Source organism: Streptomyces sp. NPDC057137 (genome assembly GCF_042670825.1).
Lineage (GTDB): Bacteria > Actinomycetota > Actinomycetes > Streptomycetales > Streptomycetaceae > Streptomyces.
In genome coordinates this window covers 56,012-167,996 of sequence record NZ_JBHUUW010000003.1, presented here as the reverse complement: position 1 = coordinate 167,996, position 111,985 = coordinate 56,012, and the positions used below count along the sequence as shown (strand labels likewise).

At 70.8% G+C, this 111,985-nt stretch carries 108 protein-coding genes and 1 pseudogene (2 of these 109 cut by a window edge); 67 read left to right on the top strand and 42 right to left on the bottom strand.

Translation table 11 applies throughout. The features are described 5' to 3' along the window. Positions 1-1,245 carry the 5' portion of a protein phosphatase 2C domain-containing protein gene (locus ACFT9I_RS04680; protein ID WP_382560663.1) on the bottom strand. Its footprint begins 354 nt before the window's first position, so the window shows 1,245 of its 1,599 coding nt (coding positions 1-1,245); it begins with the start codon at positions 1,243-1,245; the stop codon falls past the left edge of the window. A gap of 463 nt (positions 1,246-1,708) precedes the next feature. On the opposite strand from ACFT9I_RS04680, the gene ACFT9I_RS04675 reads away from it, so the two are divergent. From ACFT9I_RS04675 to ACFT9I_RS04660, 4 genes are all read left to right on the top strand, one after another. Further along, the gene (locus tag ACFT9I_RS04675; RefSeq protein WP_382560661.1) at positions 1,709-2,725 is read left to right on the top strand and encodes a helix-turn-helix domain-containing protein; all 1,017 of its coding nucleotides are present in this window, start codon (positions 1,709-1,711) and stop codon (positions 2,723-2,725) included. 97 nt (positions 2,726-2,822) lie between these two features. After that, complete coding sequence (locus ACFT9I_RS04670) at positions 2,823-3,305, top strand: DUF456 domain-containing protein (protein WP_382560658.1); 483 nt, start codon at positions 2,823-2,825, stop codon at positions 3,303-3,305. A 117-nt stretch (positions 3,306-3,422) separates the two neighbouring features. Further along, positions 3,423-4,031: a GPP34 family phosphoprotein gene (locus tag ACFT9I_RS04665; RefSeq protein WP_382560655.1), complete on the top strand. Its 609-nt coding sequence runs from the start codon at positions 3,423-3,425 to the stop codon at positions 4,029-4,031. A gap of 162 nt (positions 4,032-4,193) precedes the next feature. Next, entirely contained in the window at positions 4,194-6,539 is a 2,346-nt protein-coding gene (locus tag ACFT9I_RS04660; RefSeq protein ID WP_382560652.1) for a Tat pathway signal sequence domain protein, read from the top strand. A 32-nt stretch (positions 6,540-6,571) separates the two neighbouring features. Here ACFT9I_RS04660 and ACFT9I_RS04655 read toward each other — a convergent pair whose 3' ends face one another. Beyond that, a complete protein-coding gene (locus ACFT9I_RS04655; protein ID WP_382560649.1) occupies positions 6,572-7,405 on the bottom strand; it encodes a M23 family metallopeptidase in 834 nt (277 codons plus the stop codon). 345 nt (positions 7,406-7,750) lie between these two features. Between ACFT9I_RS04655 and ACFT9I_RS04650 the strand changes: the two genes are divergently transcribed. Next, positions 7,751-9,148 carry an N-acetylmuramoyl-L-alanine amidase gene (locus ACFT9I_RS04650; protein WP_382560646.1) on the top strand — a complete coding sequence of 466 codons (1,398 nt, stop codon included), beginning with the start codon at positions 7,751-7,753 and terminating at the stop codon, positions 9,146-9,148. 44 nt (positions 9,149-9,192) lie between these two features. Here the strand turns inward: ACFT9I_RS04650 and ACFT9I_RS04645 are convergent, their stop codons facing one another. From ACFT9I_RS04645 to ACFT9I_RS04600, 10 genes are all read right to left on the bottom strand, one after another. Then, positions 9,193-10,194, bottom strand: a complete 1,002-nt coding sequence (locus ACFT9I_RS04645) for an ArsR/SmtB family transcription factor (protein ID WP_382560644.1) — start codon at positions 10,192-10,194, stop codon at positions 9,193-9,195. 126 nt (positions 10,195-10,320) lie between these two features. Then, positions 10,321-11,295, bottom strand: a complete 975-nt coding sequence (locus ACFT9I_RS04640; protein ID WP_382560641.1) for a terpene synthase family protein — start codon at positions 11,293-11,295, stop codon at positions 10,321-10,323. Next, positions 11,292-12,650, bottom strand: a complete 1,359-nt coding sequence (locus ACFT9I_RS04635; protein WP_382560638.1) for a cytochrome P450 — start codon at positions 12,648-12,650, stop codon at positions 11,292-11,294. The genes ACFT9I_RS04640 and ACFT9I_RS04635 overlap by 4 nt, the downstream gene beginning before the upstream one ends. 9 nt (positions 12,651-12,659) lie before the next feature. Further along, positions 12,660-14,258, bottom strand: coding sequence for a prenyltransferase/squalene oxidase repeat-containing protein (locus tag ACFT9I_RS04630; protein ID WP_382560635.1), 1,599 nt, complete (start codon positions 14,256-14,258; stop codon positions 12,660-12,662). 47 nt (positions 14,259-14,305) lie between these two features. Next, positions 14,306-15,388, bottom strand: coding sequence for a polyprenyl synthetase family protein (locus ACFT9I_RS04625; RefSeq protein WP_382560632.1), 1,083 nt, complete (start codon positions 15,386-15,388; stop codon positions 14,306-14,308). A gap of 149 nt (positions 15,389-15,537) precedes the next feature. After that, positions 15,538-16,845, bottom strand: coding sequence for a cytochrome P450 (locus tag ACFT9I_RS04620; RefSeq protein ID WP_382560629.1), 1,308 nt, complete (start codon positions 16,843-16,845; stop codon positions 15,538-15,540). Beyond that, the gene (locus tag ACFT9I_RS04615) at positions 16,842-17,462 is read right to left on the bottom strand and encodes an ATP/GTP-binding protein (RefSeq protein ID WP_382560626.1); all 621 of its coding nucleotides are present in this window, start codon (positions 17,460-17,462) and stop codon (positions 16,842-16,844) included. The genes ACFT9I_RS04620 and ACFT9I_RS04615 overlap by 4 nt, the downstream gene beginning before the upstream one ends. After that, positions 17,434-17,817, bottom strand: a complete 384-nt coding sequence (locus ACFT9I_RS04610) for a DUF742 domain-containing protein (protein WP_382560623.1) — start codon at positions 17,815-17,817, stop codon at positions 17,434-17,436. Before ACFT9I_RS04610 ends, ACFT9I_RS04615 begins: the two co-directional genes overlap by 29 nt. Continuing rightward, the gene (locus tag ACFT9I_RS04605; protein ID WP_382560829.1) at positions 17,814-18,227 is read right to left on the bottom strand and encodes a roadblock/LC7 domain-containing protein; all 414 of its coding nucleotides are present in this window, start codon (positions 18,225-18,227) and stop codon (positions 17,814-17,816) included. Before ACFT9I_RS04605 ends, ACFT9I_RS04610 begins: the two co-directional genes overlap by 4 nt. Before the next feature lie 2 nt (positions 18,228-18,229). Beyond that, positions 18,230-19,648, bottom strand: coding sequence for an ATP-binding protein (locus tag ACFT9I_RS04600; protein ID WP_382560620.1), 1,419 nt, complete (start codon positions 19,646-19,648; stop codon positions 18,230-18,232). Between the two features lie 483 nt (positions 19,649-20,131). Here ACFT9I_RS04600 and ACFT9I_RS04595 point away from each other — a divergent pair, with 483 nt between their 5' ends. Then, the gene (locus ACFT9I_RS04595) at positions 20,132-20,506 is read left to right on the top strand and encodes a PPOX class F420-dependent oxidoreductase (protein ID WP_382560617.1); all 375 of its coding nucleotides are present in this window, start codon (positions 20,132-20,134) and stop codon (positions 20,504-20,506) included. 9 nt (positions 20,507-20,515) lie between these two features. On the opposite strand, the gene ACFT9I_RS04590 is transcribed toward ACFT9I_RS04595, so the two are convergent. Both ACFT9I_RS04590 and rsgA read right to left on the bottom strand, forming a co-directional pair. Next, on the bottom strand, positions 20,516-21,889 hold the full coding sequence (locus tag ACFT9I_RS04590; protein ID WP_382560614.1) for a DNA-3-methyladenine glycosylase 2 family protein: 1,374 nt from the start codon (positions 21,887-21,889) through the stop codon (positions 20,516-20,518). 155 nt (positions 21,890-22,044) lie between these two features. After that, the gene (gene rsgA, locus ACFT9I_RS04585; RefSeq protein ID WP_382560611.1) at positions 22,045-23,187 is read right to left on the bottom strand and encodes a ribosome small subunit-dependent GTPase A; all 1,143 of its coding nucleotides are present in this window, start codon (positions 23,185-23,187) and stop codon (positions 22,045-22,047) included. A gap of 387 nt (positions 23,188-23,574) precedes the next feature. Here rsgA and ACFT9I_RS04580 point away from each other — a divergent pair, with 387 nt between their 5' ends. From ACFT9I_RS04580 to ACFT9I_RS04565, 4 genes and pseudogenes are all read left to right on the top strand, one after another. Beyond that, positions 23,575-24,066 (top strand): DUF2975 domain-containing protein, encoded by a 492-nt coding sequence (locus tag ACFT9I_RS04580; RefSeq protein ID WP_382560607.1) that lies wholly within the window; start codon positions 23,575-23,577, stop codon positions 24,064-24,066. Then, complete coding sequence (locus ACFT9I_RS04575; RefSeq protein ID WP_382560605.1) at positions 24,066-24,287, top strand: helix-turn-helix domain-containing protein; 222 nt, start codon at positions 24,066-24,068, stop codon at positions 24,285-24,287. The genes ACFT9I_RS04580 and ACFT9I_RS04575 overlap by 1 nt, the downstream gene beginning before the upstream one ends. Before the next feature lie 314 nt (positions 24,288-24,601). Next, positions 24,602-24,691, top strand: a pseudogene (locus ACFT9I_RS04570) (IS5/IS1182 family transposase); the annotation flags it as partial. A gap of 437 nt (positions 24,692-25,128) precedes the next feature. Next, on the top strand, positions 25,129-26,298 hold the full coding sequence (locus ACFT9I_RS04565) for an MFS transporter (RefSeq protein ID WP_382560602.1): 1,170 nt from the start codon (positions 25,129-25,131) through the stop codon (positions 26,296-26,298). 73 nt (positions 26,299-26,371) lie between these two features. Here ACFT9I_RS04565 and ACFT9I_RS04560 read toward each other — a convergent pair whose 3' ends face one another. After that, entirely contained in the window at positions 26,372-26,659 is a 288-nt protein-coding gene (locus tag ACFT9I_RS04560; protein WP_382560599.1) for a hypothetical protein, read from the bottom strand. Between the two features lie 166 nt (positions 26,660-26,825). Between ACFT9I_RS04560 and ACFT9I_RS04555 the strand changes: the two genes are divergently transcribed. The 3 genes from ACFT9I_RS04555 (at position 26,826) to ACFT9I_RS04545 (ending at position 29,374) form a co-directional block, all read left to right on the top strand. Next, entirely contained in the window at positions 26,826-27,098 is a 273-nt protein-coding gene (locus ACFT9I_RS04555) for a response regulator transcription factor (protein WP_382560596.1), read from the top strand. A 355-nt stretch (positions 27,099-27,453) separates the two neighbouring features. Then, positions 27,454-28,362 (top strand): SAM-dependent methyltransferase, encoded by a 909-nt coding sequence (locus ACFT9I_RS04550; RefSeq protein ID WP_382560593.1) that lies wholly within the window; start codon positions 27,454-27,456, stop codon positions 28,360-28,362. 181 nt (positions 28,363-28,543) lie between these two features. Continuing rightward, positions 28,544-29,374 carry a methyltransferase domain-containing protein gene (locus tag ACFT9I_RS04545; protein WP_382560590.1) on the top strand — a complete coding sequence of 277 codons (831 nt, stop codon included), beginning with the start codon at positions 28,544-28,546 and terminating at the stop codon, positions 29,372-29,374. 96 nt (positions 29,375-29,470) lie between these two features. Here the strand turns inward: ACFT9I_RS04545 and ACFT9I_RS04540 are convergent, their stop codons facing one another. Continuing rightward, complete coding sequence (locus tag ACFT9I_RS04540; RefSeq protein WP_382560588.1) at positions 29,471-30,757, bottom strand: cytochrome P450; 1,287 nt, start codon at positions 30,755-30,757, stop codon at positions 29,471-29,473. A gap of 294 nt (positions 30,758-31,051) precedes the next feature. On the opposite strand from ACFT9I_RS04540, the gene ACFT9I_RS04535 reads away from it, so the two are divergent. The 11 genes from ACFT9I_RS04535 (at position 31,052) to car (ending at position 46,900) form a co-directional block, all read left to right on the top strand. Further along, positions 31,052-32,089, top strand: a complete 1,038-nt coding sequence (locus ACFT9I_RS04535) for a polyprenyl synthetase family protein (RefSeq protein ID WP_382560585.1) — start codon at positions 31,052-31,054, stop codon at positions 32,087-32,089. Between the two features lie 131 nt (positions 32,090-32,220). Then, positions 32,221-33,354: a cytochrome P450 gene (locus tag ACFT9I_RS04530; RefSeq protein ID WP_382560582.1), complete on the top strand. Its 1,134-nt coding sequence runs from the start codon at positions 32,221-32,223 to the stop codon at positions 33,352-33,354. A 79-nt stretch (positions 33,355-33,433) separates the two neighbouring features. Further along, a complete protein-coding gene (locus ACFT9I_RS04525; protein WP_382560579.1) occupies positions 33,434-34,261 on the top strand; it encodes a UbiA family prenyltransferase in 828 nt (275 codons plus the stop codon). 14 nt (positions 34,262-34,275) lie between these two features. Continuing rightward, a complete protein-coding gene (locus tag ACFT9I_RS04520; protein WP_382560576.1) occupies positions 34,276-35,106 on the top strand; it encodes an arylamine N-acetyltransferase in 831 nt (276 codons plus the stop codon). Further along, entirely contained in the window at positions 35,106-37,226 is a 2,121-nt protein-coding gene (gene pabB / locus ACFT9I_RS04515) for an aminodeoxychorismate synthase component I (RefSeq protein ID WP_382560827.1), read from the top strand. Before ACFT9I_RS04520 ends, pabB begins: the two co-directional genes overlap by 1 nt. Continuing rightward, a complete protein-coding gene (locus ACFT9I_RS04510) occupies positions 37,223-38,062 on the top strand; it encodes an aminotransferase class IV (RefSeq protein ID WP_382560574.1) in 840 nt (279 codons plus the stop codon). The genes pabB and ACFT9I_RS04510 overlap by 4 nt, the downstream gene beginning before the upstream one ends. A 13-nt stretch (positions 38,063-38,075) precedes the next feature. After that, positions 38,076-39,005 (top strand): diiron oxygenase, encoded by a 930-nt coding sequence (locus ACFT9I_RS04505; protein ID WP_382560571.1) that lies wholly within the window; start codon positions 38,076-38,078, stop codon positions 39,003-39,005. A 40-nt stretch (positions 39,006-39,045) separates the two neighbouring features. Further along, positions 39,046-40,467: a 3-deoxy-7-phosphoheptulonate synthase class II gene (locus ACFT9I_RS04500; RefSeq protein ID WP_382560568.1), complete on the top strand. Its 1,422-nt coding sequence runs from the start codon at positions 39,046-39,048 to the stop codon at positions 40,465-40,467. Positions 40,468-40,496: 29 nt separating this feature from the next. Beyond that, on the top strand, positions 40,497-41,735 hold the full coding sequence (locus ACFT9I_RS04495; protein ID WP_382560565.1) for a cytochrome P450: 1,239 nt from the start codon (positions 40,497-40,499) through the stop codon (positions 41,733-41,735). A 72-nt stretch (positions 41,736-41,807) separates the two neighbouring features. Further along, positions 41,808-43,469 carry a carbamoyltransferase N-terminal domain-containing protein gene (locus tag ACFT9I_RS04490; RefSeq protein ID WP_382560562.1) on the top strand — a complete coding sequence of 554 codons (1,662 nt, stop codon included), beginning with the start codon at positions 41,808-41,810 and terminating at the stop codon, positions 43,467-43,469. After that, the gene (car, locus tag ACFT9I_RS04485) at positions 43,469-46,900 is read left to right on the top strand and encodes a carboxylic acid reductase (protein WP_382560559.1); all 3,432 of its coding nucleotides are present in this window, start codon (positions 43,469-43,471) and stop codon (positions 46,898-46,900) included. Before ACFT9I_RS04490 ends, car begins: the two co-directional genes overlap by 1 nt. Before the next feature lie 33 nt (positions 46,901-46,933). Here car and ACFT9I_RS04480 read toward each other — a convergent pair whose 3' ends face one another. Continuing rightward, a complete protein-coding gene (locus ACFT9I_RS04480) occupies positions 46,934-47,620 on the bottom strand; it encodes an alpha/beta hydrolase (RefSeq protein ID WP_382560556.1) in 687 nt (228 codons plus the stop codon). A 368-nt stretch (positions 47,621-47,988) separates the two neighbouring features. Between ACFT9I_RS04480 and ACFT9I_RS04475 the strand changes: the two genes are divergently transcribed. Further along, positions 47,989-49,074, top strand: a complete 1,086-nt coding sequence (locus tag ACFT9I_RS04475) for a PhlD (protein WP_382560554.1) — start codon at positions 47,989-47,991, stop codon at positions 49,072-49,074. Here ACFT9I_RS04475 and ACFT9I_RS04470 read toward each other — a convergent pair. After that, entirely contained in the window at positions 49,010-49,876 is an 867-nt protein-coding gene (locus tag ACFT9I_RS04470; protein WP_382560552.1) for a helix-turn-helix domain-containing protein, read from the bottom strand. The two genes, ACFT9I_RS04475 and ACFT9I_RS04470, sit on opposite strands and share 65 nt — an antisense overlap. Before the next feature lie 191 nt (positions 49,877-50,067). Here ACFT9I_RS04470 and ACFT9I_RS04465 point away from each other — a divergent pair, with 191 nt between their 5' ends. From ACFT9I_RS04465 to ACFT9I_RS04435, 7 genes are all read left to right on the top strand, one after another. Next, the gene (locus ACFT9I_RS04465) at positions 50,068-50,547 is read left to right on the top strand and encodes an ATP-binding protein (protein WP_382560549.1); all 480 of its coding nucleotides are present in this window, start codon (positions 50,068-50,070) and stop codon (positions 50,545-50,547) included. A 39-nt stretch (positions 50,548-50,586) separates the two neighbouring features. Then, entirely contained in the window at positions 50,587-51,012 is a 426-nt protein-coding gene (locus tag ACFT9I_RS04460; protein ID WP_382560547.1) for a helix-turn-helix domain-containing protein, read from the top strand. 76 nt (positions 51,013-51,088) lie between these two features. Continuing rightward, positions 51,089-51,499 (top strand): VOC family protein, encoded by a 411-nt coding sequence (locus tag ACFT9I_RS04455; protein ID WP_382560545.1) that lies wholly within the window; start codon positions 51,089-51,091, stop codon positions 51,497-51,499. Between the two features lie 45 nt (positions 51,500-51,544). Continuing rightward, the gene (locus tag ACFT9I_RS04450) at positions 51,545-52,711 is read left to right on the top strand and encodes an aminopeptidase P family protein (RefSeq protein WP_382560542.1); all 1,167 of its coding nucleotides are present in this window, start codon (positions 51,545-51,547) and stop codon (positions 52,709-52,711) included. A 157-nt stretch (positions 52,712-52,868) separates the two neighbouring features. Then, complete coding sequence (locus ACFT9I_RS04445) at positions 52,869-53,285, top strand: hypothetical protein (protein WP_382560539.1); 417 nt, start codon at positions 52,869-52,871, stop codon at positions 53,283-53,285. A gap of 226 nt (positions 53,286-53,511) precedes the next feature. After that, positions 53,512-54,687, top strand: coding sequence for a PLP-dependent cysteine synthase family protein (locus tag ACFT9I_RS04440; RefSeq protein WP_382560537.1), 1,176 nt, complete (start codon positions 53,512-53,514; stop codon positions 54,685-54,687). After that, the gene (locus ACFT9I_RS04435; protein WP_382560534.1) at positions 54,684-55,994 is read left to right on the top strand and encodes an MFS transporter; all 1,311 of its coding nucleotides are present in this window, start codon (positions 54,684-54,686) and stop codon (positions 55,992-55,994) included. Before ACFT9I_RS04440 ends, ACFT9I_RS04435 begins: the two co-directional genes overlap by 4 nt. Before the next feature lie 66 nt (positions 55,995-56,060). Here the strand turns inward: ACFT9I_RS04435 and ACFT9I_RS04430 are convergent, their stop codons facing one another. Then, positions 56,061-57,323, bottom strand: a complete 1,263-nt coding sequence (locus ACFT9I_RS04430; protein WP_382560532.1) for a hypothetical protein — start codon at positions 57,321-57,323, stop codon at positions 56,061-56,063. Positions 57,324-57,398: 75 nt separating this feature from the next. Continuing rightward, positions 57,399-58,499 carry a cation diffusion facilitator family transporter gene (locus ACFT9I_RS04425; protein WP_382560529.1) on the bottom strand — a complete coding sequence of 367 codons (1,101 nt, stop codon included), beginning with the start codon at positions 58,497-58,499 and terminating at the stop codon, positions 57,399-57,401. Between the two features lie 92 nt (positions 58,500-58,591). Between ACFT9I_RS04425 and ACFT9I_RS04420 the strand changes: the two genes are divergently transcribed. Together ACFT9I_RS04420 and ACFT9I_RS04415 are read left to right on the top strand one after the other, a co-directional pair. Further along, positions 58,592-58,951: an ArsR/SmtB family transcription factor gene (locus ACFT9I_RS04420; protein WP_382560527.1), complete on the top strand. Its 360-nt coding sequence runs from the start codon at positions 58,592-58,594 to the stop codon at positions 58,949-58,951. Positions 58,952-59,046: 95 nt separating this feature from the next. Continuing rightward, a complete protein-coding gene (locus ACFT9I_RS04415) occupies positions 59,047-60,285 on the top strand; it encodes a peptidase (protein ID WP_382560524.1) in 1,239 nt (412 codons plus the stop codon). A gap of 49 nt (positions 60,286-60,334) precedes the next feature. Here ACFT9I_RS04415 and ACFT9I_RS04410 read toward each other — a convergent pair whose 3' ends face one another. After that, on the bottom strand, positions 60,335-61,468 hold the full coding sequence (locus ACFT9I_RS04410) for an FAD-dependent monooxygenase (protein ID WP_382560521.1): 1,134 nt from the start codon (positions 61,466-61,468) through the stop codon (positions 60,335-60,337). Between the two features lie 174 nt (positions 61,469-61,642). Here ACFT9I_RS04410 and ACFT9I_RS04405 point away from each other — a divergent pair, with 174 nt between their 5' ends. Together ACFT9I_RS04405 and ACFT9I_RS04400 are read left to right on the top strand one after the other, a co-directional pair. After that, positions 61,643-62,632, top strand: a complete 990-nt coding sequence (locus tag ACFT9I_RS04405; RefSeq protein ID WP_382560518.1) for a TetR/AcrR family transcriptional regulator C-terminal domain-containing protein — start codon at positions 61,643-61,645, stop codon at positions 62,630-62,632. Between the two features lie 54 nt (positions 62,633-62,686). After that, positions 62,687-63,463 carry a peptidoglycan recognition protein gene (locus tag ACFT9I_RS04400; protein ID WP_382560515.1) on the top strand — a complete coding sequence of 259 codons (777 nt, stop codon included), beginning with the start codon at positions 62,687-62,689 and terminating at the stop codon, positions 63,461-63,463. 19 nt (positions 63,464-63,482) lie between these two features. On the opposite strand, the gene ACFT9I_RS04395 is transcribed toward ACFT9I_RS04400, so the two are convergent. Next, positions 63,483-63,971 (bottom strand): GNAT family N-acetyltransferase, encoded by a 489-nt coding sequence (locus ACFT9I_RS04395; RefSeq protein WP_382560512.1) that lies wholly within the window; start codon positions 63,969-63,971, stop codon positions 63,483-63,485. Between the two features lie 145 nt (positions 63,972-64,116). On the opposite strand from ACFT9I_RS04395, the gene ACFT9I_RS04390 reads away from it, so the two are divergent. After that, positions 64,117-64,560: a VOC family protein gene (locus ACFT9I_RS04390; RefSeq protein ID WP_382560509.1), complete on the top strand. Its 444-nt coding sequence runs from the start codon at positions 64,117-64,119 to the stop codon at positions 64,558-64,560. A 61-nt stretch (positions 64,561-64,621) separates the two neighbouring features. Further along, positions 64,622-65,962, top strand: a complete 1,341-nt coding sequence (locus ACFT9I_RS04385; RefSeq protein ID WP_382560506.1) for a 6-phospho-beta-glucosidase — start codon at positions 64,622-64,624, stop codon at positions 65,960-65,962. A gap of 13 nt (positions 65,963-65,975) precedes the next feature. Here the strand turns inward: ACFT9I_RS04385 and ACFT9I_RS04380 are convergent, their stop codons facing one another. The 11 genes from ACFT9I_RS04380 to pqqA all read right to left on the bottom strand — a co-directional run bounded on the left by ACFT9I_RS04380 (position 65,976) and on the right by pqqA (position 74,855). Then, entirely contained in the window at positions 65,976-67,217 is a 1,242-nt protein-coding gene (locus tag ACFT9I_RS04380; RefSeq protein ID WP_382560503.1) for a cytochrome P450, read from the bottom strand. A gap of 4 nt (positions 67,218-67,221) precedes the next feature. Continuing rightward, positions 67,222-67,863 (bottom strand): ATP/GTP-binding protein, encoded by a 642-nt coding sequence (locus ACFT9I_RS04375; protein WP_382560501.1) that lies wholly within the window; start codon positions 67,861-67,863, stop codon positions 67,222-67,224. Further along, entirely contained in the window at positions 67,838-68,197 is a 360-nt protein-coding gene (locus tag ACFT9I_RS04370) for a DUF742 domain-containing protein (protein WP_356584695.1), read from the bottom strand. Before ACFT9I_RS04370 ends, ACFT9I_RS04375 begins: the two co-directional genes overlap by 26 nt. Beyond that, entirely contained in the window at positions 68,194-68,616 is a 423-nt protein-coding gene (locus tag ACFT9I_RS04365) for a roadblock/LC7 domain-containing protein (RefSeq protein WP_382560497.1), read from the bottom strand. The genes ACFT9I_RS04370 and ACFT9I_RS04365 overlap by 4 nt, the downstream gene beginning before the upstream one ends. Then, positions 68,613-70,145 (bottom strand): ATP-binding protein, encoded by a 1,533-nt coding sequence (locus tag ACFT9I_RS04360; protein ID WP_382560494.1) that lies wholly within the window; start codon positions 70,143-70,145, stop codon positions 68,613-68,615. Before ACFT9I_RS04360 ends, ACFT9I_RS04365 begins: the two co-directional genes overlap by 4 nt. 331 nt (positions 70,146-70,476) lie before the next feature. Continuing rightward, the gene (locus ACFT9I_RS04355) at positions 70,477-71,610 is read right to left on the bottom strand and encodes a PQQ-dependent sugar dehydrogenase (RefSeq protein ID WP_382560491.1); all 1,134 of its coding nucleotides are present in this window, start codon (positions 71,608-71,610) and stop codon (positions 70,477-70,479) included. Between the two features lie 60 nt (positions 71,611-71,670). After that, positions 71,671-72,792 (bottom strand): pyrroloquinoline quinone biosynthesis protein PqqE, encoded by a 1,122-nt coding sequence (pqqE, locus tag ACFT9I_RS04350; RefSeq protein WP_382560488.1) that lies wholly within the window; start codon positions 72,790-72,792, stop codon positions 71,671-71,673. Further along, positions 72,789-73,073, bottom strand: coding sequence for a pyrroloquinoline quinone biosynthesis peptide chaperone PqqD (pqqD, locus tag ACFT9I_RS04345; protein WP_382560487.1), 285 nt, complete (start codon positions 73,071-73,073; stop codon positions 72,789-72,791). The genes pqqE and pqqD overlap by 4 nt, the downstream gene beginning before the upstream one ends. Then, a complete protein-coding gene (gene pqqC / locus ACFT9I_RS04340; RefSeq protein ID WP_382560484.1) occupies positions 73,070-73,798 on the bottom strand; it encodes a pyrroloquinoline-quinone synthase PqqC in 729 nt (242 codons plus the stop codon). Before pqqC ends, pqqD begins: the two co-directional genes overlap by 4 nt. Beyond that, on the bottom strand, positions 73,795-74,721 hold the full coding sequence (gene pqqB / locus ACFT9I_RS04335; protein ID WP_382560481.1) for a pyrroloquinoline quinone biosynthesis protein PqqB: 927 nt from the start codon (positions 74,719-74,721) through the stop codon (positions 73,795-73,797). Before pqqB ends, pqqC begins: the two co-directional genes overlap by 4 nt. An 11-nt stretch (positions 74,722-74,732) precedes the next feature. Continuing rightward, a complete protein-coding gene (gene pqqA, locus ACFT9I_RS04330) occupies positions 74,733-74,855 on the bottom strand; it encodes a pyrroloquinoline quinone precursor peptide PqqA (RefSeq protein WP_382560478.1) in 123 nt (40 codons plus the stop codon). 345 nt (positions 74,856-75,200) lie between these two features. On the opposite strand from pqqA, the gene ACFT9I_RS04325 reads away from it, so the two are divergent. From ACFT9I_RS04325 to ACFT9I_RS04315, 3 genes are read left to right on the top strand one after another with little or no spacing between them, the layout of a single operon-like run. Beyond that, positions 75,201-76,049: a SigB/SigF/SigG family RNA polymerase sigma factor gene (locus ACFT9I_RS04325; RefSeq protein ID WP_382560475.1), complete on the top strand. Its 849-nt coding sequence runs from the start codon at positions 75,201-75,203 to the stop codon at positions 76,047-76,049. A gap of 53 nt (positions 76,050-76,102) precedes the next feature. Then, positions 76,103-76,927 (top strand): ANTAR domain-containing protein, encoded by an 825-nt coding sequence (locus tag ACFT9I_RS04320; RefSeq protein ID WP_382560472.1) that lies wholly within the window; start codon positions 76,103-76,105, stop codon positions 76,925-76,927. Between the two features lie 25 nt (positions 76,928-76,952). Next, a complete protein-coding gene (locus ACFT9I_RS04315; RefSeq protein WP_382560469.1) occupies positions 76,953-77,735 on the top strand; it encodes an ANTAR domain-containing protein in 783 nt (260 codons plus the stop codon). Here the strand turns inward: ACFT9I_RS04315 and ACFT9I_RS04310 are convergent. Continuing rightward, the gene (locus ACFT9I_RS04310; protein WP_382560467.1) at positions 77,732-78,262 is read right to left on the bottom strand and encodes a GNAT family N-acetyltransferase; all 531 of its coding nucleotides are present in this window, start codon (positions 78,260-78,262) and stop codon (positions 77,732-77,734) included. The genes ACFT9I_RS04315 and ACFT9I_RS04310 overlap by 4 nt on opposite strands. Positions 78,263-78,391: 129 nt before the next feature. Between ACFT9I_RS04310 and ACFT9I_RS04305 the strand changes: the two genes are divergently transcribed. Further along, the gene (locus ACFT9I_RS04305) at positions 78,392-78,769 is read left to right on the top strand and encodes a VOC family protein (RefSeq protein ID WP_382560464.1); all 378 of its coding nucleotides are present in this window, start codon (positions 78,392-78,394) and stop codon (positions 78,767-78,769) included. Here the strand turns inward: ACFT9I_RS04305 and ACFT9I_RS04300 are convergent, their stop codons facing one another. Then, the gene (locus ACFT9I_RS04300) at positions 78,770-79,297 is read right to left on the bottom strand and encodes a DUF6328 family protein (protein ID WP_382560462.1); all 528 of its coding nucleotides are present in this window, start codon (positions 79,295-79,297) and stop codon (positions 78,770-78,772) included. It abuts the gene before it with no gap. Between the two features lie 168 nt (positions 79,298-79,465). Between ACFT9I_RS04300 and ACFT9I_RS04295 the strand changes: the two genes are divergently transcribed. From ACFT9I_RS04295 to ACFT9I_RS04265, 7 genes are all read left to right on the top strand, one after another. Continuing rightward, on the top strand, positions 79,466-81,166 hold the full coding sequence (locus ACFT9I_RS04295) for an ABC transporter ATP-binding protein (RefSeq protein ID WP_382560824.1): 1,701 nt from the start codon (positions 79,466-79,468) through the stop codon (positions 81,164-81,166). Beyond that, positions 81,163-83,262, top strand: a complete 2,100-nt coding sequence (locus ACFT9I_RS04290; RefSeq protein ID WP_382560459.1) for an ABC transporter ATP-binding protein — start codon at positions 81,163-81,165, stop codon at positions 83,260-83,262. Before ACFT9I_RS04295 ends, ACFT9I_RS04290 begins: the two co-directional genes overlap by 4 nt. A 56-nt stretch (positions 83,263-83,318) precedes the next feature. Then, positions 83,319-84,350 carry an iron-siderophore ABC transporter substrate-binding protein gene (locus ACFT9I_RS04285; protein ID WP_382560456.1) on the top strand — a complete coding sequence of 344 codons (1,032 nt, stop codon included), beginning with the start codon at positions 83,319-83,321 and terminating at the stop codon, positions 84,348-84,350. A 134-nt stretch (positions 84,351-84,484) separates the two neighbouring features. Continuing rightward, a complete protein-coding gene (locus tag ACFT9I_RS04280) occupies positions 84,485-85,480 on the top strand; it encodes a FecCD family ABC transporter permease (RefSeq protein WP_382560822.1) in 996 nt (331 codons plus the stop codon). Between the two features lie 3 nt (positions 85,481-85,483). Next, complete coding sequence (locus tag ACFT9I_RS04275; RefSeq protein ID WP_382560454.1) at positions 85,484-86,578, top strand: FecCD family ABC transporter permease; 1,095 nt, start codon at positions 85,484-85,486, stop codon at positions 86,576-86,578. Between the two features lie 4 nt (positions 86,579-86,582). After that, entirely contained in the window at positions 86,583-87,500 is a 918-nt protein-coding gene (locus tag ACFT9I_RS04270; protein ID WP_382560451.1) for an ABC transporter ATP-binding protein, read from the top strand. Between the two features lie 595 nt (positions 87,501-88,095). Beyond that, a complete protein-coding gene (locus ACFT9I_RS04265) occupies positions 88,096-89,001 on the top strand; it encodes a S1 family peptidase (RefSeq protein ID WP_382560448.1) in 906 nt (301 codons plus the stop codon). A 143-nt stretch (positions 89,002-89,144) separates the two neighbouring features. Here ACFT9I_RS04265 and ACFT9I_RS04260 read toward each other — a convergent pair whose 3' ends face one another. Beyond that, positions 89,145-89,798 (bottom strand): response regulator, encoded by a 654-nt coding sequence (locus ACFT9I_RS04260; RefSeq protein ID WP_382560819.1) that lies wholly within the window; start codon positions 89,796-89,798, stop codon positions 89,145-89,147. A gap of 157 nt (positions 89,799-89,955) precedes the next feature. Here ACFT9I_RS04260 and ACFT9I_RS04255 point away from each other — a divergent pair, with 157 nt between their 5' ends. Both ACFT9I_RS04255 and ACFT9I_RS04250 read left to right on the top strand, forming a co-directional pair. Continuing rightward, positions 89,956-90,870 (top strand): ATP-binding cassette domain-containing protein, encoded by a 915-nt coding sequence (locus ACFT9I_RS04255; RefSeq protein ID WP_382560445.1) that lies wholly within the window; start codon positions 89,956-89,958, stop codon positions 90,868-90,870. A 14-nt stretch (positions 90,871-90,884) separates the two neighbouring features. Next, positions 90,885-91,628 (top strand): ABC transporter permease, encoded by a 744-nt coding sequence (locus ACFT9I_RS04250; protein WP_382560442.1) that lies wholly within the window; start codon positions 90,885-90,887, stop codon positions 91,626-91,628. Between the two features lie 42 nt (positions 91,629-91,670). Here the strand turns inward: ACFT9I_RS04250 and ACFT9I_RS04245 are convergent, their stop codons facing one another. Next, on the bottom strand, positions 91,671-93,326 hold the full coding sequence (locus ACFT9I_RS04245; protein ID WP_382560440.1) for a sensor histidine kinase: 1,656 nt from the start codon (positions 93,324-93,326) through the stop codon (positions 91,671-91,673). Positions 93,327-93,466: 140 nt separating this feature from the next. Here ACFT9I_RS04245 and ACFT9I_RS04240 point away from each other — a divergent pair, with 140 nt between their 5' ends. Then, on the top strand, positions 93,467-93,856 hold the full coding sequence (locus ACFT9I_RS04240; protein WP_382560437.1) for a VOC family protein: 390 nt from the start codon (positions 93,467-93,469) through the stop codon (positions 93,854-93,856). Here the strand turns inward: ACFT9I_RS04240 and ACFT9I_RS04235 are convergent. After that, positions 93,796-94,545 carry a helix-turn-helix domain-containing protein gene (locus tag ACFT9I_RS04235; RefSeq protein ID WP_382560435.1) on the bottom strand — a complete coding sequence of 250 codons (750 nt, stop codon included), beginning with the start codon at positions 94,543-94,545 and terminating at the stop codon, positions 93,796-93,798. The two genes, ACFT9I_RS04240 and ACFT9I_RS04235, sit on opposite strands and share 61 nt — an antisense overlap. A 35-nt stretch (positions 94,546-94,580) precedes the next feature. Next, positions 94,581-95,714, bottom strand: coding sequence for a YihY/virulence factor BrkB family protein (locus ACFT9I_RS04230; RefSeq protein WP_382560432.1), 1,134 nt, complete (start codon positions 95,712-95,714; stop codon positions 94,581-94,583). Positions 95,715-95,731: 17 nt separating this feature from the next. Between ACFT9I_RS04230 and ACFT9I_RS04225 the strand changes: the two genes are divergently transcribed. The 14 genes from ACFT9I_RS04225 to ACFT9I_RS04160 all read left to right on the top strand — a co-directional run bounded on the left by ACFT9I_RS04225 (position 95,732) and on the right by ACFT9I_RS04160 (position 109,239). Further along, positions 95,732-97,375, top strand: coding sequence for an acyl-CoA dehydrogenase family protein (locus ACFT9I_RS04225; protein ID WP_382560429.1), 1,644 nt, complete (start codon positions 95,732-95,734; stop codon positions 97,373-97,375). Positions 97,376-97,636: 261 nt separating this feature from the next. Continuing rightward, positions 97,637-98,932 (top strand): GAF domain-containing protein, encoded by a 1,296-nt coding sequence (locus tag ACFT9I_RS04220; RefSeq protein WP_382560427.1) that lies wholly within the window; start codon positions 97,637-97,639, stop codon positions 98,930-98,932. An 86-nt stretch (positions 98,933-99,018) separates the two neighbouring features. Further along, a complete protein-coding gene (locus tag ACFT9I_RS04215; protein WP_382560424.1) occupies positions 99,019-99,600 on the top strand; it encodes a GNAT family N-acetyltransferase in 582 nt (193 codons plus the stop codon). 68 nt (positions 99,601-99,668) lie between these two features. After that, complete coding sequence (locus ACFT9I_RS04210) at positions 99,669-99,752, top strand: putative leader peptide (RefSeq protein WP_329082446.1); 84 nt, start codon at positions 99,669-99,671, stop codon at positions 99,750-99,752. A 123-nt stretch (positions 99,753-99,875) separates the two neighbouring features. Further along, a complete protein-coding gene (locus ACFT9I_RS04205) occupies positions 99,876-101,573 on the top strand; it encodes a nitrite/sulfite reductase (RefSeq protein WP_382560421.1) in 1,698 nt (565 codons plus the stop codon). Continuing rightward, on the top strand, positions 101,570-101,746 hold the full coding sequence (locus ACFT9I_RS04200) for a hypothetical protein (protein ID WP_189106622.1): 177 nt from the start codon (positions 101,570-101,572) through the stop codon (positions 101,744-101,746). The genes ACFT9I_RS04205 and ACFT9I_RS04200 overlap by 4 nt, the downstream gene beginning before the upstream one ends. Continuing rightward, positions 101,743-102,489 (top strand): phosphoadenylyl-sulfate reductase, encoded by a 747-nt coding sequence (locus ACFT9I_RS04195; protein ID WP_382560419.1) that lies wholly within the window; start codon positions 101,743-101,745, stop codon positions 102,487-102,489. Before ACFT9I_RS04200 ends, ACFT9I_RS04195 begins: the two co-directional genes overlap by 4 nt. Then, the gene (gene cysC, locus ACFT9I_RS04190; protein WP_382560416.1) at positions 102,489-103,034 is read left to right on the top strand and encodes an adenylyl-sulfate kinase; all 546 of its coding nucleotides are present in this window, start codon (positions 102,489-102,491) and stop codon (positions 103,032-103,034) included. The genes ACFT9I_RS04195 and cysC overlap by 1 nt, the downstream gene beginning before the upstream one ends. Beyond that, positions 103,034-103,981, top strand: coding sequence for a sulfate adenylyltransferase subunit CysD (gene cysD / locus ACFT9I_RS04185; RefSeq protein WP_382560414.1), 948 nt, complete (start codon positions 103,034-103,036; stop codon positions 103,979-103,981). The genes cysC and cysD overlap by 1 nt, the downstream gene beginning before the upstream one ends. A gap of 2 nt (positions 103,982-103,983) precedes the next feature. Continuing rightward, a complete protein-coding gene (locus tag ACFT9I_RS04180; RefSeq protein WP_382560411.1) occupies positions 103,984-105,333 on the top strand; it encodes a sulfate adenylyltransferase subunit 1 in 1,350 nt (449 codons plus the stop codon). Positions 105,334-105,593: 260 nt separating this feature from the next. After that, positions 105,594-106,712, top strand: a complete 1,119-nt coding sequence (locus ACFT9I_RS04175; protein ID WP_382560409.1) for an ABC transporter substrate-binding protein — start codon at positions 105,594-105,596, stop codon at positions 106,710-106,712. A 61-nt stretch (positions 106,713-106,773) separates the two neighbouring features. Continuing rightward, positions 106,774-107,565, top strand: a complete 792-nt coding sequence (locus ACFT9I_RS04170; RefSeq protein ID WP_382560406.1) for an ABC transporter ATP-binding protein — start codon at positions 106,774-106,776, stop codon at positions 107,563-107,565. Then, the gene (locus ACFT9I_RS04165; protein ID WP_382560404.1) at positions 107,552-108,472 is read left to right on the top strand and encodes an ABC transporter permease; all 921 of its coding nucleotides are present in this window, start codon (positions 107,552-107,554) and stop codon (positions 108,470-108,472) included. Before ACFT9I_RS04170 ends, ACFT9I_RS04165 begins: the two co-directional genes overlap by 14 nt. Before the next feature lie 5 nt (positions 108,473-108,477). Continuing rightward, complete coding sequence (locus ACFT9I_RS04160) at positions 108,478-109,239, top strand: sirohydrochlorin chelatase (protein WP_382560402.1); 762 nt, start codon at positions 108,478-108,480, stop codon at positions 109,237-109,239. Positions 109,240-109,279: 40 nt separating this feature from the next. Here ACFT9I_RS04160 and ACFT9I_RS04155 read toward each other — a convergent pair whose 3' ends face one another. Both ACFT9I_RS04155 and ACFT9I_RS04150 read right to left on the bottom strand, forming a co-directional pair. Continuing rightward, a complete protein-coding gene (locus ACFT9I_RS04155) occupies positions 109,280-109,900 on the bottom strand; it encodes a DsbA family protein (protein ID WP_382560400.1) in 621 nt (206 codons plus the stop codon). Positions 109,901-110,002: 102 nt separating this feature from the next. Continuing rightward, positions 110,003-110,590, bottom strand: coding sequence for a TIGR03086 family metal-binding protein (locus tag ACFT9I_RS04150; protein WP_382560398.1), 588 nt, complete (start codon positions 110,588-110,590; stop codon positions 110,003-110,005). A gap of 101 nt (positions 110,591-110,691) precedes the next feature. Here ACFT9I_RS04150 and ACFT9I_RS04145 point away from each other — a divergent pair, with 101 nt between their 5' ends. Further along, positions 110,692-111,201 carry a GNAT family N-acetyltransferase gene (locus ACFT9I_RS04145; protein WP_382560396.1) on the top strand — a complete coding sequence of 170 codons (510 nt, stop codon included), beginning with the start codon at positions 110,692-110,694 and terminating at the stop codon, positions 111,199-111,201. On the opposite strand, the gene ACFT9I_RS04140 is transcribed toward ACFT9I_RS04145, so the two are convergent. After that, on the bottom strand, positions 111,182-111,985 hold the 3' portion of the coding sequence (locus ACFT9I_RS04140) for a ketopantoate reductase family protein (protein WP_382560394.1). The gene runs 195 nt beyond the window's last position; only the last 804 of its 999 coding nucleotides appear in the window; its start codon lies off the right edge, out of view; it ends in the stop codon at positions 111,182-111,184. The genes ACFT9I_RS04145 and ACFT9I_RS04140 overlap by 20 nt on opposite strands.

Sequence of the window (111,985 nt, the reverse complement as noted above, 5' to 3'; positions counted from 1 at the left end):
GGAGCCGAAGCCGAGGACCGGTTCGCCCCGGATGTCGGAGGGCTCGGGGACCAGCGGCTCCAGGTCCTGCCAGGCGCCGTCCCTGAGCCGGAACAGCCCGCCGCCACCGACGCCGAAGAAGACGCGGGTCCGGCAGTCGGGGTCGGCGGAGAGCAGCAGGCAGCGCAGGCTCGCGGTGTAGTCCTCCGGTTCACGGCCCAACTCGGCCGCGCGGGCGCGCAGCTTGCCGTACGTCCGGTCGGTGAGCCGGTGCAGGCCGGACTTCAGGTCGCCCCGGCGGCCGGCTCTTATGTCCTCGGCGAGCCTGCTGTGGCTGCGGCCGACGGCGCCGCCGATCCAGCGGCAGGCGTCGGCGGCGGACAGGTGCGCGCCCTCGGTGGCGCGGGCGCCGGTGGCCACGGCGACCAGGACGAGGGCGCTGGGTCCCGCGCCGAAGCGGGCGGTGAGCAGGGCGTCCCTGCGGGGCTCGCCCCGGTAGCGCGCCGAGTCGCCGCGCATGGAGGCGGCGCGGAGCGTGTACGTGCCGTACTGGGCGCCGTCGAGGGCGGTGTCGGCGACGAGCCGGTCGAGGCCTTCGGCGTCGGCGGTGGGCAGGGCGGTGGGCTCGGCGTCGTACGTGGGCGGGCTGTCACCGACATGGCCGAGACGGACGGCGGGAGCGGGCGGGGGCGTGGGTGCGGCTGCGGGTGCGGGGCTGATCGGAGGCGGAGGCAGGGGCGGGGGCGTCGGCTTGTGGTCGGTGGCGCGCGGGTCCCGCGGCGCCGGATCGGCGACGGCGCCCGGCAGCGCTGCGGCGTCGGTGGGGTCGAACGCGGCGGGCGGCGGCTCCCACGGCGCCCGTGGCCGGGGTGTGAGGGGGGTGTCGGCCATCGTGGGCGGAGGTGGCGGCGGGGGCGGCGATACGGGCTCGGGTGCGGGCTCCGGCGTCGGGTCCGGCGTCTGGATCACCGGGTGGGCGCCGCGCGCCTCCCACCAGGCCAGCGGTCGCGAGACGGGCCCGCCGTCGGCGGCCCCCACGTCCTCGTCGTCCTCACCCGCGTCGTCTTCGTCGTCCACGTCGATCACGTGCCCGTACTGCCTCGGCGACGGCACGTCGTCCCCGCCGAGAGTGTCCGCCGCCGAGTCGAAACGGTCGTCGATCGTGTCGTCCGGCGTTTCGGCCGGACCGGTGTCGGGTGCGGACTCGTCGTACAGCCGGCCCCACCAGTCGTCGGTGGTGGCGGGCCGGTCCCCCTGCTGGCTCATGCTCCTATTGTCGACCGCACGGGGCGTCAGAAAACGGGACAGCCCGAAAAATAAGAGGCATGGCGGGATGACGTCACCGCCACGCGGCCCGAGTCCGCCGGGCGGCCCCACCCCCCACGGGAAGGACGCCCGGCGGACGTTCGGCTGGTCGGAGCGCACCAGGTGCGCCGACCAAGATTCGGGGCCGGAGACCGGCCGTACGCCGACCGTACGCCGATTCGAATCGTAGCGACTCGTCGGGGTTCGACGGGAACGTCCGGGTAGTCAGCTTATCCGGCATAAGGAGCCGGGCTCACACCAATGACACCGAGGCATATCCCTGCGGCCTGTTGATCCGGCAATGTCGCCACATTGGCAGAGTGACGCGTGGTACGGGGATGATGTGGGCGGCGGGTTTACGCCGTGGCCGGTATCCGCCACGGCCTGCCGGTTTTGATACGTGTGTCCGGGGAGGGGTGCAGGGGTGCTGGGAGCAATAGGTCTCGACGAGAGACAGGAGTCGGCGTATCGCGCGCTGGTGGCGCTCGGCGCCGCCGAGGCGGCCGATCTCGCGCATCGGCTCGCGATACCCGAGCAGGACACCGAACGCGCGCTGCGCAGACTGGAGCAGCAGGGGCTGGCCGCGCAGTCGTCGGCCAGGACAGGGCGCTGGGTGGCCGCACCGCCGGCGGTGGCACTGGGCGCGCTGCTCACCCAGCAGCGCCACGAGCTGGAGCGGGCGGAGCTGGCCGCCGTACTGCTGGCGGAGGAGTATCGCGCCGAGTCGGCGGGGCCCGCCGTGCACGATCTGGTCGAGGTGGTGACGGGGGCGAGCGCGGTGGCGCACCGTTTCCACCAGCTCCAGCTCGGGGCGACGGAGGAGATCCGCGCGCTGGTGACCGGCAGGCCGGTGGTGGTGACGGGGACGGACAACGAGTCCGAGGAGCGGGTGGTGACGCGGGGCGTCCGCTACCGCGTGGTGATCGAACGCGAGGTGCTGTCGCTGCCCAACGGGATCAACGAGGTGTCGGCGGCCCTGGGCCGTGACGAGCAGGTACGGGTCGTCGACCGGGTGCCGACGAAGCTGATGATCGCCGACCGCTCGCTGGCGATGGTGCCGTTGACGGCGGGCGACGCGGAGCCCGCGGCCCTGGTCGTGCACGCCAGTGGGCTGCTGGAGTCGCTGTCGGGGCTCTTCGAGGCGGTCTGGCGCGACGCGCTGCCCCTGCGGCTGTTCGCGGGCGTGGACGGCCGGGACGACGAGGCGACGGTGGTGGTCGAGGAGGCGGTCGACGGGCCCGGCGAGACCGATCTGGAGGTGCTCTCGCTGCTGCTCGCGGGGATGACGGACGCGAGCGTCGCCAAACAGCTGGATCTGGGGCTGCGGACGGTGCAGCGCCGGGTGAAGGGCCTGATGGAACTGGCGGGCGTGACGACACGGCTCCAACTGGGCTGGCACGCGTACGAGAAGGGTTGGGTGGCCCGCGACCTGCGGGATTGAGGGGCCGGATCCCCGCCCCGGCCCGCTCGCCGTCCCGCTCCCCGCCTCACTCGCCGCCCCGCGTGCCGCTTCGACGGGGATCCTGCACTCTTGGCAGATGGACGTGTGGCAGCTCGTGCTGGTGGGTCTGGTCATGCTGCTGGGCCTCATCGGTGTGCTGATTCCCGGGGTGCCCGGCCCCGCCATCGTCTGGGCCGCCGTGGTCTGGTGGGCGCTGAGCGACACCTCGGGCACGGCCTGGGCGGTACTGATCGGCTCCACGGCCGTACTGCTGCTCAGCCAGGCGCTCAGACCGCTGCTGCCGTCCCGGCGGACGCGCGAGACGGGGACGCGGCGGCGCACGCTGCTGGCCGGCGGGCTGGCGGGGATCGTGGGGTTCTTCGTGGTGCCGGTGGTGGGCGCGGTCGTGGGTTTCGTCGGCGGCGTCTACGCGGTGGAGCGCGTACGGCTGGGCAGCCACCGGGACGGCTGGGCGTCGATGCGCGCGGTGATGCGGTCGGCGGGCTATCCGGTGCTGGTCGAGCTGTTCTGCTGCCTCCTGGTGGCGGGTGCGTGGCTGGGCGCGACGGTCTGGGGCTGAACCCGGCGGCCGGTCGCGCACGACCGTGCCCGGAAGGCGGCGCGGGATGCCGCCGTGGCCCGCGATCCGTACGGTGGAAGGCGGTAGTGCCACCGCGCATCCCCTGGGGAGCCGTTGATGAACACACCGCGGGACTTGTTGATCATCACCCTGGAGGTGGCGTCCGATCGCCCTCCGGGCAAAGGCGATCTGTCGCTCGCGCTCGCCGGAGCCGAGCTGGTCGATCTCCTGGACGCGCGGGCCGCGAGACTGCGGGACGAGTACATCGTGCCGGGCGACAACCGGGCGGTCGGTGAGCGTCTGCTGGACGAGGCGTCGGCGTCGCTCGCCCGGCAGGAGCCGTTCGAGACGATCGAGGACTGGCTGTGGCGCAGAGGCCGCGGCTTGGCGGACAGCTACGTCACGGCCCTCGGGTCGGAGGGGCTGATCACCCAGCAACGCCGTTTCCGCCGGCTGCCCTTCGTGACCGGCCGGACCGTGCCCGCCGATACCCCTGCCCGCCGCTCGGCGCTCGAACGCTGGACATCGGACGAACCGGTCCTCGCCACACTCGGCGAGGCTGTCGGGATCCGTGACGAGCGGCCCGAAGGTGCCCCCGAGGTGGCCGACGAGGCGGTGGCGACGGTGCTGGACGCCGTTCATGACGCGCTGAGGGACCTGGAAGCGGAACGGCAGAAGCGTTCCATCGAGCAGGCGGCCTTCGACAACGTCTGGCGAGGTCCATGACGCCGCCCCGACGGTCTGTCCGGCGGGCCGGGGCGCCATCGCGGAGCGGCCCCTGCCCCTACCTACACATCGGATCTCTCCCTCTGTATTGACGCGCCTCAGCCTCACCCCTACCTTCCGTCCAGGGATAGCTCGGATGAATCACCTGCCCGGGAGGCGCCAATGGCAACGACTCCGTCCCGACGAGACGTTCTCGCCGGCGGCGCCGCGATCGGCAGCACCGCGCTCGGTGGCGCGCTCGTCGCCGGGGGCATCGCCGCCGTACCCGCGCAGGCGGCGGCGCCCGCCGTCGAGCCGCTGGCCGCCGAGGACAGCTGGCGTGCCGTGCTCGACGACGCCGATCCGGTCTGGCGCGCCATGCCCACGACCTGGTTCGAGGGACCGTTCCTCGGCAACGGCTTCCTCGGCTCCGGGATCTACGCCGAGCCCGGCGCGAACGCGGTCCGTTTCACCGTGCAGCACTCCGAAGTGCAGGACCACCGGCCGGAGTTCGGGTCCCTCTTCGGTCTCGCCCGGCTGCCCGTGGGGCACTTCACCCTGGAGCCCGTCGGCACGATCACCGGTGTCGACTGGCGACTGCGGCTGCGCGACGCCGAGTTGACCGGCACGCTCACCACCGACAAGGGCACGCTGCGGCTGCGCGCGTTCGTCCACACCTCGACGTCCGTCCTCGCGGTCGAGATCATCCCGAGCGAGGGCGAGCGCGGCTTCCGCTGGGTCTTCCACCCGGCCGAGTCGATCAGCCCGCGGGCCGCGCACAAGCCCATCCCCCAGGGGTACGAGGCCAATCCGCCCGCCCTGGTCGAGAAGCACGACGACGCGCTCGGCCAACTGACCGCCGCCGTGCAGCCGTTGCTCGCGGGCGGCCAGCATGTCACGGCCTGGCGCGACCGCGAACGGCACGGGATCCGCACGCTGTACGTGTCGGTGGCCCACTCCCACCCCCGCACCACGGCCCGCGACCAGGCGCTGCGTACGGTACGGGCCGCCGCGCTCGCGCCGTACGATCTGCTCGTCCTGCCGCACCGCGTGCGATGGCAGCGCTTCTACCGCAAGAGCTTCCTCTCGCTGCCCGACGCGCGGCTGCAGAGCTTCTACTGGATCCAGCTCTACAAGATCGCCTCCGCCGCCCGCAAGGACGCGCCGGTGATGGCGACCTGCGGACCGTGGCTGGAGAGCACGCCCTGGCCGGCCACCTGGTGGAATCTCAACGTGCAGTTGGAGTACTGGCTGATCCACGGCTCCAACCATGTCGAACTCGACGCCGTCACACGCGCGTTGGGCGAGTTCCGGGACCAGCTCACGGCGGAGGTCCCGACGCCGTACCGTACCGATTCGGCCGCCGTCCCCCGCACCACCGACGCCCGTCTGGTCAACGGCGGCGCCACACCGCCCGACCAGGGATTCGGTGTCGGCATCCCCGGCCAGGACCCGCCGACTCCCGAGGTCGGCAATCTCGTCTGGGCCCTGCACAACGTGTGGCTCAGCTACCGCCACACGATGGACGAGTCGATCCTGCGCGACGTCCTGTTCCCGCTGCTGCGCAAGGCCGTCAACTACTACCTGCACTTCCTCGACACCGGTCCGGACGGCAAGCTGCATCTGCCCGCGACATCGTCGCCCGAGTACGGGGTCAACTCCGCGGACTGCAACTACGACCTGATGCTGCTGCGCTGGGGCTGCCGGACGCTGCTCGAATCGGCCGAACTGCTGGGCGTGCGGGACCCGTTGGTGCCGCGCTGGCAGGAGGTCGCGGCCAGGCTCGTGCCGTATCCGACGGACGCGAACGGCTTCATGATCGGCGCGGAGGTGCCGTTCGCCAAGTCGCACCGGCACTACTCGCATCTGCTCGCGGTCTATCCGCTGTACGAGATCACCGGCCGCACCGCCGAGGAGCGCGCGCTGATCGAGACGTCGCTCGCCCACTGGATCAGCTTCGAGGGCGCCCTTCAGGGCTACACCTTCACCGGGGCCGCCTCGATGTCGGCGCTGCTGGGGAAGGGCGACGACGCGCTCGGGCATCTCGGCGAGCTGATGACCCGTTTCATCCAGCCCAACACGATGTACCAGGAGTCGGGCCCCGTCATCGAGACCCCGCTGTCGGCCGCCCAGTCGGTGCACGACATGGTCTGCCAGTCGTGGGGCGGGGTCGTGCGGGTCTTCCCGGCGGTGCCCGCCGAATGGCGTGAGCTGGTGGTGCACGACTTCCGTACGCAGGGCGCGTTCCTGCTCAGCGCGGTCCGCGAGGAGGGCCGTACCCGCTGGGTCAGGATCACCAGCGAGGCGGGCGCGCCGTGCGTCGTACGGCACGGCATCGAGGGCCCGGTCGACGTACGCGACCGGCGGGGACGGCCGCTCCCGTACGAGGAGACGGCCGAGGGGTCCGTGCGGATCCCCCTGGACAAGGGCGACGCGGCGCTGATCACCGCGGCCGGTGACCGGCCGGACCTCCGTGTCCGGCCGGTCCGGCCGAACGCTCCGGCGGCCCGGTGGGGTCTGCCCACCTGAGGGTCTTTGTTACGGGTGTACGGCTGTGCCGGTCAGCAGATCGGCACGCCGGGGAGTTGCGCCGCGGGATGGTCGATGTAGATGTTGGAGATGAAGCCGCCCTGGTCGCGCAGCTTGCTCCACCAGTTGTTGCTGTATCCCTCGGCGTTCACGGTGTCGCCCTGCTTCTGGCAGATGACGTGGACGTTGGTGGGACCGGCCAGCCGGGTCACGACGGCGGCGTTCAGCCGGGCGTCCGCGCGGACGCTGACGCCGGTGCCCCAGGTGGAGAAGGGGGTGCCGCCGCCTCCGCCGCCACAGCCGTTGTCACTGGTGAGGTACTGCTGGTTGTAGCTGCCCGGGTAGGGGAGGCCGCCGCCGTTGATGACGATGTTCTGCCCGACACCGTTGAGCAGCTGCTCGTAGTGCAGATGGGGGCCGGAGGAGTTGCCGCTGGAGCCGGTGGTGCCGATCTGCTGGCCCTGGTTGACGAACTGTCCGCTGGCCACCGAGTAGGAGCCGAGGTGGAAGTAGTACGTCTGCCAGCCGCCGCCATGGTCGATGGAGATGTAGTTTCCGGCGCCGCTCGGCTGGCTGTGCCGGGTCGCGGTGCCGGCGGCCGACGCGAGGGCCGGGGTGCCGTTGGTGGTGCCGCCGTCCGCGCGGACGAAGTCGAGCGCGCGGCGGACCTCGGCGGAGTGGTGGCTGTAGGTCCACCGCTGGCCGCACGGGTAGGGGGCCTTGAAGTTGGGCCCCGCGGCCGCGGCGGCCGTGTCGGAGGCGCCCGCTTCGGCCGTTTCGGCTGCTCCGGCGGGTACCGTCAGAATCCCGACGAGCACGAGGAGCGCACCGGCGAATGTGGTCGATAGGCGTCTGAGACGGGTCACGAATGCTCCCGGGTGTGGGGGAATGCGGCCGATCGGGCGACGAGCCGTCGACCGCTGCGAGACCCGGCAAAAGTAACGACGGGCGCTCCTCCTCACAACGACCGGGCAGCGCCTTTCGTCGGAGATGAAATGTCTTGCTCCTGACAAGTCGGCACACCACCATGGCGTCGGACGCCGCCGGTGCGGCAGAGTGCGTCGTGCCTTGCCCCACCCCCCACCCGCCACACCCGTACAACTCCACAAGTCACCTCTGTCGAGGAGTGGTTGACAGCTCCTCACCCCGCCTTGCCCCCACTTGTGCGCGTCGGTCCCGGACCCGCGCACCACAGAGCGGAGAGAAGATCGATGACCTTGACGACAGGCTGGAAGCGCGGCCAGGCCGCGCTCCTCGGCACCGTGGTCGCCGCGACGCTGGCCCTCACCGGCCAGCCGGCGACCGCCGCGCCGTACCCCGGCGGCGGTGCCGCCCCGGACGCCGGATCCGGCGTCATGAACACGGCGTTCTCGGCCGCCGCCGCCGAGTTCGACGTACCCCGTGATCTGCTCGTCGCCGTCGGATACGGCGAGACGCACCTCGACGGTCACGGCGGCAGACCGAGTCAGGCGAACGGCTACGGTGTGATGCACCTGGTCAGCCAGCCGAAGCACCAGACGCTGGAGCGGGCCGCGAAGCTCACCGGCGAGTCCGTGGCCGACCTCAAGAAGGACACCGCGGTCAACATCCGCGGCGCCGCCGCCGTCCTGCGCGCCGTCGCCGACGAGCAGGGTCTGGACGCCACCGACCGCGACTCGCTCGCCGAGTGGTACCCGGTCGCCGCCGAGTACGGCGCCGCGACGAACGACCGTACGGCGCGGCTGTACGCGGACACCGCGTACGACCTGCTCAACAAGGGTCTACGCGCGCAGGCCGCCGGCAACGAGCAGGTCCTCGTCAAGGCGCGCAAGGTGACGCCCGACCGCGGCAAGTACGCGAGCATCGCCTCCGACTTCGGCGTGCTGAGCGACGACTACCCGGCGGCGCTCTGGGTCCCGGCGAGCACGTCGAACTACCAGACCGGCCGTACGGCGGCGATCAACAAGGTCGTCGTGCATGTCACCCAGGGGTCGTACGCCGGCTCCATCAGCTGGTTCCAGAACCCGTCCTCGCAGGTCAGCGCGCACTATGTGATCCGGTCCTCGGACGGCCAGGTCACCCAGATGGTCCGGGACGCCAACACGGCGTGGCACGCGCGCTCGGCCAACGCCAGCTCCATCGGCATCGAGCACGAGGGCTTCGTCGCCGACCCGTCCTGGTTCACCGACTCGATGTACCGCTCGTCGGCCGCGCTGACGCGCCACCTCACCGCGAAGTACGGCATCCCCCGCACCCGCGCGGGCGTCGTCGGCCACAGCGAGGTGCCGGGCAACGACCACACCGACCCCGGGGCGAACTGGAACTGGACCTACTACATGTCGCTCGTCAACGGCGGCAGCGGTGACCCGGGCCCCGGCCCCGGCACCTCGTTCCCGACGTGGGGCACCGGCGTGAGCATCCGTCAGGACACGACGACCACCTCGGCGCAGGTCGCCAGCCTGGCGGGACCGACGACCGTCAAGGTCCAGTGCCAGAAGCGCGGACAGCTGGTCAACTACCAGGGGTACAGCAACGACGCCTGGTCCTACCTGCCGGACTACGGCGGCTACATCTCGAACATCTTCATCGACGTCTCGGACGCCTGGCTGCCGGGCGTGCCCAACTGCTGAGCCATCAACCGTAGTTGACACACCATCAGTGATGCATCACCGCCTCAGGGGGCGGGGCCGTCCAACAAGGCCTTGCCCAGCTGGGTGCGGTGGTGCATCATCCGGTTGCCGTGCCGGTGCGAGGTGAGCAGGCCCGCCTCGCGGAGTACGGAGGCGTGCCGGCTCGCCGTCGAGGGAGCCATCCGCAGCGCCCCCGCCAGACCCGTCGTCGTCATCGGCCGGTCGAGCAGTTCGAGCAGCCGGGCGCGTGAGGTGCCGATCAGCTGGGCCACCGGTGGCGTCGCCTCACCTTGCCGGTGGCGCACCAGCCAGCCGGGTGCCGGGGAGAGCGGGTGGACCAGCACCGGGGGAAGCTCGTCGTCCACGAGGGCCAGTGGCGTACCGACGCAGAAGAAGCCCGGCACCAGGGTCAACGTCTGCCCGGACAGCAGGAGTTCGCGGCTGACCGGGTACGGCGTGCGCAGGATCCCCTCCTCGCAGCGCCAGCCGGGCATCTCCTCGTAACTGGCCAGCAGCCCCTCCGATCCCCCGCTCAGCGCGGCCTCGGCGCGGCGGGCACGGTCGGCCGCGGCCTGGGCCCGGATGGCGGGCAGATAGGGCACCACGGCGACCGAGTAGTAGCGCCGCAGCGTCGCCCCGAGCCAGCGCAGCGCCTCCACATCCCCCTCGGCCAGCCGCCGTACGGTGGCCGGGACCGGCCCACGTCTCCGCGCGTAGAGTCGCGCGAGTTCGGCGACCAGGCGCCGACGGGGAGTTGACAGCAGCTGGTCCACACCGATGTCGAGGTCCAGCTCGCCGCGGCCGGGGGTGAGGAAGTCGGGGAAGTACTCCGCCGACGGGCAGAGCAGCATCAACTCCCGTACGGCCGAGGCGAGTCCGGCCCGTTCCAGGGCCGTGCGGACCTCGCGCCGCCAGGGCGCGAAGGCCGGTGGGACATGGTGGTTCTGGAGCAGATGCAGGCTGAGCGCGGCCTCCCACAGAGCGTCGGCCCCGTCCGCCACGCGCAGCCGGTTCAGCTCCCGTCCACGGAGATCGACTCGCAGCACGTTGGACTCCCCCGGAAAGCCTGTGCGTTCAGGCCCGGATTGTAGCGGGGCCGGGTTGCGAGGTGATTGCGGTCGAGATCGCTGTCGGGATCGCGGTCGAGCACGGCGTGCTCCGGACGACACCCCCTAGGCGCCGCCCGGCATGCGGTAGCGGGAGTGATCGATGTGCCAGACGTACGAGGACAGGATGGAGTTGAGGGCCCCCGCGTGGGCGGCGAGCGGGCCCTCGCCGACCGTCAGTTCGGCGATTCGGGCGGTGGCCACCTCGGCCCGCTGTTCGCACATACGGGAGGCCAGCCGGAACGCCTCTTCGAGATCGCACCCGTGCTCTCGCATCAGGAGTGACGGCAGGTTGAGCGAGCCCGACCCGTCGTGGGCCGTCTCCTTCGCGTACGAGGCGAGGTCGTTGATCCAGCCGGCGAAGTCCGCGACGGCCGCCTGGAGTTCGCGGACCGGCGCCAAGGACCTGTCCGGCTCGGTCAGTTCGTACCCGAGGGCGACCTCCGCCGTGGTCATCAGGGTCCGTATGAAGACGGTGTGCGGACGCATCGCGCGGTAGTCGGCCAGGGTGACGTGGTCGGGCCTGTTGATGTGGTGCGCCTCCCAGAGGACGCCCATGAGGTTGTCCCGCAGGTCCGCGGTGAGCCGCAGGTACTGGGTGGGAGTGGCCCGTTCCCCGAACCGGGCCAGGACGTCGCGCAGGGCGGCGCCGAAGGCGCTCGGAGTGCCCGGTGGCTCGTCGTGGCCGGTGACGATGTGGACGTACTCAACTATCGTGCGGACCAGGCGGGCCGGGTCGCGGGCCCCCTCGGCCTCGCCGTGCGCGTCGTCGAACGCGGTGAGCCACAGGAAGAGTTCGGCGCAGAGGAAAAGGCCGTCCCGGTCGGCCGTCGGGAAGGTGCGGGCCATCCCCTGGCCGGTGATGTCGGCCAGGGCGCCCAGTTTGCGCGGTGAGCCGACGAGCGGGAACGTCTGGAGCCACCGGGTGGCGTGCCGCTCGATGTCGTCGGCGTACGGGCTCGCCGGGAAGGGACCGGGGAAGGAGTCCCGCAGGTCGGGCATCGGCAGGGTGGGCGCTGTCGTGCGGGTCGCGTCGTTCATCGGGCCTTCCCCGCGACGGTGTGCTGCCGGAGTTCGGGCACCATGCGCAGGGACGCGGGGTGCGTGGTGATCTCTCCGACCGGGCGTACGGTGCCGGGTGTCGGCCGGAGCCGCCAGCGGGACGCGACCAGCGCGGTGATGACGATCGTCTCGGTCCAGGCGAACGCGTCCCCTATACACATGCGTTTGCCGGAACCGAAGGGGATGAAGGCGCCCTTCGGTGGCTGTGGGCGTTCGGGGAGCCAGCGGTCGGGGTCGAAAAGCAGCGGATCGGGATAGAGACCGGGATCCCGGTGCAGCGCGTAGGGGCTCCAGATCACGTCCGAGCCGGCCGGCAGGGTGAACTCGCCGAGGCCGACGTCCGAGACGGTCTGCCGGGTCACCAGCCACGCGGGGCTGTGCAGCCGCAGGGTTTCGCCGACGAGCCTGCGGGTGTGGACGAGGCGGGTCACGCGCTCGGCGGTGAGGGGACCTTCGGCGAGGACGGAGTCGACTTCCTCGTGGAGCAGGCGCTCCAGCCGCGGATTGCGGCCGAGTTCGTGGAACAGCCAGGCGAGGACGACGGCGGTGGTCTCGGAGCCCGCGGCGAGCAGTGCGACGACCTCGGAAAGGATCTCGTCGTCGGCCAGTGTCGCGCCGGTGTCGTCCTGCGCGGTCAGGAGCAGCGAGACGATGTCGTCGTACGCGTCGGGGTGCGCGCGGTGCTCCGCGATGATGTCGGCGACCGCGGTGCGCAGGGTGGTGCCGGCGGCCCTGGCCCTGCGGTTACCCCTGGTGGGCAGTCGTCCCAGGGCGGACACGGGCAACAGAGCACGCTTCAGGGCCGTTCTGAAGACGGTGTCGACGCTGTGGAGCAACGTGTGGGCGGGCTCCCGCCGGGGCGTCGAGGAGAACAGGGCCGACATGACGACGCTCTGCGCCATGAGCTGCATCTCGGTCTTCATGTCGAGTGGGGTTCCGCCGTCCCAGCCCGCGACGTACGGCTCGACGGATTCCCGCATCGTGTTGACGTAGCCCTCGATCTGCTGCCGGTGGAAGGCCGGCTGCATCATGCGGCGCCGACGCAGATGCGGCTTGCCCTCCGCGACGGGCAGGGCGTCCTTGCCGAAGAGCTTGAGCTTCTCGAAGAGCACCCCCTTGGTGAACTCGTCGGCCTGGCTGGTGAGCATCTTGTGTATCAGGTCGGGCGAGTTGACCACGGTCACCGTCTTCGGGCCGACGGCGATGCGGACGATGGGGCCGTAGGTGCGTACGCGCTGGATGAAAGCGAGGCGGTTTCTGATCAGGGGTACGGCGTGTCCGATGAGCGGGAGCTTTCCGGGCGCGAGCGGTGGAACGTAACTGCCGGTCGTCACGTGTCTGTCCTACCTTTCCGCGTCTGTGAGTGTGGTCTGCCGCCTGTGCAGGCCGTGGCGTGTCCGCAGTCGCTCCCGCACGGCGAGGATCTCGGCTCCGATCATGGCGCCGGGGGCGTACAGGGTTTTGTCGTGCCACAGGGCGGGGTGGTGGCCGGAGCCCGCCCGGTCGTTCAGGTAGGTCTCGGCGCGGTGCAGGGCGCGGGCGTGCCGGGGCAGGTGGTCGGGGGTCGACAGCAGGATCTGTGCGGCGTACGCGGTCTCCTCCGTGGTACCGCCCCATATCCCCCAGGAGCCGTCGTCACGCTGGGTTTCGACCGTCCAGGCCACGGCGGTCCCGACGGCCGTGGACGCGTGGTCCCCGCCGTAGCGCGCGAGCGCGGCCACGCACCGCGCGGTGGCGTAGTAGGGGGACGCGTGCCATTTGTCGGGCCACGGTCCTTCGGGGCGCTGTTGGCCGACGAGCCAGTCGCGCAGCTTGTCCGTCCGGGGACCGTAGGTGTGCCGTGCTCCGGGGTGGCGGCTCACATAGCTGCCGAGCGCCTGGAGCGCGTGCGCGTTCGCGGTGACCGATCCGGTGTCCTCGCCGATGTAGCAGTCGTAGTGACTGCCGTTGTGGAACAGGTCGAGCGGGTCGGGGGTGTGCTCCAGACCGACCAGCGAGGACACCAGCACGGCCATGGCGGTGTCGTCGGCGTCCGTCATGAGGCCGGGTGCGCCGCGTACTCCCCGGGGGTCGTAGAGGTCGTCGGCCCAGCCGCGGACGGTGGGCAGACTGGCGGCCGGCAACTGGACACCGGCCAGCGCGGCGGCGACCCACAGGCGCTCGAAGACGAGGATCGGGGCCGCCTCGGGGAAGAGACCCGAGTAGCGCTGTGCCACGGCTTCGAGGGCCGAGACCGTTCCTGTCGCGGGCGCCGGCGAGATCGCCGCGGCTCGGGCGGCGGTGGCGGCCGGTGAACTGCCCAGCAGGTCCGGTCCGTCGGGTATGAGCGCCCCCGGTATGTACCGGGCCACACCTTCGAAGGTGTGGTGCAACTTGACGGGAAGGCTGCCCGCCGAGGTATACCGCCTCGCCACGTACTCGGGCGCGGCCTGGTCGTAGCCCCGGGGAAGCGCGGGTGCGGGCCCCGGACGCCATCCGCCGACGACCGCTAGCTCGTCTTCGCGGACGCGGGTGAGCTGTTCGTGGATCTTCGCGACCAGGCTGGGGACGAGGATCTCGGCCGCGGCCGTGTCGGGCCACGGTCCGGCCGTGGGCAGCGCGCGCAGCGCGGCGAGACCTCTGTCGACCGCCGTCGCGAGGCGCCGGGTCGTCTCCTCGGGCGTGGCGCCCCGCCGCAGGACCGCCAGTGCGGCTTCCACGCCGCTGAGCGTCGGCAGCAGGCGGTAGCGCTCGGGCCCTTCGCCCCAACTGCCGTCGGGTGCCTGCTCGTTCAGCAGATAGGCGATCCGGCGCTGCTCCCCGGGCAGCCAGGGTGCCGCCGAGATGACGCGGGCGGTCTCGTACAAGGAGGGGCGGACGCTGCCCCACGGGTCCTGGTCGATCCTCGCCACCAGTCGGGCGGCTTCTTGGGGGTAGGTCGCGTTCGCGACCGTGTCGCTCATGGGTTTGCTCGACCTCACGGTTGCGGTGGGGGGGTACCGGCGGGCGGTCATGTCTGCCGCTCCGTGGCGTCCAGGGCGATCTGGCGCAGTTGGGCGGTGGCCGCTTCCGGGAAGGGTGCCTCGTCCAGTGCGGCGAAGGCCGCGTCCCGGCGTGCGGTGATCATTTCTTCCACGGTCCTCCGGGCGCCGGTGGAATCCAGGATGGCGCGGATCTCGGCGGCCTGGTCCTCGTCCAGGTCGCTGCGGCCGACGAGATCGCGCAGGGTCTTACGCTCGACGGAAGAGGCTCGTTGGACGGCGAGGGCCATCAGTACGGTGGCCTTGCCCTCGCGCAGATCGTCCAGTATCGATTTGCCGGTCTCGGCGGGATCGCCGAACACGCCGAGCAGGTCGTCGCGCAGCTGAAACGCTTCTCCCAAGGGGATGCCGAACGCGGTGCAGGCGTCGAGCACGGACGGATCGGCCCCGGCCACCGCCGCTCCGATATGAAGCGGGCGTTCAACGGTGTACTTGGCGGTCTTGTACCGGATGACGTGCAGTGCCGTCTCGACATCGCCGGTCAGCCGGCCGGTGCTCTGCAGGTCCAGGAGCTGGCCGTACATGAGTTCGTTGCGCATCTCGGCCACCAGGGGCATGACCTGGGCGAGCCTGTCCGGGGCGAGGCCCGCCGTCTGGAGGAGCTCGTCGGACCACACGAGTGCCAGGTCCCCGAGGAGGACGGCGGCGCCCAGTCCGTGCGCCGCGGCGCGACCGCGGGGACCGCCGCTGTCGGTGTACGCGGCGGCCAGCGCGCGATGTGCGGACGGCCGGCCGCGGCGGACGTCGCTGTCGTCCATCACGTCGTCGTGCACGAGGGCGAACACCTGGAAGAGTTCGAGGCTCGCGGCCGCGCGGATGACGGCCGTCGTCTCTCCGGCCCCTCCGGCGGCCTGCCACCCGTAGAGGCACAACACGGATCGCAGCCGTTTCCCGCCGGTGAGGAAAGCGCGCAACGTAGAGGTCAGATAGAGCAGTTCGGTGCCGGGCGCGGCCTGGTCCTTGGCATCGAGGAATCCGGTCAGGGCCTCGCTCACCTCATGCCGTACGGACAAGAGGCCAGGCGGACTGGTGGCGGGAGGTGTGGTCGCCATCGGTGGTTGATCCCCTTTCGGTCAAGAACCGTCATGGTGGTTCCGTTCGGGCAGAGGACGGGGCCAGGGCACAGCTGTCCCGCCGGTGTCGCGGTGGTGTGCGGCCGTTCGGCCGACGGCACCACCGCGACACGGCACGGGAGAGCGGGCTAGGAAGCTGTCACCGCCACGCGGTCGCCCGCCGTCGAGGACGCCCCGGTGTCCGTCTCCGGGACGGCGGAACCGCGGCTCCAGGGAGTGACGCCCTTGGCATCGGGCGTCAGCGGAGTGAACCGGGCGGGAAGCGACGTGAGCGTCCGGTGGACGGGCCCGTCGCGATACGTCAACTCTTCAGGAGCGACGGCGAGTTCGATGTCCGGCAGATAGCTCGCGAGTCGTTCGATCGCGGCGGTCGCGATCAGCAGGGCGAGCGACCGGGCGGGACAGGCATGCGGCCCTGCGGCGAACGCCAGATGCGCCTTGGTGCCGGAGCGGTACCCGTCGGCCGGCACCCCCGAGTGGGGGCAGGTGTTGGCGGCGGCGTACGAGACCATCACCGGGGAGCCGGCGGGAAAGTGCGTGCCGTAGAAGGTGACGTCCTTCTTGGGGAAGTGGAAACTGAAGTTCGCCAGCGGCGAGTCGTACCACAGCGCGTCGTCGATGGCGTGCTGGACAGGGAGACTTCCGGTGGTGAGCGTGCCGAAGTACCGGTCGTCGCTCAGCATCCGCACGCAGGTGTTGGCGATGAGGTTGGCCGTCGGCTCGTTCCCCGCGCCGAGGGTGATGATGATCTGGTTGATCGCCTCCTCCTGGCTCAGCCCGTTGGGGTGGTCCATGAACCAGGACGTCAGGTCATGGCCGCGCTGGGCGGCCTTGGTCTCGTAGAGCGTCCCCAGATAGGCGCCGAACGACTGGGCGCCGGCCGCCTTGCGTTCGGGATCGGTGTCCATCATGTCGGCGAGAGCGCCCACCAGCCGGGGACCGTGTTCGTCGTCCATACCGAACAGACCGTTGAAGACCATCAACGGCAGCTGACGCGCGTACTGGCCGACGAGGTCGACCGTCCCGGAGTCCGCGAAGTCCTGGAGCAGCCGGTCGGCATGACGGAACGTCAGAACTCGTACGTCGTTGGGGTCGAGGAGAGCGAAACTGTCGGTGATGACCTTGCGCAGGTGCGCGTGCTCGTCACCGTCGGCGAAGAGGAGACTGGGCCGCCACTCCACCAGGGGTCTGATCGGGCTGTTCTCCGAAACCTGGTCCAGCCAGGGGCGGGTGTCCTTGGACCAGGTGTCCGTGTCCTGCAGGAGTTTGATCGCCGCCTCGTAGTCGGTCACCAGGTGGACGACGAGACCGGTGTCGATCTCCGCGAGGCCGACCGGCCCCTGGAGACGCAGCAGTTCGTAGCTGCGCTGAGGATCGGCCGCGTGCTCGGGCCCGTACAGGGGCACAGCTGTGGTGTGTGGGGGTGTGATGCTCACGAGACTCCGACTCCGGCAGATGCTATGGAATGGGCTGTCAGTGCGATGAGTGCGTTGAGGCTGCTGTCGATCTCGCGGGCATCACAAGTGACCAGTGGGGTGGCTGGGGCGAGGTCGAGCTTCTTGCGAACGATCTCCAGGTCGTAGTCGGGTGAGTCGGGGAAGGTATTGACTGCCACGGCGTACGGCAAACCGCGCTCCTCGATAAGATCCATCACCTCGAAGGACTCGTCCAGGCGCCGGGTGTCGACCAGGACGAGCGCACCGAGGGCCCCGAAGGCGATGCCCTCCCACAGGGGAAGGAACCGCCGCTGCCCCGGAGTTCCGTACAGATACAGGACAACCCGGTCGCCCGGCAGGGTCAGTCGGCCGAAGTCGATGGCGACCGTGGTGGTCGTCTTGTCCCGAAGACCGACCAGGCTGACGTCGTCGGCGTCGGCCGCCGCGTCCGTCATGACTTCGTCGGTGTGCAGTGTGGGGATCTGTGAAAGCGTCCTGATCGCGGTCGTCTTGCCGACGCCGAGGGGACCCGCGACCAGGATCTTGACCCTCTGGTGCGCCCCCTCGGGGAGGTACACGGGACGCGGGCTAGGCGACACGGAGGGATTGGAGTCCACTCAGCACCTCTTCCATGAGTTGCAGCGACGGCCGTCCGGCACGCGAGGGGGCGAGAGCGTCCGGGATCGGCACGCTGGCGTTCAACAAGCCGTCACTGACGAGTTGTTCGGCGAGCATCAGGCCGACACTGGCCGGCAGCGCGAGATACGCGGCTATCTCGACGGCGGTGAGGGAACCGCCCGTCACCAACTCGACGACACGCCGGTGCACCGCCGTGTGGTACGAGGAGAGCGGATGGCCGCTGGCACGCAGAGCCGTGAGTGTGTCGAGGGTGGTGGGTAACGGGGCATCACCGGCGGTTCCGGTCGCCAGATACGCCGGGAGCAGCCGCCTCTGGTGCTGACCGCGGCTCATGACGCGCCGTCATGGGCACGCGCCGAGACAGACATGTGCTGCTCGCCGAGCTTCTTCGCCTGACGCGCCATCATGTGGACGACCACGCCCATGTGCATCGAATCGTCACCGGCGGCCGCGATGAGCGTGTTGGCACCGGCCGGCATGACCATGTAGGTGCCCTCGGCTATCTTCACCGTGACGGTCTCGATGGGCGTGTCCGCCGCGGCCCCGAGCGCCGGGATGACGGCGGCACGGGAGGCGGCGTGCAGTGCGGAGGTCATCGCGGCCACGCCGTCGGCGTCGTCGGCCGACAGGTTCTCGGACCGGGCCTGGACCATCCCGTCGAGGGTCATGAGCAGGGCGTGGTGGACGCCTGGGATCTCGGTGATGGGCGCCAGATACCAGGTCTCGTTCTCGCCGTGGGGCATGGTCACTGCGTTTCCTCCGAATCAGTACCGGTTCGGCCGCTTTCAAGGCCGTCCTGGAATTCACTCCAGGCTTTGAGGGACCGCTCCGGGTCCGGGGCCCGGTATGTGGGAGCGGTGAGTCCTCCGATGGGTGCCGCGGGGCCGCGGCGGCGACGCTGGGGCAGACCGTCCGCACTGTCCGGTACGGGAGTGCGCGGCTTCTCGTCGTCCTCCGCCGCGGTCTCGGTGACCGCTGCGGGCCGCCTCTCCGCCTTCGGTGCCATGGCCGGCTGGGGAGCCATGGCGGACGGCGGCTCGGCCTCCTCGTCGATCGAGGCCAGCAGGTTCGGGGGAATGGTCACCACAGCGCGCACCCCGCCATAGGGAGACGGATGATCGATGGAGACATCGAAGCCGTAGTCGGCGACGAGGCGGCCGATGGCGGCGAAACCCTGGGACGGCGGGTCGCCGAGCTCGGTGAGCATGACATCCTGCGTGTCGGCGGAAAGCAGCCGTGCGCCCCGGGAGGCCGCTTCCGCGGTCATCCCCTTGCCCGCGTCGTCGACCGTGATGCAGACGTTGCCGTTGCCGCTCTGGATCAGGGTGACATCCACCGCGAGGTCGTCACGGGAGTGCTCCAGGGCGTTGGCCATCAGCTCCGCGCAGGCCACGGCGACGGGCTCGGCGGCACGACCGACGATCCCGACGTTGGTGGCTATTCGCGAGTTGATCTTCACGCGGTCGAAGCCACGGAGCCGGGATGAGGCGCCCGTGACGATCTCGGCCACGTAGGTGTCCTTGCGAACGTGCCCCGGCCACGCCCCGCACACGATGGCGGTCCGCTGGATGAGGCGCAGATTCTGCTCGTTGAGATGGTCGGCGGCGAGCATCCGGTGCGTCAGGTGCCCCGCCCCGGTGAACTCCCTCTGCAGGGAGTCGAGTTCCGACTGAAGTCGGTACGACAACGCCTGCGAGTCCTGGCTCGCGCCGCGCAGGGCCGCTCGTGCGGCGGCGTCCACGCGACGACGCTCCTTCAGGACCATCGCCGAAACCCGGGTGACGACCGAGTCGAGAAGTTCAGCGTCCTCGGGTCCCGCCGCTCCTTCGTGCAGCAGTCCGGGTACGGGGTGGTGAGAGCTGATCAGATGGAGCGGGACGGCCGGCAGCCGGGCGGAGACGAGATGACCCACCTCGGCGCGGAACCGCTCCTCGCGGGCCTCGGCCTCCCGAATGCGGGTTTCGGCGTCCCGCGTGCGGGATTCGGCACCGTGTGTGCGGAAGTCGGCGTCGCGCGTGCGCGCCTCGGCGCTCTTCAGCGCCGCGTCCATTTCTCTGCACCGTCGCACCTGTTTGCGACGGGAGAGCGCCAGCAGCAATGCGACGGCGGCCATGACCACGGTCACGGCGCCGAGCACAAGGGCGGGTTCTGAGGGAGAGGTCACGGAAAAAGGGTCCTAGGGGTTCGAGGGGGGAACGGGCGAGTACACCGAAGCGGTCGGTGTCCCCCGCCCATGGGGTGGTGTGCGCCCGGTCGCGACGCGGATCGTCCGCCGGCCCAGGGCGGCGGCGTGCGAGACCGCAGGCGAGGGAGGCCGTCCTTCCGGTGCACAGGAATCGTCCCTTCCGCGCCTCACGACTGCCGGCCTCCGGCACGACCGTGGGACCGGTCGTGCTTGCTCAGCGTCATCGGGACTCCAGGGCGGACGGGGGCGGCGCAGCTGCTTCCGCCATCAGGTGCTGCCTCAGCTCGGTGAGGGATCTCGCCAAAGCGTCGACAGTTTAGGGGAGTTGACCTTCAACTCACAGCACGCCCGGGCAGGCCGCGATGATCATGGAGGAAGAAATAGGGCCAGGTGGGGAGCAACTGCCGCACCATGAGCCGCCCGCTTCCCAGCTCCGGCCGGCGGGCGTGTGAGGCTGGAGTCATGACCGAATTCAGCGAGGCCGAGCGCTCGTACCTCTCCTCCCAGCGACTGGGCCGGCTGGCCACCGTCGACCCGAAGGGCCAGCCACAGGCCAACCCCGTGGGCTTCTTCCCGCAGTCGGACGGCACGATCCTGGTCGGCGGGTACGCGCTGGGCACCACCAAGAAGTGGCGGAACCTCCGGTCCAACCCCCGGGTGGCGCTGGTGGTCGACGACATCGTGAGCCTCAAGCCGTGGAAGGTACGGGGTGTGGACATCCGGGGTGAGGCCGAACTGCTCACCGGGCCCCACGAATTGGGGCCGCACTTCAGCGAGGAACTGATCCGGATCCATCCACAAAAGATTCACAGCTGGGGGCTGGAGGAGACCGGCTGATCCGGGCTCTCAGACGACCGCGGAGGCTGCCCGCAGATGCCGTACCGCGTACGAACGCCACGGCCGCCACGCCGCGTGCCCTGGTTCGCCGTCCGGAGCCACGTCGGGATCGCCCAGGCCCCGCATCCGGATGAGCGCCGCCGTCCGGGCGGTCACACCGGGCACGGTGAGCAGCGCCCGCTCCGCCTCGTCGCGGCTCGCTCCGGCGTCGAGCCGTACGGTGCCGTCGGCGAGGGCGGTGGCGAGCGGGCCGGCCACCGGATCGTCCACCAGGGCGGCCGGGGCGGGAAAGAGCCGGGTGAGCGTGGAGCACGGGCGCTCGACCAGGTCCCCGTACGCCGCGACGAGCCGCCGCGCCTCGTCGGGACCCGCGTGGACGCGCAGCGCGTACTCCTCGGGATCGGCGGTGCCCGGCGCCCGCAGTCCGGGGCGGGCCGCGACGAGCGGCGCGAGAAGCGGGTCGGCGCCGAGGCGTTCGTCCACGGCGTACGGATCGGCGTCGAGGTCGAGGAGACGGCGCAGCCGTTGTACGGCGGTGGTGAGGTCACGCAGGTCGGTGAGGTGGATCCGGGCCTCCAGCCACCCGGAGCGGGCCGTTCCGGTGGACGGAAGCGCCTCGTCCACCGAGACGACGCCGGGGCCGTGCGGCAGGCGCAGCGTCCGCCGGTAGGTGCGGGCGCCGGGCTCGCCGCTCACCTCCTCGACGAAGGGGACGGCCTCGTCGGCGAGCAGGTCGAACATGTCGCGCGCCGCGTAGCGCCCGCGGTAGGCGAGCCGTAGCGGAATACCGGCGAGGGAGGGTACGGCGGGGGCCCGTCCGCCCCCGGCGTGCGATTCGGCGCGCAGACCGCTCGGCGTACGGGCGTAGATCCGCCGGATCGTGTCGTTGAACTGCCGCACGCTCGCGAATCCGGCGGCGAAGGCGATCTCCGTGACCGGCAGGACGGTGGTCTGGAGCAACGTCCGTGCGGTGTGGGCGCGTTGGGCGCGGGCGAGGGCGACGGGCCCGGCACCGAGTTCGGCGGTGAGCTGGCGCTGGACCTGCCGGGCGCTGTAGCCGAGCCGCCCGGCCAGTCCGGGTACGCCCTCACGGTCCACGACCCCGTCGCCGATCATCCGCATGGCGCGGCCGACGACGTCGGCCCGTACGTTCCACTCGGCCGACCCGGGCACGGCGTCGGGCCTGCACCGGCGGCAGGCGCGGAAGCCGTTGCCCTGGGCCGCGGCGGCGGTGGGGTAGAAGCGGACGTTCCGGCGCTTCGGCGTGACCGCCGGACAGCTGGGCCGGCAGTAGATGCCGGTGGTCTCGACGGCGAAGAAGAACGCGCCGTCGAACCGTGGGTCGCGGCTGGCCACCGCCTCGTACCGGGTCTCTTCGTCCATCACACGGTCGAGTGTGCGCCGCTTCCGGCGAGGCCACTAGCGGGATTCGGACGTGGGGGTGGGCCGGACCCCCGTCCGGGGGTCCGGCCCACTCCGGGCACGCGAGCGGTCGGTACCTGCCGTCGGTACCGACCATCGCTACCTGCCGTCGGCGCCTACCGGATACGCCCGCGCTTGGCCTCCATGGCCGCGCGGCCCTCCGCGCCCTTGAGCCGCCAGTCGCGGCGGATCTCGGCGCGCACCCGGGCGTCGGTCTTGGCGACGATGCGCTGGTTCTCCCGCAGCAGCTTGCGGTAGCTCTCCAGCCGCCGCTCGGGCAGCGAACCGTCCTCCAGCGCGGCGAGCACGGCGCAACCCGGCTCACTGCCGTGGGCGCAGTCGTGGAACCTGCACCCCTCGGCCAACTGCTCGATCTCGGCGAAGACCTGCCCGACGCCCTGTCCGGCGTCCCACAGCCCGACGCCCCGCAGCCCCGGGGTGTCGATGAGCACGCCGCCGCCGGGCAGCGCGAGGAGGTTGCGGGTGGTCGTGGTGTGCCGGCCCTTCCCGTCCACCTCACGGATGGCCCGCACCTCCATCACCTCCTCGCCGAGCAGGGCGTTGGCGAGGGTCGACTTCCCGGCGCCCGAGACGCCGAGCAGCACGCTCGTGCTCCCGGAGACGACGGCGGACAGCACGTCGACGCCCTCCCCCGTCGCCGCGCTGACGGCGAGGACCTGCACGCCGGGCGCCGTGGTCTCGACGTCCTCGACGAGATACGACAGACCGGTCGGGTCCGGTACGAGGTCGGCCTTGGTGAGCACGATGAGCGGCTGGGCGCCGCTCTCCCAGGCCAGGGCCAGGAAGCGCTCGATACGCCCCAGGTCCAGCTCGACGGCGAGCGGTACGGCGATGATCGCGTGGTCGACGTTGGCCGCGAGGATCTGGCCCTCGGACCGCTTGGACGAGGTGGACCGTACGAAGGCGGTACGACGCGGCAGCAGCGTCCGTACGTAACGGGGATCGCCACCGGCCGGGTCGACGGCGACCCAGTCCCCGGTGCAGACGACCTTCAGCGGGTCACGCGGCACCACGAACTCGGTGTCGGCCCGCACCGTGCCGTCGGGGGTGACGACATCGCACTGACCGCGGTCAACACGTACGACGCGACCGGGGAGCAGGTTCTGCGCGGCGTACGGAACGAACTCCGCCTCCCAGTCCGCGTCCCAGCCGTACAGAGCGAGGGGATGAGCGGCGGGCACGGCCTCGGAGGAGGTGGAGAGGAACGAGTGGGAAGAGGAAGACGAAGAGGAAGACAAGGGGGAACCCTTCAGGGGGCGGCCCCGGCGTACACGCCGTTCAGGCGCGGACGAAGACGAAGGTCAGCCGGAGACCACAGGGATGGGAACGATCAGCTTCTGAGTCCGGGCAGCGCCCAGCGCCACGACAGTCACCAATGTCCTCACCTCCTGCTTCCTCAACGGTCCAACGGCCCACTGGCCCACTGGCCCAACGGCATGGCCACGGTACCCACGACGGGCACCGCTTCCAACCGATTTAACGCCACCAGCGCTTCCCCGGCCCGGACTTACCTCGCGCTTGCCTCGCGCCATGGTGCGAACCCGCCTCCCGCCCTCCGGCGTCACCCTTGTACAACCTATCGAGATTCGATAGATTCCCATCGAAGTTCGATGGAAGGACGGGTCATGGGAAAGCTGACGGTACGCGCGCTGCGCGCCGTGCTCGCGGTGGTGCTCACGGGCACCGTGTTCGTACAGGCATTGATGGTGTGGGCGTTGGTCAGCGGGAGTGACCCCGAGGACGGGTCGCTCCCGCTGACCCCGCTGCGCGTGGTCACGATCCTGGGCATCGGGACGGCCCAGGTCGTCCTGGTCTGCACATGGCGACTGGTGACGATGGTGCGACGCGGAACCGTGTTCTCCCACGCCGCCTTCCGGTACGTGGACGTCATCATCGGCGCGATCGTCGCGGCTGCCCTCGTGTGGTTCGCCGTCACGGCCCTGAACGCGCCCGGCCAGCGGGAAGACCCGGGCGTCAGCGTCATCATGGGCGGGATCGGCCTGGCCGTCCTGGGGGTCGCGCTCATCGTGCTCGTGCTGCGGACACTGCTCGCCCAGGCCGTCGCCCGCGACGTCGAAGCGGCGCAGATGCAGGCCGAGTTGAACGAAGTGATCTGATGCCGATCGTCGTCGACATCGACGTGATGCTGGCCAGGCGGAAGATGTCCGTGGGCGAGCTCGCAGACCGCGTGGGGATCACCCCCGCCAACCTGGCGGTACTCAAGAACGGCCGCGCCAAGGCGGTGCGCTTCGCGACGCTCGCCGCGCTCTGCGAGGTGCTCACGTGCCAGCCGGGCGACCTGCTTCGCTGGGAGGCCGAGGACATCGCGGGCGAATGAACCGCGCCTGCCGGCTGCGAACCGGCCCCGCGCCAGGGCGAGTTGGCAACGTGGCGACTTGGCGCAGGGAAAGATTTCAGCCATTGCCGCTCCAGCGGCTGATTCACCTTGATCGCCGCGACGTGGTGGGCGTTTTTGCCCTGGAAAAGGAAGCGGCATGGGGCCCGTGCAGTGCTGGGGCAGGAAAGTAATTCAAGCCAGACACACGTCACGCGTACCAACCTGACCTGCTCACGCTCGGGCAGGCAAGGGAATTTGTATATTGCCTTTCAGCCAAGCCTTGATCGCCCCATGGACTCCGGCAGGCCGGCGAGGAACTACCCGGCGCGAAGAACGCCGTCGGCAGGACGACGGCGATCGCGGACGGTGAGTACCGCAGCACCGGTCCAGTCGTCCCGCACCGCCACATGGGCGCCGCATTGCCCGTATCCCGCCAATTCTCGGACCGAATCGCGCCCGCTTCGGGTTGACGCACCCGACGAGGCGGCGTTCGCCCATGGCCAATTAGGAGAATTCGGGATGCGGAATTACATGACGCTCAAACCACTCATGCCGGGGAAAGCTTGATCGTCGAAACCGAATCTCAAGCAGCTCGAACATCCGCCGGCGCTCCTCGGTACCGGGCTTGATTCCAGCCAGCTGGCACCGCATCGTTGACACGATTGGAGGACTTCACCCAGACTCAATTCCGGTAGGACAGATTCCGGGTATAAGAAACTCGGAGCAGCATACCGGTGACCTGCGGTGATCCTGGGCAATCATGGGCTTTTACCCAGGCTCGACACCTTGAAACTTGAGGCTGAATGGACTGATTCGATTGAGTGGATCCAACAGATGGGTTGTGCTCATCGGCTCGTTCCTGGCCTACATGTTCGACGCACTGGAAATCTTGCTGCTGTCGTTCATGTTGCCTGTGATCCGCGCCGATATGGGACTCACGACGACACAGGGCGGCCTGCTCGCCACGGCGACATTGCTCGGGATCGGGGTGAGCAGCGTAACTGTCGGCTGGCTCGCCGACAACTACGGCCGCAAACGGGCGTTGATGATTTCGCTCGCGGTGTTCGGCGTGTTCACCGCGGCGATATTGTTGGTTCACAGTTTCGCGGTGTTCCTGGCGCTGCGTTTCGTGGCGGGTCTGGGACTCGGCGGGGTCTGGGGAGTCGTATCGGCCTACGTGGTCGAGACTTGGCCGGCCGCGCAACGGGGTCGTGCGGTCGCGTTCGTGCTCAGCGCGTTTCCGATCGGCGGGGTGGTCGCCTCGGAACTGTCGGGTGCGTTGCTGCCGGACTGGCGCCTGTTGTTCTTCATCGGCGGGGTGGGCGTGGTGATCCCGCTGGTCGTCGTCGGACTGTTCTTCCGTGAGTCGGCCGAGTGGGTCGAGCAGAAAACCACACCGGTGAAGGTGACGGAGATCTTCGCTCCGAAACTGCGCAAGAACACTTTGCTCGGTGCGACCGTGGCAACGCTCGCGATGTTCGGGGCGTGGGGCGCGTCCACGTGGCTGCCCACTTATCTGCAGACCGACAAGGACATCCCGGCCGCGACGGTCACGATGTTCATGACGGTGCTCAATATCGGGATGTTCATCGGCTACAACGTCTTCGGGCTGATCGCCGACCGGATCGGCCGTAAGTACGCACTGGTGCTGTCATTGGCCGGTGTGGCGCTGACCTTGCCGCTGTACGTCGTGGCCGCCGACCGCACGACGTTGCTGTGGCTGGGTCCGATGTTCGCCTTCTTCGCCGCATACGCAGGCATCTTCGGTGTGTACTTGGGCGAGTTGTTCCCGACCAGGGTGCGGACGACCGGTGCCGGATTCTGCTACAACATCGGGCGTGGTGTGTCCGCGTTCGCTCCGCTCACGCTGGGCGTGCTGGCTGCCAACGCGGGGTTCGGTGCGGGTCTGCTGGTGTGCGCGGCCTTCATGGCTTGCGCGGCGATCGCCATGACCTTCCTGCCTGACCTGCGCGGCGCGACCCGGCTGAGAGCCGCAGTGGCACGCAGCTGACAGCCGGCCGTGTGGTGGGGGGCGCCCTGCGCGGCACAGATGAGCCGTCACTTCTTGTGACGGCTCGGCCATCTCACCTCCGTTCCACCGGATCGTTGTCACCGGTCCGCCACAGGTAGCTGCGCATCGACAACGACGCGGCGCGCATGGCCGCGCGGATGTCGTCGAGGTCTTCGCCGGAGAGCTCACCGGACGCCGGGGTGAGCGTGGGCAGCATCAGTCTGGCCGCCTCCAGCAGGCACAGCGTCGCGTCCAGCTGTGCGCTGGCCGGCAGTCTGCTCAGGTCCTCGTACAGGGTCTGAATCAGGGCGTCCGGCTCTGCCGGCGCCGCGGTCCTGGTATCACGCGCGACGTTCGTCACGGCCGTTCCTCGAAGCTGCTCGACTGTGGACTCAAGGCTGAGTCTCCTACCCGGGTCGGTTGCGCGGGAACTGATGAGAAGGCCAAGAGTTCCGCAGAATTTGAAGGGAATTCCGAGATGGACGGAAATCGACCGGTAAGCCGGCTGTACGGAATGGGTGGGTGCCATGGATAATGATCAGAACGGCTGCGAAGTTTCCCAGCCGGCTCTCAGCTCGGTACAGGTCGAGATCCTGGAGGGTGTTGCGGCCGGCTTCTCCAGCGGGCGACTTTCGAGAGAGTTGCACCTCAGCTCCAAGACCATCGACTATCACGTCCGCGTCATGTCCGACAAACTGCAGGCGCCGAATCGTGTCTCGTTGGTTTCGAGGGCGTTCGTCCTCCAGATTCTGCGAACAGATTCGTGGCCCCCACGTATTGCACGGGAAACCGCGGATTAACCCTCGATAGTTCGGCCGTGAGGATCCTCTGCACGGAGGGCTGGGGCCCGGTGTCCCACAGCAACCGGTCCTGCGGGGTCTCGAATACCGCACGGCCTTGGCACCACGCAGCAGCTATCATTCCGCAGGCCGGTCCAATCCAGGCCTTACACCGCCTTCTTTGGGGTTTTTCCTAAAGTCGAAGATGCTCACGCCGCGTCGTTGACACGACCAAGGCCGCCCTCCAGGATGGAATCCAATAGCTGCCACCCAATTTCCGGGCGACTCAAGATTCCAGATCATGACGAGCGCAGCGTAACGACCGAAGCAGGCCATTCGCCAATGTCGTCGGCATCCCAGCTCTGGAGGAGTGACCGTGTCAAATCTGGATGAGCTTTCAGGTTCACCTCAAACAGCGCTGGAGCCTCAGGACGAGGTAAGAATAGTTGGCCAGTACTACGACGACAAAACAGCCAGGCTTGTTCGCAAATACGGGCCTGGACCCAGGATTCACTATCATGTAGGTCACTACCCTTCCTCCCGAACGCCACTGAATGTTCGCGAGGCGACGCCGGATGACATTCGCCGCAGCATACGGCTCCATCAAGAGGGTCTGCTGCGGTACGCGGCCAAGATCTGGGGCGCCGAACACCGGCTGTCGGGAAGGATCCTGGATGTCGGCTGCGGTCTTGGCGGGGGCTCGCTCTTCTGGGCCCAGGAGTACGGCGCCGATGTCACGGCGGTCACCAACGCGCCGGAACACGCGCCGATAGTTGAGGGGTTCGCGCGGGAATGCGGTGTGGGCGGGAAGGTCCGAACGCTGGTCTGTGATGCGATGCATCTCCCCCTGGACGGCCCCTACGACGCAGCGGTGGCAATCGAGAGCAGCGGGTATTTCAACCGTCCTCAGTGGTTCGAGCGTCTGGCGCGCGTGCTTCGTCCGGGCGCGAGTGTGTGCATCGAGGAAGTGTTCACCACACGCCCTCACGGGGCGGATGTGTGGGCCGAATACTTCTACACAAAACCGGTTACGGTGCGCGACTACGCAGAAGCCGCGCAGGCGGCGGGTTTCACCTTGGTCGACGACGTCGACGCCACGTCGGAAACCTCGCCGTTCTGGGAGGAGAGTGCCGCCTGGACGAAGGCGCTGCTGGAGAGTGACAACAGCCTTTCAGCAGTTGACCGCAGGCAGCTGAGGATATCTCTGATGGCGAACCAGGCGCTTGGCACCGAATGGCAAGCGGGGGGCTTGCGGCTGGGTTTCTTGCGCTTCGAACTGAAGTGAGCAAAGAACCTGTTGACGGATTCCCGGGGTCCTCGCAACACCTGATGGCCCACGTGGTTGTCAGTGGTTGCCAGTAGATCACGCAGGCGCTCGGCTGGGACTGCCCAGCCGAGCGCAGCGGGTTTCCGCCCGCCGACTTCCCGCCGACTTCCCGCCACCTTCACACGATACGGAGTTCCTCATGACGGTCGAGCAGTTTCCCGCTCCCAGCGACGTCGCCCACATGTATGACGGGATCGGTCAGATCTACGGTTCCGCGTGGGGCCCCAACAAACACTACGGATACTGGGAGAACGAGGCCGACAACAGCTCCATCGAGGAAGCCACCGACCGTCTGACCGACCTGATGATCTCAGGTCTCGCCGCGCAGGCCGGCCAGCGGGTGCTGGACGTCGGCTGCGGCATCGGCCATCCCGCGCTGCGGCTCGTCCGCGCCTGTGACGTCGACGTGTTGGGCATCTCCGTCAGCCACGTCCAGGTGGCGCGGGCCAGGGAACTCGCGGCCTCGGCCGGGCTCGCCGACCGGGCGACGTTCCAGTTCACGGACGCGATGGACATGCCCTTCCCGGACGGCTCGTTCGACGCGGCCTGGGCGTTCGAGTCGATGTGGCACATGCCCGACCGCGGCCAGGTGCTCTCCGAGACCGCCCGCGTCCTGCGCCCCGGCGGCCGACTCGCCATCGCCGATGTCATCGAGCGCGGCCCGGTCAGCCCTGAGGGACGCGTGGTCCTGGACCACATCTGCGAGAACTACGCGGTGCGCTCGTTGGGCACCGTGGACGAATACCGGACGGCGTTGGCCGCCAACGGTTTCGTCGATGTGGAGATCCGTGACATCAGCGACAACGTCGACCGCACCCTCTCGGTCATGGCCGACGCCGTGGAGACCGTCCGCGACAAGCTGGTCGATCTGGTCGGCGAGGAACAGGCCGCCTCGCTCATCGACTTCATGCGTCTGTCCGCGGTCACCCCGGAGAGCGGCTACGTCTTCCTGACCGCGGTCCGCGCCTGACCGCCGACGCCGTCCTGCCGGCGCGCGATCCCCGACCGACACACCGTAACGGCCCGCCAGTTGAACTGGCGGGCCGTTACAAGTGCGTCAAGTGAGTCAAGTGCGTTCCGCGGAGGTCAGCGTGTCGTCCAGCTCTCCCGACGACCGCCCGGATGTCCGTCCCCGCTGCCGCACCCGCAACTCGGTCAACGCCCGGAGAGGAAACACCGGCCGGTGACGGGGCGGCGCCCCCGGTGCCAGAGTCAGACCCGGCATCCTGGTGGCGATGGCCTGTACCGCGATCTCCAGTTCCGCGCGGGCGAACCCGGCTCCGAGGCAGAAGTGGATGCCGTGCCCGAACGCGAGATGCGTGGCAGACCGACTGCCCGGGCTGAACGCGGCCGGACACGCGTGAGAGCGGCTGTCCCGGCCGGCCGCCCCGTACAGCAGCAGCAGCCGGCTCCCCGCGGCCAGGGGGACGTCGCCGACCACCACGTCACGGATCGCGGTCCGGTACATGCCCGCCAGCGGACTGTCGAACCGCAGCCCCTCCTCGACGAGGTCCCGTGTGGAGATCGTCCCGTCGACGACCTCGGCCCAGCCGCCGGGTGACCGAAGCTGCTGGAAGAGGAGCGTGCCGAGCGCCTCGGCACAGGTCATGTGTCCCGCGAAGATCAGTGTGGGGACCTGGCCGGAAACATCGTCGGCGGTGAGCGTGTGGCCCGCCTTGCCGTCGTGGAGCAGCTCACTGATCAGGTCGTCCTGTGGTGAGGCGAGCCGCTCCTGCACGAGTGAACGGGCGAACGCTCCGAAGTCCATCAGCCCGCGGGCGCATTCACGCAACCGGTCGGGATCGGCGTCGCGCTGCAGCATCATGAGTTCGATGCGTTGCTCGGACCATGTGCGGCAGCGGTCGAGGTACTCGTCCGGGACCCCGAGGCGCCGGCAGATCACCTCAAGGGCGTACGGAACGGCGAACGCCGAGATGAAGTCGAACTCCGCCTCGACCGCGGTCCGTTCGGCGAGGTCGGTGGCGATCGCACGGATCGTGGGTTCGAACGCTCTGACCCTGGCCGGCGTGAACCCGACGTTGAGCACTTCCCTGACCCTGGAGTGCTCGGGAGGGTCGAGTGAGCCGACGCCCAGAGTGTCGGCGCCGCGCCAGGTGCGGAACATCCGGCTCACGTCCTCGGGCAACGCGACCGCGGGACGGGGGTTGTGGTCGCGCGCCGAGAAACTCAGGTCGTCCCGCAGCACGGCGACCATGTCCTCGCGCCGGGTGACGCACCACGCGTCGAGCAGGGGGGCGTAGAACACCGGCTCCGTCTCTCCGGTGCCGGCCAGAAATGAATACGGGTCGTCGCGATGTGCGCCGTACGGGTCGAACGACCTGTCTTCATGCAATTGCCCGGAATCAACTGCCACAGTCATTCCGCCTCTCAAACCTTCGGTGAACCATTCCCATCATTCCGCAGACCGGTCCAATCCAGGCCCTGCACCGCCTTCTTTGGGGTTTTTCCTAAAGTCGAAGGTGCTCACGCCGCGTCGTTGACACGCCAGGATGAGGTCGTTCAGGATGGCGGTCGGAACGGTCAAGTAAATTCCGGTGCAGTGATTATCAGTGGTGCAATTCGCGAACCCCATGCGCATGGATTCTGACCAGAAATTGGGAAGGCGTGCGAGCGGAGGAGAATCTCGATGAGCGCACTCGACACCTCGTCGACCGGGCTCCAAGCCTTTCTGTCGCCGAGGACGGCGCAGTCCACGGTATGGCCCGTCATGCGGCAGCGGGCTTCCGCACTGGAGCCGGCCCTGGCCCGGATCTGCTCCTACCACCTCGGCTTCGTCGATGAACACGGTGACCCCAGCGGTGCGGAGGGCGGCAAGCTGACCCGCGCCGGCCTCATGACGGCGGCGGCCGAGGGAGTCGGCCTGCGGCCGGAGGACGTGCGGTGCCAGGCGGCAGCACTGGAGTTGCTGCACAACTCGACCCTGATCCACGACGACATCATCGACGCGGACGAGCTGCGTCGCGGCCGGCCGGCCGCGTGGAAGGTGTTCGGCGCCGGTCTGGCCATCCTGGCCGGGGACGCGTTACAGGCTCTTGGGCTGCAGATGGTCGTCGACGACCCCGGCCCCGGCCGTGCGGAGATCTCCAGCGTGTTCGCCGAAGCCCTCCGGCTGGTTCTCGCGGGCCAGTCTCGCGAACTCACCGTACGGCTGGGTCCGGGCTCCGGCATCGCGGAGTACGACCGGATCGTGGTGGAGAAGACGTCCGCCCTGCTGGAGTGCGCGCTGGTGACGCCCGCACTGCGGGCGGGCAGACCGGAGCATGTCCTGGCCGCCCTGCGCGGTGCTGGCAGGCATCTGGGCCTCGCTTTTCAGATCTTCAACGACGTCGAGGACATCTGGGGCGACCCCGCGGTGACCGGCAAGCCCGTCCGGGGCGACATCCAGCGGCGCAACCCGTCCTTCCCGGTGCTGGCGGCGATGTCCGCCGACAGCCCGGCCGGCGAGCGGCTGCGCCTGCTGTGGCACGCCGACGGCACCACGGCGGCGCACCTGCGGGAGATGGCCGACCTCACCGAGGAGGCCGGCGGCCGTCACACGGCCGAGCAGTTGTCCCGCGGCCATCTCGACTCGGCTCTGGAGCACCTCGGACAAGCCGAGTTGTCGCCGGCCGCGTCCGCCGAACTGACCGCCTTGTTCGACCGCATCGTCAATCGCACGGCATGACCCGTACGACGGACACCGGGGCGACGAGCTCCAGTACGTCGTGATCGTCTTCGACAAGACGGTCTGAACCTCGATTCCGGCGGAGGCCGTCAGTGAGTACCCCAGCTCAACTGCCTTTCGAGCAGACGAATGTGCTGCAACTCGCGCCAGGGCTGCGCACTCTCCAATCCCAGGGCGCGGTCCACCGGGTTCGTACCGCCGAGGGCGACGAGGCGTGGCTGGTCACCGGTCATGCCTGGGTGAGGCGGTTGCTCGACGACGACCGGCTCGGCCGCTCCCATCCCGATCCGGGGGCCGCGGCGAAGGACAGCGGGTCGGCGCTTCTCGCCGGCCTGCTGGGCGGCTTCGCCACCGACCACGCCCGGTTGCGTGCGCTGCTGGAGCCGCACTTCTCACCCGAGCGGATGCTGGCGCTGCGGCCCTACGTCGAAAAACTGACCGGGCAGCTCCTGGACGGACTGGCCGGGCAGAAGCCACCGGTGGACCTGCGCCAGGCGTTGGCGTTGTCGCTGCCGATTCAGGTGATGTGCGAGTGGCTGGGCGTGCCCCAGGAGGACAAGGACCGGTTCGGCGGCTGGACCCAGGACGCCGCCAATGTCGGGGACCCGGTCAGATCCAAGCAGGGGCTGGGCGAGTTGTTCGGCTACTGCAGGCAACTCATCGCTGACAAACGGGAAAATCCGGGCGCCGACGTGATCTCCAGGATCTGCGCGACCGAGGGGATCAACGACAACGAGGTCATCGGGCTGACGGCGTTGTTGCTGTTCGGTGGTTATGAGACCACGGTGGCCCGGATCGGCACCTGTGTGTCGCTGTTGTTGGCCAACTCCGAGCAGTGGCAGGCGTTGCTGCGCGACCCGAGTCTCATCCCCGGCGCGGTCGAGGAGACCCTGCGGATGTCGATGCCGAACCCGCACAACGGCGGCATGCCCCGCTTTGCGCTGACGGACTTCGATATCGACGGGGTCACCGTCCGGACCGGCGACTTCGTGCTGCTGAACATCATCGCGGCCAACCACGACGAGACGGCCTTCGCCGACCCCGGCCGGGTCGATGTCACTCGCGACACCACGGGCAGCCTCATGTTCGGGCACGGTGCCCACTACTGCGTCGGCGCGACGCTGGCCCGGATGCAGCTGCAGGTGGTACTCAGCCAGCTCGTCGCACGATTCCCGACCATGCGTCTGGCTGTCGGTGCGGATGAGTTGAGGCTGCGCCACAGCACGCTGATCGGCGGGTTGATCCAACTTCCGGTGACCTGGTGATTGGATCCTGATGCTGTACAAGATATCTACCGGCGTAGTCACGAAGAGCCCGGATTCAATCCGCGCCTATCTCCTGTTGATGCGACTGGACAGGCCCACGGGGTACGTGCTCTACCTGCTTCCGGGGCTGTGGGCCGTCGTCCTCGCCTCCGGGCAGCGACCGGACCCGCTGACGGTGGTGGTTGTCGCTGTCGCTGCGGTGCTGGTGCGCGGCGCTGCCTGCGCGGTCAACGACGTGGTCGACAGGGACGTCGACGCCCGGGTCGCCCGCACCGTGTCGCGCCCCGTCGTGTCGGGGACGATCAGCGTCGGGAACGCACTCCTGTTCGCCGCGGCACAGGCCGTGGTCGCACTGCTGGTCCTGGCGGTGGCGAACGTGGAGACGGCCCTGGTCGCCGGGGCGTCGTACCCGTTGATCGTCGCGTACCCCTACATGAAGCGCGTCTTCTTCTGGCCCTCGGCGTTCCTGGCGTTGGTCATGAGCGTCTACGTGCTCATCGGCTGGACGGCGGTGACCGGGAGCGTCGACTATCCACTCGCGGTGTACGGCCTGTACGCCGGCGGGGCCTTCTGGACCCTGATTCACGACGCGATCTACTCCCATCAGGACAAGGAGTACGACCGGAACATCGGCGTCAAGTCTTCCGCTCTGCTGTTCGGCAAGGCCACCAAGGCCTGGCTGGCGATGTTCGTCGTGCTCAGCGTCGGCGGCGTGCTGTGGGCCGGTTCCCAGATGTCGATGGGGTGGGCGTTCTACCTGGTCGTCGTGCTCGCGGGAGTCTTTCTCTCCTTTCTGGTCGTACGTGTGGACCTGGACGATCCCCAATCGTGCTGGGACACCTTTGTCGCCAACCCCTACTTCGGTTGGATCACTCTCGCGGCCGTGGTCGCCGGGAAGTTCACATGAGGGATGAGCCACCTGTGACGGATTCGATGTGGCAGGGCAGTGGCGTCGACGTGGACGCCTACCTGACCCGCGTGGGCTACCAGGGCGACGTCGCTCCGGACCTCTCCACACTGCGGGGCCTGCACGTCGCCCACGTCGACGCCATCGCCTTCGACAACCTCGACGCGCTGCTCGGGCGCACGGCGGTGCCGCTGGACCTGGACAGCGTCCAGGAGAAGATCGTGCGGCAGGGCCGCGGCGGCTGGTGCCTGGAACAGGTCGTACTGATGGCGGCCGTGCTGGACCGCATCGGGTTCACGTTCACGGCGTTCGCCGGCAGGACGCGGATCCGCACCGGGAGCAGGTTCGGGCCGGCCCTGCACGTGGCCCTGTGCGTGGAGCTCGACGGCGAACGCTGGCTCCACGACGTGAGTTTCGGCGGCTACGGGCCGCACGAGCCGATCCGGCTCGCGGAGCACGCGCGGCTGGACGGCGACTGGTCGTTCGACCTCGTACGAGAGCCGACCGGTGAACACGTGCTGCGGTTCCTGCGGCCGGAGGGACCGGTGGAGCTGTACGGCTTCACCACGGACATGCGCTATCCGTCGGACTTCGAGCTTCTCAACCACTTCTGCCTCACGCATCCGCGCTCGCCGTTCAACCACCGGATGGTCCTTCAGCGCACACAGCCCGAGGTGCGGCACGTCCTCGCCGGCAGCACTCTCACGGAGATACGTCCCGCGGAGCCCGCGACCTTCCGGGAACTCGATGCGGACGAATTGCTCTCCGCTCCCCAGGAGATCTTCGGAATCACCTTGGAACCGGGCGACGTCCAGGCGCTCTCGAAAATCCTGGACGGTCCATGATGCGTACCTTGCTGCTGGACAACTACGACTCGTACACCTTCAACCTGTACCAGTTGATCGCCGACATCAACGGCCAGGAGCCGGTCGTCATGGTCAACGACGATCCGATGCTGTCCGGCCTGCGACTGGAGGATTTCGACAACATCGTGGTCTCACCGGGCCCCGGTCGGCCGCAGAACCCCCGCGACGTCGGCCTCCTCGGCGACCTGCTGCGCCGCACCACGCTGCCCGTGCTGGGCGTCTGCCTCGGCCATCAGATGATCGCGCACCTGGCCGGGGCGCCGGTGGCCGCCGCGCCCGAACCGAGACACGGGCACCTCGCCAAGATCTCCCACGAGGGAGATCCGCTGTTCGCCGGAATCCCGCGTGAGTTCGTCGCGGTTCGCTACCACTCGCTGTGCGTACGGGAGCCCCTGCCCGAGCAGCTCGTCGCCACCGCGTGGGCGGACGACGGTGTGCTCATGGCGCTGCGGCACCGCGAACTGCCGCAGTGGGGCGTGCAGTTCCACCCCGAGTCGATCGCCTCCCACTACGGGCGCGAGATCCTGCGGAACTTCGCCGAACTGACCCGCCGGACGCGGCACGGACAACGGCCGTCCGTCACCGGCACCGCCGCCGGCACCGAGACCGGCACCGAGACCGCACGGTCCGAGGACAGGCCCGGCGCGGTCGAGGGACTGGGAATCATCAGCACGGTCGTGTCGACCGCCGCCGATTCCGAGGCCATCTTCCTCAAGCTCTTCGACAACATCCCGTACTGCTTCTGGCTGGACAGCAGCCGGGTGGAGGAAGGCCTGTCCCGGTTCTCCTTCCTCGGCGACACGTCAGGCCCGCTCAGCGAAGTCCTGACCTACCGCACCGGCAGCGGGACAGTGGAAGTACGCGACGCGAACGGCGTCCACCTCGTCACCGGCAGCGTGTTCGACGTCCTGGAACAGCGGCTGCGCGAACGGCGCATCCCCGACTCGGACCTGCCCTTCGACCTGACCGGCGGCTACGTCGGCTACTTCGGCTACGAACTCAAGGCCGAATGCGGGGCCACGGCCCGCCACACCGCCGAAACGCCCGACGCCAGCTGGATGTTCGCCGATCGCGTCATCGCGGTCGACCACCAGGAGGGACTGACCTACCTGGTGGCCGTCCACGACGGGAAGACCCGGCGCGACGCGCAGGAGTGGGTGGAACGGACGTCCGCGCTCCTGAGGGGCCTGAACCCGGCCGACGCCGAACCGCCGCGCGAACCCGCCGCCGGCCCGCCCCCGAATGCCGAGGAGTACCTCGGCCGCGGCCGCAGTCAGTACCTGGCGGACATCACGGAGTGCCGACGGCAGCTGAACCTGGGCGAGAGCTACGAGATCTGCCTGACCAACAAGTTGCACATGCCGTTCCACGACGACGACACGTCCTTCTACCTGAGGCTGCGCCGGGCGAACCCGGCACCGTACGCCGCGCTCCTGCGCCTCGGCGACGTCACGGTCTTCTGCTCCTCGCCGGAGCGGTTCCTGCGCGTCGAGAGAGACCGCACGGTCACCAGCAAGCCGATCAAGGGCACAGCCCCTCGCGACGCCGACCCGGTGCGCGACACCGAACTGGCCGCCACCCTCGCCTCGAGCGCCAAGACCCAGGCCGAGAACCTGATGATCGTCGACCTGTTGCGCAACGACCTGGGCCGGGTGTGCGAGGTGGGCAGCATCGAGGTCGACCCGTACCTGGCCGTCGAGAGCTACGAGACCGTGCACCAACTGGTCTCCACCGTTCATGGACGGCTCAATGACGGGGTCAGCGCGATGGACTGCGCCCGGCAGTGCTTCCCGGGCGGGTCGATGACCGGGGCGCCGAAGCTGCGCACCATGGAGATCATCGACCGCTTGGAGACGGAGGCCCGGGGTGTCTACTCCGGCGCCCTCGGCTACTTCGGCCTCTCCGGCGGCACGGACCTGAACATCGTGATCCGCACCGCGGTCCGCGTCGGTGACCGGCTGACCATCGGAGCCGGCGGGGCGATCGTGCTCGACTCCGACCCGCAGGAGGAGTACGAGGAGATGCTGCTCAAGGCGGCGGCGTCGCTCCGCGCCTGGCGGGCGCCGGCGGTGTCGGACGTGGGCGGCTCCCCACGATGAACACACCGAGGAGCACACCGACGAGCACTGCGGCCACCGAGGGCGTCCGCCGGTGGTGGGACGCCGACGGTGGATGGTCGACGGCCGACGCCGCCGGGACGGTGCTGGTCATCGACTCCTGGCTCGTGGACGAGGGGCGGGTGCGGGGACTCGACCGGCACGCCGAACGCTTCGGTTCGGCGTGCGACCGGTTCTCCGAACCGGGAGCGGTACGGACGAACCGGTTCCTGCGGGCGGTCGCCGAGTCGTTGCCCGCGCGAGGCCGGTGGTTTCCGCGCGTCGAACTCGTGGAGACCGGGCCGGGAACGCGGCTGCGGATGTGGCTGCGCCCCGCGCCACCGCGCACCGCGACCGTCCGGCTGTGGAGCGCGGCGGGAGCCGACCGTCGTCGGCTGCCGGCCGTCAAGGGCGCCGACCTGGACCGGCTGGCTTCCCTGCGCGCCGCCGCCGTCACGGCGGGAGCCGACGAGGCGCTGCTGGTCTCGACGGAAGGGCACGTGGTCGAAGGGGCGTCCACGAGCATCGTCTGGTGGCGGGGCGAGGCGCTGTGCGGGCCACCACCCGGCCCCGGCCTGCTCCCCGGGATCACCCGCGCCCTGCTCGGCGAACTCGCCCGTACGGCAGGGCACCAGGTCGTCACCGAGGAGGCCACCGCGCCGGATCTCGCGGGTGTGCCCGTCTGGACGCTGAACGCCCTGCACGGCATCCGTCCGGTCACCGAGGGGCTGGGCCGGTTCCGGGACACGGACGCCGCGGTGGCCGGGCGCTGGCAGTCGCGCCTGGCCGCGCTCGCCGTTCCGGCCGGCGCCTCCCTGATTCCTGTGGTGCACCCATGAAGGAGGTTTCCCGATGACCGCGGCTCGTGAAGTGCCCGAGTACGAGCGTGACTTGCTGGTGCAGTTGACGCTCCGCTGGGGGAAGCGAGTGGCCGTCAAGAAGGACGAGCTCGACCTCGACGGTCACTTCGACGCAGGCCTGCCGGACTTCCCCAAACACCTCGTCCCGGTGCTGGGCCTGCCGGGTGCCGACCGGCTCGACCGGGACGCTCGCGAGCGCATCCTGTCCGCGGCATGGATCGCCTACAACGCCAAGACCGCGGCCATCGAGGACGAGATCATCCTGCCGGCCTGCCGGTTGATGCTCCAGGAACGGATCCCCGTCCGCCGCGACGACGTCGCCGTCGACGCGCTGCACCAGACGATCATCGACGAGCACTACCACATCCTGATGTGCCACAACGCCGTCGGTGTCACCCGCAGGCGGCGCGACCTGGCGGACGCGCGGTTCGCGCCGGGCGGCTGGTCGGTCGTCCAGGGACTGAACGCGGTCCGCGCCGGGCTGTCCGGGTTCGACCGCGACATCGTCGACATCGCGTTCTCCCTGGCCGCCGAGACGACGATCAGCGGGTTCCTCTCCGCACTCGCCACCGCCCGGGAGATCCAGCCGATGAACCGGATCACCACCGATCTGCACCGGCGGGACGAGAGCGGACACGCGGTGGTGTTCCGCGAGTTGTGCGGCTCGCTCTACCGGAACCTGGACGGCGCACAGCGGCGTACGTTCCGCGAAGCACTCGTCACCGGGCTGACCGCGTTCCGCTCCGCGGACCTGGACCCCTGGGTGACGGTGGCGGCCCAGGGCGGCTTCGAGATCGACACCGGTCAGCTGCGCGAGTGGGCCGCGTCCCGTCCCGTACCCGCGCGGGACACCGGACCGTTGCAGCTGCTGCTCGACGACCTGGGCATCAGCCACGACCTCGTCGAGACGGTCCGGCGCTGACGGCCCCGCGCCGCCCAGCCATGAGAAGCGGACGGAGATCATGTTGACCCTCACCGGCGAAGCCGCCGCGCACTGGCGGACACTCGTCGCCCACCAGCGGCCTCAGTGGCCCAGCCCGGCCGCGCTCGGCGACGTGACGGATCACCTGGCGGCCCTGCTCCCGTTGGTCATGCCGCAGGAGTGCGACACGCTCACCGCACGACTCGCCCGGGCGGCGGAGGGCAAGGCGTTCCTGCTGCAGGGTGGCGACTGCGCCGAACGTTTCGACCGTCTCTCGACACAGGCGATTCACGGCAAACTGCGCCTCCTGCAGCGGATGGCCCTGATCCTCAACTACGCGTCGGCGGTGCCGGTGGTCACGGTGGGCCGGATGGCCGGGCAGTACGCGAAGCCCCGGTCCCGGCCGACCGAGACCGTCGACGGGCGCACGCTCCCGGTCTACCGGGGCGACGCGGTGAACGGCATGGGCTTCAGCCAGGCCGAACGACGGCCGGACCCGGCCCGGCTACTTCGGATGTACGACGCTTCGCGCCACACCCTGGACGTCATGCGCGCATACGCCCGTGGCGGCGCCGACCCGCGCCAACTGCAGAAGGAGAATGAGGACTTCGTCTCACGCTCGCCTGCGGGTGAACGCTACGGCGAACTCGCCGGCCAAATCTGCCAGGCGCTGTCCCGCGAAGACGCGTGCGGCAACGATCCGTCGCGCACCACGGAGTTGTTCGCCGGCCACGAGGGACTGCTGCTCGACTACGAGGCCGCGCTGACCCGCCACAACCCGCGTTCCGGCCGAGGGTACGCGGGCAGCGGCCACCTGCTGTGGATCGGCGACCGCACCAGACAGCTCGACGGCGCCCACGTCGCCTACTTCGCGACCATCGACAACCCGATCGCGGTGAAGCTGGGCCCTGCCGCCACGCCCGAGCAGGCGCTGGCCCTGATCGACCGCCTCGACCCCGAACGGCGGCCGGGCCGGCTGACGTTCATCGTACGGCTGGGGGCGCACCGCGTGCGGTACCTGCTGCCGGAGCTCGTGGAGAAGGTCACGGCCGCCGGCGCGCCGGTGGTGTGGGTGTGCGATCCGATGCACGGCAACACCTTCGAGGCGCCCGGCGGGCAGAAGACCAGGCGGTTCGACGACATCCTCGCCGAGGTCGCCGGCTTCTTCGAGGTGCACGAGGCGCTCGGCACCCACGCCGGCGGACTGCACGTGGAGTTGACCGGCGAGGACGTGACCGAGTGCGTCGGCGGCGGCGCCGAACTGGGTTTCGACGACCTGCACCGCAGATACGAGTCGGCGTGCGACCCACGCCTCAACGGAGGTCAGGCGCTTGATCTGGCCTTCCTGGTCGCCGAGATGTTCAACCCAGGAGCATCCGGCGTCGTGGCGCCGGACGCGGCGGTGAACGCCGCGGCCCGGGGCGCGAGTCACAGCAGTTCCCCCGCGTCGTCCGGCGCGTGAAACCGACAACATCTTCGAGGATGCGCCCCATGGATCAGGATTCCGCCCCTCTGGAACTCGACGACGCGTTCGTGCAGGACCCCTACTCGGTGTACGCGAAGCTCAGCGCCGAAGGCTCGGCGCACCGGGTGAGGATGCCTCCCGGAGTCCCCGTGATCGGCGGACTGCCGGTCTGGCTCATCACCGGATACGAGGCGGTGCGCTCCGCACTGGCGGATCCCCGGTTGAGCACCGATCTGCACAGGATGGACAGGCTGTTCGCGCAGAACGAGCCGGACAGCAACAGACGTGCCGGTTTCTCACCGGCCATCTCCAGCCACATGATGAACTCCGACCCGCCGGACCACACCCGGATGCGCAGGCTCGTGAGCAAGGCCTTCACCAGCCGCGCCGTAGAAGTGCTCCGGCCGGAGATCGAGCGGATCACCGGCGGGCTGATCTACGCCCTCGCGGACGACGACACGGTGGACTTCCTGGACACCTTCGCGTTTCCGCTGCCGATCCGGGTGATCTGTCTGCTGCTGGGTGTACCGGTCGAGGAGCAGGAGAACTTCAAGTCCTGGTCCAAGGCGCTCGTCTCCGGCGACTCCCCCGAAGCGGGCGCCGCCGCCACGACCGAGGTGGTCGAGTACCTCGGCGAACTCATCGAGCGCAAACGCCGCGTGCCCACCGACGACGTGCTGGCCCGCCTGGTCTCGGCACACGACGTCGACAACACGCTGACCGGGATCGAGCTGGTCTCGACGGCGTACCTGCTGTTCATCGCCGGTTTCGAGACCACCCTCAACGCCCTGGGCAACGGCACGCTCCATCTGATGCGGAACCTGGACCAGTGGGAGGCACTGCGCGAGGACCGTTCCCTCCTCCCCGGCGCGGTCGAGGAGTTCCTGAGGCTGGAGAGCCCGCTGAAGCACGCCTCCTTCCGGTGTGCGACGGAGTCCCTGACCATCGGTGACGTGGAGATCGCGGCCGGCGACTTCGTGCTGCTGGCGATCGCCTCCGCCAATCGTGATCCTCTGCGCTTCGACGATCCGCATGCGCTGGACGTCCGCAGGCCCACCGACGGCGGCCATCTGGCCTTCGGACATGGCATCCACCACTGCCTCGGGGCGCCGCTCGCCAGGGTGGAGTTGCGGGTGGCGTTCGGCGCCCTGCTCGACGCGTTCCCCGCCATGAGGCTCGCCGTCGACCCCGAGGAACTGCGGTGGCGCACCAGCACGATCATTCGCGGGCTGCACTCACTGCCGGTACGGCTGAATCGCCCTTAGTGGCGCCTGAACGACATTCCCCGACTTCCGGTTTCCAGGCCGCTGTGCGGCCAGAAAGGTGTGGCTGACCACATGCTCATATGCGGGATCAAGGCATCGCACGACGGCGGGGTCGCCGTCATCGAAGACGGTCGCCTTCTCTTCAGCTACGAGATCGAGAAGCTGAACAACGGCGAACGCTACAGCGCCCTCGGAGACGTGGAACGCGTGACCGAGATCCTCGCCGCGGAGGGTCTGTCTGCCGCCGACATCGACCAGTTCGTGGTCGACGGCTGGTACACGAAAGACGCCGCGGGCGAGCCCGCCGTCACGGTGAACGCCGGCGGCCTGCCGGTACAGTTGCGGGTCGCACCGTATCTGGAGAGCCCCGGCGACGACGGGCCGTTGCAACGCCACACCTTCGGCGGCCATGGTTTCGACGACTACGCAAGCTACACCCACGTCGCCAACCATCTCATCGGCACATACTGCTCAAGCCCGTTCGCCGCCAGGGGCGAAGACGCGTTCGTCCTGGTCTGGGACGGACTCATCACGCCGCGCCTCTACCAGGTGCGGGCCGCGACCCGTGAAGTGACCTTCGTCGAGGCCCTGTTGCCCGTCCTCGGAGGCAGCTTCGCGGCTTTCTGCTCGCGGTTCGAGCCGTACCTGCTGAACACCGACGACGTCACGTCGGACACGTACATCCGCCAACACCTCTCCGTCGCGGGGAAGGCCATGGCGTACGCGGCCAAAGGCCGGGTCGAGACCGGTGCCTTCGCCGTCTTCGACGACCTCATGGCCGAGTTCCGCGACATTCCCGTCGACAAGGTGGGCGTGCTGGGCGACAAGGTCGCCGCGAACAGGGACGAGCTGATGCCGGGCCTGTCCAACGCGGACCTCATCGCCACCTATCAGGCCTACATCGGCCACCATCTGCTCGCGCGGCTCACCACAGCGGTACGGAGCCGCTTCCCGGACGGCGGCCACAACCTGGTGCTCGGCGGCGGCTGCGCGCTCAACATCAAGTGGAACAGCGCGATTCGGGCCAGCGAGGTCTTTCAGGAGGTCTTTGTCCCGCCCTTCCCCAACGACGCGGGGGCGGCGATCGGAACAGCGGCCTGCGAGATGTTCCGGCGCGGCCGGGCGGCGCTGGAGTGGGATGTCTACAGCGGACCGCGGATCACCACCGGCACACTTCCCGACGGGTGGCGGGCAGGGCCCTGCGACGAGAGGCAGTTGGCCGCCCTCCTGCACACCGAGGGCGAACCGGTGGTCGTCCTGTCCGGCCGGGCGGAGCTGGGCCCGCGCGCTCTGGGCAACCGGAGCATCCTGGCGCCCGCGACCGACACCCGGATGAAGGACCGGCTCAACGACATCAAGAACCGGGCGCCGTACCGGCCCGTCGCGCCCATCTGCCTGGAGGACCGCGCGCCGGAGGTCTTCGCCCCCGGCATGCCCGACCCCTACATGATCTTCGAGCACCGTATGCGGCCCGGTTGGGCCGAACGCGTCCCGGCGGTCGTTCACCTGGACGGCACCGCTCGGCTCCAGACCATCGCGTCGACCCAGGACACCGACACCGCTCGTATCCTCACCGCCTACGCGGAGATCAGCGGAGTACCCGTGCTGTGCAACACGAGCGCGAACCTTGAGGGACGGGGTTTCTTTCCCGACGTCGAGTCGGCGGCCCGTTGGGGCGGGACTCGTTACATCTGGTCCGAGGGGACGCTTTACACGAACCCCCGCGTGGGGTGATGTTCCTCTCCGGACAAGTCCGCCAACTATGCGACGCGGAGACCACTGTGCGACTCGCGCAAGTAATGGCACATGCCTTTGAGCGCTATCAGGACCGGCCCGCCGTCGGTGAGCGTGCGAGGGAGTTCGTGCGGGACGCCCGGACCGGGCGCGTTTCGGCGCGTCTGCTGCCGCGCTACGAGATGACCTCCTACAGCCAGTTGTGGAGCCGTATCCGCGCGGTGGCGAGCGAGTGGCACCACCACCCGCGGCGCCCTCTCGTCGCGGGCGACCGGGTGGCCCTCCTCGGCTTCACGAGCCGGGACTACGCGACGCTGGACCTGGCGTGCGGCTATCTGGGCGCCGTCAACGTGCCGTTGCAGATCAGTTCACCGACCGAGAATCTGACGTCCATCATGGCGGAGACCGAGCCGGTTCTGGTCGCCGCGAGCATCGAGCGGCTGGACGCCGCGAGCGAGCTGTCCCTGCGCACGCCCTCGGTCCGGCGGCTGGTCGTGTTCGACTACCATCCGCGCGCCGAGGACCAGGCGGAGCGATTCGCCGCCGCCCGCGAGGACCTGGCCGGCCGGGACGTGGAGGTCGTCGCCCTGTCGGACGTTCTCGACCGCGGCGCCGGCCTGCCCGAGGCTCCGCCGTACATCCCGGGCGACGACGAGGATCCCCTCTCGATGCTCGTCTACACCTCGGGGAGTACGGGAACGCCGAAGGGCGCGATATACACCGAGCGGCTCGCCAGGGTGATGTGGGAGGACCGGTCGAAGCGCGCCGGCACGGACATGGTCGCCATCAACTACATGCCGCTGAGCCATGCCGCCGGCCACTTCCTGCTGACGAACGTCCTGGCCCGCGGCGGCACCAGCTGCTTCACCGCCACCAGCGACCTGTCGACATTCTTCGAGGACATGGCTCTCGTACGGCCCACCGAGCTGTTCCTCGTGCCGCGCCTGTGCGAGATGCTCCACCAGCTCTACCGGAGCGAGCTGGACCGGCGGACCTCCGCGGGCACCGACCCGGAGCGGGCCTCGACCGAGGTGCTCAAGCAGCTCCGCGAGGACGTCCTCGGAGGGCGCGTCGGCGTGGCCGGCACCGGCTCCGCACCGCTGTCCGCCGCGCTGACCGAGTTCACCGAGGCCCTTCTCGGCGTCCCCCTGCACAACGGGTACGGCTCCACGGAGGTCATGGGCATCGCCGCCGACGGCAAGCTGCAGAGCCCGCCGGTGATCGAGTACAAGCTGGTCGACGTGCCCGAGCTGGGCTACTTCCGCACCGACACCCCCCACCCGCGCGGCGAACTCCTGCTGAAGGCCGACGGCATCCCCGGCTACTACAAGCGGCCCGAGCTGACGGCGGACCTCTTCGACGAGGACGGCTACTACCGGACCGGCGACATCGTCGCGGAGCTGGGTCCACGCCATATCGCCGTCGTGGACCGCCGCACGAGTGTCCTGAAGCTGTCCCAGGGCGAGTTCGTGTCGGTCGCCAGGCTGGAATCGGTCTTCGCCGCCTGCCCGTCGGTGCGGCAGATCTTCCTCTACGGCAACAGCGAGCGCTCCTACCTGCTCGCTGTCGTCGTGCCCACCCCGGACGCCCTGCGGCGGTACGGGGACGACCGGGAACGTCTCGAACACGTGCTGAGCGAATCGCTCCGGCGGATCGCGAATGACACCGGCCTGAACTCGTACGAGATCCCCAGGGGTCTGCTGCTGGAGGCCGAGCCGTTCAGCCAGGCCAACGGCCTGCTGTCGGACCAGGGAAAGTTGTTGTGGCCCAAGCTCGTGGAGCGTTACGGCGAGCGACTGGAGCAGCTGTACACCGAGATATCGGCCCACGAGACCCAGGAGTTGCTCGACCTGCGCCGCACGGGCGGCGACCGGCCGGTGCTGGAAACGGTCCAACTGGCCGCGCGGGCGCTGCTGGTGGGCTCGACGGCCGAGGTGAGTCCCTCCGCGCACTTCCGGGACCTCGGCGGCGACTCGCTGTCCGCGGTGTCACTGTCGAACCTGTTGCACGACACCTTCGGTGTCCGGGTACCGGTCGACGTCATCATCAGCCCCGCGCACGACCTGCGGCAGCTGGCCGCCTACGTCGAGTCGAAGCGTACGGCCACCGCGACGCGACCCACGTTCGTGTCGGTGCACGGCGAGGACGCCACCGGGACGCACGCCAAGGACCTCGCCCTGGGCCGGTTCATCGACGCGGCGACTCTCGACGGCGCCCGCCACCTCCCGCGCCCCGCCGGGGAACCGCGCCGCGTTCTGCTGACCGGCGCGAGCGGATACCTGGGGCGCTTCCTCACCCTTGAGTGGCTCCAGCGGCTGGCCCCGGCCGGCGGCAGGCTGATCGTCGTGGTCCGCGGCAAGGACCCGGACGCGGCCGGACAGCGACTGGCCGACGCCTTCGGCAGCGACGACCCCGAACTGGCGCGCGCTTATCGGGAGTTGGCCGCGGAGCACCTGGAAGTGCTGGCTGGAGACATCGCCGAGCCACGGCTGGGCCTGGACGAGGCGACGTGGGAACGGCTGACCGGCGAGGTGGACCTGATCGTCCACGCGGGCGCCCTGGTGAACCACGTGCTGCCCTACCGCCATCTGTTCGACGCCAACGTCCTCGGAACGGCGGAGCTGATCCGGCTGTCCCTGACCGGACGGCTCAAGCCGTTCACGTACATCTCCAGCGTGGCCGTGTCCAGATCGCGGAAGGGACAGCCTCTCGACGAGGACGCCGACGTGCGCGCCGCGCTGCCGGTCCAGCCTGTCGACGACGGGTACGCCGGCGGGTACACGACGAGCAAGTGGGCAGGGGAGGTGCTGCTGCGGGAGGCGCACGACCTGTGCGGCCTGCCGGTGACGGTGTTCCGCTCCAACATGATCCTCGCGCACAGCCGGTACACCGGGCAGCTGAACGTGCACGACATGTTCAGCCGACTGCTGTTCAGTGTCCTCGCGACGGGCGTGGCCCCGAAGTCCTTCTACCGGACGGACAGCGGCGAGGGGCCGCGGGCCCACTACGACGGCCTGCCCGTCGACTTCACCACGGCAGCGGTCGTCACGCTGGGACGGAGCACCTCCGGGTACCGGACCTTCAGCCTGGTGAACCCGCACGACGACGGCATCTCGCTCGACACGTTCGTGGAGTGGCTCATCGAGGACGGCCACGCCATCGAGCGGATCGCGGGCTACGGTGACTGGCTCGTCCGCGTCGAAGCCGCCCTGCGCAACCTGCCCGAGGCACAGCGCCGGTACTCCGTCCTTCCCTTGCTGCAAGGACTCCAGGAACCGGCAGAGGCCGTGCCCGGTTCGGACGTCCCGTCGGCCCGCTTCCGAAAGGCCGTCCAGAAGGCCGGCCTCGGCCCGGACCGGGATGTGCCGCGCCTGTCCCCCGCCCTCATCCGCACGTACGTGACGGACCTGCGGCGCCTGATGACCACCTGACCGATGGAGGACGGCGAGCCGTCACGTGTGGGCTCAGCCGGCGAGAGCCAGCTCCACCAGGTCGACGATCTCACCCGGCCGGGAGGCCAACGACGCGTGGCCGGCGGGGAGTTCGATGATCTTACGCGGCTCCATCCGCCCGGCCATGCGGCGTTCGTTGTCCGGGTGGATCATGCGGTCCTCGGTGGAGATCTGGTACCAGGACGGCTTGGACCGCCACGCCGGGGTGGTGACGCTGTCGCCGAAGGCGGAGGCGAGTGGGGCCCGCTGGGTGACGGCCATGATCAGGGCCTCGTCGGCGGGCAGGTCCTGGCAGAAGCTCTCGTGGTACTTGTCCTGCTTGATCCACAGATACCCGTCGGAGTCCGGGACGAGGTTGTCGGCGGCGGCGGGCGGCAGTTCCTGGGTGATCCCGCCGGGGCTCTCACCGGCGTCCGGGGCGAACGCGGCGACGTAGACGAGGCCGGTGACGTTCGGCAGATCGCCCGCCTCGGTGATGACCGCGCCGCCGTAGGAGTGGCCGACCAGCAGGACGGGCCCCGGGATCTGGCGGACCATCCTGCTGGTGCGCTCGGCGTCGTCGGCGAGCGAGGTCAGCGGCAGCTCCACCGCGTACAGCGAGCCGTGACCGCGGCGGTCCAGCTCGGTGATGACGTGTCCCCAGTGGGCGGCTCCGCCCCAGAAACCGTGCACCAGGACGATCGCGGGCCTGTCAGCCATCTCGCTACTCCTTCTGGAGATCCGCACAGCAGTCGTCCCCCACCCGAGCCACGCTAGGGCCTGTCTTCAAAGTAGCGCCGTCCGCCCGCAGGGCGGGGCCCGCGGCGGCTGGTGCGGTGCATCGCAAGGCGGAGGATCATGCTCGTACTGGGCGTACTCGCATGACTCCGACAACGCAGGGGGCACCCCCGTGGCCCCCTCGGGGCCTACGGGGGAGAGGTGCCGTCCAGGCGTCGCGGGCCAGGCGGGACTTTGAAGACAGGTCCTAGGACCACTCCCCCGCGGCGGCGAGTCGGCCGAAACGGCGCGCGATCCTTTTCCGTCGCCCTCGCTTACTGTGGAAGCCGAGCAGTCCTCGGGAGGTCCCAGTGACCATCGTCGTCAGCCGTCCTGTGGTGCGTACCGCGCCGTACTGGGTGAGCACCGAAGAAATCGCCGATGATCTCCGGACGCGCCACCCCAACCACCCCAAGCTCAACCTGTGGCTGCGCATGCTCGGACACACGGGGGTCCGGACGCGGCCATGGGTCGCGCCGCTGGCCGAGACCGGGGCCCGCGTGGGCGTCGGTGAGCGGTCGCGGGCGGCGTACGAGGGGGCACGTCTGCTGGCGGTGGACGCCGCGCGGGAGTCCCTGCGCGCGGCGGGGCTCGACGCCGGGGAGGTGGACTGTCTGGTGACGACGCACACGACGTCCTGGACGGTGCCCGGACTGGACGTCGACCTGATACGGCTGCTGGGGCTGCGGCCGGACGTGTCGCGGGTGGGGCTGACGACGGTGGCGTGTGCCGGGGGCGCGCACGCCCTGGTCCAGGCGGCCCGCTTCGTACGGGCCCGGCCGGGGTCGCGGGTGCTGGTCGTGGCGGCCGAGGCTCTCAGCACGCTCTACCACCCTCGTAACCTCACCCTTCAGTCCGTTCTGTACGGCGGTCTCTTCGGGGACGCGGGCGGTGCCGTGGTGGTGAGCGACGCCGACGCGGACGCGGACCGGCGCACGTACGGCGGTCTGCTGGAGGTGGCCGGCACCTGGGAGTTCGTGCTTCCGGACAGCCAGGACGCCTACTGGGGCGTGATCGACCAGGACGGGCTCCTCTTCGACTCGGGGCCCGAGGCGAGACGGGCGGCGGGACGGGTCGTACCGCATCTGGACGCGTGGCTGGACGGGCAACCGGTCGAGTGGGCCGCCGTACATCCCGGCGGGCCGGGGATCATCACCGGCACCGTGGCGGGGCTCGGGCTCGACCCGGACACCGACGGTACGCACTCCTTGGCGTCCCTCGCCCACGGGAACCTCGGTGGCGTCGCCCTCCTGGACGTCCTCGCGCGCACGCTGGAACCGGGACTCCCGAAGGGCGACGGGATCGCGGTCGCCTTCGGGCCCGGCTTCACCACTACCGCTCTGCGTCTGCGGGCCGTGGCGGGGGCGGCGGACCCAGCGGCAGATCCGGCTCCGTGAAATCGACGGGGATACCGACGATCATCCGCAGCCCGGGGTGAGCCAGCGGCGCCAGCGCCTGGACCGACACATGGACCGAACCGGTGAGCGGCAGCACCATCGGCCGCACCGTCGCGTAGGGATGCAGGCTCATCTCCGCCCGCTCGTCCCCGTCCCAGAGCCTGCGTACCTCGGCCGACCGCCGCACCCGGCGCACCACCCGCTGGATACGGTCGTGGTCCAGGTCCACGACGGCGCTGCGGCGCAGCTCGGCGACCATGTAGGGCGCCCAGTGGGTCTCCCACTGCCGGCACTGCTCCCGTCCCTGGGAGGCGGGGGCGAGCAGCTCCTCCATGATGTTGGCGCCGGACCGCTGCATCCAGGGCCAGTGCCAGGCCGCGCGGCGGTTGTAGGCGAGAACGGTGTAGGTGTCGTCGCTCCAGTAGGCGCCGTGGCCGATACGGTGCAGCATCCCGAGCAGGTCGTCCGGGACGTCCGGGTGTTCCGGGACGACCGCCTGCGGGGGCTGGTGACCGGACCAGACGTACAGGGCGGACGCCTCGGCCGGATTCAGGCCCAGAATCCGGGCACAGTCCTTGACCAGGTCCCTGCTGATCCGCCCCTCGCCGTGTTCGAGGCGCCGGTAGTGCCTCTCGTCCACTCCGAGCAGGTCGGCCATGATGGCCTGCGTGAGCTGCCCGCGCCGGTGCCGGTGCCGGGGCAGGGCGCTCATGCCGGGAATGTCGTCGAGGTTCCGGCGGGCCCGCCACGTACGCATGATCTTCGGCATGTCCGACTGAGGGGGCAGTTCCGCTCTCCCCATCTCGCCACCTCCGGGACCCGCGCCACCGGCGACGTCGCTGCCGATTCGCGCTTTCCATCCTCTCTCCCCGTAGCCGTGGCGGCGCGCCGAAGGACCGGACACCGGAGTGTCCGGTCACTCGCGGACCCTTCCGCGAAGTGGCGGCAGGCGTTTCTGTGGGATCTGGAGAGTTTCGCCCCCAGGAGAGGACCATGGAGATTCTTGCCGTCCAGTCCACCGCCCACGGCCTGCTTCCCGCCGCGGACCGGCACGTCTGGTGCCTGCCTGACACCGATCTCACGCAGGCCGCTCATGCCCGCAGGAAGGCTGCCGGTGTGCTGCAGCGGTGGCGGCTGCCACGTGCCACGGTCGACGACGCCGTGCTCGTGGTGTGCGAACTGGTGACCAACGCGATCCGCCACGGTCGAAGTCCGGTTCACATCGCGCTCCACCGGGGCCAGGGCGCCCTGACGATCAGTGTCAGCGACCACGGCCGCGTCCCCTACCCGACGAGGGGCCCCGACCCGGACCCGGACCCGGATCACTTCGGCGAGTCCGGTGAGTCCGGCCGCGGTCTGTCCATCGTCGCCGCGCTCTCCCAGGCGCACGGTTACGAGGGGGGAAGCTCGACAACGTTCTGGGCCCGGCTGCACACACAGCCGACGGACGCCCCCGGCGGTCCCGTGGCGTGACGGTGCCGTGGTGTGATGGTGCCGTGGTGTGATGGTGCCGTGGGCCGCGCCGTGGAAGAGACCAATCGCCGCATGCTCCGCGTACGGGACGCGATGGACCGTGATTACGCGCAGCCGCTGGACGTCCCCGCGCTGGCGCGGATCGCGCATGTGTCGCAGGCGCACTTCACGCGGACGTTCCGGGCCACGTTCGGCGAGACGCCGCACCGCTATCTGCAGCGCAGGCGGGTCGAGCGCGCGATGTTCCTGCTGCGGGAGACCGACCGCGCTGTGACGGACATCTGCTACGAGGTCGGCTTCGGCAGCCCGGCGACCTTCAGCCGTACCTTCCACGAGATCGTCGGCCGGCCACCCAGGACGTACCGCAAGGAACGCAGGGCACGCGAGGAACGCGACTCAGCGGCACCCGCGGCCATGAGCGTACCGACGTGCTTCACGATGGCGTGGACGCGCCCGAGCGCCTGACGCCCGTCCACCGTCGACCATCGACTGAGCAGTTCTGGACAAGTTTTCGTCCGGTCCGCGCCGTAACGTGAAGAACATGTTCAACGCGATCACACACTCACAGATCTACGTCCTCGACCAGGACAAGGCACTCGACTTCTACGTCGGCACACTCGGTCTGGAGGTCGGCGCCGACATCGACATGGGCTTCATGCGCTGGCTGACCGTCCACGTCCCCGGCCACCCCGACCGCCAGATCCTGCTGGAGAGGCCGGGCCCGCCGGCGATGTCCGAGGAGACGGCGCAGCAGGTCCGCGAACTGGTGACCAAGGGCGCGACGGGCGGCTCGCTCATCTTCAGCACGGACGACTGCCGCAAGACGTACGAGACGCTGCTGGCCCGCGGCGTCGAGTTCACCGAGGAGCCCACCGACCGCCCGTACGGCATCGACTGCGGCCTCCGCGACCCCTTCGGCAACAGCATCCGCTTCACCCAGCCGAAGTCGTAGGGAACAGGGTCGCGGGGCGCCCGGCCGCGGCGGCAGGATGGGCGTATGACTGGCAGCGACGCATCCACCGCACGCCCGGGCGCCGGGGCTCCGGCGCATCTGGCACCCTTCACCGCCGACGACTACCGCGCCCGGATGGACCGGGCGGTGCGGGACGCCACCGGCGCCGGGCTGGCCGGCGTTCTCGTGGCGCCCGGCCCCGACATGGTCTGGCTGACCGGCTATCAGCCGCCGGCCGACACCGAGCGGCTGACTCTGCTGGTGCTGACCCCGGACGCCGACCCCGTCCTGGTCGTGCCCAAGCTGGAGGCGCCGGACGCGGAGAAGGCCGTCGGCGCGCCCGCGTTGACGCTGCGCGACTGGACGGACGGCGTCGACCCGTACGGCGTGACCGCGCCCGCGCTGGCCCCCACCGGCCGCTACGGCATCAGCGACAACACCTGGGCCCTGCACGTCATCGGTCTCCAGGAGGCCCTGCCCGGCACCTCCTACACGCCGTTGACGAACGCGCTCCCGATGCTGCGCGCGGTGAAGGACGCGCGCGAGGTGGAACGGCTCGCGGCGGCGGGCGCGGCGGCCGACGCCGCGTACGAGGAGATCAAGAAGGTGCCCTTCGCGGGCCGCCGGGAGACGGAGGTCGCCGCGGACCTCGCCAAGCTGCTGCGCGCGTTCGGCCACTCCCAGGTCGACTTCACCGTCGTCGGCTCCGGCCCCAACGGTGCCAACCCCCACCACGAGGCCGGGACACGGGTCATCGAGGCCGGTGACATGGTCGTGCTCGACTTCGGCGGTCTGTGCCAGGGTTACGGCTCCGACACCTCCCGCACCGTGCACGTCGGCGAGCCCACCGAGGAGGAGCGGCGCGTCCACGAACTGGTGCACGCGGCGCAGCGGGCCGCCTGCGAGGCGGTGCGGCCGGGTATCGCCTGCCAGGACGTGGACCGGGTGGCCCGCGCGGTGATCGCCGACGCCGGGTACGGCGAGTACTTCATCCACCGCACCGGCCACGGCATCGGCGTCACCACCCACGAGCCGCCGTACATGGTCGAGGGCGAGGAGCTGCCGCTCGTACCGGGCATGTGCTTCTCGGTGGAGCCCGGCGTCTATCTGCCGGGCCGCTTCGGCGTACGGATCGAGGACATCGTGACGGTCACCGAGACCGGCGGCCGTCGTCTGAACGCGACGGAGCGGGGCCTGGCCGTGGTCGGCTGAGCGCGGAGCCCGGATGGGGCGGCCGGTGCCGCGGCCGGGAACGTCGGCCGGGTCGCGCGGCCCGGTGGCCGGTAGGCATCCACGCGCTGATCGCGAGACGGCCCGCGGCGATGGTGTTGGTCGCGCACCACACACAACGTGACGCTACGATTACGGAATGCTCACGGCCTTCCGCCTTTCACGCCCGCTCCGGGCCCGCCTGCGAATGGCGGGCCCGGAGCGGGCGTTGTGGCTGGCCGTACTTCTGCTGGCGCTGCTCTATACGCATGGCGTCAATGGGCATAACGCCGCGGCGCACGCGTCTCCCCTGGCCGCCGTGACGGCGTCGGCGGAATCGACGGAATTCGGCGGCCGCGACGCCGCGCCCGCCCATCACGACGGGGACGAGGCCGAGCACGGATCGGAGAGCTGTGCCTCCGGTCAGCCTCCGTACCGCGCAGACCTGCCCGCTCGTGGCACGACGCCCCTCGGCTTCGCGGAACTGACGCAGATTCACGCCCCCGCGTTCGCGGTACCGGCCGACGCCGTTCCCGCGTCCGCCACATGGAGAGACCCGGCAATTCTGCAGGTGTAGAACGCCCTTCCGAATTGGTCGCCCCCGTTTTCGAACGCGTCACGCACACGGTCGGTCCGGCTGTTTTCCGCCGTCCGTAAAGGAATTCGACCTGTGCGGCCCGAGCGACCTGTTCGGCGAGTTTCCGCGTATCCCCGCATCTCCTCGCATCCGCATCTCCCCGCATCCGCGATTCCCGGCACACGCGAGCGCGACATCGCGCACTCACGCGAACGAAAGCGAACCCATGCGCCCTCAGACCCCCACAGTCCCGACGCGTCCCCTCTCCCCTCCCTTCTCCCTCCGTACCGGACCGCTCCGGACCGCCACCCCCCGAGCCACCCACAGTCTCTCCGAACTGGTCGGCAACACCCCGATGCTGCGTGTCGGTGAGCCCTTCGCACCGGCGGGGCGCGGCTTCTGGGCGAAGCTGGAAGGCTTCAATCCCGGCGGCATCAAGGACCGGCCCGGCCTGTACATGGTCGAACGGGCCCGTGCGCGGGGCGAGTTGGTGGCCGGTGGCCGGATCATCGAGTCGACCAGCGGCACCCTGGGACTGGGGCTCGCCCTCGCCGGGACGGTCCACAGCCACCCGGTCACCCTCGTCACCGACCCGGGGCTCGAACCGTCGATGACCCGGCTGCTCACGGCGTACGGCGCCGAGGTCGACACCGTCCCCGAGCCGCACCCGACCGGCGGCTGGCAGCAGGCGCGCCGCGAGCGGGTGGCGCGACTGCTGGAGCGGCACCCCGGTTCCTGGTGCCCGGACCAGTACAACAACCCCGACAACACCGCCGCGTACACCCCGCTCGCCCTCGAACTCGCCTCCCAGCTCGGCCATATCGACACCCTGGTGTGCAGCGTGGGCACCGGCGGCCACTCCGCCGGGATCTCGCGGGTGCTGCGCCAGCTCTACCCGGAGCTGCGCGTGGTCGGGGTGGACACCATCGGCTCGACGATCTTCGGACAGCCGGCCAGGACCCGGCTGATGCGCGGGCTGGGATCGAGCATCTACCCGCGCAACGTCGCGTACGAGAACTTCGACGAGGTGCACTGGGTCGCGCCGTCCGAGGCGGTGTGGACCTGTCGGGGGCTCGCGACGTCGCACTACGCCACCGGCGGCTGGAGCGTCGGCGCCGTCGCCCTGGTGGCGGGCTGGCTGGCCCGCACCGGGTCCGCCGACTCCCGGATCGTCGCGGTCTTCCCGGACGGGCCCCAGCGCTACCTCGGCACGGTGTACGACGACGAGTACTGCGCCGCGTACGGGCTGCTGGACTCGGCCCCGGCGGCCGAACCGGAGGTGATCGGCCGGCTCGACGAGAAGGAGGTCACCCGCTGGACCCGGTGCGCCGAGGTCGTCGACCCGCTCACCCTGAGCGACGGCGAAGGCGTCACCAACTCCCTTGAGGAGGACGTCCGGTGAAGGGAGTGATCACGCAGGTGCGCTCGTACGAGCGCGGCGTCCAGTTGCTGATGGTCAATCAGTTCACCATCAATCTGGGCTTCTACATGCTGATGCCGTATCTCGCCGCCCATCTCTCCGGCACCCTCGGGCTGGCGGGCTGGCTGGTCGGATTCGTGCTGGGTGTAAGGAACTTCAGCCAGCAGGGGATGTTCCTGGTCGGCGGGACGCTGGCCGACCGGTTCGGTTACAAGCCCCTCATCGTCGCCGGGTGTGTCCTGCGCACGGCCGGCTTCGCGACGCTCGGCCTGGTGGAGTCGCTGCCGGCGCTGCTCGCGGCCTCGGCTGCCACCGGCTTCGCCGGGGCGCTGTTCAACCCGGCCGTCCGGGCATATCTCGCGGCCGACGCCGGGGAGCGCCGGGTGGAGGCGTTCGCGCTGTTCAACGTCTTCTACCAGGCGGGCATTCTGCTCGGCCCCCTGGTGGGCATGGTGCTGACGGGCGTCGACTTCAGGGTCACGTGCCTCGTCTCGGCCGGGATCTTCGCACTGCTGAGCATCGTCCAGATCCGGGCGCTCCCGCCCCGTCGGGCCGACGACACGGACGTACGTGACGGGGAGGGCCGGCGCACGAGCACGCTCGTCCAATGGCGCTCGGTGCTGGCCAACCGGCCGTTCCTGCTCTTCTCGGCCGCGATGATCGGCTCGTACGTACTGACCTTCCAGGTGTATCTGGCACTGCCGCTGGCGGTACGACAGGTGGGCGGCGACGGGGAGTTCGGCACCGCCGCCGTGGCGCTGCTCTTCGCCGTCTCCGGGCTCGGCACCATCCTGTTCCAGACGCGGGTGACCGCGTGGTGCCGGGCCCGTACGGAGCCGGGGCGTGCGCTCAGCTGGGGGCTGGCCGTCATGGGGCTGGCGTTCCTGCCACTGCTCGTGGCCACCGCGATTCCCGTACCGGACAGCGGAGTTGGCCGGTGGGCGCTGGCGGCCGTACCACCGGCTATCGCCGCGCTGCTGCTCGCGCTGGGGACGATGATCGCGTACCCCTTCGAGATGGACACCATCGTCCGGCTCTCCGGTGACCGTCTCGTCGCGACGCACTACGGGCTGTACAACACCATCTGCGGTATCGGCATCACGCTCGGAAATCTGCTCACCGGGGCGGCGCTCGACGCGGCGCGGAAGGCCGGTGTCTCCGCGCTCCCGTGGTTCGCGCTGTTCGCGCTCGGGATGGCCTGTGCGGCGGCCCTCGGTGTGCTGCACCGCACCGGCCGGCTCGCGGCGCCGGCCGTACGCGAGGCGCGGCCGGCGACCGCGACCGCCTGACACCCCGCCGGGACCGGGCACCAGGGCCCGGTCCCGGCGGTTCGAAAGGTTCGGCGGTTCAGCCCGTCAGCAGTTGGGCACGCCCGGCAGCCACGCATCCACCACGTCGATGAAGATGTTGGAGATGTAGCCGCCGAAGGCCGGCAGATAGGACCAGCCGTCGTTGGTGATGCCGTCCACGGTGATCCGCTGGCCGTGGACCTGGCACTTGACGTTGACCGTCGTGGGTCCGGGCAGGCGGGCCACCTCGGCCGACGCGGTCGTCGCCTGCTGACGGATGCGGACGTCCGTGCCCCAGGTGGGGAAGGACTTGCCCGTCTGGTCGCCGGTCCAGAGATAGGTGACGGTCACCCAGCCGTTGTCGTTCAGGCCGACGTTGTAGAACGTGCCGTCGGCGAGATCGATCCCGGCCGGGTTGAGAACGGTACGGCCGGAGCCGTCCTTGCCGCCGTTGTAACCGTTCTCGTACGCGGCCTGCGCCTCGGGCTTGCCCTGGGGCAGGTCCTTGAACATCTCGCGGGTCGGGGACGGGTTCCAGTAGTCGTCCTTGGTGTTCCACGGCCCCACGTCCCAGACCGGCGCGGTCTCGCAGCGGGCGGGACCGCAGACCTGTACGGAGTACTGGCCGCTGCCGTTGGGCGACAGGCCCCGTCGCGAGGGCAGCGCGACGAAGTGGTCGTTCGGCTGGATGATGTGGCCGTTGGCGGTCGTACCGCCGACGAGTCCCTCGCGGGTGGCGAAGACCCGTGCGCTGAAGGCGGTGGCGCCCGCCGAGGTCCGTGGCGCTGCGCCCTTCTCGGCCGTCAGCCGCAGGCTCCGGACGCGCGCCTCTCCCTCCGCGTCCCAGAGGGTGATCCGGGCCTGCACGGTGGTGACCGCCCTGGGCAGGACCGCCGGGCTCCCGTCCGCCGGAATCCACTCGGTCCAGCCGCCCTGCGCCGAGCGGCCGCGTACGTCGACAACCACCTCGGCGTCGGCGGACGAGGAGGTGTCGGCGTCCAGTTCGGCGCTGACCCGGTTGACGGGGGCGTCGAGTTCTTCGGGGGCGAGCACCTGGGTGCCGTAGCCCCGCCCGGTCTCCGCCGACGCGGGGCGGAAGGTGGTGCTTCGGACGCTCAACGCACCTTGTGTCCAGCGGACGTTGACGTCGTCGGAGGTGATGCGCGTCAGATCCGCCGACCACGAGGTCGGCGAGGACGCTACGCGCGTGGATTTCTGGCCGTCGGCCGCCCCGGCCGGTGGCGTGGCGACAGCCACACCCACGCAGGCGAGCAGCGCCAGCGCGGCGGTGATCCGACGTCGGTAAGCGGGTCTCGCTCGGTCCTTCATGCCGGTCTCCTCCTGTGGGGGATGGAACCCGGCACACGCTAGTGATGGTGTCATGTAACCGACAAGGGCCCAGTCTCAGGCGGTACGGATCCGGGCAGGGGCGTGGTGGTGCAGTGCCGCGTGCGGGTCCGCCCCGTCGGGGGTGGCGTCGGGGTCGGCGTGGACCAGGACGGCGGTCAGTTTCGGTACGGCGTGCAGCAGGGCGTGTTCGGCCTCGACCGCGACGTGATGTGCCTGACGCACGGTCAGTTCGCCGTCCACCACGACCGCGACCTCGGCGCGCAGCCGGTGCCCGATCCAGCGCAGCCGCAACTCCCCCACCGCCCGCACGCCGGGGATCTCCAGCAGCGCCAGCTCGGCCGCGTCCACGAGTGCGGGGTCGACGGCGTCCATGACGCGGCGGAACACCTCGCGGGCGGCGTCGCGCAGGACGAAGACGATCGCGGTGGTGATGAGCAGACCGACGATCGGGTCGGCGAGCCGCCAGCCGATCGCGGCACCGCCCGCGCCCAACAGGACGGCCAGCGAGGTGAATCCGTCGGTACGGGCGTGCAGCCCGTCGGCGATCAGGGCCGCCGAGCCGATCTCGCGGCCGACGCGGATGCGGTAGCGGGCGACCCACTCGTTGCCGATGAACCCGACCACGGCCGCGGCGGCGACGGCCGGCAGATAGCTGATCCGCTGCGGGTCGAGCAGCCGGTCGACGGCGGTCCACGCGGCGAACACGGCCGAGGCGGCGATGGTCAGCACGATGACGATGCCGGCGACGTCCTCCGCCCGCCCGTACCCGTAGGTGAATCCGCGCGTGGCCGCGCGCCGCCCCAGGACGAACGCGACGGCGAGCGGGAGCGCGGTGAGCGCGTCGGCGGCGTTGTGGACGGTGTCGCCCAGCAGCGCCACCGAGCCGGACAGGATCACGACCACCACCTGCGCGAGCGCCGTCACGCCGAGCACGGTCAGTGAGACCCACAGGGCGCGCATGCCCTTCGCCGACGATTCGAGGGCGTGGTCGGTCTTGTCGGCCGATTCGTGGGAGTGGGGCGCGAGGAGATGGCCGGCGGTGTGCCGCCAACGGGCGAGGCGCCCGCCGGGGCTCCCACGGTGCGCGTGACCGTGGGGGTGGCGGTCCGGGGCGGGGCCGTCATGGGCGTGGGAGTGTCCGTGCGGGTGGATCATGGGGATGACCTTCCGACGCGCGGGCAGTGGGCCGGGCAGAAAGTGAAGGAGCCGGGTGGACAGCGGCGTAACCCGTTCGCCATTATGTGCATATGAACGCACGCATGCAACTATCACCTGCGCATGATGCGCACCCGCCCATCCCGGGCGAGGAGCAGTTCACCCTCGCCGCCGAGGTCTTCGCCGTCCTCGCCGACCGCACGCGGCTGGTGCTGCTGCACGCGCTGACGGGCGGCGAGGCGGACGTGACCACGCTGACGGAGGTGTGCGGCGCGGCCCGCCCCGCCGTGAGCCAGCACCTCGCCAAGCTCCGGCTCGCCGGTCTGGTCGTCACACGCAAGGAGGGCCGCCGGGTGGTCTACAGCCTCCGCGACGGCCATCTGCGGCGGGTGATCGACGAGGCGCTGAACCTGGCCGACCACCAGCTCGACGGCCGCCCCCCGCACGACTGAGGACAGTTTCCGTACAACCGTTCGCTCCCTGCGCGTGTCTTCCCTTCCACACCCGGTTCGCCACTCGGTCGGTGCGCGGGTCCTCGGAGGGGCACATGACAGCTGCGTCAAAGGCACACACACCACTGCGGCTCACGGCGGGAGCGGTCGTCGCCGCGGCGGTCGGCTGGTCGCTGGTGGCGGCTCCCGTCGGCGCCGCCGCCGCCGAACAGGCCGAGCCCGGAGCCGAGTTGGTCTTCGAGCAGCCGGCCACGCCCATCGAGGGAGTGCAGCCCGGGGACTCGACCCAGGTGTCGTTCGCGGTGAAGAACAAGGGGGACGCGCCCGCCACGCGCGTGGTGCTCTACCTCGGCGGTTCGCAGGGGCTGGCCTACGCCAAGAAGTATTCCAACTGCGTGTACGAGGAGGCGCCCGCCCAGGACGAGGGCCCGGCGCAGGTGAACGCGGTGTGCGACATCGAGCAGATCCTGGAGCCCGGCGTCGTCTACGAGCCCGCCGAGCCCATCGGCCTGAACGTCCTGGACCGGGCGCTGTACGAGCGGCTCAACGTGAACATCCTCGCGGGCATCCCCACGTTCCCGGACGGCACGCAGCACGGCGGCGGCGCCGACCCGGTGCTGAAGCTCGTCGCACGGGCCGCGCCCGAGGCGCCCGGCACCGTCCACGGCGGCGAACTCGGCGTCGACATCACCGCCGAGAACACGGCGGACTTCGCCCTGACCGGTTCGAAGGTGAAGGGCACGGCGGGGCAGACGGTGGACGCGAAGGTCACCTTCGCCAACAAGGGCCCGGCCTGGGCGAAGAACGACGTCTACGGGCCGATCGGTGTCTTCGACGTCGGGATCCCGGAGGGGACGAAGGTCACGAAGGTCCCGGAGTTCTGCGAGCCGGCCGAGGCGGCGGCGACGTACCGCTGCACGACGCCGTACAACTACGCCGACGAGGACAGCGAGCGCGCGTACGTCTTCGGTCTGCGGATCGACAAGGTCGTCGCGAACGCCACGGGCGAGGTGGCGTTCGTCAAGGGCGACAACCGGTGGGGGACGCTGCCGTTCGACAAGGACCGCACCAACAACACGGCCGAGATCGTCGTCAACGAGTCGGCCGGCGGGGCGACTTCGGGCGGGACGGCCGGTGGCGCGAGCGGGGGCACGGCCGGCGGAACCAGTGGCGGGACGGATGGCGGTACGGGATCGACGGGCGGCACCGACACCCAGCTGGGTGAGCTGGCCGAGACCGGCACCGGCGGCGGCACACTCCTCGCCGGAGGGGCCGCCCTCGCCCTGCTGGCGGCCGGAGGGGCCGCCGTCGCGGTGCGCCGCCGCACGTCCTGATCGGTGCGGTGAAGTGAGGTGCGGTGCCGGTCCCGCTCAGGGGCCGGCACTACGCGTCGTCCAGCGAGATCGCGTTCTTCGCCCGGTCGACGGACTCCTCGGACGCCGGTCCACCGGGGTTCTCCAGTGCGATGGCCTGATTGATCTCGACGAAGGGCCGCATCCGCTCCTCGTACCGGGCGAAGGCCGCGCCGTGCCGGCCCGCGGGCCCCTGCGCCCCCTCCGCCGCCCGGCTCAGCTCGTACGCCAGGATGTACGCGCCCACGAGGGCCAGGCTCGTCCCCTGCCCCGACAGCGGCGACGCGCAGTAGCCCGCGTCGCCGAGCAGCGCGACGCGGCCCTTGGACCAACTGCCCATGCGGACATGGGCCATCGAGTCGAAGTAGAAGTCGGGCGCCTCGGCCATCGCCTTGAGCAGTCGCGGGGTCTCCCAGCGGAGTGCGGCGAAGGCGTCGGCGGTGAGCCGGCGTTGCTGCTCGATGTCGCGGTGGTCGTGGCCCAGCGGGGCGGACTCGAAGCCGAGCATCACCCTGATCTCGGTGTTCGCGCGCACCGGGTAGATGCCGTAGCCCGCCGTGCCGTCCTGGAGCCAGACCTGCCAGTCCGTCAGCTCCAGGAAGTTCTCCATGCCGAAGATCGCCAGATAGGTGCCGAGGTGGTGGAGGAACCACGACTCCTCGCCGAAGACCAACTCCCGCACGCGGGAGTGCAGACCGTCGGCGCCGATCACCAGGTCGAAGACGCGCGGCGCGCCACGCTCGAAGGTGACGTGGACGCCGTTCGTCCGCTCGGTGAGGGCGGTGACGGAGTCGCCGTGGACCAACTCGACGCCGGCGCGGGTGCGCCCGTACAGGATGTCGGTCAGGTCCTCGCGCAGCAGCTCGATGTCGTCGTTGTCGAGCCGGCCGCCGCTGAAGGTCTCCTCGGTGGAGCGGTGGATCTCGTTGCCGTCGGGGTCGAGCAGCGACATGCCGCGCATGCGGGTGCGGACGGTACGTATCGCCGAGCCGATGCCGGTACGGTCCGCGACGTCGAGCGCGACGCCCCGGACGTCGACGGCCTGGCCGCCCGGCCGCGGGGCGGCGGCCTTCTCGACGACGGTCGGCTCGAAGCCGTAGTGGTGCAGCCAGTGGGCGAGGGTGAGGCCGGCGACGCCGGCGCCGGAGATGAGCACAGTCTTCATTTCGGACTCCTCAGTACGGTGTACGCCGCTGAATGTACGGCGTACGCGCAGGGCTGCCAACCGTCCGGTTCTCCGCTCTGTACTAGGGTAATGACGCCCTGACAGGGGAGCTGAGCCAGAGGTCGGCCGGTAGCCGCTGCTCTAGTACAGGACGACCGGGAGTGCGAGACGACCGTGAAAAAAGATCCGCCGCAGCCGCCCCGTCCCCCGTATCTGCGCATCGTCGCCGAGATCCGGCGCCGTATCGCGGACGGTGAGCTGTCCCCCGGCGACCCGGTGCCGTCGACCCGGCAGATCGCACGGGAGTGGGGCGTCGCGCTCGCGACGGCGACGAAAGCGCTGACGACTCTGCGACTGCAGGGGGTGGTGCTGGCCAAGCCGCGTGTCGGCACGGTGGTGGCGCCGGCGGCAGCCGATTCCGCGTCCGCCACGTCCGCCCCACCCGCCACGTCCGCCCCACCCGCCGCGTCGGGGCTCACCGAACACGCCGGACACGCCGAACTGACCCGCGACCGGGTCGTCCGCGCCGCCGTCGAGATCGCCGACGCCGAGGGACTGGCCGCACTGTCCATGCGCGGTGTCGCCGCACGGCTCGGTGTCGCGACCATGTCGCCGTACCGCTACGTGACCGGCAAGGACGACCTTGTCCTGCTGATGGCCGACGCCGTGTACGGGGAGGAGTCCTACCCCGGCGGCCTCCCCGCCCACTGGCGGCCACGGATCGAACTCGGCGCCCGCACCCAGTGGGCGCTGTACCGCAGGCACCCCTGGCTGGCGCACATCACGTCCCTCACCAGACCGGTGCCGCTGCCCAATCTGATGGTCCACGCCGAGTGGATCCTGAGCGCCCTCGACGGCCACGGTCTCGACCCGCGGACCGTCCTGGACCTGCATGTGCTGATCTACAGCTATGTGCAGGGAATCGCCGTCAATCTGGAGCGCGAGGCGCAGGCCCAGTCCGCGACGGGGCTGTCCGAGGAGGAGTGGCTGAACAGCCAGGGGCCCGCGCTCGACGCGGTCGCCGCCTCGGGCGACCATCCGACGTTCGCCAGGATCACCGCCGCCGCCGGGCGGGAGGGCGGATACGACCTCCGTCTGGACGAACTGTTCGAATTCGGTCTGGGGCCGCTGCTCGACGGTCTCACCGTCGTCATCGAGGGCTGATCACCCTCTGCGGAGGGGAGGCGGATCACGGCGGCGCGCCATACGCTCATCCCCATGAGCATCGACCGGCGCGTGCTGCTTCGTGGCATGGGCTGGGCCGCCGCAGCGGGTGCGGGCCTCACCCTGGCCGCCGACGCCGCCGGGAAAGCCGGCGAGGACGGGCCCGCCCCTCGCCCACGCCCGCAGGCACGCCCTGAGCGCGCGCTCCGCTGGGCCAGTGCGCCGCCCGCCGTCGAGCCCCGGACGTTCTGGCAGGAGAAGCCCCCGCCCCGGCGGAAGCCGGAGCGTACGGCTAACGCCGTGAAGGCCGTCTTCATCCACCACACCAGCAGCCCCAACGACTACACGCGCCCCGAGGTCCCGGGCCTCATCCGTACCTTCGCCGTCGACCACGTCGACAACCGGCAGTGGGACGACATCGGCTACAACTTCCTGGTGGACCGGGGCGGCGTCATCTACGAGGGGCGCGCGGGCGGCATCAACAACCCGGTCGTCGGCGCGCACACCCTCGGCTTCAACATCAGCACGGTCGGCATCGCCGCGATAGGCGACTTCAGCGACGGCGCGCCGGTGCCCGAGCCCATGGTCGACGCGCTCGCCCGGCTGATCGCATGGAAGCTCGGCCTGTACGGGGTGGATCCGCGCGGCACGACGACGCTGGTGTCCACCAACGACGGCAGCCGCTACAAGAAGGGCACCCGGCAGATCTTCCGTACGGTGTCGGGGCACCGCGACGGCTATTCGACGCACTGTCCGGGCGGCGCGCTGTACGGAGAGCTGCCCGGGATACGCGAACGCGCCGCGCGCCTCCAGGGCCGCCCGGAGGACTGATCGCCGTCGGCGGTGACGCTCAGAGCGCGCGGTGCATGATGTGCAGCCCGACATAGCCGTGCACCGGGTGGCGGAAGCCCTCGGGGAGTGTGCCGAGCACCGTGAAGCCGAGTGCTTCGTACAGCTTCACCGCGTACGTGTTGGTCTCCACGACCGAGTTGAACTGCATCGCGCGGAAGCCCGCCGTCCGCGCCCACTCCAGGCTGTACTCGCACAGCGCCCGGCCCACACCCCGGCCCGCGTGCGCCGGGTCGACCATGTAGCTGGCGCTCGCGACATGAGCGGCGTTGCCCATGTGGTTGTTGTTCATCTTGGCGGTGCCGAGGACCGAGCCCGTGTCGTCGACGGCGACGACCGTACGGTTCGGCGGGGCCAGGAGCCACCAGCCGCGCGCGTCGTCCTCGGCGACATCGGTCGGATAGGTGAACGTGTCCCCCGCGGCGACGATCCGGTGGAAGAACGGCCAGATGGCGGCCCAGTCCTCGCGGGTGGCTTCCCTGATCAGCATGGGGCCAGCATGCAGGGGCGGCGGCCGGAACCGCCAACGCTTTCCGTCCGCGCCCTTTGGTGCCCCGTCCGGGCGGGCGTCCGCGCCCGTTCCCACCCCCGTACCCCATCGTGTGCCGCCGATGACGGCGGGTACACGCGAGGGCATGGTTGAGAAGACGAGTGTCCTTGTCCTGGACTGTGCCGAACCGATGGAACTGGCCGAGTTCTACGCCGCGTTGCTCGACGCGGAGATCCGCCCGTGGGGCGACCCCGACTATCTGGAGATCGTCGGCAACAACGGCGTCCGTCTGGCGATCCACCGCGACCACGGCTACGCCCCGCCGAGTTGGCCCCGGCCCGACGACTCCCAGCAGGCCCATCTGCGCATCCTCGTGAACCGGGGTGACATGGACGAGGCCGAGCGTGAGGCGGTCGGGCTGGGTGCCAGGCCGGTGGAGGCCAAGAACAACAGCGGGCCGCGCGACGTGCGGACGTACTCCGATCCGGCGGGCCACTCGTTCACGCTCGCCGTGTCCCCCGAACCGGCCCGGCAGCCCGACCCCGTCGCCGGCTCCGCCGTGGGTGGACCCGCCGTCGGTGACGTATAACGGGAGCGTCCTGTTCAGTCGCGGCGCGACGGTCGCGGCGCGCGTCGAAGGTGGTTGTCGGATGAGGCTCACGGTCCTCGGCGGCGGGGGCTTCCGGCTCCCTCTGGTGTACGGCGCGCTCCTCGGCGACCATGCCGAAGGCCGGGTCACCGATGTCGTCCTCCACGACGTGGACACCGCCCGGCTGACCGCCATCGCCCGGGTACTCGCCGACCAGGCGGCCGGTGTGCCCGACGCGCCGCGGGTCACCGTCACCACCGATCTGGACGAGGCGATCCGGGGCGCCGACTTCGTGTTCTCGGCGATCCGGGTCGGCGGTCTCGAAGGCCGCGCGGCGGACGAGCGCGTGGCGCTCGCCGAGGGGGTGCTCGGTCAGGAGACCGTCGGGGCCGGCGGTATCGCGTACGGGCTGCGCACCGTGCCCGTCGCCGTCGACATCGCGCGCCGGGTCGCCCGCCTCGCCCCGGACGCCTGGGTCATCAACTTCACGAACCCCGCCGGGCTGGTCACCGAGGCGATGGCACGCCACCTCGGCGAGCGGGTCATCGGCATCTGCGACTCACCCGTGGGGCTCGGCCGCCGCGTCGCGCGCGTCCTGGGCGGCGACCCCGGCACCGCTTTCATCGACTACGTCGGCCTCAACCATCTCGGCTGGCTGCGCGGTCTGCGCATCGACGGCCGCGATCAACTCCCGCGGCTGCTCGCCGATCCCGGGCTGCTGGGCTCGATCGAGGAGGGCAGGCTGTTCGGCACGGACTGGCTCCGGTCCCTCGGCTCGATCCCCAACGAGTATCTGCACTACTACTACTTCAACCGCGAGACCGTACGCGCCTACCGCGAGGCCGAGCGCACGCGTGGCGCGTTCCTGCGGGACCAACAGGCCGGTTTCTACGCGGAGATGGAGCGGCCCGACGCCCCCGCGCTGGCGACCTGGGACCGTACCCGCGCCGAACGCGAGGCCACGTACATGGCGCACAACCGCGAGGCGGCCGGGGCGGGTGAACGCGCCGTCGAGGACCTGGAGTCGGGCGGGTACGAGAAGGTCGCCCTCGCCCTGATGCGGGCCATCGCGCACGACAGCCGGGCGACGCTCATCCTCAACGTCCCCAACGGCACGACGCTTTCGGTGCTGGACTCCGACGCCGTCATCGAGGTCCCGTGCCTCGTGGACGCGAACGGCGCCCATCCGCTGGCGGTGGAGCCGCTGCCGTACCACGCCACCGGTCTGGTCTGCGCGGTGAAGGCGGTCGAGCGTGAGGTGCTGGCGGCGGCGGAGAGCGGTTCGCGTACGACGGCGGTGAAGGCGTTCGCGCTGCACCCGCTCGTCGACTCGGTGACCGTGGCGCGGCGCCTGGTGGACGGCTATGTCGACGTCCATCCGGGTCTCGGGTATCTCAAGTAGCCCTCCACGGCCGTTACGGGCCGGCGACGACGGTGTCCGGTGTACGCGGTGTGAAGTGGACCGGCAGCGATTTCAGGGAGCGGACGAACGGGCCCGGCCGCCAGGTGAGTTGGTCGCGTGGTGTGACGAGTTCCAGGTCGGGCAGCCACTGGGTGATCCGCTCGATGGCCTCGGTCGCGATGAGCAGCGCGTGCTGTTTGACGGGGCACTTGTGCGCGCCCGCGCCCCAGGACAGATGGGAGGCGTCGTGCGGGTGGTGCGGTGTGTCGGCGGCGTCCTGTTCGGAGAAGTAGCCGACCGCTCCGTACGAGACGATGACGGGCACCGCCTCGCGCACCCAGACGCCGTGGAAGCTCAGCGGCTCGCGGGCGTAGAGGATGCCGTAGTTCGCCAACGGTGTCTCGTGGCGCAGGACTTCGAGGACCGCGTCCATCACGGGGCGGGAGCCGCTGGTGAGGGTGGAGTAGTAGGAGGGGTTGCCGAGCATCCGGGACAGGGCGTTGGCGACGAGGTTCGCGGTGGGCTCGTGGCCCGCGCCCATGGTGAGGAAGACCTGCCAGACGACTTCCTCGTACGTGAGGTCCGCCGGATGGTCGATCAGCCAGCTGGTGAGGTCGTCACCGCGTTCGAGGGTCTTGGCGGTGACGAGTTCCGTGACGTACTCGCCGTACTCCACGTCTCCGGCGGCGGCCTCGGCGCCGCCTTCCATCAGCCGGCCGAGCGAGTTGTTGAGGCGGGCGCTCTCGCTGTCGGGCAGGCCGAAGAGGTTGTTGAAGATCAGCGTCATCAAGGGGCGGGCGAAGTCGTCCACGAGGTCGGCGCTGCCCGCCGGGCCGAACCGGCCGACCAGCAGGTCCACGGCGCGGTGCACACGCTCGCGCAGGTCGTGCGGCTCGACGAGGTCGAAGCCGTCGACCAGCGCCGTCCGGTAACGCCGGTGCACCGCACCGTCGGTGAAGAGGGGATTGGGGCGCCACCTCAGCATGCCGAAGATCGGCGAGTCGGGGGCGGCGGTGGCCTCCCACTCCCTGGAGTCGCGCGACCAGGTGTCCGGGTCGTGCAGGATGTCGAGCGCGGCCCGGCGGTCGGTGACGATGTACGCGGGCTCGCCGGGGGCCAGTTCGGCCCAGCCGACCGGCCCCTGTGCCCGGAGGGCCTCGTAGCGGCCGCGCGGGTCGGCGGCGAACCCCTCGTCCCAGAGCCGGACCGGCGCCGAGAGGGAGAACGCCTTCGCGGGCGCGGGGTAGGAAGTCACCAGGTCACCGGCTCTCCGTGGTGGGGCCGGTGCCGGCGGCGTGGCCCGCTATCAAATGCTGGACGAGTGCGAGCAGAGCGTCGATGGAGGAGTTGGTGTCGCGGGCGTCGCAGACGATCATGGGTGTGCCGGGTTCCAGGTCCAGCGAACCGCGCAACTGCTCCTCCGTGTAGGTGCGCGCGTCGGGGAAGGTGTTGAGCGCGACGGCGTACGGCAGCCCTGATTCCTCGACCAGACCGAGTACGTCGAAGGAGTCGTCGATACGACGTGAATCGACGAGGACGAGAGCCCCGAGCGCCCCGTGGGCGATGTCCGCCCACAGGGCGCGGAAGCGCTCCTGACCGGGGGTGCCGAACAGATAGAGCACGATCCCGGCGTCCAGGCTGATCCGCCCGAAGTCGATGGCGACGGTCGTGGTCGTCTTGTCGCGTACGCCCGCGAGGTCGTCCACGGACACGGACGCCTCGGTGAGGTGTTCCTCGGTGTGCAGGGGGCGGATCTCGGACACCGAGTCGATCAGCGTGGTCTTGCCCACGCCGAACGGGCCGGCCACCAGGATCTTGGCCAACTCGCTGGTGGTGTCGGGCAGATGCAACCCATCGACGCTGGGGCCGCTGGTGCTACTGCTTGAGGGCGCGGAGGCCATCGGCCACTCTCTTCAACAGGTCGGGTGCGGGCAGGGCGGCCGGGGGCACGGGCGCGCGTAAGCTCACCAGCCCCTGGTCCGCCAGCTCGGCGGCGAGTACGCGTACGGCGGAGACCGGCAGCTCCAGCAGGGCCGCGGCCTCCACGAGGGTGAGCGTCCCGCCGTCGAGCACGTCGAAGAGCGCGTGCCGGGCGGCGGGCAGCCCGTCGGGGGCGGGTCCGGTCCCCCCGGTCAGCAGCGAAAGCCGCTCCAGTTCGGTGTGGCTCGGCCGAGCCACCCCGCCGGTGGACAGATAGGCGGGAACGAGTGGGCGGCCGCTCCTGCGGCCGGTCATACCGGAGCGCCGCCCTCCGCCGCGCGTGGTGCGGCGGTCATCGTTTTCTCACCGAGTCTGGCCACCTGCGAGTGCACCCGGTGGGCGAGCAGGTCGAGCCGTACCTCCGGGGTTCCGTACGCGGCCACACAGGTGCCGTGCGAGGTGGGCGCGACCAGGATGTAGCCGTGGTCGGACTCGATGACGATCTGGCGGATCTCGGCGTCGTCGTGGTCGGCGAAGGCGGCGGCGGCCGTACGGCACGCGCCATGCACGGTGCTGGTGATCGCCGCCGTGCGTTCGGCGGTGGCCTGGGTCAGCGCGTCCGTGTAACCGGAGACGAGGCCGTCTCGGGTGAGCAGGACGGCTGCCCGCACATGCGGGATTTCCAGGATCGGATCAAGCACCCACGCCGTTTCGCCGGCGTCGCGGCTTTTCATCGCGGGTCGTTCCCTTCGGGGTCGGCGGTGGATCGTGCCGCTGCGGTACCGGACTGGAGCGCACCGAGCGCAGCGGCGGAGTGTTCGGGGGTACGGGCGGGCGGCTGGGCCTGCTCGGGGACGGGTCGGGCGGCCGGGGCCGGGACTTCGGCGCCGGGGCGGGCGGCGCGGCGGCGTCTGCGCTGAGGCAGGACGTCGTCGCCGGGCGGGGTGTCGGGGTCGGGGTCGACGGCGCCGTCGGGTGTGGTGGTGGGGTAACGGTCGTCGGCGTGGGCGGAGTTGACGTGCGCGGGGTGGGCGTGCGGGGCGGTCTCGGGGGTCGCGGGCGGGGTCGCCCGGCGGGCGGCCGCCCGTACGTTCCGCGAGGCCGACGCGGTCCTGACGGGCAGCTTCCCCGCCGTCTCCGGCTTGGCGGGCTGTTCCGGCGTCCCGGCGGGGCGGGTGGAGCGCGGGGCGGCGGCGGCCGGCGGCCGGAGGGCCGGGTCGACATGGCTGAGCAGGTGGTTGTTGACCAGCAGCACCGCGCGTACCCCGCCGTACGGCGACGGGGTCGACAGGTCGACGGACAGGTCGAACTGCCGGGTGAGCTGCCCGATCGCGGCCAGCCCCATGCGCGGCGGGTCGCCGAGGTCCGACAGCAGGATCGGCTCGCTGCTCGCCACCATCCGCTGCGCGTAGGCGCGTTCGTCGGCGGACATGCCGACACCGGCGTCGTCGATGGTGACGGCGACCCCGTGGTGGGCGCGTTCCAGGTTCACCGTGACGTCGGTGTCCCGTGAGGAGTGCCGCAGCGCGTTGTCGAGGAGTTCGGCGACGATGATCGCGACCGGCTCGACGGCGTGCGAGACGAGCGCGGTGCCCGGCTCCAGATGGTTGTTGACGCGCACACGGTGGTAGCCGACGATCCGTGACTGGCCACCGGTCACCGCGTCCACCAGGTGCGACTCCTCGCGGGCCAGGCCCACCCAGGCGCCGCAGACCACTGCGGCGACCTGTGCGCGCCGCAGCGACTGCTCGTTCTCGTGGTCGAGTTCGAACAGGGTCTGCGCCAACTCGGGCTCGTCGTACTGCTGTTGCAGCCCTCGGAGCACATCCTGCAGCCGGTAGAGCCCGGCCTGGATCTCCCGGGTGGTGCCGCGCATGCCGGCGCGCGCCGCGGCGTCGACCCGCTTGCGCTCCTGCTTCATGACGGCCAACAGACCGTCGATCACGCCGTCCAGACCGGCGCCGGGGCCGGTGCGGGCGAACTCGGAGTTGAGCGGTCCCGGTACCTGGACGTGCGGGTGCGCGGCACGGGTCGCCACCGCGGGGACGCGCTTCTCGGCGAGGTGCGCGATCTCGGCGGTGAGCGCGTCGGACGCGCGCGCGGCCTTCGACCGCTCGTTGTCGAGACGGTCCCGCAGGTGGACGATCTCCTCGCGGAGTCCGGCCCGGTCGCGGCGGGACCGGAACAGCCCACCTGCCAGGACGAGCACCAGCAGAGTCCCGGTGGCCAGGCCACTCGCGGCCAGGACCGTTATCTCGATCATCGGACGGACCTCGGGAGGATCGGGGAAGTCTGGCGGGTCCGGAGACAGCGACCGAGGACAGCGTTCACCCTCGCCGCGGTAACCGACGGCGCAACTCACCTTACGCACCGTGAGCGCGAACACTACCGCTCCCCGAGTCGGCGATCTCACCTTCCGCGCAACCGTGTTGGCGGGCCGACTGTCCGGCGCGGAAGGGGAGTTCCGCGCCGGGCAGCGGCCGTATTGGGGGCGCGCGCCGGGGTACGAGGCGGCTTCACGAAGCCGGTCGCCGGACCCCGGTTCCGTACGGAAACGGTGTCCGACGAGGCCGTCGTACGAGGCGCGCGCCGGTTCAGCCGATCGTCACCCGGAAGATCTTGTCCGACCCGGCGGGCTCACCGCCGTTGCCGTCCACGTTCGTCGTGGAGAGCCAGAGCGCGTTGGTGCCCGGCACCTTGGTGACGCCGCGCAGTCGCCCGTACGTGCCGACGTAGTGCGCCTGCGGTGTGCCGACGTTCTCGTTGCCGGCGTTGATCGGGATCTGCCAGAGCCGTTCGCCGCGCAGTGAGGCCATGTAGACGGCGTTGTCGACGATGGCGATACCGCTGGGCGATGCCTCGGCGGTGGTCCAGGTGGCCTTCGGGTTGGTCATCCCGGCGGTGGAGCAGGTGCCTTCGCAGACGGGCCAGCCGTAGTTGTTGCCGGCCTTGACGAGGTTGAGTTCGTCCCGGGCGTTCTCGCCGAGTTCGGCCTCCCAGAGGCGGCCCTGCGGGTCGAAGGCGATGCCCTGCGGGTTGCGGTGGCCCAGGCTGAAGACATGGTTGCCGAAGGGATTGCCGGGCGCCGGGGCGCCGGCCGTCGTCATCCGCAGGATCTTGCCGTTGAGCGAGTTCCTGTCCTGGGCCAGGGAGGTGTTCTGCGCGTCGCCCGTGGAGGCGTAGAGATAGCCGTCGGGGCCGAAGGCGAGCCGGCCGCCGTTGTGGTACCTGTTCTTCGCGATGCCCTTCAACAGCGCCGTGTAGCCGGTGAGTCGGGTGCCGTCGTAGGTCATCCGGGCGATCCGGTTGCCCTCGGACGAGGTGTGCATGAAGTACACGAAGTGATTGCTCGCCCAGTTCGGGTCGACGGCGACGCCCATCAGGCCGCCCTCACCGCCGGTGGTCTGGGACTCGGGAACGGAGCCGACCTCGGTCCGCTGCCCGTTCGGTGTCACCTTGAAGACCTTGAACGTGTTGCGCTCGGTGACCAGCGCCGATGAGCTGTCGGGCAGCCAGTGGATGCCCCACGGGATCGAGTAGCCGGTGGAGATGGTGGTGATGTTCGTCGGGACACCGGCCGCGGCGGCGGGCGCCTTGGCCGCCGCCTCCTGGGCGACGGCGGACTCGCTCGCGCCGGCGGTCTGGACGAGTCCGGCGACGATCGCCGCGGCGGCGACCGCGGCCGCCGCCGTCCTGACGAGGGTCTTCGTCGGCTTGCTGCCCTGCATGGCTTCCTCCGGGAGGAGTGGGGGGTGGGAGAGGTGGGAGGTGGTGCGGGAAAGGAAGTTCTAAGGGTGATCCGGCGCGGTTCCGTGGTCCTTGGGGTAGTCCCGGTAGACGTACGGGGGCTCCGCGCCGACCGGGAGGGCGTCCACCAGGTCGCGTACGAGTGCGTGGTCGGGCGACAGACGGCAGGCCGGGTCCGTTCGCGCGGCGTCGCCGGTGAGCGCGTGGGCCTGGCAGCGGCAGCCGCCGAAGTCCTTGGTCCGCAGCTCGCAGCCGCGGCACGGGGCGCTCATCCACTCCTCGCCCCGATAGAGGTTGAAGGCCTTCGACTCGTGCCAGATCCACTCCAAGGAGTGGTCCTTGACATTGGGCGCGTCCAGTCCCGGCAGGGCGGCGGCGGCCGGGCAGGGGTAGACGGTGCCGTCGGGCGCGACCGTCAGCGAGACCGCGCCCCAGCCGCCCATGCAGGGCTTGGCCGTCCCGTCCACGTAGTCCGGCACGACCCACACCAGGTCCAGCCGCCCGGCCAGCCGTTCCCGCCACCGCTCGACGGACTCCCGGGCCCGGGAGAGCTGGGCCCGGTCGGGCAGGAGCGCGTCGCGGTTGCGCAACGCCCAGCCGTAGAACTGGGTGTTGGCCAGCTCGACGCGCTCCGCGCCCCAGGCCAGGGCGAGTTCGACGAGATCGTCCAGGGCGTCGAGGTTGGAGCGGTGCAGGACGACGTTGAGACCGAGCGGCAGGTCCGCCGCGCGCACGAGCCCGGCGGCGCGCTCCTTCGCGGCGAACGAGCGTGCCCCGGCTATGAGTTCGGAGGCGGCGGGATCGGCGTGCTGCACCGAGAGCTGCACGCTGCGCAGCCCGGCGTCCACCAGCGCGGCGAGCCGCTGCTCATGCAGGCCGACTCCGCTGGTGACGAGCTGGGTGTGGATCCCGGCGCCGTCGGCGGCGGCGACAATCTCGGTCAGGTCGCGGCGCAACAGCGGTTCACCGCCGGAGAGATGGCTCTGTACGACTCCGAGGTCGGCGGCCTGGCGGAACACCCCGGCCCATTGATCGGTCGTCAGTTCACTTACCCGGCCTACCAGTTCGAGGGGGTTGGAACAGTACGAGCAGCGCAGCGGGCAGCCGTGGCTCAGCTCGGCGAGCAGCGCCCACGGCGGGTCCGGCCTGGTCGGTTCCGTCACTTGAGCCAGCCTTCCGCGCGTAACCGCCCCAGAAAGACCGGGACTTCGTCGGCGACGGGTGCGCCGGGGTGCTGTGCGGCGAGGGTGGCGACGATCGCGCCGACGTCGTTGGCGCCGTCGCAGAGGCGCAGGATGGACCCGGCGTTGCCCTGGAGCACGACGACGCGCTCGGGCAGGACGAGCAGGTCCGTGTCACGGACCCGGTCGTGCCGGAACACGACCGACCGTGAGAGCACCGGCTTCCAGTCGGTGTCGATGTCCGGGGGTGGTCCGGTCGTCATGGGCGCTCCCCCGCGCCGTGGTCGACCGCGTCCAGCAGGGACCAGAGCACGTCGCACTTGAACCGGAGCGCGGCGACGGCCGCTTCCTGCTCCCGCCGGGTCGTGGCCCATTCGACGACCAGGGCCAGGGCTTCCTGGCTGTCCCGCCCGCCCTGTCCGATGCGGTCGCGGAAGTAGATCAGCCCGTCGGCCTGGATCCAGCGGTAGTGCAGTTCGAACGCCTCGATACGGGTGCGCATGATGCCGGGCGCCGCCAGCTCGGTGAGGGAGGCGGCGACGGCTTCGAGCGGGGAGCCCAGACGGCAGAAGTTGACGTATCCGTCGACCGCGAGCCGTACGCCCGGCAGGACTTCCGCGCCCGAGCGCAGCCGCGCCCGGTCGATCCCGGCGGCCTCGCCGAGCCGCAGCCAGCGCTCGATGCCGCCCTCGCCCTCCACGAGTCCGTCGTGGTCCTGGATGCGGCGGAGCCAGGAGCGGCGCAGCGAGGAGTCGTCGAACTTGGCGAGGATCAGCGCGTCCTTGACCGGAATATGCCGCTGGTAGTGGAAGCGGTTGATGATCCAGCGGCGCAACTCGCCCTGCTCCAGGGTGCCTTCGTGCATCCGTACGTTGAACGGGTGGCGGTCGTGGTAGCGCTCGGCGGGGACGGCGCGCAGCCGGTCCGTGAACTCCTCGGGGCTCCAGGGCCCGCCGGTGCGTGTCGCTGTCGGGGCGGCTGTGCTCACAGCTCGATCACCATTCGGTCGGCGGCGACTTCCAGGCCCCACTCCCCGAGCAGCGTGTGCTGCGGGGCGTCCGGGTCGCCGAGGGGGTTCGTGTTGTTGAGGTGCGTGTAGAGGCAGCGGGCGCGCAGCCCGGAGAGCCGGCGCGCGGTGCCGCCCGGTCCGGCGATCGGCAGATGTCCCATGCCGGTGGCGGTCCTGGCCGAGATGCCGGTCCGTACGGGTTCGTCGTCGTCCCAGAAGGTGCCGTCGACAATCACGCAGTCGGCGGCCTCGACGGCGTCCTGGAAGGTGTCGGTCCAGCGGGCGAGGGCGGGCGCGTAGACGAGGCTGCGTCCGGTCGCCGTTTCACGCAGTCGCAGGGCGACCACCCAGGTGTGGTCGTCGTCGGCCACGGAGGCGGCCGGGGCTCCGGCTCCTGCCGCGGCCGCGGCGTAGCGAGGGCGTTTGGGCGAGACCGGTACGGCGTCGATCTCGACGCTGCCGCTCTTGGTGAGCGGCACGGGCTCGCCGCCCAACTCCCGCCATTCGAGGCGGGTGTACGGGGTGAGGATGTCGTCCAGTCTCATGAGCCCGGTCAACGCGCCGTGGACGGGCCGGGTGGCGAGGACGTCGAATCCGTCGGCCTCCCGCAGCCGGGCGATGCCCAGGGTGTGGTCGAGTTCGGCGTCGGTGAGGATCACTCCGGCCACGGGTGTGTCACGCGGGCCCGGTCCCGGGTGCAGTGCGGGGCTGTCCTCGATCTGGTCGCCGATGTCGGGGGTCGCGTTGACGAGGTACCAGCGGTTCTCGTCGGCGCGCAGGGCGAGTGAGGCATGACGGCGGCGCCGGTGCGGGTGGGCGCGTGCCCCGGCGCAGCCGGGACACGCGCAGTTCCACTGGGGCAGCCCGCCGCCCGCCGCGGTGCCGAGCACCTGCAGCAGCATGGCGGCGGGGTCTACCGGTCGGTCAGGGCGTAGGCGGTGACCTCGAGTGCGGTCTCGACGACCACGAACTCGGGGGTCTGCCAGTTGATCGTGCCCTCAGACGCTTCCTGCGCCGATTCCTGTGAGTCCTTCATGAGTTGTTGCCTGCCTTCCTGAGATGTGGGGGTTCAGGGAGTGATTCAGGAATAACTACTCGTTGACGCACGATGGTGCGGGACCGCCGAACGCCGATTCACATGAGTGTCCGGCGTTCAGTCATGTGCAACAGCGTTGCGTCTTGGTGGAGTCCGGTCAATGGTTCGGACCGCATCCCATCCGATCACATCCCGACACGGATCAGTGGTCACCCGGAACTCAACTACCCGTGTGAGTGGCTTTCCCGGTCGTCCGTAGCCGACACGCGGTCAGGAGGACTACCGTACGAAAAGAGCCCCGGCCCCCGGCGACCCGTTGTTCGACGGCCGTAGTGGGCGGAGCTCATGGCAACCAGCACGCGGACACCCCACCTTCCCTGGACCGGGGACGCGACGAAGGTCGCTCCCAAGGACGCACGTGCCCTGACGAGAGAGTTCTTCCGGCGGATGGCGACGCTGGAGGAGGGCACCTCCGAGTACCAGTACACGCGAAACACGCTCATCGAGATGAACGTCTCCCTGGTCCGTTACACGGCGCGCAGGTTCCGGCGTCCGGACCGGAGCGAGACGGAAGATGTCCGCCAGGTCGGCACGATCGGACTGATCAAGGCCATCGACCGGTTCGACCTGTCCCGCGAGGTCGAGTTCGCGTCGTTCGCCGTTCCCTACATCGCCGGTGAGATCAAGCGGTACTTCCGCGACGGCACCTGGGCGGTGCATGTGCCCCGGCAGCTCCAGGAGCGGCGTATCGACCTGTCCAGGGCCCGGGAACAGCTCGGTACGGCGCTGGCCCGCGAGGCGACGGTCGGCGAGCTGGCCGAGCGCCTCGGTCTGAGCGAGAACGAGATCATCGACGGGCAGGTCGCCGCCAACGGCTATATCGCCGGCTCCCTCGACGCCCCCGCCGAACCGGGCGCACCAGGTCGCCGGAACGGCCGTACGAGCGGCGGAAGTTACGCGGACACGGTGGGCGGCGGCGACCCCGGCATGGAGCGCGTCGAGGACCTTCAGGCACTCGCGGCGGGACTGGGCCGGCTGGACGAGCGGGCGCGCCGCATCATCCGGATGCGGTTCGGCCGGGAGATGACGCAGGCTCAGATCGGCACGGTGCTCGGTGTGTCGCAGATGCATGTGTCGCGGCTCCTCACGCGTGCGCTGGCCGAACTGCGTACGGACATGCTGGCCGAGCAGTAGGGAGTAGGGTCTGCCGTCATGGGGAGACGGGGGCGCGGGTGATCAGCTCCCGGATGACCGGGATACTGCGGCTGTTGCATCTACCGGCTCCGCCGCGGCGGCTGGCCGACGAGTGCGCCGCCGTTCTCGGGATGGACCATCTGGTGGTGTCCCTGACCGTCGGCGACCGGGCGGACCGGGCGCTGGAGCAGTTGTGGTCGTCGGGCGCCACCGGCGCCTCCTTCGACGACCTCCAGTTCACGCTCGGCGAGGGTCCCGGCCCCGACGCGCTCCGCACGGGTCTACTGTCGTTGGCGGACGACCTGTCGGCGGTACGGACGGGCCGGTGGCCGGCTCTCGTGCCCGCCCTGGCCGAGCTGCCGGATCTGCCGGTCCGAGCGGTCTTCTGCCTTCCGCTGGTACTCGGTGGCATCACGGTCGGCGTCCTGACCGCCCTGCGTGCCACCGCCGGCCCCATGACCGGACAGGAGATGGACGACGCCGTGGCCCTCGCGACGGCTCTCACCCTGCGCCACCTAGGCGGTGGTGGCGCGGAGCCCGACCCCTGGGTCGCCGACCTGGCGGACGGCGACCTGCACCGTGCCGTCGTGCACCAGGCGACGGGAATGCTCAGCGTCCAGCTCGGACTGCCGCTCGGCCAGGCTCTGTTACGGCTCCGGGCGTACGCCTACGGCCGGAACAGGCCGATCGTGGCCGCCGCCGAGGACATCGTGGCCAGACGGCTGCGCCTGGACGACGACCAGCCGCACGGCCAACGGGACACCAAGCGGAACACCAAGCGGGACGACAAACCGGACGACCAGCCGGACGACAGTGCCAAGGGCGGCCACGCCCCGGACGACCGCGGTCCGACGACGAACGGTCCTCACCGGACATGACCGAGAAGAGAGAGGGATGACGCCCATGTCCCGCGAACAGCAGGTGTCGGATGTGTTCGTGCAGGTGGCGGACTCGCTCATCGACGACTTCGACCTCATGGAGTTCCTGGAACAGCTCTGCGCCCACTGCGTCACCCTGCTCGACGTCTCCGCCGCCGGGATCCTCCTGGCCAACGAGCGCGGGACCCTGCACACCGTCGCCGCCTCCGACGAGAACACCCATCTGCTGGAACTCTTCGCCATCCAGCACGACCAGGTCCCCTGCCTGGACTGTTACCGCACCGGCGCCGCGCGGACCGGCATCGACCTGGGCGACCCGGCCGCCACCGACGCCTGGCCCGCGTTCGCCGACCGCGCCCGCGCGAGCGGGTTCCGGACCAGCCATGTCTTCCCGCTGCGCCTGCGCAACCGCGCGCTCGGCGCCATGAACCTCTTCGACACCCGCCGGCAGTCCGTGACACCGCAGGACGCCTCGCTCGCCCAGGCACTCGCCGATGTCGCCACCATCGCGCTCCTGCAGCAACGCGACCTCGGTCAGGAGCAGTTGGAGAAGGCCCAGTTGCAGCGCGCGCTCACCAGCCGCGTCGTCGTCGAACAGGCCAAGGGGATCCTCGCCGAGCGCTGGAACACCAACCCGGACGTCGCGTTCACCGCGCTGCGGAACTTCGCCCGCGCGCGGCAGTCGCGCATCTCCGACTGCGCCCGGCAGATCATCGACCAGTCGCTGGACTCGGACGACATCCCGCGTCCTCGGAAGGCCGACCGTGCGGACCGGGCGGACCGGGCCGACCGACCGGAGGGGGCTTAGGCGGGACCGGCCTCAGCGGGAGCGGTCTCGGCGGGGCCGACCCTGATGACCAGCTCCGGGCGGTCCCACATCACCGCGGGCGGGTTCGCCGCCACCGTACCGACGCGTTCGGCGCCCACGCCTCGGTAGAAGCCCTCGGCGGGCGGGTGCGACACCACGCGTACGGCGTCGACACCGGCGTCGCGCGCCTCCCCCTTCATGTGCTCGACCAGCCGCCGTCCGACACCGAGGCCCTGCGCGGCGTCGGCGACGAACATCAGGTCCAGCTCGGGCGGGGCGAGCAGCAGGGCGTAGAAGCCGAGCAGTCTGCCGTCCGGGGCCGCGGCGAGGAAGACCCGATGCGTCTCGATGTAGTCGGGCCCCACGCGGTAGCCGGCGATCATGGGCGCGTACGGGCCCTCGTAGGCGCTGGACGCCTGGATGAGCCTGGTCAGCCGCTTGGCGTCGCGCGCGGTGGCCCGCCGGACGGTGCCGGCCGCCGCGGACCGGGCCGCCGCACGGCCGGTGGCGGTAATACGCGAGGTCATGCTCCGAGTATTACGCATCCGTGGTGCGCGCCGCACGCGGGGCCGCCGGGCTGCCGCGTCCCGGCCCCCCTTGTACGGTCGGAGGGAGGGCCGCGAACCGGCCCTCCTTCCGGACGAGAGGACGCAGCCATGCTCGGCAGAAGCAAGGCGTTCAGCGGTTTCGCCGTGGACGACATCCCGAGGGCCCGTCTCTTCTACGGCGAGACGCTGGGGCTGGACGTCGCCGAGGCGAACGGCATGCTGCAGCTGCGTCTCGCGGGCGGGGCGGAGGTGCTGGTCTACCCGAAGCCGGACCATGTCCCCGCCACGTACACGATCCTCAACTTCCCCGTGGACGACATCGAGACGGCCGTCGACGAGCTGGTCCGGCGGGGCGTGAGTTTCGAGCGCTACCCCGCCATGGAGACCGACGACCGGGGCATCTTCCGGCTCGGCGGCCCGTACATCGCGTGGTTCACCGACCCGGCGGGCAACACGCTGTCCGTGCTCCAGGACCGCCCGGCCTGATCAGTCCTCCTCCGTCCTGGCGTTGTCGCGGCGGGCCCAGGCCGGCAGGACGAACCAGCAGAGCACGAACCACAGGACGAGTCCCGCGACGATCCACAGCGCGACGGCGTTGTGCAGCGCCACGCGCAGTATCAGCAGCAGGGCCGACGCCATGGTGCACAGCAGGAAGACCAGCCCTACGACGGTGAGGCGGGACGCCCACTCGACCATCTGGGGCTTCAACTGCCGCCCCGTGACCATCCGGTGGAAGGACACGGGCGCGATGAGCGCGCCGGTGGTGACGGCTCCGAGGACCACCGTCGCGAGGTAGATGTTGGTGTCGGTGTCCGACAGGTCGGTGAAGCGCGGCTGGAAGACGACGGTGAGCAGGAAGCCGAACAGGATCTGCACCCCGGTCTGCGCGACGCGTACCTCCTGAAGCAGTTCCGCCCAGCGCCGGTCGGCCTGCTCCTCCGGCGACTCGTCACGACCCTTGGGCCTCGTCCGGTCCGGTCTTCTCGTGTCGGGTCTTCTCGTGTCGTCCGTCATGCCCTTCCGGGTTTCCCCATCGGCCGCGTCCATGCCATGCCCCGGGCTCACGGCCGGCCTCGGCCGATCACGGCCGATCACGACGGACGAAAGTACGTAGGTTAGCCTTGCCTTCTTTTGACCGGGTGGTCGATCGTCACCGAGATCGACGTGGGCAAGGAGCAGAGCGTGGAGGCTGACGCGTCCGGGCGTGGCGTCATGCGCGCCACCGTCCTGGGACAGCGCCGGAGTGTCGTCCTCAGCTCGGTGCTGGGCGCGGCCCACCAGATCGGCGAGGCGCTCGTTCCCGTTCTCATCGGTCTGGTCGTCGACCGCGCCGTCGTCCACCCCGACGGTGGCGCGCTCGCCCGGTGGCTCGTCGTCCTCGCCGTCGTCTACGTGATGCTCTCGCTCGGTTTCCAGGTCGGCGCCCGGATCGCCGAGGGCGCCGCCGAACGCTCGGCGCATCTGCTGCGGCTGGACGTCGTACGGCGGGTCCTCGCCCCGCACGGCGGCACCGAGGCGGGCCGGCCGCCCGGCACGCTGGTGACCGTCGCGACGGAGGACGCGCGCCGGGTCGGCGCCGTCAACATGGCGGTGCCGCTGGGGATCGCGGCGGTGGTCGGGGTTGTCGCGGGCGCGGTGTTCCTGCTGCGTACGTCGCTGACGCTCGGCCTGCTCGTCCTGCTCGGCGCTCCGGTGCTGATGGTTCTCGGCCACTTCCTGGCCCGTCCGTTGCAGCAGCGCAGCGAGGCCGAGCAGGAGCGCGCGGCGCACGCGTCGGGCGTCGCGGCCGATCTCGTCGCCGGGGTGCGGGTGTTGAAGGGACTGCGGGCGGAGCGCGCGGCCGTCGAGCGCTACCGGCGCACCAGCCGCGAGTCGCTGGCCGCGAACATCCGCGCCGCGCGGGCCGAGGCCGTCCAGAGCGGCCTCATGGTGACGCTCACCGGCGGATTCATCGCGCTGGTGGCCCTGGTGGGCGGCCGGCTCGTACTGACGGACTCCATCGGTCTCGGCGAGCTGGTGTCGGCCGTCGGGCTCGCGCTGTTCCTGCCGGGGCCGATCGGGGTGCTCGCGTGGGTCGGCGCCGAGCTGGCGCGTGGCCGGGCGTCGGCGGCGCGGATCGCCGAAGTGCTCGCCGCGCCCGGGGAGTTCACCGACGGCGAGCTGCCGCAGGTCGCCCTGCCCTCGCCGCCGCGCGGCGAACTGCGGCTGCGCGGACTCACCCAGGGCGGTCTCACCGGGCTCGACCTCGTCGTACGGCCCGGCGAGCACCTGGGCATCGTCGTCACCGACCCCGCCGACGCGGCCACGCTGCTGCGCTGTCTGGCGCGGCGCGTCGACCCGGCGGCGGGACGCGTGGAGTTGGACGGTGTGCCGATCCCGGCGCTCGCGCCCTCGGAGCTGCGGGCGGCGCTGCTCGTCGCGGAGCACGACGCGCAGCTTTTCGACGGCAGCCTGCACGACAACATCACCGCCGCCGCGCCCGCCGGCGTAGATCCGCGGCCCGCGATGGCGGCGGCGGGCGCCGACGAGGTCGCCGCGACGCTGCCGGGCGGTGGCGCGGCCCCGGTCGGCGAGCGGGGCCGGTCGCTCTCCGGCGGACAGCGTCAACGCGTCGCACTGGCAAGGGCGTTGGCGGCCGACCGGGACGTGCTGGTCGTGCACGACCCGACGACCGCCGTGGACGCGGCCACCGAGGCGCGGATCGCCGTCGGGATACGCGGGCACCGGAAGGGCCGTACCACCGTGCTCGTCACCAGCAGCCCCGCGCTGCTCGCCGCCACGGACCGGGTGGTGCTGGTCGACGGGGGCCGGATCACCGACAGCGCCGCCCACGAGGAGCTGGTGAGCCGCAGCTCGGTCTACCGGACGGCGGTGCTGACGTGAGCGCCGGTACGGACGGGAGCGCCGGTATAGGGGACGAGGCACGGGAGTTGCTGCCCGTCGCCTCGGCGGCCAGGACCCGCGCGGCGGTCATGACGCTCGTGCGCCCCGACCGCCTGCGAGCGGTCGTCGCGCTGGTCGTACTGATCGCGGCCACCGCGGTCGGGCTGCTCGTCCAGCCGCTGCTCGGCCAGGTGGTCGACATCGTGGCCGACCGCCGTCCGGCCGACGATCTGACGCTGCCGGTGGTACTGCTGGTCGTGGTGGCCGTGGTGCAGGGGGCGGCGACGACGCTCGGTCTCACCCGGGTCGCCCGGCTCGGCGAGACCGTACTGGCCAGGCTGCGCGAGCAGTTCGTGGACCGCGCGCTGTCACTGCCTGCGGACCGGCTGGAGCGCGCGGGTTCGGGTGACCTGACGGCGCGGGTGACCGGCGATGTCGCGCGGGTGGCCGAGGCCGTACGGTCGGCGCTGCCCGAACTGGCCCGCTCGGTCCTGGCGATCGTGCTCACGCTCGCCGCGATGGCGGTGCTGGACTGGCGGTTCCTGCTGGCCGCGCTGGTCGCGGTGCCCGTACAGGCCCTCACGGCGCGCTGGTACGTCCGCCGGGCCGTCACGCTCTACGCGCGCCAGCGGGTGGCGACGGGGGCGCAGCAGCAACAGCTCCTGGAGACCATCGGCGGCGCGTCGACGGTGCGCGGCTATCTGCTGGAGACGGAACACACGGAACGGGTCGCCGCCCGCTCCCGCGCGGCGGTCGACCTGACGATGCGTGGCGTCCGGCTGGTGCTGGGCTTCTACGGGCGGCTGCACGTGGCCGAGTACCTGGGCCTCGGAGCCGTACTGATCACGGGCTGGCTGCTGGTAGGCGACGGCGCGGTGTCGGTCGGCACGGCCACGGCCGCCGCCCTGTACTTCCACAGCCTGTTCGGCCCGGTGAACGCGGCCCTGGTCCTGCTGGACGACGCCCAACAGGCGGGCGCGGGCCTGGCGCGGCTGGTGGGTGTGACGGATCTGCACGAGATCGAGGGCGTGGGGGGCCGGCCGGTGGACGGGGCGGGTCGAGTACCGGCCGCGCGGGCGGGCGGTGCGGCGGTTCGCGGCATGGTCACGGCCGCGACCAGCGTGGCGGCCCGGGGCACGGCCGAAGCCGAGAGGCACAGCACGGCCAAGGCCCGCATGGTCGCCGAAGGCACGGCCGATGCCAGGACGTCGGCGGCAGCCGACACCACGGTGGACGCCGCCGGCGGGACCGACAACGGCGCCGGAGGCGGGCTCGACGCCGCAAACGGCGCGGCGATTCGCGGCAAGGTCACGGCCAAGACCGGCGACCCCGCCCAAGGCACCGCAGGCGCCTCCCGCCGCGCCGGAGGCGACGCCGTCGCCGTCAGCCGGGTGAGTCACGCGTACGGGGCCGGGCCCGCCGTCCTGCACGACGTGTCCCTCGTGCTCGCCGTCGGCGAGCAGGTCGCGTTGGTCGGGACCAGTGGGGCCGGGAAGTCCACCCTCGCCCGGCTCGTCGCCGGTGTGCAGGCGCCGACCGGCGGGAGCGTGCGGATCGGTGGGCGGGGCGAGGAGCGGGGGGCCGACGTCGTGCTGGTCACCCAGGAAGTGCATGTCTTCGCCGGGACGCTCCGCGACGATCTGCGACTCGCCCGTGCCGACGCCACCGACGCCGAGTTGCGCGACGCCCTGTCGACCGTGCACGCGCTGTCCTGGGCCGAGGCCCTGCCCGACGGTCTTGACACCGTCGTCGGCGAGGGCGGGCACCAGCTCGACGCGGCGAGGGCTCAGCAACTCGCCCTCGCGCGGCTGGTGTTGACCGATCCCCCGGTCGCCGTGCTCGACGAGGCGACGGCCGAGGCAGGCAGCGCCGGTGCCCGCGTGCTGGAGCGTTCGGCGGCTGCCGCGCTCGCCGGCCGTACGTCGCTGGTCGTCGCCCACCGGCTCACGCAGGCCGTGGCCGCCGACCGGGTCGTCGTACTCGACGGCGGGCGCGTCGTGGAAAGCGGTACGCACGAGGCGCTGCGCGACGCCGGCGGACCGTACTCCGCGCTCTGGACCGCCTGGTCGGGCAGCCGGACCGCCTCGCCGCCCTGATCCCCCTCGCCCCCCACCTCTTCCTGTCCGCTCCATCCGATCCCCGAGGACCACACATGTCCCATCACACCCGACTCACCGCCACGGCCGTCTCGGTCGTGCTGCTCCTGGGCACCGCCGCGTGCGGTTCCGGCGACGACGACAGCGGCAGCGACGGCAAGGCCTCGGCCAAGGTGACCGTCAAGCACAAGTACGGCAGCACCGAGGTCCCCGTGGACCCGGCGCGCGTCGTGACCGTCGGTCTCACCGACCAGGACGCGCTTCTCGCACTCGGCAAGGTCCCGGTCGGCACCACCGAATGGCTCGGCGGCTTCAAGGGCGCGATCGGGCCGTGGGCGGCCGACAAGCTCGGCGGCAAGGCGGCTCCGACCGTACTGAAGGACACCGGCACCGGACCGCAGCCGGAGAAGATCGCCGCGCTGCGGCCCGACGTGATCCTCGCGCTGTACGCGGGTCTCACCAAGGAGCAGTACAACACCCTGTCGAAGATCGCCCCGGTGATCGCCCAGCCCAAGGAGTACCGGGACTTCGGCATTCCGTGGCAGAAGCAGACCGAGACCGTCGGCACGGTGCTCGGCAAGTCCGACGAGGCGAAGAAGCTCGTCGCGGACACCGAGAAGCACATCGAGGAGGTGGCGGCGAAGTACCCGCAGTTCAAGACCGCGACCGCCGCGGTGGCCACCCCGTACGAGGGCATGTTCGTCTTCGGCAGCCAGGACACCCGGCCCCGGCTTCTCCAGTCGCTGGGCTTCAGCCTGCCCGACGGGCTCGACAAGGCGATCGGGGACGAGTTCGGCGCCAACATCAGCAAGGAGCGCACCGATCTGCTCGACACCGACGCCCTGGTCTGGCTGATGACGGACCCGGCGAAGGACGGCCCGAAGCTGCACAAGGACCCGCTGTACGGGAAGCTCGCCGTGGTCGAGGAAGGCCGCGAGGTGCTCGTCAAGGAGCCCAGCGACTTCGGCTACGCCGTCTCGTTCGGGTCGCTGCTGAGCGTGCCCTACACCGTCGACCGGCTCGCGCCGATGCTCGCCGCGGCCGTCGACGGCAAGCCGGCCACCAAGGTCAGCTCGCCGGCGTCCTGACGATGGCCGGGACCGAGAGCAAGACCCGGGCCGAGAACATGACGGAGAAGGCGGCCGGCAAGGTGAGCGCGAACGTGACCGGGCGCGCGACCGTCGCCGACACCGTCGGCCGTGGCGCGCGGTGGCGCCCCGCGCTGCTCGTCACCCTCATCGCCGTCGTGTTCGTCGCGCTGTGTCTGCTGTCGCTCGGGCTCGGCGCCCTGCGGATCCCGCCCGGTCAGGTGCTCGACGCCCTGACCGGGCAGCCGGTCGGCACGCGCGTCGAGGACGTGATCATGTCGGTACGGGTCCCCCGTACCGGCCTCGCGGTGGCGGCGGGCGCCGCGTTGGGCCTGTCCGGCGCGGTGATGCAGGCGCTGACGCACAATCCGCTCGCCGATCCCGGGATCCTCGGGGTGAGCGCGGGCGCCGCGTTCGCCATCGTCGTCGCCGCCGGGCTCCTGGGGCTGAGCGGGCTGAACGGCTACATCTGGTTCGCGTTCGCCGGGGCCATGGCGGCGAGCGTGCTCGTCCACCAGCTCGGGCGCCTCGGCCGGTCCGGGCCGACGCCGGTGAAGCTGGCCCTCGCCGGGGTCACCATCACGTCCGTACTGACGTCGCTGACCAGTGCCGTCGTCCTGACCGACCCGGACGCACTGGACCGCTACCGGTTCTGGTCGGCGGGCTCGCTCGCCGGTCAGGACGCGGCGACGGTCCTGCGGATCCTGCCGTTCCTGGTCGTCGGCGCCGTCCTCGCGGTGCTCATCGCCCCGGCGCTGAACAGTCTCGCGCTCGGTGACGACGTCGCCACCTCGCTCGGGCGCCGGCTGGGGCTGCTGCGCCTCCAGGGTGTCATCGCCGTGACACTGCTGACCGGCGGTTCCGTCGCCGTGATCGGGCCGGTGGTCTTCATCGGTCTTGTCGTCCCGCATGTCGCGCGGGTGCTGGCCCAGTGGGCGGGCATCGGCCCGGACCACCGGTGGCTGCTGCCGCTCTCCGCCGTGCTCGCCGCCTGCCTGCTGCTCGCCGCCGACATCGTGGGCCGGCTGCTCGCCAGCCCCGTCGAGGTGCAGGCGGGCGTCATCGTGGCGTTCATCGGCGGGCCGTTCTTCGTCGTCCTGGTCCGGCGGCGCCGGCTCGCGGAGGTATGAGCCATGACCGTCGATGTCAACTCCCCCGTTTCCAAGGGGCTTTCGAAGAGTCCCGCACGACGGGGCCGGCCCTTCCGGCTGGCCAGGCCGCCGGTCTCCGGCGTCGTACGCCCCCGTCTCGTCGCCGTCTGCGCCGTGCTGGCCGTCGCCGTGTTCGCGGCGCTGTGCTGGGACGTCTCGGTCGGCGAGTACGGCATCCCGCTCACGGACGTCGCCGGCGCGCTGACCGGCTCGGGCGACGCGGGGACCGTCCTCGTCGTCCAGGAACTGCGGCTGCCGCGCGCCATGGTGGGCCTGCTCGCGGGTCTCGCCCTCGGGGTGTCCGGCGCGCTGTTCCAGACCATGACCCGCAATCCGCTCGCCAGCCCCGACATGATCGGGCTGACGCAGGGCGCCGGTACGGCGGTGGTCGCGGGCATCGTCCTCGGCTGGGACTTCGGTCTCGGCCCCCAACTGCTCGGCCTGCTCGGCGCGCTGGTCAGCGCGCTGCTGGTGTACACGCTGGCCTGGCGGCGCGGTACGACCGGCTACCGGATCATCCTCGTCGGCATCGGCGTGTCCTGGATGTGTCTGAGCGCGACCGACTATCTGCTCGCCCGGGGCGGCCGGTTCGAGGCGCAGGCGTCGATGGGCTGGCTCGTCGGAAACCTCAACGGGCGCGACTGGCAGCAGGGCGCGCCGCTCGCCGTGGCGCTGGCGGTGCTGCTGCCCGCCGCGCTGCTGATGGGGCGGCTGATGCGTACGCTCCTGCTCGGCGACGACGTGGCGAAGGGGCTGGGCACCCGGGTCCAGACGGTACGGCTGGTGGTCCTGCTGGTGGGGGTCGGTCTGGTCGCGTTCGCGACCGCCGCCGCCGGTCCGGTCGCCTTCGTGGCGCTGGCCGCGCCGCAGATCGCCCAGCGGGTGGCCCGTACCGCCTGGCCGCCGCCGTTGGCCGCCGGGCTGACCGGCGCGCTCGTCGTCCTCGTGTCCGACGTCCTGGCACGCGAACTGATCCCCGACACCGAACTGCCCGTCGGGATCGTCACCGGGGTGCTCGGCGCACCCGTGCTCCTGTGGCTGCTCGTCCGCGTCAACCGCGCGGGCTCTGGAGGCTGAACCGATGTCGACCACCGTCCCCGAACCCGCCCCGGCCGCTGTCGCGACGCCCGTCGCCGCCGATGCCGGCACCGGCGATCCCGACCTCCGCGCGGAGGGGCTGCACCTCGCGTACGACGACCGGCCGGTCGTCACGGATCTGGATCTGGCCGTGCCGCCGGGCCGGATCACGGCCATCGTGGGCGCCAACGCCTGCGGTAAATCGACCCTGTTGCGCGCGCTGGCCCGGCTGCTGACGCCCCGTCAGGGAGCGGTCCGGCTGGACGGGCGTGAGCTGCACTCCATCCCCACGCGGGAGCTGGCGCAGCGGCTGGGCATCCTCCCGCAGGCGCCGGTGGCGCCCGAGGGGCTGACCGTCGTGGACCTGGTCACGCGCGGGCGTTCGCCGCACCAGACCTGGTGGCGGCAGTGGACGAAGGCCGACGAACAGGCCGTCCACGACGCCCTGGAGGCGACGGCGACGACCGAGCTGGCCGACCGCTCGGTCGACGAACTCTCCGGCGGGCAGCGGCAGCGTGCCTGGATCGCGATGGCGGTCGCGCAGGGCACCGGTGTGATGCTGCTGGACGAGCCGACGACGTATCTGGACCTGGCCCATCAGATCGACGTGCTCGATCTCATCGTGGACCTCAACCGCGCCGAGGGGCGCACGGTGGTGATGGTGCTGCACGACCTCAACCAGGCGTGCCGGTACGCCGATCACCTCATCGCGATGAAGGCGGGCCGCATCGTCGCGGAGGGCGCGCCGGCCGACGTCATGACGGTGGAGACGGTGCAGGACGTCTTCGGGCTGCGCTGTCGGATCACGACCGATCCGGTGAGCGGCACCCCGTTGGTGATCCCGCTGGGCAGGCACCACGGCGCCGGTCCCGGGCCGGGCCCCGGCACCGGCCCCGATCATGTTTCCGTGGAGGGTCCCTGAGGGATTAGCACGCTTCGCGCCGTCGCACAAGAGAATCGGCCTGGCCGGAAGCGGACAGTCCGGATACCGCCGACTCAGGGCCGTAGCGAACAAATTCAGCCATCGAGCCGGTGAACACAAGTCGTACGTACGCCCCATACCGCCGCACCGGCAACAGTACCGATCCCCGCCGTGCGCCTGCTGACCGGCCCGGAGCATGGCAGTACACACCGCTCATACCGGGTGCCGAATCGCCCTGCAAACCGTGTGTGTTCGTGACGTGACCCGTCGCAGCTCATCTGTATACAGGCTCAAACCCGCCGCCTCACTGGGAGTTCACGCCCGAGGCCCGCACCGCGCCCCCGTTCCCGGCTGCTTTGCAGCAAACCGCTGGCCACGCGGGTGCGAAGCGGTGGCGGCGCCCCGGCGGAGGGGCCTTGGCGGGGTTCCGGGGCGCGGGCGGTCGGGGGTCCGGAAGTCGGCCTTGTGTACGAGGCGTGGCACGTCAACGATTCCATCCGTGCGGATCGACAGGTCCACAGCCGGTAACTACCGGCCGCGGACCGACGCACGAACAACGGCCCACACCCCACGGGGCCGTGCTTTCCCCCCACCGATGGAGGATTTCGTGACCTTCAAGCGCTTCTCCCCCCTCAATGGCGTGTCCAGACGCGCTCGTGTCCTCGCCGTGTCGACCGGCCTCGTGGCCGCCGTCGCGCTCGCCGTGCCGTCCGCCGTGGCCGCACCGGCCCCCGAGGCCAAGGTGACGGCGGCTCAGCTCGCCGACGCCAGCTCCGCCGTTCGCGGCGCGGACGTCGCCGGTACCGCCTGGTACACCGACAAGGCCACCGGCAAGATCGTCGTCACCGCGGACACCACCGTCTCGGCGGCCGAGCTGGCCGAGGTCAAGTCGGCCCTCGCGGACACCGAGGCCGACGTGACGATCAAGCGCACCCCGGGCACCTTCAGCAAGCTGATCGCCGGCGGCGAGGCCATCACCACCGGTGGCGCCCGCTGCTCGCTCGGCTTCAACGTGACCAACGGCAGCGCGAACTACGCGATCACCGCCGGTCACTGCACCAACATCGGCAGCAGCTGGTCCATCGGCACGACCGCCGGTTCCAGCTTCCCGGGCAACGACTACGGGATCATCCAGCACTCGAACCCGGGTGCGGCCGACGGCAGGGTCTACCTGTACAACGGCTCGTACCAGGAGATCACCGGCGCGGGCGACCCGTCGGTCGGCCAGGGCGTGCAGCGCAGCGGCAGCACCACCGGTCTGCACGGCGGCTCGGTCACCGGTCTCAACGCGACCGTGAACTACGGCGCCGACGGCATCGTCTCCGGCCTCATCCAGACCAACGTCTGCGCCGAGCCCGGCGACAGCGGCGGCCCGCTCTTCGCCGGCACCACGGCGCTGGGCATCACGTCCGGCGGCAGCGGCAACTGCTCCTCCGGCGGCACCACGTTCTTCCAGCCGGTCACCGAGGCCCTCAGCGTCTACGGCGTCTCGATCATCTGAGGCCTCCCCCGGGGCTTCGAGGGTGACGATCCTCTGAGTTTCTGACGGACGCAGGGATACGCATCCCCGGCGGGCCGCGCCCATGGCGCGGCCCGCTGTCGTATGCCCGCGCTGTCGTACTCCCGCCGTCGGATGCCCGCCCCCTAGGGTCCGGTGCCGCGGCCGACCAGGCCCGCCTCGTACGCCGCGATCGCCGCCTCCACCCGGTTGCGTACGCCCAACTTGGCCAGGATCGCGCTGACATGGGCCTTCACCGTGCCCTCGACCACATACAGGCGCCCGCCGATCTCGGCGTTGGAGAGCCCCGATCCGACCAGCGCCAGTACGTCGTGCTCCCGCTCGGTCAGCCGCTCCGCCAGCGGTCTGACCGCCGCCGCGCCCGAGCCGCCCGCCCGTAGCCCCGCCACGACACGGGCCGCCACCTTGGGCGAGAGGTACGCGCCGCCCCCGGCCACCGCGTGCACGCCCGTCAGCAGTTCCCTGGGGTCGTCCGCCTTCAGCAGGAAGCCGTCGGCGCCGCCACGCAGCGCGCGGGCGATGAAGTCGTCCTCGCCGAAGGTCGTCAGCATGACCACCGCCGTGCCCGGCAGCTCACGGTGGATCCGCTCCGCCGCGACGATCCCGTCGAGCCTCGGCATCTGGATGTCCAACAGGGCCACGTCCGGAGCGTGTCGGCGTACGGCGTCGACGGCCTCCTGCCCGTCCCTCGCCTCCGCGACGACCTCGATCCCCGGATCCCGCGCCAGAATCGCGCCCACCCCGGCGCGGACCAGCGCCTCGTCGTCTGCCACCAGCACCCTGACCACCGGCGGAGTGTACCGAGCCGGCCCGCGCGGGGGTCCCTGCCGAAAGTAAGGGGCGTGATCGCCGACGAACGGCAGATGTGCGCGAACTCCGTTGATTCGTACCGTCCGAGGACCGAGACGGACGGCATCGGAAGGAACGGGCACACACGTGATCACCCTGAGAGGGCTGACGAAACGCTACGGCGGCACCGTCGCCGTGGACGGTCTGACACTGGACGTCACGGAGGGCCGGGTGACCGGCTTCCTCGGCCCGAACGGGGCCGGGAAGTCGACCACCATGCGCATGATCCTGGGGCTGGACCACCCGACCGCGGGAACGGCGCTCATCGACGGCAGCCCGTACGCCGCGCTGCGTCATCCCCTGCGCGAGGTCGGCGCGCTGCTGGACGCGAAAGCCCTGCACCCGGCGCGCTCCGCCCGCGCCCATCTGACGGCGCAGGCCCGCAGCAACGGCATCCCGGTGGGCCGGGTGGAGGAAGTCCTGGAGATGGTGGGGCTCACGGCGGTGGCCCGTAAGCGCGCCGGGGCGTTCTCGCTGGGCATGTACCAGCGGCTCGGCATCGCGGGCGCCCTGCTCGGCGACCCGCGCGTCCTCGTCTTCGACGAGCCCGTCAACGGTCTCGACCCGGACGGGGTGCGCTGGGTACGCGAGTTGGTGCGCTCACTGGCCTCCGAGGGCCGCACGGTCTTCCTCTCCAGCCATCTGATGAGCGAGATGCAGCTGACGGCCGATCAACTGGTCGTCATCGGGCGGGGAAAGCTGCTGGCCGACTCGGCGATGGCGGAGTTCCTGGCCGCCGGCTCACTCGCCTCCGTACGGGTGGGGGTCCCCGACGCCGACGACCGGCGCGCGCTCGCGGGTCAACTGTCCCGGCAGGGCGCGGACGTGGCGCCGGCCGGTGCGACGGAGCTGGTCGTGAAGGGCCGGACGGCCGGGGACGTGGGAGACGCCGCGCACGGGTTGGGTGTCCGGCTGCATGAACTGCGCGCGGTCTCGGCCTCGTTGGAGCAGGCGTACATGGAACTGACGGCGGAGAGCGTGGAGTACGGGGCGGGCGCGTGAGGGGCGTGCGGGGCGTGACGGGCGGACTCGCGGGGGCCGTGGCCGCCGAGTGGACCAAGCTGTGGACGGTACGCACGGCGTACGTGTGCCTGGTCGCGGGCGCGGTGCTGATGGGGGTGTTCACCTTCTACTACGGTGCCATCGCCCGGATCAACGACCACCCCGTCCAGCCGGTCGGCAACGCGCCGGTGGCCGCCGCCACGCTGGTCCAGTTCGTGGTGGTCGTCCTGGCGATGACCGCGGTGACGAGCGAGTACGCGACGACCAGCGTGCGCGCGACGCTGCTGTGGGTGCCGGTCAGACACCGTGTGCAACTGGCCAAGGCGCTGGTCACCGCCGTGGTGGCGGTCGCGGCGGGTGTGCTGCTCGGGGTGCTGGGCACGGCGGTGGCGTGGGCGTCGTTCGAGGGCCGCGCGACGTTCGACCGCACCACGGTCGTCGGTCAAGTGCTGCTGCTGGGCTGCTACTTGGCGCTCGTGGCGGTGCTGACGGCAGGTGTGTCGTTCGCCCTGCGGGCACCGGCCGGGGTGCTGACGGTGCTCTTCCTGCTGCTGTACGGCGTGCCGACCATGCTGGTGGGGCTGGGCGGTGAGGTGCTGCTGACGGTGAACGACTACCTGCCGCACAGCGCGGGCACGCACGCCATGCTGGCCGACGAGGCACCGTACCCACCGCCGGTGGGCTTCCTGATCGTGGCGGCGTGGGCGGCCGTCGGCCATCTGACCGGCCGTCAGGTACTGCGGCGCCGCGACGCGTAGTCGCGACGGCCGCGCGCCGTCGCCGACCGCTGCCAGCCGCCGTCAGCCGCCGTCCGAGCCGGGCACGACGTCCTTGGCCACCAACCGGGTGCCCGCGTAGCAGAGCCGGTAGACGTCCGACTGGTCGAGCAAGCTGCCGTTCGACCGGTAGAACTCGCAGACCGTCCCGGCGGGCCGGGGCAGGGACTTCGTGGCGTCGGAGACGTACGGGAACTGCCGCGCCGGAAGGTGGTGCGCGAACTCCGCCCGGTGTCGGCCGACTTGGAGGTCCGCGAAGTCGGCGGGCCGCAGCACGCAGGTCGCCAGCTGGAACGCGGCGTAGGCGGCGGATCCGAGGGCGACCAGCCCGAATCCGCCGGGCAGCGCGAACGCGGCGGCGAACCGCAACCTGGTCCGGTGCCGGGCGGCGGTGAGCTGCCGTACGGACTCCGAGTCCGGCTCCGCCCCCGAATCCGATGCGTGCTCCTGTGCCGGAGCCGGCTCCCGCCCCGTGTTCCTCGGCAGGTCCGGCATCGTCGCGACGACCTCGAACCCGTCCCCGTCCCCACCCCCGTACGGCGTCGCCCGCAGTGTCCCGCCGACCACGTGAACCCGTTCACGCAGCCCGGCCAGTCCCCGCCCGCCGGACTCGGGCCGCGCCGACGACAACTGCCCTGCGGCAGAAGCCATGTTGGTCACCCGCACCTCGGTGCGCCCGCCCTCGTGCGTGATCCGCACCCGTACCGCTCCCCCGGGCGCGTGCTTCGCCGCGTTGGTCAGCGACTCCTGCACCACCCGGTACACGGCCCGCTCCACGAGCGGCGAGAGGCCGGGCGGCTCCGGGCGGCCCTCGCGTCGCAGGCCGACGGTGACGCCGGAGTCCCGTGCCCGGTCGACCAGTTCCTCGACGGACTCGGCCGTCGGCGTGGCGGCCCGGTCGCCCTCGTCGTCACGCAACACCCCGACGGTGTCACGCAGATGACCGACCGCGTCCGCCACGGCGGCCCTCAACTCACCCAGGTCCGCCCGGTCTTGACCGGTCAGCGTCGGTGAGAGTTCCAGGGCGCCCGCCCGTAGCGCGATGAGGCTCAGCTCATGGCCGAGTGAGTCGTGCATGTCGGCGGCGATCCTGGTCCGTTCCCGCAGCCGGGCCTGTTCGGCGACGAGCCGCTGCTGCCGCTCCAGGAGCTGTGCCCGCTGCCAGCCGCCTCGTACGAGCGCCAGCCGCGCCTGCCAGTAGCGGCCGAACAGCCAGGGGACCAGCAGCGCCAGGGGCAGGACCGACAGCGTCCAGTACCACCACACCGCACCCACGCCCAGCACGGCGCAGAGCGCCAGGTCGATCGCCAGACAGCCGCCGAACGTCCACAGCGCGCGGCGGGTGGTGGTCGGTCCGGTGCCCAGCAGACAGGCCGAGACCGCCAGCGCCAAAACGTAGGCGTTGGCCGGGGTGACGGGGTGGGCGAGGCCCAGCGCGCACAGCGCGTTGACGGCGAACACGGCGGCGACCGGCCATCGGCGGGCACCCGGGATCGCCACCGCGAGAACGACGAGCGGCAGTACCAGTTCCAGCGCGACGGAGGAGTCGGGGTGTCCCACGAACCAGACGAGCGCGGCCCCGGCCAGGGCCGCCCACAGGGTGGTGTCACGGACGACGGGGCCGACCGCCGCCCCCGCCCCCGGTGCGCCCGCCTCGCTGTTCCCGCCCCACCGCAGCACCGTTCGAGGCTATCGAACGAGGGTGGTCAGGGCCCCGTCCGATTCCCGTCCCATTCCCATCCCATTCCCGTCCGTCTCCCGGCCGATTCCCGTCCGATTCGTTCAAGACCGGCCCGGCGGTCGGCGCCTACGTTGGTCCCATGACTCCACGACTCGATCTGATCGGCATCGTCACCTCCGACATGGCGGCCTCGCTCGCCTTCTACCGCAGGCTCGGCCTGGACATCCCCACCGACGCGGACGCCGCCCCCCATGTGGAAGCCGCCCTCCCGGGCGGAATGCGGCTCGCCTGGGACACGGAGGACGTCGTGCGCTCCTTCGATCCCGACTGGACCCCGCCGACCGGCGACCGGCTGGGCCTGAACTTCCTCTGCGACAGCCCCGCCGACGTCGACGCGGTCTACGCGGAGCTGACCGGCGCCGGATACCGCGGCCACCTCAAGCCGTGGAACGCGACCTGGGGCCAGCGTTACGCGGTCGTGCTCGACCCGGACGGCTGCGGCGTCTCGCTGTTCGCCAACGCCGCGTAGGCACCGAGGGTGAGGCCCGCCAGTTCGCGCGTCTCCCTGGCGAGATGCGCCTGGTCGGCGTAGCCCGCGACGACGGCGGCCTCCGCGAACGGCACCGACGCCCGTACGAGCGCGAGCGCGCGCTGGAGGCGCAGAACGCGGGCCAGGGTCTTGGGACCGTAACCGAAGGCGTCCAGGGAGCGGCGGTGCAGCCGCCGGGTGCCGAGGCCGACGCTCTCGGCGACGGAGGCGACCGTGCGGCCCGCGTCGAGCCCGGCCACGACGGCGCGCAGCAGCGGGTCGGGCGGTCCGGCGACGGCCATCCGCCGCAGCGCCGCCGATTCCAGCGCGGCGGCCGGGTCGGTGGCGGCGGCGACCCGCTCGGCGGTGTCACGGCCCTCGGAGCCCGGCCAGAGGTCGGTGAGGTCCACGCGCCGGTCGCGCAGTTCGTGCGCCGGTACGCCCAGGAGCGCGGGCGCGATGCCGGGCGCGAAACGGACGCCGACGGCGTCGGCGAAACCGTCGCCACCGGCCAGGTCCGGCGTGAACGCGTGGGTGTCGGGTCCGGCGACGCTCAGCCGGCCGCCGATCCAGAGCAGATCCATGCAGCCGTCCGGCAGGACGGGGTAGACGGGGCCGTCGTCCCGTTCCGGCGCTGTCCGCGTCCACACGACGACGCCCTCGACGCGCGACGCCCGTTCCCTGTACACACCTCAAGGCTAAACGCCCCGGGCCGGGGCGGCGGCTACGGCTTCTGCTCCTTGTCGCGCCCCGCGTGGAACCGGGACTTCAGGTCGTCCGGCGGCAGGAAGCGGGACCAGCGCTCCGGGAATTCCGAGGGCATGTCCGGGTCGGGCCCGTAGTCCCCGTCGTCCGGGTCGACCGACAGCGCCTCCACGCGCGCCACCAGCTCCGCGGCCTGCGCCGCCCGCAGGCGGTCGTTGGCGGCGCGTGCCGCCGCCGTGGAGACGGACGGCCAGACCCGGTCGATGGCGGCGTTGACCGCCGCGCCGACCAGGACGGCGAAGGCCGAGATCCCTATCCACAGGAGGACCGCGATGGGCGCGGCGAGGGATCCGTAGATGGTGGGGCCCTCGACCGTGCTCGTGAGATAGATCCGCAGCAGGAAGCTGCCGAAGACCCACATGCCGAGGGCCACCAGCGCGCCCGGCACGTCCTCGATCCACGGTGACCGCGCGGGCACGGACACGTGGTAGAGCGTGGTCAGGAAGGCGATGGAGAGCAGGATCACCACCGGCCAGTACAGGACGCTGGCGACCTCCGTACCCCAGGGGATGAGGTCGACGACCCGGTCGGGCCCCACCACCGCCAGGGGCAGCACGACGGCGCCTATGAGCAGCGCCACGATGTAGAGCAGGAAGGCGAGCAGCCGGGTGGCGACGATGCCGCGCCGGCCGTCGAGTCCGTACATCACGGTGATCGTGTCGATGAAGACGTTCACCGCCCGTGAGCCCGACCAGAGCGCGATGGCGAAACCGATGGAGATGAGGTCGGGGCGCCCGCCGTGCGTGACGTCCGACAGGAGCGGTCTCGCGATCTGGTCGACGCCTCTGTCCGAGAGAACCGTGCCGACCGCGGTGAGGATGTTCTCCTCGATCGAGGCGACGGTGGTGGTGTTGGTCCAGTCGTCTATGTACCCGAGCAGGCCGAGGAGACCCATCATCAACGGCGGGAGGGAGAGCAGCGTGAAGAACGCCGCCTCCGCCGCGAGACCGAGAATCCGGTACTCGATGCACGAGTTGACGGTGTCCTTCAGCAGCAGCCAGGCCATCTTCCGCATGGGGACGTTGCGGTAGAGGGCACGGGCCCGGCGGAGTCGGCCCGATGGCCGCTCGGGTGTTTCGTTTGCTGCCTGCACCTCCTTACCGTAGCGGCATGACTGCCACCACCCACACAGTGACCAACCAGGTTCCGCCCCTGGTGGGATACGACGTCTTCAGCGGCGACCGGGCCCTCGTGGAGGGCCTGGAGCGGCACGCCGCGCCCGAAGTCCTCGACGAGGCACGCTCGGAGCTGTCCGCGCTCGGTCTCGCGGCCGGTTCGGCACGCGTACAGGAGTGGGGGACGCAGGCCAACGAGAACCCGCCGAAGCTCCGTACGCACGACCGGTACGGCAATCGGATCGACGAGGTCGAGTTCCATCCGGCCTGGCACCAACTCCTCGACGGGGCCGTGTCGGCGGGGCTCACGGACGCCTGGGGCCGGCCGGACGGGCATCTGCGCCGGGCCGCCGGGTTCTACGTGTGGACGCAAGGAGAGGCCGGGAACGGCTGCCCGCTGTCCATGACGCACGCGGCGGTGCCCGCGCTGCGGACGGAGCCGGAGCTGGCCGCCGAGTGGGAGCCGCGGCTCACCTCGCACCGGTACGAGCCCGGTCTGCGGCCCGCCGCGGAGAAGGCCGGTGTGCTGTTCGGGATGGGCATGACGGAGAAGCAGGGCGGCAGCGACGTACGGGCCAACACGACGGCCGCGAGGCCGCTGGACGCCGACGGGGAGTATCTGCTCACCGGGCACAAGTGGTTCTGCTCCGCGCCGATGTGCGACGGGTTCCTGGTGCTGGCGCAGGCGCCGGCCGGGCTGACGTGCTTCCTGGTGCCCCGGGTGCTGCCGGACGGGACGCGCAACGTGTTCCTGATCCAGCGGCTGAAGGACAAGCTGGGCAACCGGTCGAACGCGTCGAGCGAGGTCGAGTTCGACGGCACCTGGGCGCGTCGGGTCGGCGAGGAGGGGCGCGGGGTGCGCACCATCATCGAGATGGTGGCGGCGACCCGGGTGGACTGTGTGCTCGGGTCGGCGGCGCTGATGCGCCAGTCGGTCGCGCAGGCGGTCCATCACGCCGCGCATCGCCGGGCGTTCGGGGGCGAGTTGATCGACAAGCCGCTGATGCGCAACGTACTGGCCGATCTGGCGCTGGAGTCGGAGGCGGCGACGACGCTGGCGCTGCGGCTGGCGGCGGCGCAGGACGCCGTGCAGAGCGACGGCTCGCCGGCGGAGGCGGCGTTCCTGCGGCTCGCGGTGCCGACGGCCAAGTACTGGGTGACGAAGCGGTGTACGCCGGTCGCCGCCGAAGCGCTCGAATGTCTGGGCGGCAACGGCTATGTCGAGGAGTCCGGGATGCCCCGGCTGTTGCGTGAGTCGCCGCTGAACTCGATCTGGGAGGGTTCGGGCAATGTCCAGGCGCTCGACGTGCTGCGCGCGCTCCAGCGTGAGCCGGAGGCGCTGAACGCGTTCCTCCAGGAGGTCGGCAAGGCACGCGGCGCGGACCACCGGCTGGACGGGGCGATCAAGGACCTCCTGACCGAACTCGCCGATCTGAACGGCATCGAGGCCCGCGCGCGGCGGTTGGTGGAGCGGATGGCGCTCGTCCTGCAGGGCTCGCTGCTGGTGCGGTGGGCGCCGTCGGCGGTCGCGGACGCGTTCTGCGCGTCACGGCTGGGCGGGGACTGGGGTACGGCCTTCGGCACGCTGCCGCACAGTCTGGACCTGGAGTCGGTGGTGACGCGGGCGCGGGCGGTCTGAGCCGGCGTTAGGGCCGAGGGTGGTGCTGCGCCGACACGGCACCACCCACGACTTGATGTCACCCTCACGCATGGGGTGGCTGTTCGCCAGGGTTGCAAGTGGTTGCAGAATATCCGGACCGTCGTACCGGCAGCGGGCCGGAACGGCACGATGGGGAGAGCGGAGCGAACTGCTCCGCATGACCCGGTCCATACCCGGTCCATGTCCATGACCGGTCCACGTCCATGAATCGAGAAAGCGCCGTGCGCGGCGGGGGGCCCGATGAAGGACACATCGCTCGATCTGTCACGCCTCACGGCGATGGACGGCGCACAGGCGAGACGGCTGCTCCAGCGGATCCGGGCGGCGTCGCTGGCCGGTGACCGGCCGCCGATGGCGCCCCGCCCCGTCATCGGGGCGTCCTGGCAGCGGATGCGGCGCCTCGGCGTCGACCCCGACCGGCAGCGGACCGGGCGGGTGGTCCTGGCCACGGAGGAGCTCGAACACCGGCGTCGTACATCGGCACTCGCCGAGGTGATACGCGGCGTCACCGACGGGCTGACCGGTATCGCCGACGCGTCGCTCCAGATCCTCGTGGTCTCCGACGACCAGGGCCGCGTCCTGTGGCGCAAGGGCAACGCCAAGGTGCTGCGGCAGGCCGACGGCATCAGCCTGGCGGAGGGCACCGCCTGGTCGGAGCAGGTCACCGGGACCAACGCCATCGGTACGGCGCTGGCCGCCCGCGCCCCGGTGCAGGTCCACTCGGCCGAGCATTTCGTGCACGTCCTGACGAACTGGACCTGCGCGGCCGCGCCGGTGCACGACCCGCGCGACGGACGGCTGCTGGGCGCCATCGACGTGAGCGGCCCGGCGACGGGTTTCCATCCGACGACGCTGGCGCTGGTCACCTCCGTCGCCAAGCTCGCCGAGAGCGAGCTGCGGGAGCGGCATCTGCGGGCCGTCGAGCGGCTGCGTTCGGTCGCGGCGCCGATCCTGTGCCGGGTGGGCGGCAGGGCGGTGGCCGTCGACACGCACGGCTGGACGGCCGCCGTGACGGGGATGGCGCCGGTCGACCGGTTGCCGCTGCCCAGGTCGGTGCGGCCGGGGCGGCTCTGGCTGCCGTCCCTGGGCATGTGCACCGTGGAGCCGCTGCCCGGCGGCTGGCTGCTGACCGTGGAGGAGGAGGCGCCGCCGGACGCGCCGAGCAAGGTCGTGCTGGATCTGAGCCGGCCCCGGCGCTGGTCCGTGACCGTCTCGGGGGCGGCGGGCAGCTGGGCGCAGGAGCTGACGCCGCGCCACGCGGAGCTGCTGTACGTCCTGGCCGTGCACCGGGAGGGGCGGAGCGCGGCGGAGCTGGCGGCGGACGTCTTCGGGGACCCGACGCGGACGGTGACGGTGCGGGCGGAGATGTCCCGGGTGCGCCGTCATCTGTCGGGGGTGCTGGCCCACCGGCCGTACCGCTTCAGCGAGGAGGTCGAGGTGGAGGTCGTACGGCCCGAGCACCCGGCGGAGCTGCTGCCGCACTCGACGGCGCCGGCGGTGGCCGGCGACCGGCTGCACGGCGGGTGGGTCGAATAGGTCCTGCCTTGGGGCGCCCGCCGGGCTCGCGGGGCGCACGATGGCACGGTTTGGCCGGTGCGGGGCCGCGTGATTCCCTGACGACCATGAGCATCACTGTGACCACCTGGTCCCTGGAACAGACCTCCCCGGCCGATCTGCGGCCGGCCGCGGAGCCCGAGGGCGATGTGCGGATCGTCCGGTCCGAGGTCCCCTCCGCGGAGTTCAGCCGGTTCCTCTACACCGCCGTCGGCGGTGACATCCGCTGGACCGACCGGCTGGCCCTGTCGTACGAGGAGTGGCACGAGGCCGTCTCCCGGCCGGGCGTCGAGACCTGGGTGGCGTACGAGAAGGGCACCCCGGCCGGCTACGTGGAGCTGGAGGCGCAGGAGGACGGCACGGTCGAGATCGTGTACTTCGGGCTCATCCCGGCCTTCCGGGGCCGCCGGATCGGCGGGCATCTGCTGTCGTACGGGGTGGCGCGCGCCTGGGACATGGCGGAGCGCCGGCCGGGTCGGACGCCGACGAAGCGGGTCTGGCTGCACACCTGCTCCAAGGACGGGGAGCACGCGATGGACAACTATCTGCGCCGTGGCTTCGTCCTCTTCGACACGAAGGTGGCGGAGGAGCCGGATGTGACGGCCCCGGGACCGTGGGCCGGCGCCCACCAGACACCCCATCTCATCTAGCGGGACAGTCTCGTCCACATCGTGGATCGTGGTGGACTGGCCTCAGATCCGCGTGCCAGGCTTCCCCCATGTCTACAGCTGGAATTGCCTTGGTGAGTCGGCGGCACGTCGATCTCTGCCGCATGTCCAGCGCGATCTGTCGGGCGAGCTGACCACCACAGCTCCTGTCGCCCCTCGCTCACCCCGCTCGAACCTCCCTCTGCGCACCGCTGCGCCGTCAGCTCACGTGTGCAGGTCAGAGCCGCCCTCCGCAGTCCCGAAGGACGTGTCCCGCCATGGCCGCCACCCCTGAGAAGCCCGCCGCCGCCACGCCCCGCCGCAAGGTGAGCCGTCACCGCGGCGAGGGGCAGTGGGCCGTTGGTCACTTCACTCCCCTCAACGCGAACGAGCAGGCCAAGAAGGACGACGACGGTCTCAATGTGCGGACACGCATTGAGACGATCTACTCGAAGGCCGGATTCGACTCGATCGACCCGGCCGACCTGCGGGGACGCATGCGCTGGTGGGGGCTGTACACCCAGCGCAAGCCCGGGATCGACGGCGGCAAGACCGCGATCCTGGAGCCGGAGGAGCTGGACGACAAGTACTTCATGCTGCGGGTCCGGATCGACGGCGGCCGGCTGACCACCGAGCAGCTGCGCGTCATCGGCCAGATCTCGCACGAGTTCGGCCGGGACACGGCCGACATCACCGACCGGCAGAACATCCAGCTGCACTGGATCCGGATCGAGGACGTCCCGGAGATCTGGCGGCGGCTGGAGGGCGTCGGCCTGTCGACCACCGAGGCCTGCGGTGACACGCCCCGCGTGATCCTCGGCTCCCCGGTCGCGGGAGTGGCCGAGAACGAGATCATCGACGGCACCCCGGCGATCGACGAGATCAACGCCCGGTTCATCGGCACCAAGGAGTTCTCGAACCTCCCGCGCAAATTCAAGACGGCCATCTCAGGATCGCCGCTCCTCGATGTCGCGCACGAGATCAACGACATCGCCTTCGTCGGTGTCGAGCACCCCGACCACGGCCCCGGCTTCGACCTGTGGGTCGGCGGGGGTCTGTCGACCAACCCCAAGATCGGCCAGCGCCTCGGCGCCTGGGTCCCGCTGGACGAGGTCGCCGACGTATGGGCCGGCGTCATCGGGATCTTCCGTGACTACGGCTACCGACGGCTGCGCACCCGCGCCCGGCTGAAGTTCCTCCTCGCCGACTGGGGCGCCGAGAAGTTCCGCCGGATCCTCCAGGACGAGTATCTGAAGCGGACACTCGTCGACGGCCCCGCGCCCGAGCGGCCCGTGGAGGAGTGGCGCGACCACGTCGGTGTGCACCGCCAGAAGGACGGCCGGTTCTACGTCGGCTTCGCGCCGCGCGTCGGCCGGGTGGACGGCCCGACCCTGAAGAAGATCGCCGACCTCGCCGAGGAGCACGGCTCCGGGCGGGTGCGGACCACCGTCGAGCAGAAGATGATCGTCCTCGACGTGGCCGAGGACCAGGTCGACTCGCTCGTCGCGGGCCTGGCCTCGCTCGACCTGCGGGTCAAGCCGTCGCCCTTCCGGCGCGGCACGATGGCCTGCACCGGCATCGAGTTCTGCAAGCTGGCGATCGTCGAGACCAAGGCGCGCGGCGCCTCCCTGATCGACGAACTTGAGGACCGTATCCCCGACTTCGACCAGCCGATCACCATCAACGTCAACGGCTGCCCCAACGCCTGCGCCCGGATCCAGGTCGCGGACATCGGTCTCAAGGGCCAGCTGATGCTGGACGGCGACGGCAATCAGGTCGAGGGCTACCAGGTGCACCTCGGTGGCGCGCTCGGTCTGGAGCCCGCGTTCGGCCGCAAGGTCCGCGGTCTGAAGGTCACCGCCGCCGAACTCCCCGACTACGTCGAGCGCGTGCTCACGCGCTTCAGCAAGGAGCGCGAGGCCGACGAGCGTTTCGCCACGTGGGCGGCCCGCGCGTCCGAGGAGGCGCTGTCGTGAGCGAGCGCGCCGCCCCGTTCTACTGCCCCTACTGCGGCGACGAGGACCTGCGCCCGAACGAGCAGGGTCACGGCGCCTGGGAATGCGGAGCCTGCAACCGGGCCTTCCAACTGAAGTTCCTCGGGCTGCTGACCCGTGGGCTGACGACGGACGACGGAGGGGAACGGATATGACGGCTCCGACGGAGACCACGAACACGAACACGACGGATGCGGCCAAGACCGACGACCGGAAGCACGCCGAACTCAAGGCGCTCGCCGAGAGCGCGGGCCGCGAACTCGAAGACGCCTCCGCCCTGGAGATCCTCACCTGGGCCACCACCACCTTCGGCGCCCGCTTCTGCGTCACCTCCTCCATGGAGGACGCGGTGGTCGCCCACCTCGCCTCCCGCGCCCTGCCCGGCGTCGACGTCGTCTTCCTCGACACCGGCTACCACTTCCCCGAGACGATCGGCACCCGCGACGCCGTCGCAGCCGTGATGGACGTCAACGTCATTACGCTCACCCCGCGCGCCACCGTCGCCGAACAGGACGCCGAGCACGGCCCGAAGCTGCACGACCGCGACCCCGACCTGTGCTGCGCCCTGCGCAAGGTCAAGCCCCTCGAAGAGGGCCTGACGGCGTACGACGCCTGGGCGACGGGCCTGCGCCGCGACGAGTCGCCGACCCGCGCGAACACCCCGGTCGTCGGCTGGGACGAGAAGCGCCGCAAGGTCAAGGTCTCGCCGATCGCCCGCTGGACGCAGGAGGACGTGGAGGCGTACGTCGCCGAACACGGCGTCCTCACCAACCCGTTGCTCCAGGACGGTTACGCCTCCGTGGGCTGCGCGCCCTGCACCCGCCGTGTGCTGGAGGGCGAGGACGCCCGCGCCGGCCGCTGGGCGGGCAACTCCAAGACCGAATGCGGGCTGCACTGATGAGCCGGACCGAGCACGGCGCGACGATCTGGCTCACCGGTCTGCCCAGCGCCGGCAAGACCACCATCGCCGTCGAACTGGCGGACCGGCTGCGCTCCGACGGCCACCGCGTGGAGGTCCTGGACGGCGACGAGATCCGCGAGTTCCTCTCCGCGGGCCTCGGCTTCAGCCGCGAGGACCGGCACACCAACGTGCAGCGGATCGGCTTCGTCGCCGAGCTGCTCGCGTCGAACGGCGTCAAGGCGCTGGTGCCGGTGATCGCCCCGTACACCGACAGCCGCGAGGCGGTGCGCAAGCGCCACCAGAGCGAGGGCACCGCGTATCTGGAGGTGCATGTCGCGACTCCGGTCGAGGTGTGCTCCGTACGGGACGTGAAGGGCCTGTACGCGAAGCAGGCGGCCGGCGAGATCAGCGGTCTCACCGGCGTCGACGACCCCTACGAGGCCCCCGAGGAGCCCGACCTGCGGATCGAGTCGCACACGCAGTCCGTGCAGGAGTCCGCGGCGGCGCTCCACGCGCTGCTCACCGAGAGGGGTCTGGCCTGATGACGACGACCGTCGCATCCGTCACCGAGGGCACCGGCGGCAGCGTGGCGCCGTACGCCCTGAGCCATCTGGACGCCCTGGAGTCGGAGGGTGTGCACATCTTCCGTGAGGTGGCGGGTGAGTTCGAGCGGCCGGTGATCCTCTTCTCCGGCGGCAAGGACTCGATCGTCATGCTGCATCTGGCGCTGAAGGCGTTCGCGCCGGCGCCGGTGCCGTTCACGCTGCTGCACGTCGACACCGGTCACAACTTCCCCGAGGTGCTGGCCTACCGCGACCGTACGGTGGCCGAACACGGGCTGCGGCTGCATGTCGCGTCGGTGCAGGAGTACATCGACGCGGGCACCCTGCGCGAGCGCCCCGACGGCACCCGTAACCCTCTCCAGACCCTCCCGTTGACGGAGAAGATCCAGGCCGAGCGGTTCGACGCGGTCTTCGGCGGCGGCCGGCGCGACGAGGAGAAGGCGCGGGCGAAGGAGCGGGTGTTCTCGCTGCGCGACGAGTTCTCGCAGTGGGACCCGCGCCGGCAGCGCCCCGAGCTGTGGCAGCTCTACAACGGGCGGCACGCGCCGGGCGAGCACGTGCGGGTCTTCCCGCTCTCCAACTGGACCGAGCTGGACGTGTGGCAGTACATCGCACGCGAGGGCATCGAACTGCCCGAGATCTACTTCGCGCACGAGCGTGAGGTCTTCAACCGCCACGGCATGTGGCTGACGGCGGGCGACTGGGGCGGCCCCAAGGAGGGCGAGCCCAGCGAGACCCGCCTGGTGCGCTATCGCACCGTCGGCGACATGTCCTGCACGGGCGCCGTCGACTCCGAGGCCACCACGCTGGACGCCGTCATCACGGAGATCACCGCATCCCGCCTCACCGAGCGGGGCGCCTCCCGCGCCGACGACAAGATGTCCGAGGCCGCCATGGAAGACCGCAAGCGCGAAGGGTACTTCTAACCATGACGACCACCCGGGCCCCTGCCACCGAGCAACTGTCGGCCACCACCCTGCTGCGCTTCGCCACCGCCGGATCCGTCGACGACGGCAAGTCCACGCTGGTGGGGCGGCTCCTGCACGACTCGAAGTCCGTGCTCACCGACCAGTTGGAGGCCGTCGAGCGCGCCTCGCTCGGCCGCGGCCAGGACACGCCCGACCTCGCGCTGCTGACCGACGGGCTGCGCGCCGAGCGCGAGCAGGGCATCACCATCGATGTCGCCTACCGCTACTTCGCCACCCCCCGGCGGCGGTTCATCCTCGCCGACACCCCCGGGCATGTGCAGTACACGCGGAACATGGTGACCGGCGCCTCCACCGCCGAGCTGGCCGTCGTGCTGGTCGACGCGCGTAACGGGGTGGTCGAGCAGACCCGCCGGCACGCGGCCGTCGCGGCCCTGCTCCGGGTCCCGCACGTGGTGCTCGCCGTCAACAAGATGGACCTCGTGGAGTACGCGGAGCCCGTGTTCGCCGCGATCGCCAAGGAGTTCACCGCGTACGCCGCCACGCTCGGCGTCCCCGAGATCACGGCGATCCCGATCTCGGCGCTGACCGGGGACAACGTGGTGGAGCCGTCGGCGAACATGGACTGGTACGGCGGGCCGACCGTCCTGGAGCACCTGGAGACCGTCGCCGTCAGCCACGACCTGTCCGGCTGCCCGGCCCGCTTCCCCGTCCAGTACGTCATCCGGCCGCAGAGCGCCGAACACCCCGACTACCGCGGTTACGCGGGCCAGATCGCCTCCGGTGTGCTGCGCGTCGGCGAGGCCGTGACCGTGCTGCCCTCGGGCCGTACCAGCACCATCGAGGGCATCGACGCACTCGGTGAGAGCGTCGACATCGCGTGGGCGCCGCAGTCGGTCACGATCCGGCTCAGCGACGACGTGGACGTCTCACGCGGCGATCTCATCGCGCCCAGCTCCGGTGTCCCCGCCATCACCCGGGACGTCGAGGCGACCGTCTGCCATGTCGCCGACCGGCCGCTGACCGTCGGCCAGCGCGTGCTGCTGAAGCACACGACCCGCACGGTGAAGGCGATCGTCAAGGACATCCCGTCCCGGCTCACCCTGGACGACCTCTCCCAGCACCCGGCGCCGGGGCGGCTCGTCGCCAACGACATCGGCCGGGTGGTGATCCGTACGGCCGAGCCGCTGGCGCTCGACGCGTACCGGGACTCCCGCCGTACCGGCTCCTTCCTCCTGATCGACCCGGCCGACGGCACCACGCTGGCGGCCGGCATGGCGGGCGACTCGTTCGCCGCCGAGCCGCCGCCCGCCGAGGCGGACACCACCGACGACGAGGGCTGGGACTTCTGATGCCCGTGGACATGTACGCGACGTTCGCGAAGGAGGGCGGCCGGGTCGGCAGCGGCGCCCTCGGCGCGGGGACCGGCGGGGTGGCGCGATGTGCGCGCTGACGTACGCGCACCGCACGCGCGCCCAGAGAACCCGCGACATCGCGGTGCCATGCCCGCAGTACCCGTACCACCGAAGACCTTCCGACACTGCCGACCGCCCGGCCACGCCGCCTCGTCACCGAGGGACGTGAGCACGGGCCGACGAGAGGAAACCCTCCCGTGCCAGCCACCCGTACTGCCCGGAGCCGCCGACGTACCCTCGCCGCGGTAGCCGCCCTGCCCCTGCTCGCCGTGGTCCTCGGCGCCTGCGGCTACGGCTCCGACAGCGAGAAGGACGACAAGGTCGCCCCCGCCGCCAAGGGCGAGAAGATCGGCGGCCTCGGCGAGGTGAAGATCGGCTACTTCGCCAACATCACCCATGCCACCGCGCTGGTCGGCCTCCAGGAGGGCCTGATCCAGAAGGAGTTGGGCGGCACCAAGATCAAGCCGCAGGTCTTCAACGCGGGTCCCTCGGAGATCGAGGCGCTCAACGCGGGCGCGATAGACATCGGCTGGATCGGCCCCTCCCCCTCGATCAACGGCTTCACCAAGTCGAAGGGCCAGAACCTCCGGATCATCTCGGGCTCGGCATCCGGCGGTGTCTCGCTCGTCGTCAACCCGAAGAAGATCAAGTCCCTGGACGACCTCAAGGGCAAGCGCATCGCGACGCCGCAGCTCGGCAACACGCAGGACGTGGCGCTGCTCAACTACCTGTCGGACAAGGGCCTGAAGGTCGACACGAACACCGGCAAGGGTGATGTCACCGTCATCCGCCAGGACAACAAGCAGATCCCCGCGTCCTTCGAGGCCGGTTCGCTGGACGGGGCCTGGGTGCCCGAGCCGACCGCGTCGAAGCTGGTCGCGGGCGGCGGTTCGGTGCTGCTGGACGAGAAGAAGCTGTGGAAGGACGGCAAGTTCGTCATCACGAACGTGATCGTCTCCCAGAAGTTCCTCAAGGAGCACCCGGACGTCGTCGAGGCCGTGCTGCGCGGTTCGGTGAAGACCAACGCCTGGATCAACGAGAACCCGGACGAGGCCAAGGCCGCGGCCAACGCCAAGCTGAAGGCGGACTCGGGGGCGGCGCTGCCGCCCGAGGTCATCGACCCGGCGTGGAAGAACGTCGACATCACCGACGACCCGCTGGCCTCCACGCTGAGCGTGTCGTCCGAGCACGCGGTGAAGGCGGGGCTGCTCGAAGACCCGCTGCTCGACGGGATCTACGACCTGACGCTGCTCAACAAGGTGCTGAAGGCGGACGGGAAGCCCGCGATCGACGACGCCGGCCTCGGCGTCAAGTAGCCGAGCCCGAGCGCCCGTTCGACCTGTCCCGCAACCGGACCGCCCCCAGGAGGTGCGACTCATGGCCACCACTCTCGTCAAGCAGGCCACCACCGTCGGCACACAGCCGTACGCCACCCGTCTCGACCATGTGTCCAAGTCGTTCGGCCGGCCCGGCGCCCAGCAGCTCGTGCTCGACGACGTCAGCATCGACGTGGCGCACGGTGAGTTCGTGACCCTGCTGGGGGCGTCCGGCTGCGGAAAATCCACTCTGCTCAACCTGGTCGCCGGGCTCGACCTGCCGTCGTCGGGGGAGATCGACGTCCCCGGCGGCCGGCCGGCCCTGATGTTCCAGGAGCACGCGCTGTTCCCGTGGCTCACCGCGGGCAAGAACATCGAACTCGCCCTGAAGATGCGGGGCATGCCCAAGGCCGAACGGCGTGGCGAGGCCGAGCGGCTGCTTGAGCTGGTACGGCTGAAGGGCGCGTACGGCAAGCGGGTGCACGAGCTGTCCGGCGGTATGCGCCAGCGGGTCGCGCTGGCCCGCGCACTGGCGCAGGACAGCCAACTGCTGCTGATGGACGAGCCGTTCGCCGCGCTCGACGCCATCACCCGGGACGTGCTGCACGAGGAGCTGACCCGGATCTGGGCCGAGACGAACGTGTCGGTCCTCTTCGTCACGCACAACGTCCGCGAGGCCGTCCGGCTCGCGGAGCGCGTGGTGCTGATGTCGTCCCGGCCGGGGCGTATCGCGCGGGAGTGGCGGATCGACATCCCGCAGCCGCGCCGGATCGAGGACGCCGCGGTGGCGGACCTGTCGGTGGAGATCACCGAGGAGTTGCGTGGGGAGATTCGCCGACATGGCCAGAACTGAAACGGGGACCTCCGGGGCTCCGGTGGCTCCGAGGGGCGCCGCCGTGTCCAAGGAGGACCTGGCGGGCCTGGAGGCCGGCCTGGACGCGCTGGAGACCAGGACCGCCGAGCGGGTGTCGCTCGGCAGCATCCTGCTCTCCAAGCTCGTACCGCCGCTCGTGGCGGTCGTCCTGGTGATCACGGCCTGGCAGCTCGCCGCCGCCTCCGACCTCAAGCCCGACTACGTACTGCCGGGGCCGCTCGACGTCTGGGGCTCCATCGAGGACATGTGGCTGGACGGCACGCTGCTCGGCTACATCTGGACCAGCGTCTCGCGCGGCGCGCTGGGCTTCGCCGTCTCCGTCGCCATCGGTACGCCGCTGGGGCTGCTGGTCGCGCGGGTGAAGGTGGTACGGGCCGCGATCGGGCCGATCCTGTCCGGGCTCCAGTCGCTGCCGTCGGTGGCGTGGGTGCCCGCGGCGATCATCTGGTTCGGTCTGACCGACGCCACGATCTACGCGGTGGTGCTGCTGGGCGCCGTACCGTCCATCGCCAACGGCCTGGTGGCCGGCGTCGACCAGATCCCGCCGCTGTATCTGCGGGCCGGCCGGACCATCGGCGCGACCGGGATCAACGGCATCCGGCATGTCCTGCTGCCCGCGGCCCTACCGGGCTATCTGGCAGGCTTGAAGCAGGGCTGGGCGTTCTCGTGGCGTTCGCTGATGGCCGCCGAGCTGATCGCCAGCTCGCCGGACCTCGGTACGGGACTCGGCCAGCTCATGGAGAACTTCCGCACCTACAGCGACATGTCCGGTGTGCTGGCCACGATCATCCTCATCCTGATCGTCGGTATCGGCATCGACCTGTTGTTCTTCTCGCCCCTGGAGCGCCGCGTCCTGCGCAGCCGCGGTCTCCTGGTCAGGAGCTGATCCCCGTGTCCCGTACGCCCGGCCGGCCCGTGCTCGTCGTCGTCGCGCACGGCAGCCGCGACCCGCGGCACGCCGCGACCGTGCACGCGCTGCTTCGCCGCGTGCGTGCACTGCGTCCGGGGCTGCGGGTGGAAGCGGGCTTCCTGGACTTCAACACCCCTTCGGTTCCCGCGGTGTTGGAGCGGCTGGACGCCGAGGGCGTACGGGACGTGGTGGCGCTGCCGCTGCTGCTGACCCGCGCGTTCCACGCCAAGTCCGACATCCCGGCCGTGCTGCGCGAGGCACGGGCGCGGCTGCCCCGACTCGCGGTACGGCAGGCCGACGTCCTCGGCCCGTCGTCGCTGCTGACGGACGCGCTGGAGCGGCGGTTGTACGAGGCCGGGCTCACGCCCGGCGACAAGGGCTCGACCGGGGTCGTACTGGCCTCGGCGGGCTCCAGCGACCCGGAGGCGATCGCGGTGATCGCCCATGTCGCGCGGGAGTGGCGTCGCACCGGTTGGTGCGCCGTGCGACCCGCGTTCGCCTCCGCCTCCTTGCCGCGCACGGAGGACGCCGTGCGCGAGCTGCGGGCGCAGGGGGTACGGCGGGTGGCAGTGGCCCCGTACGTGATCGCCCCCGGCCGCCTCCCCGACCGCATCGCGCGGGGCGCGCACGAGTCGGGCGCGGACGTACTGGCCGATGTACTGGGCCCCGCACCGGAGTTGGCGCGGCTGCTGGTGCGGCGGTACGAGGCGGCGAAGGCGGTCAGGGAACTGGTGTCCGTCTGATTCTCCGGGCGGTCGGCCGACCGCCTGGCCCGTCGATCGGTCAGCTGAAGTCGAGACCACCCGTGCGGGTGCGCTTCAGCTCGAAGAAGTCGGGGTGGCGGGCGAGCACCCGGAAGCTGTCGAAGAGGCGGACGGCGTCCTCACCGCGCGGGATCGCCCGCAGGACAGGTCCGAACCAGACGGTTCCGTCGACATGGATGGTCGGCGTACCGACGTACGCGTCGGCGGCCGGGTCCTTGCCCGCGTCGTGGCTACGGCGCACGGCCTCGTCGTGCGACGGGTCGTGCGCGGCCTCCGCGAGATCGGCGGGCAGTCCCAGTTCGGCCAGGGCCTCGGTGACGACCGCGTCGAAGTCCTCGTTCTTCCGCTCGTGAATCCGGGTGCCGAGCGCGGTGTAGAGGTTACGCAGTACGCCGTCCCCCCGCTGCTGCGCGGCGGCCACGGCGACCCGCACCGGCCCGATGGACCGGTCCACCAGATCCCGGTACCAGTCGGGCAGCTCGTTGCCGGCGTTGTGCAGGTAGAGGCTCATGACGTGGAAGCGCAGGTCGAGCGGTTGCCGCCGCTCGACCTCCAGCATCCAGCGCGAGGTGATCCAGGCGAACGGGCAGGCGGGATCGAAGTAGAAGTCAACGGTGGTGCGGGGCTCCTGATCGCTCATACCGGCGAGACTAGACGGCTGATGGCCCTGCCCCACGGGCCATTGGTGTGGCGATCGGGTGGGCCACTTCGCGCGGCCCCGGTACGTCGGGGAATCAGGGGGTCAGGGCGTCCAGTGCGGGTCGCGGCCGCTCGCCGCCAGTGCGCGGGCGAAGGTGCCGGCCGTCGCGGGGACCCGGACGGGATCGGCGAAGCCGTCGTACTCGCGGTACATCTCGGCGTACTCCTCCACGACGCCGAGGACGAACGCCGCCGTCTCCTCCGAGAGCCGGTACTCCTGCCCCGTGGCCCGTGCCAACTCCCAGCCGTGCAGCGCCATTTCGAGGGTCATGAGGGCGGCTACGGCGGTCGCCGGGGTCGCTCCCCCGCCCGCGCCGATCTCCCCCTCCCAGACGGCGGGATCCGCCCAGGCGGTCACGGCGCGGTCCAGCGCGACCCCGTACCGCTCGGGCCAGTCCGCGTCGGCCGTGAAGTCGCGCGCGGTGAGTGTCTCCGGCATCTCCGTGCGGTGGGCGCGGTGCTCCAGGCCGTGCGAGGTGTGGAGCACCAGATGGTTGGCCAGGGCCCGGACGTCCCACTCCGCGCTGGGCGTGGGCGCCGTGAGGCGGTCCGTGGGAACGGCGGCCGCGATCCGGGCGGCCTCGGCCGCGCACTCCCGCATCGCCGGGTACACCGTGCTGTCGTTGTTCATGCCCCCACCGTAGGAATCGCGAGGGCCGGCGGTCTTGAAGAAAGGCGACACGTCACAACCCGGTTGCGGCCCCGGCGGGGGCCAGCCTAGCCTCCGGGACCGTGACCCCCGACCTGCGTACCGAACGCCTCGCCCTGTCCCCGTACGTCCCCGCCGACGAGGACGACTTCGTCGCGCTCTTCCAGGACACCCGGGTGTCCCGCTGGCTGGGCGACGGGCCGCAGAGCGAGGCCGCCGACCGGGCGCTGTTCGGGCGGGTCTTCACCGAGGTGTATCCCGCGAACCGGTTCGACGTGTGGGCCGTACGGCACGACGGCGCCTACGCGGGGCACGCCGAGATCAAGCCCTCTCCCGAGCCGTGGCTGGACGGCCACGAGCTGGTCTACGCGCTCACGCCCGCCGTCCGGGGCCGGGGGCTCGGCCGCGAGCTGGCCGCGGCGCTCACCGCGTACGGGCACGACACCCTCCGTCTGGCCGAGGTCCACGCCACCGTCGACCCCGCGAACGCGCCCTCGCTGTCACTGCTCATGGGGCTCGGCTACCAGCACGTACGGGACGTTCCCGAGGACGACGGCGGCATCACCAGCCTGCTCACGCACCGGCGTCGATGATCCTCAGCAGTTCGTCGACCGGTAGCGAGCCCGCCGGGCGGCGCTCGCGGGCGAAGGTGTTGGCGACGCGCTGAAGCGTCTCGTTGATCGGTGTCGGCACGCCGTGCAGCCGGCCCAGCAGCGCGATCTCGCCGTTCAGGTAGTCCGACTCGATCGTGCCGGTGCCCCGGCTGAGGCTCTGCCAGGACGACCCGCCGCCGCCCTCCGGCACGGCGTACGGGTCGAAGCTCATCCTGCTCCGGACCTCGTCCTGCTCCGCCCCGCTCACCGCCTCGACACCGGCGGCCGCGAGCACCGCGCGGCCCTCGGCGAACGTGCGCGCGGCGAGGTCGCGGGCCTCGTCGCCGACGATACGGCCGCTGACGGCCTCCACCGCGTTGGCGAGGTTGGCGATCAGCTTGCCGTACTTCCAGCGCATCGCGTCCGGCACGACCGGCGCCAGTATCCGGGACTTCTCCAGGTCGGCGGCGATCCGGACGGCGGTCCCGTCGGTGCCGGACGGGTAGCGGCCGATATGCAGGGTGCCCGTGTACGGGGTGCCTCCGGCGGCGACCACGCCCGGCTCGACATGGGTGGCGGGCAGCCAGACGCACATGGCGTACACGTGCCGGAAGCGGCGCAGGGCGAGCCGTTCGCTCTCCACCCCGTTCTGCGCGCAGACCAGCGGCAGCGTCTCGCCGGCCGTCCCGCCGCCGGCGACCGGCCGCGCCGCCCAGGCGTCCAGGGCCGCGGTGCTGTCCTGCGTCTTCACCGAGAGCAACAGGACGTCGTCCGCGCGCAGTTC

What these genes read in the sequence shown, in the direction of transcription:
- ACFT9I_RS04670 (WP_382560658.1), top strand. Translation starts at nt 2,823, where the DNA reads ATGGACGTGTGGCAGCTCGTGCTGGTGGGTCTGGTCATGCTGCTGGGC.
- ACFT9I_RS04665 (WP_382560655.1), top strand. Translation starts at nt 3,423, where the DNA reads ATGAACACACCGCGGGACTTGTTGATCATCACCCTGGAGGTGGCGTCC.
- ACFT9I_RS04660 (WP_382560652.1), top strand. Translation starts at nt 4,194, where the DNA reads ATGGCAACGACTCCGTCCCGACGAGACGTTCTCGCCGGCGGCGCCGCG.
- ACFT9I_RS04650 (WP_382560646.1), top strand. Translation starts at nt 7,751, where the DNA reads ATGACCTTGACGACAGGCTGGAAGCGCGGCCAGGCCGCGCTCCTCGGC.
- ACFT9I_RS04640 (WP_382560641.1), bottom strand. Translation starts at nt 11,295, where the DNA reads ATGAACGACGCGACCCGCACGACAGCGCCCACCCTGCCGATGCCCGAC.
- ACFT9I_RS04630 (WP_382560635.1), bottom strand. Translation starts at nt 14,258, where the DNA reads ATGAGCGACACGGTCGCGAACGCGACCTACCCCCAAGAAGCCGCCCGA.
- ACFT9I_RS04625 (WP_382560632.1), bottom strand. Translation starts at nt 15,388, where the DNA reads ATGGCGACCACACCTCCCGCCACCAGTCCGCCTGGCCTCTTGTCCGTA.
- ACFT9I_RS04610 (WP_382560623.1), bottom strand. Translation starts at nt 17,817, where the DNA reads ATGAGCCGCGGTCAGCACCAGAGGCGGCTGCTCCCGGCGTATCTGGCG.
- ACFT9I_RS04605 (WP_382560829.1), bottom strand. Translation starts at nt 18,227, where the DNA reads ATGCCCCACGGCGAGAACGAGACCTGGTATCTGGCGCCCATCACCGAG.
- ACFT9I_RS04595 (WP_382560617.1), top strand. Translation starts at nt 20,132, where the DNA reads ATGACCGAATTCAGCGAGGCCGAGCGCTCGTACCTCTCCTCCCAGCGA.
- ACFT9I_RS04590 (WP_382560614.1), bottom strand. Translation starts at nt 21,889, where the DNA reads ATGGACGAAGAGACCCGGTACGAGGCGGTGGCCAGCCGCGACCCACGG.
- ACFT9I_RS04580 (WP_382560607.1), top strand. Translation starts at nt 23,575, where the DNA reads ATGGGAAAGCTGACGGTACGCGCGCTGCGCGCCGTGCTCGCGGTGGTG.
- ACFT9I_RS04575 (WP_382560605.1), top strand. Translation starts at nt 24,066, where the DNA reads ATGCCGATCGTCGTCGACATCGACGTGATGCTGGCCAGGCGGAAGATG.
- ACFT9I_RS04555 (WP_382560596.1), top strand. Translation starts at nt 26,826, where the DNA reads ATGGATAATGATCAGAACGGCTGCGAAGTTTCCCAGCCGGCTCTCAGC.
- ACFT9I_RS04545 (WP_382560590.1), top strand. Translation starts at nt 28,544, where the DNA reads ATGACGGTCGAGCAGTTTCCCGCTCCCAGCGACGTCGCCCACATGTAT.
- ACFT9I_RS04535 (WP_382560585.1), top strand. Translation starts at nt 31,052, where the DNA reads ATGAGCGCACTCGACACCTCGTCGACCGGGCTCCAAGCCTTTCTGTCG.
- ACFT9I_RS04525 (WP_382560579.1), top strand. Translation starts at nt 33,434, where the DNA reads ATGCGACTGGACAGGCCCACGGGGTACGTGCTCTACCTGCTTCCGGGG.
- pabB (WP_382560827.1), top strand. Translation starts at nt 35,106, where the DNA reads ATGCGTACCTTGCTGCTGGACAACTACGACTCGTACACCTTCAACCTG.
- ACFT9I_RS04510 (WP_382560574.1), top strand. Translation starts at nt 37,223, where the DNA reads ATGAACACACCGAGGAGCACACCGACGAGCACTGCGGCCACCGAGGGC.
- ACFT9I_RS04505 (WP_382560571.1), top strand. Translation starts at nt 38,076, where the DNA reads ATGACCGCGGCTCGTGAAGTGCCCGAGTACGAGCGTGACTTGCTGGTG.
- ACFT9I_RS04500 (WP_382560568.1), top strand. Translation starts at nt 39,046, where the DNA reads ATGTTGACCCTCACCGGCGAAGCCGCCGCGCACTGGCGGACACTCGTC.
- ACFT9I_RS04495 (WP_382560565.1), top strand. Translation starts at nt 40,497, where the DNA reads ATGGATCAGGATTCCGCCCCTCTGGAACTCGACGACGCGTTCGTGCAG.
- ACFT9I_RS04490 (WP_382560562.1), top strand. Translation starts at nt 41,808, where the DNA reads ATGCTCATATGCGGGATCAAGGCATCGCACGACGGCGGGGTCGCCGTC.
- car (WP_382560559.1), top strand. Translation starts at nt 43,469, where the DNA reads ATGTTCCTCTCCGGACAAGTCCGCCAACTATGCGACGCGGAGACCACT.
- ACFT9I_RS04480 (WP_382560556.1), bottom strand. Translation starts at nt 47,620, where the DNA reads ATGGCTGACAGGCCCGCGATCGTCCTGGTGCACGGTTTCTGGGGCGGA.
- ACFT9I_RS04470 (WP_382560552.1), bottom strand. Translation starts at nt 49,876, where the DNA reads ATGGGGAGAGCGGAACTGCCCCCTCAGTCGGACATGCCGAAGATCATG.
- ACFT9I_RS04465 (WP_382560549.1), top strand. Translation starts at nt 50,068, where the DNA reads ATGGAGATTCTTGCCGTCCAGTCCACCGCCCACGGCCTGCTTCCCGCC.
- ACFT9I_RS04455 (WP_382560545.1), top strand. Translation starts at nt 51,089, where the DNA reads ATGTTCAACGCGATCACACACTCACAGATCTACGTCCTCGACCAGGAC.
- ACFT9I_RS04450 (WP_382560542.1), top strand. Translation starts at nt 51,545, where the DNA reads ATGACTGGCAGCGACGCATCCACCGCACGCCCGGGCGCCGGGGCTCCG.
- ACFT9I_RS04445 (WP_382560539.1), top strand. Translation starts at nt 52,869, where the DNA reads ATGCTCACGGCCTTCCGCCTTTCACGCCCGCTCCGGGCCCGCCTGCGA.
- ACFT9I_RS04440 (WP_382560537.1), top strand. Translation starts at nt 53,512, where the DNA reads ATGCGCCCTCAGACCCCCACAGTCCCGACGCGTCCCCTCTCCCCTCCC.
- ACFT9I_RS04430 (WP_382560532.1), bottom strand. Translation starts at nt 57,323, where the DNA reads ATGAAGGACCGAGCGAGACCCGCTTACCGACGTCGGATCACCGCCGCG.
- ACFT9I_RS04425 (WP_382560529.1), bottom strand. Translation starts at nt 58,499, where the DNA reads ATGATCCACCCGCACGGACACTCCCACGCCCATGACGGCCCCGCCCCG.
- ACFT9I_RS04420 (WP_382560527.1), top strand. Translation starts at nt 58,592, where the DNA reads ATGAACGCACGCATGCAACTATCACCTGCGCATGATGCGCACCCGCCC.
- ACFT9I_RS04415 (WP_382560524.1), top strand. Translation starts at nt 59,047, where the DNA reads ATGACAGCTGCGTCAAAGGCACACACACCACTGCGGCTCACGGCGGGA.
- ACFT9I_RS04410 (WP_382560521.1), bottom strand. Translation starts at nt 61,468, where the DNA reads ATGAAGACTGTGCTCATCTCCGGCGCCGGCGTCGCCGGCCTCACCCTC.
- ACFT9I_RS04400 (WP_382560515.1), top strand. Translation starts at nt 62,687, where the DNA reads ATGAGCATCGACCGGCGCGTGCTGCTTCGTGGCATGGGCTGGGCCGCC.
- ACFT9I_RS04395 (WP_382560512.1), bottom strand. Translation starts at nt 63,971, where the DNA reads ATGCTGATCAGGGAAGCCACCCGCGAGGACTGGGCCGCCATCTGGCCG.
- ACFT9I_RS04390 (WP_382560509.1), top strand. Translation starts at nt 64,117, where the DNA reads ATGGTTGAGAAGACGAGTGTCCTTGTCCTGGACTGTGCCGAACCGATG.
- ACFT9I_RS04385 (WP_382560506.1), top strand. Translation starts at nt 64,622, where the DNA reads ATGAGGCTCACGGTCCTCGGCGGCGGGGGCTTCCGGCTCCCTCTGGTG.
- ACFT9I_RS04375 (WP_382560501.1), bottom strand. Translation starts at nt 67,863, where the DNA reads ATGGCCTCCGCGCCCTCAAGCAGTAGCACCAGCGGCCCCAGCGTCGAT.
- ACFT9I_RS04370 (WP_356584695.1), bottom strand. Translation starts at nt 68,197, where the DNA reads ATGACCGGCCGCAGGAGCGGCCGCCCACTCGTTCCCGCCTATCTGTCC.
- ACFT9I_RS04365 (WP_382560497.1), bottom strand. Translation starts at nt 68,616, where the DNA reads ATGAAAAGCCGCGACGCCGGCGAAACGGCGTGGGTGCTTGATCCGATC.
- ACFT9I_RS04360 (WP_382560494.1), bottom strand. Translation starts at nt 70,145, where the DNA reads ATGATCGAGATAACGGTCCTGGCCGCGAGTGGCCTGGCCACCGGGACT.
- ACFT9I_RS04355 (WP_382560491.1), bottom strand. Translation starts at nt 71,610, where the DNA reads ATGCAGGGCAGCAAGCCGACGAAGACCCTCGTCAGGACGGCGGCGGCC.
- pqqD (WP_382560487.1), bottom strand. Translation starts at nt 73,073, where the DNA reads ATGACGACCGGACCACCCCCGGACATCGACACCGACTGGAAGCCGGTG.
- pqqB (WP_382560481.1), bottom strand. Translation starts at nt 74,721, where the DNA reads ATGCTGCTGCAGGTGCTCGGCACCGCGGCGGGCGGCGGGCTGCCCCAG.
- pqqA (WP_382560478.1), bottom strand. Translation starts at nt 74,855, where the DNA reads ATGAAGGACTCACAGGAATCGGCGCAGGAAGCGTCTGAGGGCACGATC.
- ACFT9I_RS04325 (WP_382560475.1), top strand. Translation starts at nt 75,201, where the DNA reads ATGGCAACCAGCACGCGGACACCCCACCTTCCCTGGACCGGGGACGCG.
- ACFT9I_RS04320 (WP_382560472.1), top strand. Translation starts at nt 76,103, where the DNA reads ATGACCGGGATACTGCGGCTGTTGCATCTACCGGCTCCGCCGCGGCGG.
- ACFT9I_RS04315 (WP_382560469.1), top strand. Translation starts at nt 76,953, where the DNA reads ATGTCCCGCGAACAGCAGGTGTCGGATGTGTTCGTGCAGGTGGCGGAC.
- ACFT9I_RS04310 (WP_382560467.1), bottom strand. Translation starts at nt 78,262, where the DNA reads ATGACCTCGCGTATTACCGCCACCGGCCGTGCGGCGGCCCGGTCCGCG.
- ACFT9I_RS04305 (WP_382560464.1), top strand. Translation starts at nt 78,392, where the DNA reads ATGCTCGGCAGAAGCAAGGCGTTCAGCGGTTTCGCCGTGGACGACATC.
- ACFT9I_RS04300 (WP_382560462.1), bottom strand. Translation starts at nt 79,297, where the DNA reads ATGACGGACGACACGAGAAGACCCGACACGAGAAGACCGGACCGGACG.
- ACFT9I_RS04285 (WP_382560456.1), top strand. Translation starts at nt 83,319, where the DNA reads ATGTCCCATCACACCCGACTCACCGCCACGGCCGTCTCGGTCGTGCTG.
- ACFT9I_RS04275 (WP_382560454.1), top strand. Translation starts at nt 85,484, where the DNA reads ATGACCGTCGATGTCAACTCCCCCGTTTCCAAGGGGCTTTCGAAGAGT.
- ACFT9I_RS04270 (WP_382560451.1), top strand. Translation starts at nt 86,583, where the DNA reads ATGTCGACCACCGTCCCCGAACCCGCCCCGGCCGCTGTCGCGACGCCC.
- ACFT9I_RS04265 (WP_382560448.1), top strand. Translation starts at nt 88,096, where the DNA reads ATGGAGGATTTCGTGACCTTCAAGCGCTTCTCCCCCCTCAATGGCGTG.
- ACFT9I_RS04240 (WP_382560437.1), top strand. Translation starts at nt 93,467, where the DNA reads ATGACTCCACGACTCGATCTGATCGGCATCGTCACCTCCGACATGGCG.
- ACFT9I_RS04225 (WP_382560429.1), top strand. Translation starts at nt 95,732, where the DNA reads ATGACTGCCACCACCCACACAGTGACCAACCAGGTTCCGCCCCTGGTG.
- ACFT9I_RS04220 (WP_382560427.1), top strand. Translation starts at nt 97,637, where the DNA reads ATGAAGGACACATCGCTCGATCTGTCACGCCTCACGGCGATGGACGGC.
- ACFT9I_RS04215 (WP_382560424.1), top strand. Translation starts at nt 99,019, where the DNA reads ATGAGCATCACTGTGACCACCTGGTCCCTGGAACAGACCTCCCCGGCC.
- ACFT9I_RS04210 (WP_329082446.1), top strand. Translation starts at nt 99,669, where the DNA reads ATGTCTACAGCTGGAATTGCCTTGGTGAGTCGGCGGCACGTCGATCTC.
- ACFT9I_RS04205 (WP_382560421.1), top strand. Translation starts at nt 99,876, where the DNA reads ATGGCCGCCACCCCTGAGAAGCCCGCCGCCGCCACGCCCCGCCGCAAG.
- ACFT9I_RS04195 (WP_382560419.1), top strand. Translation starts at nt 101,743, where the DNA reads ATGACGGCTCCGACGGAGACCACGAACACGAACACGACGGATGCGGCC.
- cysC (WP_382560416.1), top strand. Translation starts at nt 102,489, where the DNA reads ATGAGCCGGACCGAGCACGGCGCGACGATCTGGCTCACCGGTCTGCCC.
- cysD (WP_382560414.1), top strand. Translation starts at nt 103,034, where the DNA reads ATGACGACGACCGTCGCATCCGTCACCGAGGGCACCGGCGGCAGCGTG.
- ACFT9I_RS04180 (WP_382560411.1), top strand. Translation starts at nt 103,984, where the DNA reads ATGACGACCACCCGGGCCCCTGCCACCGAGCAACTGTCGGCCACCACC.
- ACFT9I_RS04170 (WP_382560406.1), top strand. Translation starts at nt 106,774, where the DNA reads ATGGCCACCACTCTCGTCAAGCAGGCCACCACCGTCGGCACACAGCCG.
- ACFT9I_RS04165 (WP_382560404.1), top strand. Translation starts at nt 107,552, where the DNA reads ATGGCCAGAACTGAAACGGGGACCTCCGGGGCTCCGGTGGCTCCGAGG.
- ACFT9I_RS04155 (WP_382560400.1), bottom strand. Translation starts at nt 109,900, where the DNA reads ATGAGCGATCAGGAGCCCCGCACCACCGTTGACTTCTACTTCGATCCC.
- ACFT9I_RS04150 (WP_382560398.1), bottom strand. Translation starts at nt 110,590, where the DNA reads ATGAACAACGACAGCACGGTGTACCCGGCGATGCGGGAGTGCGCGGCC.